This window comes from Streptomyces sp. NPDC018610 (assembly GCF_044391765.1).
Classification (GTDB): Bacteria; Actinomycetota; Actinomycetes; order Streptomycetales; family Streptomycetaceae; genus Streptomyces.
The window spans coordinates 122,590-234,802 of record NZ_JBISAL010000009.1; the positions used below are offsets into that span (position 1 = coordinate 122,590).

General features: G+C 72.8%; 99 protein-coding genes and 3 pseudogenes (1 of these 102 cut by a window edge). 50 read left to right on the top strand and 52 right to left on the bottom strand.

Going from position 1 to position 112,213, the window contains the following annotated elements; genetic code table 11:
* Window positions 1-166: 166 nt before the first annotated feature.
* Complete coding sequence (gndA, locus tag ACH5A8_RS23245; RefSeq protein WP_399004846.1) at window positions 167-1,606, bottom strand: NADP-dependent phosphogluconate dehydrogenase; 1,440 nt, start codon at window positions 1,604-1,606, stop codon at window positions 167-169.
* A gap of 360 nt (window positions 1,607-1,966) precedes the next feature.
* Between gndA and ACH5A8_RS23250 the strand changes: the two genes are divergently transcribed.
* Window positions 1,967-3,232 carry a transglycosylase family protein gene (locus tag ACH5A8_RS23250; protein ID WP_399004848.1) on the top strand — a complete coding sequence of 422 codons (1,266 nt, stop codon included), beginning with the start codon at window positions 1,967-1,969 and terminating at the stop codon, window positions 3,230-3,232.
* Here ACH5A8_RS23250 and ACH5A8_RS23255 read toward each other — a convergent pair.
* Window positions 3,222-4,460, bottom strand: coding sequence for a DMT family transporter (locus ACH5A8_RS23255; protein ID WP_399004850.1), 1,239 nt, complete (start codon window positions 4,458-4,460; stop codon window positions 3,222-3,224). The genes ACH5A8_RS23250 and ACH5A8_RS23255 overlap by 11 nt on opposite strands.
* Before the next feature lie 297 nt (window positions 4,461-4,757).
* Here ACH5A8_RS23255 and ACH5A8_RS23260 point away from each other — a divergent pair, with 297 nt between their 5' ends.
* The 3 genes from ACH5A8_RS23260 (at window position 4,758) to glgC (ending at window position 8,181) form a co-directional block, all read left to right on the top strand.
* Complete coding sequence (locus ACH5A8_RS23260) at window positions 4,758-5,627, top strand: (2Fe-2S)-binding protein (protein ID WP_399005305.1); 870 nt, start codon at window positions 4,758-4,760, stop codon at window positions 5,625-5,627.
* 118 nt (window positions 5,628-5,745) lie between these two features.
* Window positions 5,746-6,909 (top strand): glycogen synthase, encoded by a 1,164-nt coding sequence (gene glgA, locus ACH5A8_RS23265; protein WP_399004852.1) that lies wholly within the window; start codon window positions 5,746-5,748, stop codon window positions 6,907-6,909.
* A gap of 51 nt (window positions 6,910-6,960) precedes the next feature.
* Window positions 6,961-8,181 carry a glucose-1-phosphate adenylyltransferase gene (gene glgC / locus ACH5A8_RS23270; RefSeq protein WP_399004854.1) on the top strand — a complete coding sequence of 407 codons (1,221 nt, stop codon included), beginning with the start codon at window positions 6,961-6,963 and terminating at the stop codon, window positions 8,179-8,181.
* Between the two features lie 57 nt (window positions 8,182-8,238).
* On the opposite strand, the gene ACH5A8_RS23275 is transcribed toward glgC, so the two are convergent.
* Entirely contained in the window at window positions 8,239-8,616 is a 378-nt protein-coding gene (locus ACH5A8_RS23275; protein ID WP_399004856.1) for a hypothetical protein, read from the bottom strand.
* A gap of 207 nt (window positions 8,617-8,823) precedes the next feature.
* Here ACH5A8_RS23275 and ACH5A8_RS23280 point away from each other — a divergent pair, with 207 nt between their 5' ends.
* The 3 genes from ACH5A8_RS23280 (at window position 8,824) to ACH5A8_RS23290 (ending at window position 14,295) form a co-directional block, all read left to right on the top strand.
* The gene (locus ACH5A8_RS23280) at window positions 8,824-11,145 is read left to right on the top strand and encodes a GH92 family glycosyl hydrolase (RefSeq protein ID WP_399004858.1); all 2,322 of its coding nucleotides are present in this window, start codon (window positions 8,824-8,826) and stop codon (window positions 11,143-11,145) included.
* A 147-nt stretch (window positions 11,146-11,292) separates the two neighbouring features.
* A complete protein-coding gene (locus tag ACH5A8_RS23285; RefSeq protein ID WP_399004860.1) occupies window positions 11,293-12,666 on the top strand; it encodes a wax ester/triacylglycerol synthase family O-acyltransferase in 1,374 nt (457 codons plus the stop codon).
* 105 nt (window positions 12,667-12,771) lie between these two features.
* On the top strand, window positions 12,772-14,295 hold the full coding sequence (locus ACH5A8_RS23290) for an SDR family NAD(P)-dependent oxidoreductase (protein ID WP_399004862.1): 1,524 nt from the start codon (window positions 12,772-12,774) through the stop codon (window positions 14,293-14,295).
* Here the strand turns inward: ACH5A8_RS23290 and ACH5A8_RS23295 are convergent.
* The gene (locus tag ACH5A8_RS23295) at window positions 14,274-14,771 is read right to left on the bottom strand and encodes a hypothetical protein (RefSeq protein ID WP_399004864.1); all 498 of its coding nucleotides are present in this window, start codon (window positions 14,769-14,771) and stop codon (window positions 14,274-14,276) included. The genes ACH5A8_RS23290 and ACH5A8_RS23295 overlap by 22 nt on opposite strands.
* A 432-nt stretch (window positions 14,772-15,203) precedes the next feature.
* On the opposite strand from ACH5A8_RS23295, the gene ACH5A8_RS23300 reads away from it, so the two are divergent.
* The gene (locus ACH5A8_RS23300) at window positions 15,204-15,377 is read left to right on the top strand and encodes a hypothetical protein (RefSeq protein WP_399004866.1); all 174 of its coding nucleotides are present in this window, start codon (window positions 15,204-15,206) and stop codon (window positions 15,375-15,377) included.
* 67 nt (window positions 15,378-15,444) lie between these two features.
* Window positions 15,445-15,927: a GNAT family N-acetyltransferase gene (locus tag ACH5A8_RS23305; RefSeq protein WP_399004868.1), complete on the top strand. Its 483-nt coding sequence runs from the start codon at window positions 15,445-15,447 to the stop codon at window positions 15,925-15,927.
* Between the two features lie 55 nt (window positions 15,928-15,982).
* On the opposite strand, the gene ACH5A8_RS23310 is transcribed toward ACH5A8_RS23305, so the two are convergent.
* Together ACH5A8_RS23310 and ACH5A8_RS23315 are read right to left on the bottom strand one after the other, a co-directional pair.
* Complete coding sequence (locus tag ACH5A8_RS23310) at window positions 15,983-17,329, bottom strand: amidase (RefSeq protein WP_399004870.1); 1,347 nt, start codon at window positions 17,327-17,329, stop codon at window positions 15,983-15,985.
* A gap of 189 nt (window positions 17,330-17,518) precedes the next feature.
* Window positions 17,519-18,961 (bottom strand): lipase maturation factor family protein, encoded by a 1,443-nt coding sequence (locus tag ACH5A8_RS23315; RefSeq protein ID WP_399004872.1) that lies wholly within the window; start codon window positions 18,959-18,961, stop codon window positions 17,519-17,521.
* A gap of 163 nt (window positions 18,962-19,124) precedes the next feature.
* On the opposite strand from ACH5A8_RS23315, the gene ACH5A8_RS23320 reads away from it, so the two are divergent.
* Both ACH5A8_RS23320 and ACH5A8_RS23325 read left to right on the top strand, forming a co-directional pair.
* The gene (locus ACH5A8_RS23320; RefSeq protein WP_399004874.1) at window positions 19,125-21,212 is read left to right on the top strand and encodes a SpoIIE family protein phosphatase; all 2,088 of its coding nucleotides are present in this window, start codon (window positions 19,125-19,127) and stop codon (window positions 21,210-21,212) included.
* A gap of 58 nt (window positions 21,213-21,270) precedes the next feature.
* A complete protein-coding gene (locus tag ACH5A8_RS23325; RefSeq protein WP_399004876.1) occupies window positions 21,271-22,188 on the top strand; it encodes an Fpg/Nei family DNA glycosylase in 918 nt (305 codons plus the stop codon).
* A 37-nt stretch (window positions 22,189-22,225) separates the two neighbouring features.
* Here the strand turns inward: ACH5A8_RS23325 and ACH5A8_RS23330 are convergent, their stop codons facing one another.
* From ACH5A8_RS23330 to ACH5A8_RS23340, 3 genes are all read right to left on the bottom strand, one after another.
* Window positions 22,226-22,882 carry a zf-HC2 domain-containing protein gene (locus ACH5A8_RS23330; RefSeq protein ID WP_399004878.1) on the bottom strand — a complete coding sequence of 219 codons (657 nt, stop codon included), beginning with the start codon at window positions 22,880-22,882 and terminating at the stop codon, window positions 22,226-22,228.
* Between the two features lie 324 nt (window positions 22,883-23,206).
* A complete protein-coding gene (locus ACH5A8_RS23335) occupies window positions 23,207-23,719 on the bottom strand; it encodes a hypothetical protein (protein WP_399004880.1) in 513 nt (170 codons plus the stop codon).
* A 142-nt stretch (window positions 23,720-23,861) separates the two neighbouring features.
* Window positions 23,862-24,410: a sigma-70 family RNA polymerase sigma factor gene (locus tag ACH5A8_RS23340; protein ID WP_399004882.1), complete on the bottom strand. Its 549-nt coding sequence runs from the start codon at window positions 24,408-24,410 to the stop codon at window positions 23,862-23,864.
* A 357-nt stretch (window positions 24,411-24,767) separates the two neighbouring features.
* On the opposite strand from ACH5A8_RS23340, the gene ACH5A8_RS23345 reads away from it, so the two are divergent.
* Window positions 24,768-25,928: a CapA family protein gene (locus ACH5A8_RS23345; RefSeq protein ID WP_399004884.1), complete on the top strand. Its 1,161-nt coding sequence runs from the start codon at window positions 24,768-24,770 to the stop codon at window positions 25,926-25,928.
* A gap of 12 nt (window positions 25,929-25,940) precedes the next feature.
* On the opposite strand, the gene ACH5A8_RS23350 is transcribed toward ACH5A8_RS23345, so the two are convergent.
* Together ACH5A8_RS23350 and ACH5A8_RS23355 are read right to left on the bottom strand one after the other, a co-directional pair.
* Entirely contained in the window at window positions 25,941-27,368 is a 1,428-nt protein-coding gene (locus ACH5A8_RS23350; RefSeq protein WP_399004886.1) for an amino acid permease, read from the bottom strand.
* Window positions 27,369-27,486: 118 nt separating this feature from the next.
* Complete coding sequence (locus ACH5A8_RS23355) at window positions 27,487-27,966, bottom strand: universal stress protein (RefSeq protein WP_399004888.1); 480 nt, start codon at window positions 27,964-27,966, stop codon at window positions 27,487-27,489.
* 192 nt (window positions 27,967-28,158) lie between these two features.
* Here ACH5A8_RS23355 and ACH5A8_RS23360 point away from each other — a divergent pair, with 192 nt between their 5' ends.
* Window positions 28,159-29,001 carry a polysaccharide deacetylase family protein gene (locus ACH5A8_RS23360; protein WP_399004890.1) on the top strand — a complete coding sequence of 281 codons (843 nt, stop codon included), beginning with the start codon at window positions 28,159-28,161 and terminating at the stop codon, window positions 28,999-29,001.
* A gap of 90 nt (window positions 29,002-29,091) precedes the next feature.
* On the opposite strand, the gene ACH5A8_RS23365 is transcribed toward ACH5A8_RS23360, so the two are convergent.
* Window positions 29,092-29,772 (bottom strand): class F sortase, encoded by a 681-nt coding sequence (locus tag ACH5A8_RS23365; RefSeq protein ID WP_399004891.1) that lies wholly within the window; start codon window positions 29,770-29,772, stop codon window positions 29,092-29,094.
* A gap of 1,041 nt (window positions 29,773-30,813) precedes the next feature.
* On the opposite strand from ACH5A8_RS23365, the gene ACH5A8_RS23370 reads away from it, so the two are divergent.
* The gene (locus ACH5A8_RS23370) at window positions 30,814-31,245 is read left to right on the top strand and encodes a hypothetical protein (RefSeq protein WP_399005306.1); all 432 of its coding nucleotides are present in this window, start codon (window positions 30,814-30,816) and stop codon (window positions 31,243-31,245) included.
* Between the two features lie 274 nt (window positions 31,246-31,519).
* Here the strand turns inward: ACH5A8_RS23370 and ACH5A8_RS23375 are convergent, their stop codons facing one another.
* From ACH5A8_RS23375 to ACH5A8_RS23385, 3 genes are all read right to left on the bottom strand, one after another.
* Window positions 31,520-31,942: a hypothetical protein gene (locus tag ACH5A8_RS23375; RefSeq protein ID WP_399004893.1), complete on the bottom strand. Its 423-nt coding sequence runs from the start codon at window positions 31,940-31,942 to the stop codon at window positions 31,520-31,522.
* A gap of 255 nt (window positions 31,943-32,197) precedes the next feature.
* Entirely contained in the window at window positions 32,198-32,962 is a 765-nt protein-coding gene (locus ACH5A8_RS23380) for a DUF4239 domain-containing protein (protein ID WP_399004895.1), read from the bottom strand.
* A gap of 17 nt (window positions 32,963-32,979) precedes the next feature.
* Complete coding sequence (locus ACH5A8_RS23385) at window positions 32,980-33,108, bottom strand: hypothetical protein (RefSeq protein ID WP_399004897.1); 129 nt, start codon at window positions 33,106-33,108, stop codon at window positions 32,980-32,982.
* 902 nt (window positions 33,109-34,010) lie between these two features.
* Here ACH5A8_RS23385 and ACH5A8_RS23390 point away from each other — a divergent pair.
* The 3 genes from ACH5A8_RS23390 (at window position 34,011) to ACH5A8_RS23400 (ending at window position 38,271) form a co-directional block, all read left to right on the top strand.
* Complete coding sequence (locus ACH5A8_RS23390) at window positions 34,011-34,979, top strand: SCO0930 family lipoprotein (RefSeq protein WP_399004899.1); 969 nt, start codon at window positions 34,011-34,013, stop codon at window positions 34,977-34,979.
* Between the two features lie 341 nt (window positions 34,980-35,320).
* Window positions 35,321-36,133 carry an SAM-dependent methyltransferase gene (locus tag ACH5A8_RS23395; RefSeq protein WP_399004901.1) on the top strand — a complete coding sequence of 271 codons (813 nt, stop codon included), beginning with the start codon at window positions 35,321-35,323 and terminating at the stop codon, window positions 36,131-36,133.
* Window positions 36,130-38,271: a putative bifunctional diguanylate cyclase/phosphodiesterase gene (locus ACH5A8_RS23400; protein WP_399004903.1), complete on the top strand. Its 2,142-nt coding sequence runs from the start codon at window positions 36,130-36,132 to the stop codon at window positions 38,269-38,271. The genes ACH5A8_RS23395 and ACH5A8_RS23400 overlap by 4 nt, the downstream gene beginning before the upstream one ends.
* Before the next feature lie 254 nt (window positions 38,272-38,525).
* On the opposite strand, the gene ACH5A8_RS23405 is transcribed toward ACH5A8_RS23400, so the two are convergent.
* Window positions 38,526-39,413: a LysR family transcriptional regulator gene (locus tag ACH5A8_RS23405; RefSeq protein ID WP_399004905.1), complete on the bottom strand. Its 888-nt coding sequence runs from the start codon at window positions 39,411-39,413 to the stop codon at window positions 38,526-38,528.
* A gap of 119 nt (window positions 39,414-39,532) precedes the next feature.
* On the opposite strand from ACH5A8_RS23405, the gene ACH5A8_RS23410 reads away from it, so the two are divergent.
* The 5 genes and pseudogenes from ACH5A8_RS23410 to ACH5A8_RS23430 form a co-directional block, all read left to right on the top strand.
* Complete coding sequence (locus ACH5A8_RS23410) at window positions 39,533-40,204, top strand: succinate dehydrogenase (protein ID WP_399005308.1); 672 nt, start codon at window positions 39,533-39,535, stop codon at window positions 40,202-40,204.
* 1 nt (window position 40,205) lies between these two features.
* On the top strand, window positions 40,206-42,155 hold the full coding sequence (locus ACH5A8_RS23415; protein ID WP_399004907.1) for a fumarate reductase/succinate dehydrogenase flavoprotein subunit: 1,950 nt from the start codon (window positions 40,206-40,208) through the stop codon (window positions 42,153-42,155).
* Complete coding sequence (locus tag ACH5A8_RS23420) at window positions 42,152-42,901, top strand: succinate dehydrogenase/fumarate reductase iron-sulfur subunit (RefSeq protein ID WP_399004909.1); 750 nt, start codon at window positions 42,152-42,154, stop codon at window positions 42,899-42,901. The genes ACH5A8_RS23415 and ACH5A8_RS23420 overlap by 4 nt, the downstream gene beginning before the upstream one ends.
* 241 nt (window positions 42,902-43,142) lie before the next feature.
* Window positions 43,143-43,928, top strand: coding sequence for a GNAT family N-acetyltransferase (locus ACH5A8_RS23425; RefSeq protein ID WP_399004911.1), 786 nt, complete (start codon window positions 43,143-43,145; stop codon window positions 43,926-43,928).
* A pseudogene (locus ACH5A8_RS23430) lies at window positions 43,928-44,692 on the top strand (lysophospholipid acyltransferase family protein); the annotation flags it as partial. The gene ACH5A8_RS23425 and the pseudogene ACH5A8_RS23430, both read left to right, overlap by 1 nt.
* Window positions 44,693-44,836: 144 nt before the next feature.
* On the opposite strand, the gene ACH5A8_RS23435 reads toward ACH5A8_RS23430, so the two are convergent.
* Genes ACH5A8_RS23435 through ACH5A8_RS23445 form a run of 3 tightly spaced genes read right to left on the bottom strand, consistent with a single transcriptional unit; the run spans window position 44,837 to window position 49,853 of the window.
* Window positions 44,837-45,388, bottom strand: a complete 552-nt coding sequence (locus ACH5A8_RS23435; protein ID WP_399004913.1) for a GNAT family N-acetyltransferase — start codon at window positions 45,386-45,388, stop codon at window positions 44,837-44,839.
* A 43-nt stretch (window positions 45,389-45,431) separates the two neighbouring features.
* Window positions 45,432-47,786, bottom strand: coding sequence for an ATP-binding cassette domain-containing protein (locus ACH5A8_RS23440; protein ID WP_399004915.1), 2,355 nt, complete (start codon window positions 47,784-47,786; stop codon window positions 45,432-45,434).
* Window positions 47,787-47,828: 42 nt separating this feature from the next.
* Complete coding sequence (locus ACH5A8_RS23445) at window positions 47,829-49,853, bottom strand: N-6 DNA methylase (protein ID WP_399004917.1); 2,025 nt, start codon at window positions 49,851-49,853, stop codon at window positions 47,829-47,831.
* A gap of 142 nt (window positions 49,854-49,995) precedes the next feature.
* Here ACH5A8_RS23445 and ACH5A8_RS23450 point away from each other — a divergent pair, with 142 nt between their 5' ends.
* Entirely contained in the window at window positions 49,996-51,276 is a 1,281-nt protein-coding gene (locus ACH5A8_RS23450; RefSeq protein ID WP_399004919.1) for a serine/threonine-protein kinase, read from the top strand.
* On the opposite strand, the gene ACH5A8_RS23455 is transcribed toward ACH5A8_RS23450, so the two are convergent.
* From ACH5A8_RS23455 to ACH5A8_RS23480, 6 genes and pseudogenes are all read right to left on the bottom strand, one after another.
* The gene (locus ACH5A8_RS23455) at window positions 51,218-51,679 is read right to left on the bottom strand and encodes a hypothetical protein (RefSeq protein ID WP_399004921.1); all 462 of its coding nucleotides are present in this window, start codon (window positions 51,677-51,679) and stop codon (window positions 51,218-51,220) included. The genes ACH5A8_RS23450 and ACH5A8_RS23455 overlap by 59 nt on opposite strands.
* Window positions 51,680-51,740: 61 nt before the next feature.
* Window positions 51,741-53,582: an alpha/beta hydrolase gene (locus ACH5A8_RS23460; protein ID WP_399004923.1), complete on the bottom strand. Its 1,842-nt coding sequence runs from the start codon at window positions 53,580-53,582 to the stop codon at window positions 51,741-51,743.
* 9 nt (window positions 53,583-53,591) lie between these two features.
* Window positions 53,592-53,972, bottom strand: coding sequence for a hypothetical protein (locus ACH5A8_RS23465; protein ID WP_399004925.1), 381 nt, complete (start codon window positions 53,970-53,972; stop codon window positions 53,592-53,594).
* A 627-nt stretch (window positions 53,973-54,599) separates the two neighbouring features.
* Window positions 54,600-55,683: pseudogene (locus ACH5A8_RS23470) on the bottom strand (MerR family transcriptional regulator).
* An 84-nt stretch (window positions 55,684-55,767) separates the two neighbouring features.
* Window positions 55,768-57,771, bottom strand: coding sequence for a serine/threonine protein kinase (locus ACH5A8_RS23475; protein ID WP_399004927.1), 2,004 nt, complete (start codon window positions 57,769-57,771; stop codon window positions 55,768-55,770).
* A 178-nt stretch (window positions 57,772-57,949) separates the two neighbouring features.
* Window positions 57,950-58,783, bottom strand: coding sequence for a hypothetical protein (locus tag ACH5A8_RS23480; protein WP_399004929.1), 834 nt, complete (start codon window positions 58,781-58,783; stop codon window positions 57,950-57,952).
* Window positions 58,784-59,572: 789 nt separating this feature from the next.
* On the opposite strand from ACH5A8_RS23480, the gene drmC reads away from it, so the two are divergent.
* On the top strand, window positions 59,573-60,031 hold the full coding sequence (gene drmC, locus ACH5A8_RS23485; protein ID WP_399004931.1) for a DISARM system phospholipase D-like protein DrmC: 459 nt from the start codon (window positions 59,573-59,575) through the stop codon (window positions 60,029-60,031).
* Here the strand turns inward: drmC and ACH5A8_RS23490 are convergent.
* Both ACH5A8_RS23490 and ACH5A8_RS23495 read right to left on the bottom strand, forming a co-directional pair.
* The gene (locus tag ACH5A8_RS23490; RefSeq protein WP_399004933.1) at window positions 60,021-61,019 is read right to left on the bottom strand and encodes an LLM class flavin-dependent oxidoreductase; all 999 of its coding nucleotides are present in this window, start codon (window positions 61,017-61,019) and stop codon (window positions 60,021-60,023) included. The genes drmC and ACH5A8_RS23490 overlap by 11 nt on opposite strands.
* A 95-nt stretch (window positions 61,020-61,114) precedes the next feature.
* Window positions 61,115-61,348 (bottom strand): hypothetical protein, encoded by a 234-nt coding sequence (locus ACH5A8_RS23495; RefSeq protein ID WP_399004935.1) that lies wholly within the window; start codon window positions 61,346-61,348, stop codon window positions 61,115-61,117.
* A gap of 154 nt (window positions 61,349-61,502) precedes the next feature.
* Between ACH5A8_RS23495 and ACH5A8_RS23500 the strand changes: the two genes are divergently transcribed.
* On the top strand, window positions 61,503-61,994 hold the full coding sequence (locus ACH5A8_RS23500; RefSeq protein ID WP_399004937.1) for a hypothetical protein: 492 nt from the start codon (window positions 61,503-61,505) through the stop codon (window positions 61,992-61,994).
* 239 nt (window positions 61,995-62,233) lie between these two features.
* Here ACH5A8_RS23500 and ACH5A8_RS23505 read toward each other — a convergent pair whose 3' ends face one another.
* Window positions 62,234-62,449 (bottom strand): dodecin, encoded by a 216-nt coding sequence (locus ACH5A8_RS23505; protein ID WP_399005310.1) that lies wholly within the window; start codon window positions 62,447-62,449, stop codon window positions 62,234-62,236.
* Between the two features lie 261 nt (window positions 62,450-62,710).
* On the opposite strand from ACH5A8_RS23505, the gene ACH5A8_RS23510 reads away from it, so the two are divergent.
* On the top strand, window positions 62,711-63,970 hold the full coding sequence (locus tag ACH5A8_RS23510) for an extracellular solute-binding protein (RefSeq protein ID WP_399004939.1): 1,260 nt from the start codon (window positions 62,711-62,713) through the stop codon (window positions 63,968-63,970).
* 54 nt (window positions 63,971-64,024) lie between these two features.
* On the opposite strand, the gene egtD is transcribed toward ACH5A8_RS23510, so the two are convergent.
* Genes egtD through egtA form a run of 4 tightly spaced genes read right to left on the bottom strand, consistent with a single transcriptional unit; the run spans window position 64,025 to window position 68,527 of the window.
* Window positions 64,025-64,987, bottom strand: a complete 963-nt coding sequence (gene egtD / locus ACH5A8_RS23515; RefSeq protein WP_399004941.1) for an L-histidine N(alpha)-methyltransferase — start codon at window positions 64,985-64,987, stop codon at window positions 64,025-64,027.
* A complete protein-coding gene (gene egtC / locus ACH5A8_RS23520) occupies window positions 64,984-65,775 on the bottom strand; it encodes an ergothioneine biosynthesis protein EgtC (RefSeq protein WP_399004943.1) in 792 nt (263 codons plus the stop codon). Before egtC ends, egtD begins: the two co-directional genes overlap by 4 nt.
* Entirely contained in the window at window positions 65,775-67,229 is a 1,455-nt protein-coding gene (gene egtB / locus ACH5A8_RS23525) for an ergothioneine biosynthesis protein EgtB (protein WP_399004945.1), read from the bottom strand. The genes egtC and egtB overlap by 1 nt, the downstream gene beginning before the upstream one ends.
* On the bottom strand, window positions 67,226-68,527 hold the full coding sequence (gene egtA / locus ACH5A8_RS23530) for an ergothioneine biosynthesis glutamate--cysteine ligase EgtA (protein ID WP_399004947.1): 1,302 nt from the start codon (window positions 68,525-68,527) through the stop codon (window positions 67,226-67,228). The genes egtB and egtA overlap by 4 nt, the downstream gene beginning before the upstream one ends.
* A gap of 406 nt (window positions 68,528-68,933) precedes the next feature.
* Between egtA and ACH5A8_RS23535 the strand changes: the two genes are divergently transcribed.
* Entirely contained in the window at window positions 68,934-69,740 is an 807-nt protein-coding gene (locus ACH5A8_RS23535; RefSeq protein ID WP_399004948.1) for a TIGR02452 family protein, read from the top strand.
* 86 nt (window positions 69,741-69,826) lie between these two features.
* Here ACH5A8_RS23535 and ACH5A8_RS23540 read toward each other — a convergent pair whose 3' ends face one another.
* A complete protein-coding gene (locus tag ACH5A8_RS23540) occupies window positions 69,827-70,273 on the bottom strand; it encodes a type II toxin-antitoxin system PemK/MazF family toxin (RefSeq protein WP_399004950.1) in 447 nt (148 codons plus the stop codon).
* Between the two features lie 102 nt (window positions 70,274-70,375).
* On the bottom strand, window positions 70,376-70,729 hold the full coding sequence (locus ACH5A8_RS23545) for a hypothetical protein (protein WP_399005311.1): 354 nt from the start codon (window positions 70,727-70,729) through the stop codon (window positions 70,376-70,378).
* A gap of 321 nt (window positions 70,730-71,050) precedes the next feature.
* Between ACH5A8_RS23545 and ACH5A8_RS23550 the strand changes: the two genes are divergently transcribed.
* Together ACH5A8_RS23550 and ACH5A8_RS23555 are read left to right on the top strand one after the other, a co-directional pair.
* Window positions 71,051-71,788, top strand: coding sequence for a helix-turn-helix transcriptional regulator (locus ACH5A8_RS23550; RefSeq protein ID WP_399004952.1), 738 nt, complete (start codon window positions 71,051-71,053; stop codon window positions 71,786-71,788).
* Complete coding sequence (locus ACH5A8_RS23555; RefSeq protein WP_399004954.1) at window positions 71,785-72,213, top strand: hypothetical protein; 429 nt, start codon at window positions 71,785-71,787, stop codon at window positions 72,211-72,213. The genes ACH5A8_RS23550 and ACH5A8_RS23555 overlap by 4 nt, the downstream gene beginning before the upstream one ends.
* Before the next feature lie 73 nt (window positions 72,214-72,286).
* Here the strand turns inward: ACH5A8_RS23555 and ACH5A8_RS23560 are convergent, their stop codons facing one another.
* From ACH5A8_RS23560 to ACH5A8_RS23575, 4 genes are all read right to left on the bottom strand, one after another.
* On the bottom strand, window positions 72,287-73,858 hold the full coding sequence (locus ACH5A8_RS23560) for an SPFH domain-containing protein (protein WP_399004956.1): 1,572 nt from the start codon (window positions 73,856-73,858) through the stop codon (window positions 72,287-72,289).
* 134 nt (window positions 73,859-73,992) lie between these two features.
* Window positions 73,993-74,211, bottom strand: a complete 219-nt coding sequence (locus tag ACH5A8_RS23565; protein WP_399004958.1) for a hypothetical protein — start codon at window positions 74,209-74,211, stop codon at window positions 73,993-73,995.
* A gap of 68 nt (window positions 74,212-74,279) precedes the next feature.
* Window positions 74,280-75,254 (bottom strand): alpha/beta hydrolase, encoded by a 975-nt coding sequence (locus ACH5A8_RS23570; protein ID WP_399004960.1) that lies wholly within the window; start codon window positions 75,252-75,254, stop codon window positions 74,280-74,282.
* A 342-nt stretch (window positions 75,255-75,596) separates the two neighbouring features.
* Window positions 75,597-76,160, bottom strand: coding sequence for an NAD(P)H-dependent oxidoreductase (locus ACH5A8_RS23575; RefSeq protein ID WP_399004962.1), 564 nt, complete (start codon window positions 76,158-76,160; stop codon window positions 75,597-75,599).
* A 139-nt stretch (window positions 76,161-76,299) separates the two neighbouring features.
* Between ACH5A8_RS23575 and ACH5A8_RS23580 the strand changes: the two genes are divergently transcribed.
* Complete coding sequence (locus ACH5A8_RS23580; RefSeq protein WP_399004964.1) at window positions 76,300-76,965, top strand: TetR/AcrR family transcriptional regulator; 666 nt, start codon at window positions 76,300-76,302, stop codon at window positions 76,963-76,965.
* Window positions 76,966-77,089: 124 nt separating this feature from the next.
* On the opposite strand, the gene ACH5A8_RS23585 is transcribed toward ACH5A8_RS23580, so the two are convergent.
* Together ACH5A8_RS23585 and ACH5A8_RS23590 are read right to left on the bottom strand one after the other, a co-directional pair.
* On the bottom strand, window positions 77,090-78,226 hold the full coding sequence (locus ACH5A8_RS23585; RefSeq protein WP_399004966.1) for an FAD-dependent oxidoreductase: 1,137 nt from the start codon (window positions 78,224-78,226) through the stop codon (window positions 77,090-77,092).
* A 169-nt stretch (window positions 78,227-78,395) separates the two neighbouring features.
* Complete coding sequence (locus tag ACH5A8_RS23590; protein ID WP_399004968.1) at window positions 78,396-79,085, bottom strand: TetR/AcrR family transcriptional regulator; 690 nt, start codon at window positions 79,083-79,085, stop codon at window positions 78,396-78,398.
* Between the two features lie 217 nt (window positions 79,086-79,302).
* Here ACH5A8_RS23590 and ACH5A8_RS23595 point away from each other — a divergent pair, with 217 nt between their 5' ends.
* Window positions 79,303-80,337, top strand: a complete 1,035-nt coding sequence (locus tag ACH5A8_RS23595; RefSeq protein WP_399004970.1) for a LacI family DNA-binding transcriptional regulator — start codon at window positions 79,303-79,305, stop codon at window positions 80,335-80,337.
* A 367-nt stretch (window positions 80,338-80,704) separates the two neighbouring features.
* Here ACH5A8_RS23595 and trxA read toward each other — a convergent pair whose 3' ends face one another.
* On the bottom strand, window positions 80,705-81,091 hold the full coding sequence (trxA, locus tag ACH5A8_RS23600; protein ID WP_399004972.1) for a thioredoxin: 387 nt from the start codon (window positions 81,089-81,091) through the stop codon (window positions 80,705-80,707).
* 140 nt (window positions 81,092-81,231) lie between these two features.
* On the opposite strand from trxA, the gene ACH5A8_RS23605 reads away from it, so the two are divergent.
* Complete coding sequence (locus tag ACH5A8_RS23605) at window positions 81,232-82,659, top strand: dihydrolipoyl dehydrogenase family protein (protein ID WP_399004974.1); 1,428 nt, start codon at window positions 81,232-81,234, stop codon at window positions 82,657-82,659.
* Window positions 82,660-82,699: 40 nt separating this feature from the next.
* Here ACH5A8_RS23605 and ACH5A8_RS23610 read toward each other — a convergent pair whose 3' ends face one another.
* Complete coding sequence (locus tag ACH5A8_RS23610; protein ID WP_399004976.1) at window positions 82,700-83,344, bottom strand: peptide deformylase; 645 nt, start codon at window positions 83,342-83,344, stop codon at window positions 82,700-82,702.
* A gap of 113 nt (window positions 83,345-83,457) precedes the next feature.
* Here ACH5A8_RS23610 and ACH5A8_RS23615 point away from each other — a divergent pair, with 113 nt between their 5' ends.
* Window positions 83,458-83,952: a BlaI/MecI/CopY family transcriptional regulator gene (locus ACH5A8_RS23615; RefSeq protein WP_399004977.1), complete on the top strand. Its 495-nt coding sequence runs from the start codon at window positions 83,458-83,460 to the stop codon at window positions 83,950-83,952.
* A 55-nt stretch (window positions 83,953-84,007) separates the two neighbouring features.
* Entirely contained in the window at window positions 84,008-84,946 is a 939-nt protein-coding gene (locus ACH5A8_RS23620) for a M56 family metallopeptidase (RefSeq protein WP_399004979.1), read from the top strand.
* A gap of 98 nt (window positions 84,947-85,044) precedes the next feature.
* Here ACH5A8_RS23620 and ACH5A8_RS23625 read toward each other — a convergent pair whose 3' ends face one another.
* Window positions 85,045-85,431 carry a tetratricopeptide repeat protein gene (locus ACH5A8_RS23625; RefSeq protein ID WP_399004981.1) on the bottom strand — a complete coding sequence of 129 codons (387 nt, stop codon included), beginning with the start codon at window positions 85,429-85,431 and terminating at the stop codon, window positions 85,045-85,047.
* Window positions 85,432-85,583: 152 nt separating this feature from the next.
* Between ACH5A8_RS23625 and ACH5A8_RS23630 the strand changes: the two genes are divergently transcribed.
* Together ACH5A8_RS23630 and ACH5A8_RS23635 are read left to right on the top strand one after the other, a co-directional pair.
* On the top strand, window positions 85,584-86,549 hold the full coding sequence (locus tag ACH5A8_RS23630; protein WP_399004983.1) for a pirin family protein: 966 nt from the start codon (window positions 85,584-85,586) through the stop codon (window positions 86,547-86,549).
* Window positions 86,550-86,835: 286 nt separating this feature from the next.
* Window positions 86,836-87,414: a GNAT family N-acetyltransferase gene (locus ACH5A8_RS23635; RefSeq protein WP_399004985.1), complete on the top strand. Its 579-nt coding sequence runs from the start codon at window positions 86,836-86,838 to the stop codon at window positions 87,412-87,414.
* A gap of 75 nt (window positions 87,415-87,489) precedes the next feature.
* On the opposite strand, the gene ACH5A8_RS23640 is transcribed toward ACH5A8_RS23635, so the two are convergent.
* The gene (locus ACH5A8_RS23640) at window positions 87,490-87,831 is read right to left on the bottom strand and encodes a hypothetical protein (RefSeq protein WP_399004987.1); all 342 of its coding nucleotides are present in this window, start codon (window positions 87,829-87,831) and stop codon (window positions 87,490-87,492) included.
* 434 nt (window positions 87,832-88,265) lie between these two features.
* Here ACH5A8_RS23640 and ACH5A8_RS23645 point away from each other — a divergent pair, with 434 nt between their 5' ends.
* The 4 genes from ACH5A8_RS23645 to ACH5A8_RS23660 all read left to right on the top strand — a co-directional run bounded on the left by ACH5A8_RS23645 (window position 88,266) and on the right by ACH5A8_RS23660 (window position 92,660).
* Window positions 88,266-88,721, top strand: coding sequence for an ATP-binding protein (locus ACH5A8_RS23645; protein ID WP_399004989.1), 456 nt, complete (start codon window positions 88,266-88,268; stop codon window positions 88,719-88,721).
* A 346-nt stretch (window positions 88,722-89,067) separates the two neighbouring features.
* Window positions 89,068-90,270, top strand: a complete 1,203-nt coding sequence (locus ACH5A8_RS23650) for a PP2C family protein-serine/threonine phosphatase (RefSeq protein WP_399004991.1) — start codon at window positions 89,068-89,070, stop codon at window positions 90,268-90,270.
* 122 nt (window positions 90,271-90,392) lie between these two features.
* Window positions 90,393-91,535, top strand: a complete 1,143-nt coding sequence (solA, locus tag ACH5A8_RS23655; RefSeq protein ID WP_399004993.1) for an N-methyl-L-tryptophan oxidase — start codon at window positions 90,393-90,395, stop codon at window positions 91,533-91,535.
* A gap of 222 nt (window positions 91,536-91,757) precedes the next feature.
* Window positions 91,758-92,660: a Ku protein gene (locus tag ACH5A8_RS23660; RefSeq protein ID WP_399004995.1), complete on the top strand. Its 903-nt coding sequence runs from the start codon at window positions 91,758-91,760 to the stop codon at window positions 92,658-92,660.
* Between the two features lie 115 nt (window positions 92,661-92,775).
* On the opposite strand, the gene ACH5A8_RS23665 is transcribed toward ACH5A8_RS23660, so the two are convergent.
* Complete coding sequence (locus ACH5A8_RS23665; protein WP_399004997.1) at window positions 92,776-94,173, bottom strand: FAD-binding oxidoreductase; 1,398 nt, start codon at window positions 94,171-94,173, stop codon at window positions 92,776-92,778.
* A gap of 277 nt (window positions 94,174-94,450) precedes the next feature.
* Here ACH5A8_RS23665 and ACH5A8_RS23670 point away from each other — a divergent pair, with 277 nt between their 5' ends.
* On the top strand, window positions 94,451-95,197 hold the full coding sequence (locus ACH5A8_RS23670) for a class I SAM-dependent methyltransferase (RefSeq protein WP_399004999.1): 747 nt from the start codon (window positions 94,451-94,453) through the stop codon (window positions 95,195-95,197).
* A gap of 230 nt (window positions 95,198-95,427) precedes the next feature.
* Entirely contained in the window at window positions 95,428-96,006 is a 579-nt protein-coding gene (locus tag ACH5A8_RS23675; protein WP_399005000.1) for a fasciclin domain-containing protein, read from the top strand.
* A 321-nt stretch (window positions 96,007-96,327) separates the two neighbouring features.
* On the opposite strand, the gene ACH5A8_RS23680 is transcribed toward ACH5A8_RS23675, so the two are convergent.
* The 3 genes from ACH5A8_RS23680 to ACH5A8_RS23690 form a co-directional block, all read right to left on the bottom strand.
* Window positions 96,328-97,203, bottom strand: a complete 876-nt coding sequence (locus ACH5A8_RS23680; RefSeq protein WP_399005002.1) for a carbohydrate ABC transporter permease — start codon at window positions 97,201-97,203, stop codon at window positions 96,328-96,330.
* On the bottom strand, window positions 97,200-98,183 hold the full coding sequence (locus ACH5A8_RS23685) for a carbohydrate ABC transporter permease (RefSeq protein ID WP_399005004.1): 984 nt from the start codon (window positions 98,181-98,183) through the stop codon (window positions 97,200-97,202). Before ACH5A8_RS23685 ends, ACH5A8_RS23680 begins: the two co-directional genes overlap by 4 nt.
* A gap of 107 nt (window positions 98,184-98,290) precedes the next feature.
* Complete coding sequence (locus ACH5A8_RS23690; protein WP_399005006.1) at window positions 98,291-99,613, bottom strand: ABC transporter substrate-binding protein; 1,323 nt, start codon at window positions 99,611-99,613, stop codon at window positions 98,291-98,293.
* 283 nt (window positions 99,614-99,896) lie between these two features.
* On the opposite strand from ACH5A8_RS23690, the gene ACH5A8_RS23695 reads away from it, so the two are divergent.
* Together ACH5A8_RS23695 and ACH5A8_RS23700 are read left to right on the top strand one after the other, a co-directional pair.
* Window positions 99,897-102,341 carry a glycoside hydrolase family 2 protein gene (locus ACH5A8_RS23695; RefSeq protein ID WP_399005313.1) on the top strand — a complete coding sequence of 815 codons (2,445 nt, stop codon included), beginning with the start codon at window positions 99,897-99,899 and terminating at the stop codon, window positions 102,339-102,341.
* Window positions 102,338-103,366, top strand: coding sequence for a LacI family DNA-binding transcriptional regulator (locus ACH5A8_RS23700; RefSeq protein ID WP_399005008.1), 1,029 nt, complete (start codon window positions 102,338-102,340; stop codon window positions 103,364-103,366). Before ACH5A8_RS23695 ends, ACH5A8_RS23700 begins: the two co-directional genes overlap by 4 nt.
* A gap of 472 nt (window positions 103,367-103,838) precedes the next feature.
* Here the strand turns inward: ACH5A8_RS23700 and ACH5A8_RS23705 are convergent, their stop codons facing one another.
* Entirely contained in the window at window positions 103,839-105,422 is a 1,584-nt protein-coding gene (locus tag ACH5A8_RS23705) for a cellulase family glycosylhydrolase (RefSeq protein ID WP_399005010.1), read from the bottom strand.
* A 441-nt stretch (window positions 105,423-105,863) separates the two neighbouring features.
* Window positions 105,864-106,061: a hypothetical protein gene (locus ACH5A8_RS23710; RefSeq protein WP_399005012.1), complete on the bottom strand. Its 198-nt coding sequence runs from the start codon at window positions 106,059-106,061 to the stop codon at window positions 105,864-105,866.
* 270 nt (window positions 106,062-106,331) lie between these two features.
* On the opposite strand from ACH5A8_RS23710, the gene ACH5A8_RS23715 reads away from it, so the two are divergent.
* Together ACH5A8_RS23715 and ACH5A8_RS23720 are read left to right on the top strand one after the other, a co-directional pair.
* On the top strand, window positions 106,332-106,697 hold the full coding sequence (locus tag ACH5A8_RS23715) for a 5-carboxymethyl-2-hydroxymuconate Delta-isomerase (protein ID WP_399005014.1): 366 nt from the start codon (window positions 106,332-106,334) through the stop codon (window positions 106,695-106,697).
* A gap of 225 nt (window positions 106,698-106,922) precedes the next feature.
* Window positions 106,923-107,432, top strand: coding sequence for a DoxX family protein (locus ACH5A8_RS23720; protein WP_399005315.1), 510 nt, complete (start codon window positions 106,923-106,925; stop codon window positions 107,430-107,432).
* A 199-nt stretch (window positions 107,433-107,631) separates the two neighbouring features.
* On the opposite strand, the gene ACH5A8_RS23725 is transcribed toward ACH5A8_RS23720, so the two are convergent.
* Window positions 107,632-108,624, bottom strand: a complete 993-nt coding sequence (locus tag ACH5A8_RS23725; protein ID WP_399005016.1) for a GlxA family transcriptional regulator — start codon at window positions 108,622-108,624, stop codon at window positions 107,632-107,634.
* A 146-nt stretch (window positions 108,625-108,770) separates the two neighbouring features.
* Between ACH5A8_RS23725 and ACH5A8_RS23730 the strand changes: the two genes are divergently transcribed.
* From ACH5A8_RS23730 to ACH5A8_RS23745, 4 genes and pseudogenes are all read left to right on the top strand, one after another.
* The gene (locus tag ACH5A8_RS23730; protein ID WP_399005018.1) at window positions 108,771-109,361 is read left to right on the top strand and encodes a cysteine hydrolase family protein; all 591 of its coding nucleotides are present in this window, start codon (window positions 108,771-108,773) and stop codon (window positions 109,359-109,361) included.
* A 119-nt stretch (window positions 109,362-109,480) separates the two neighbouring features.
* Window positions 109,481-110,062, top strand: coding sequence for a sugar O-acetyltransferase (locus ACH5A8_RS23735; protein ID WP_399005020.1), 582 nt, complete (start codon window positions 109,481-109,483; stop codon window positions 110,060-110,062).
* Window positions 110,063-110,082: 20 nt separating this feature from the next.
* A pseudogene (locus ACH5A8_RS23740) lies at window positions 110,083-110,628 on the top strand (TetR/AcrR family transcriptional regulator); the annotation flags it as partial.
* A 306-nt stretch (window positions 110,629-110,934) separates the two neighbouring features.
* The gene (locus tag ACH5A8_RS23745; protein WP_399005022.1) at window positions 110,935-111,969 is read left to right on the top strand and encodes a cytochrome c oxidase assembly protein; all 1,035 of its coding nucleotides are present in this window, start codon (window positions 110,935-110,937) and stop codon (window positions 111,967-111,969) included.
* A 147-nt stretch (window positions 111,970-112,116) separates the two neighbouring features.
* Here the strand turns inward: ACH5A8_RS23745 and ACH5A8_RS23750 are convergent, their stop codons facing one another.
* Window positions 112,117-112,213, bottom strand: partial view of a TetR/AcrR family transcriptional regulator gene (locus ACH5A8_RS23750; RefSeq protein WP_399005024.1) — the 3' portion only. Its footprint extends 509 nt past the window's final position; 97 of the gene's 606 nt are visible here — the last part of the coding sequence; the start codon falls outside the window, past its right edge; the stop codon is at window positions 112,117-112,119.

Consider the following 112,213-nt stretch of genomic DNA (forward strand, 5'->3'; position numbering starts at 1 on the left):
GGGCCGGTGCCCGTCCCACCGCGGACCGGCCCCGCCCACTCGCGGCGGGCCGGTGCCCGTCCCACCGCGGACCGGCCCCGCCCACTCGCGGCGGGCCGGTGCCCGTCCCACCGCGGACCGGCCCCGCCCACTCGCGGCGGGCCCCCACATGCCCGGCAGCCGCCCCCTACGCGTCCACCTCCGACCGGTCCCCGCCCCACAGCGTGTGGAACGCGCCCTCGCGGTCCACACGCCGATACGTGTGCGCGCCGAAGAAGTCGCGCTGGCCCTGGGTGAGGGCGGCCGGGAGGCGTTCGGCGCGCAGGGCGTCGTAGTAGGCGAGGGCCGCGGCGAAGCCGGGCGTCGGCACACCCTGCCGGGTCGCCGCGATCAGGACCTCGCGCCAGTCGTCCTGGGCCGCCGCGATCTCCTGGGCGAACGTCTCGTCGGACAGCAGGCTCGGCAGGTCCGGCCGGGCGTCGTACGCCGCGCGGATCCGGTCCAGGAAGGCCGCGCGGATGATGCAGCCGCCCCGCCAGATCGAGGCGATCGCGCCGAGGTCGATGTCCCAGTCGTACTCCTCGCCGCCCGCCGCGATCTCGTGGAAGCCCTGCGTGTACGACACGATCTTCGAGGCGTACAGCGCCTGCTCCACCCGGTCGGCGAAGGCCGCCGCCTCCGCCTGTGACAGCGGCGAGGCCTTCGGGCCCGCAAGGCCCCGCGAGGCCTCCCGCAGCGCCGCGTGGCCCGACAGCGAGCGCGCGAAGACCGCCTCCGCGATGCCGGAGACCGGCACCCCCAGATCGAGCGCGATCTGCACCGTCCAGCGGCCCGTGCCCTTCTGCTCGGCCTGGTCGACGACCACGTCCACGAACGGCTCGCCGGTCGCCGCGTCCACGTGCGACAGCACCTCCGCCGTGATCTCGATCAGGTACGAGTCCAGCCGGCCGGTGTTCCAGGTGCGGAAGATCTCGGCGATCTGCGCCGGGGAGTGGCCGGCGACGTCCCGCAGCAGCTGGTACGCCTCGCCGATCAGCTGCATGTCGGCGTACTCGATGCCGTTGTGCACCATCTTCACGAAGTGGCCGGCGCCGTCCGGGCCCACGTGCGTCACGCAGGGCGCCCCGTCCTTCGCCTTCGCGGAGATCTTCTCCAGCATCGGGCCCAGCGAGTCGTACGACTCCTTCGAGCCGCCCGGCATGATGCTCGGCCCGTTCAGCGCGCCCTCCTCGCCGCCGGAGATACCGGTGCCGACGAAGTGGATGCCCTGCTCGCGCAGTTCCCGCTCGCGCCGCCGAGTGTCGGCGAAGTGCGCGTTGCCGCCGTCGATGATCATGTCGCCGGGTTCCAGCAGCGGGGCGAACTCCTTGATCACCGCGTCGGTCGGCTCGCCCGCCTTCACCATGATCACGAGCCGTCGTGGCCGCTCCAGCGCCGCCACGAAGTCCTTCGCGGTCTCGGTGGGAACGAACTCGCCCTCGTGCCCGAACTCCTTCACCAGGTCGTGCGTCCGGGACGCCGTCCGGTTGTGCAGCGCGACCGTGTAGCCGTTGCGCGCGAAGTTGCGGGCGAGGTTGCGGCCCATGACCGCGAGCCCCGTGACGCCGATCTGGGCTGTAGTGCTCATACCGCCTGCTCCTCAGGAATCCGGTGGATCATCAGCTGGGACGTCTTGGACCATCCTGGCGCGCCGGTACGGCGACCGCACATCCGTACCGGCCCGCCGCACGGCCCGCCCGCCGCGGGACGCCCGGAGACGTCCGCGACCCCTCGCACGGCGGGTGCCCGCCGCCTCACGGCGCGTCCCCACGGCACCCCTCCTTACGTACCGCGGGTGCGCGTCGCCTCAGCCCCGGCGCCGCCGATCCGGCCAACGGAAGTGCCTTACCGGCCACTTGACCGGACGAAGCGGCCGATAGCCGTCTTGTCATGGCTCGTTGACGACGTCTACTTTTGCCCCTCCTGACGCATGGCGAGGGGGCTTCACATGGCCGCACGCGGCCGGCACCGCCGGTACCAGCCGAACAGGATCAACCGCGCCTCACTCACCGTCACGGCGAGCGGCGCCGGAATGGCCATCCCGCTCATCGGCGCGGGGGTCGCGCACGCGGCCGACGCGTCCACCTGGAACAAGGTGGCGGCCTGCGAGTCGAGCGGCGACTGGAGCATCAACACCGGCAACGGCTTCTACGGCGGGCTGCAGTTCACCCGGTCCACCTGGGCCGCGTACGGCGGCACGCGGTACGCGCCCCGCGCCGACCTGGCCACCCGGGACCAGCAGATCGCGGTCGCCGAGAAGGTGCTCGACGGGCAGGGGCCCGGCGCCTGGCCGGTGTGCTCGGCGCGCGCCGGACTGACCCGGGGCGGCGGTGACCCCGGCGTCCACCCGGACGGAGCGGCGGCCCGGCCGGTGCACACTCAGAGCGCCAAGAACACCTCGCAGGCGAGGAGTTCGGCGCACGACGTACGCCCGCAGACCACGCCGCAGTCCCGGGCCGGCACCGCCGAGATGTACACCGTGGTCCGGGGCGACACCCTCTCCGGCATCGCCGACGATCGGCATGTCCCGGGCGGATGGCACCAGTTGTACGCGGCCAACCGCGCCACCGTCGGCGACGACCCCGACCTGATCCTGCCCGGCCAGCGCCTCTCGCTGCGCACGACGCACACCGCGCCGCACCGGAGCGGCTCCACCGCCACCCACCCGGCCGCCGAGCCGAAGGCGAAGACGAGGACCGAGGCGAAGACCAAGACCGGGGCGGGGAAGACCGAGTCGAAAGCGAAGGCCAAGGCCGGCTCCGCGACCCGCACCGAGAAGAGTCACGCCGCGCCGTCGCACTCCGCCTCGCACACCCTCGTCGCCCCCGTACACGCCGCGATCGGCACGGGCTACCGGGCGAGCGGCTCCCACTGGTCGAAGGGCTACCACACCGGCGTCGACTTCGAGGTGCCCACCGGCACGTCGGTGCACGCGGCAGCGGCCGGACACGTGGTGAGCGCCGGGTGGGGCGGCGCCTACGGCTACCAGGTGGTGATCCGGCACTCCGACGGCCGCTACACGCAGTACGGGCACCTGTCGGCGATCTCGGTGCGCGCCGGGCAGGCGGTCGGCGCCGGGCAGCGCATCGGCCGCTCCGGCGCCACGGGAAACGTGACGGGCCCGCACCTGCACTTCGAGGTGCGGACGGGGCCCGGTTTCGGTTCGGACATCGACCCGGTCGCCTATCTCCGGGCCGGCGGCGTCAGGATCTGACGCGGGCGCGGTGCCGGTCCAGCACCGGCATCGGGACGTAGGCGACCGCGCGGAACGGGACGGCGCGGAACGCCCCGGCCGGGCGGGCCTCCACGGCCGACGTCGGCGGATCGTCCTGCTCCGTGCCCGCCCCGGCCGTCGCCGTGTCCCCGGGAGCGGGCCGTGCGGACGTCCGGACGTCCTCGGCCGCCGCGAGGCCGTCCGCGGCTGCGTCCCGCTGTGCGGGGATCCTGGGCACGAAGGCCTCCCGCGGCGGTACGTCCCCGGAGCCCGGGTCCTCCGCGCGCGCCGTGTCCCCCCGCCCGTGTTCCCCCCGTCCGTGCTCCTCGCGGGGCGGCTCGCCGGCCGTAGGCTCCCCGGAGGCCGCGGACCCCGGACCCGACGGGGCCGGCTCGGTCGTGCCTCCGATGCGCTCGGTCGTCAGCAGGATCAGACCGCCCACGGCGACCACGCCGCAGGCGAGGGCCAGTACGGTGCCCGTGGTGCCGTGCCGGAAGGTCTCCCCGAACATCGTGACGCCGACCGCGGCCGCCGCCACCGGGTTCACCACGGTCAGCGTGGCCAGCGGCGCCGCCAGGCCGCCGCCGCGGTACGACGCCTGCGACAGCATCATGCCCGCCGTGGCCAGAACGGCGATCGCGGCCAGGGACGGCAGTTCCGCCGCCGCGACCCCGTCCGTCCAGTCGACCGCGACCGTCTTGGTGAACACCGAGGACATGCCGAAGGCGAGACCGGCGCCGACGGCGAGGATCACGCTGCGCACCGCCGGGTGCCGGTGCGCCGCCCGGCCCGCGACCGTGAGCGCCGCGAGCGCGCCGGCGGTGACCACGCCGAGGGTCACCCGGTGCGCCGCGCTCAGCGACTGCGCGTGGGAGGCGCCGACCAGGGACAGCAGACCCGCCAGCCCCACGGTCGCCATGATCGCGCCCCGCCACGCGGCGGCGCCCGCCCGGCGGCCGACGAAGATCGCCGCCATGGGCAGCGCGAAGACGATGGTCAGGGCGCCCAGCGGCTGCACCAGGCTGAGCGGACCGTAGGCCAGCGCGACCACGTGCAGCAGACCGCCGAGGCCGTTCAGCGCGACCGCCGCCCACCAGGCCGGCCGGCGCAGCGGCGCGTACTGCTCGCCGGGGCCGGACACCGCGACCCGCTCCTGCACGATCGCACCGCCCGCGTAGGCGACGGCGGACACGAACGACAGCAGAACGGACAGCGCGAGGGCGCTCATCGGCTGCTCCTCTGCGGGCGGCGGGGGCCCTCGGCCCGGCGCGGCGAACGGTCGGCTTCCATGGTCCAACACCCTGCCGTGCGGATCTCTTCCCGTCGTCGTCCCTGAGCACCCAATGGGTCATACTGCCGATGGAGTACGCCCGTCGTGCCCTCCTCCCCTGGGTGGGCGACAAGAGGTGGAGACCCCTGACACGAACCGTGGGGAACAACCCTGGGAATCACTCGGGGAACCGGGGGAGAGCCTCGGCCGGGACCGCGTCGGCCGGACCCCGATGAGGCGGTCGTCCCACGGGTGTTGGTACTACTGCTCCTCGTGGACCTCGACGCCGGACTCGCCGCCCTCGGACCCCTCGGCGGTTTCTTCGCCCTGCGCACGGGCGAGCCGCCGCACGGCCCGCTGCCCACCCTCGCCCAGGCCTACGCCCGGACACCGCCCGGCCCGGGCCGCCCGCACCCCGTGGACGTCCGCGTCCGCGGGGTCGCAGAAGGCATCGGCACGGGCGAGCCACGGGTCGCCGCCTCGGTGGCCCACCAGGCCCTCGCGGCCCGGCTGTGGTCCGCCGCGCTCGGCTGCGCCGTGCTGTACGGGCGGATCCCCGACCTGGACGCGCGCCTGTTTCGCTGGGACCCGGTCGGCGGCGCTCCGGAAGATCTGTGGCTCACCGAGGTACGCGAGCGGCCCGCCGACGCGGCCACGCTCGCCGACGCCGTCCTGTACGGCCACCTGGAGCCGCTCGCGGCGGCCCTGCGGGCCCGCCACCGCCTCGCCACCGGCCTGTTGCGGGGCAACGCGGCCTCCGCGCTGGCCGGCGCGGCGCGCCAACTGGACCGGTGGGCGCGCGACCACGGCGACCACCAGGCCGGTGACCGCGCCCGCGACCTGGCCGCACGGCTCCTCGCCCACCCCCTGCTCGCCGGCACCGGGACGCTCGGCGAGTCCGCCGCCCGCACGGGCCGAACCGGCCGCACGACGGAGAACGAGACCGGCAGCGCGACCGAGAACGAGACCGGCGGCGGGACTGGAACCGTGACCGGAACCAGCACCGGCGCCACCTTCCGCCGGCGCAGCTGCTGCCTGTACTACCGGGTGCCCGGCGGCGGGGTCTGCGGTGACTGTTGTTTCGCACGAGCCCCGCGCTCTTCCCCGCGCGCCCCCTCCGGGTGACCATGAAAGGAGGCCGGCCGAAGCGGTCGGCCGAAGCGCCGGACGCGGCCGGCCGGCCCGGCCGTACGGCGACAGCGCCGGCGAAGGCCACCGGCCGCCGAGACCCAGGGGGTTGCGCGTGCGAGTGGGACTGCTGACGCGGGAGTACCCGCCGGACGTGTACGGCGGCGCCGGCGTCCACGTCGAGTTCCTGGCGAGGGAACTGAGACGCCTCGTCGACCTGGAGGTGCACTGCTGGGGCGAGTCCTCCACCGGCGAGCGCGCCTCCGGCGTCGTACGCCACCGGTCCTGGCCCGCGCTGGACGGCGCCAACGACGCCCTGCGCACCTTCTCCGTGGACCTCGCCATGACCGCCGCCCTGCGGGGCCGCGAGCTGGTCCACTCCCACACCTGGTACGCCAATCTCGCCGGCCATCTCGCCAAGCTCCTGCACGGCGTGCCGCACGTGGTGACCGCGCACTCCCTGGAGCCCCTGCGCCCCTGGAAGGCCGAGCAGCTCGGCGGCGGCTACGCCCTGTCCAGCTGGGCGGAGCGCACCGCGTTCGAGGCCGCGGACGCGGTGGTCGCCGTCTCCGGAGCCATGCGCGAGGACATCCTCGGCTGCTACCCGGAACTCGACCCGGCCCGCGTCCACGTCGTCCACAACGGCATCGACACCGCCCTGTACCGGCCCGACCCCGGCACCGACGCGCTCACCCGGGCCGGCGTGGACCCGGACCGCCCCTACGTGCTGTTCGTCGGCCGCATCACCCGTCAGAAGGGCGTGCCCCACCTGCTGCGCGCGGTACGGGACATCGACCCGGCGGCGCAGGTCGTGCTGTGCGCGGGCGCCCCCGACACACCGGAGATCGACCGCGAGTTCCGCGAGCTGTACGAGGAGCTGAGCCGGGCCCGCGAGGGCGTCCGCTGGATCCCGCGGATGCTGCCCCGCCCGGACGTGGTGCAACTGCTCACGCACGCCGCCGTCTTCGTCTGCCCGTCGGTGTACGAACCGCTCGGCATCGTCAACCTGGAGGCGATGGCCTGCGGCACTCCCGTGGTGGCCTCGCGCGTGGGCGGGATCCCCGAGGTGGTCGAGGACGGCCGCACCGGGCTGCTCGTCGACGCCGGCGACGGCTTCGAGACGGGGCTGGCGACGGCGCTGGACACGGTGCTCGGCGATCCGGCGGCGGGACGCCGCATGGGCGAGGCCGGGCGGCGGCGGGCCGTCGACGAGTTCGGCTGGGACGCGGTCGCCCGGCGCACGGCGCGCTTGTACGAGAGCGTCCTCCGGCAGGCTTAGCGGACCGTGCCCCAGGGCAGTAGATGGGGCAACCGGGTGAGGGGAGCGGCCATGCGTCGTGGTGGACCTTCGGTCCTCGGAATCGTCCTCGCGGGCGGTGAGGGCAAGCGTCTGATGCCGCTGACCGCCGACCGCGCCAAACCGGCGGTCACCTTCGGCGGCACCTACCGGCTCGTCGACTTCGTGCTGTCCAACCTCGTCAACGGCGACATCCTGCGCATCTGCGTGCTGACCCAGTACAAGTCGCACTCGCTGGACCGGCACATCACCACCACCTGGCGGATGTCCAGCCTGCTCGGCAACTACGTCACCCCCGTCCCCGCGCAGCAGCGGCTCGGCCCCCGCTGGTACCTGGGCAGCGCCGACGCGATCCTGCAGTCCCTCAACCTCGTCCACGACGAGCAGCCCGACTACGTGGCGGTGTTCGGCGCCGACCACGTCTACCGCATGGACCCGCGGCAGATGCTGCGGCAGCACATCGACAGCGGCGCGGGCGTGACGGTCGCCGGCATCCGGGTGCCGCGCGCCGAGTCCTCCTCCTTCGGGGTGATCACCCCGGGCACGGACGGGCAGAGTGTCGAGAGTTTCCTGGAGAAGCCCGCCGACCCGCCGGGCCTCGCCGACGACCCGGAGTGCGTCTTCGCCTCCATGGGCAACTACGTCTTCAGCACCAAGGCGCTGGTGGAGGCGCTGCACCGGGACGCCGAGGACGAGCACTCGGTGCACGACATGGGCGGCTCGATCCTGCCCCGGCTCACCGAGCGCGGCGAGGCCCGGCTCTACGACTTCAGCGACAACCACGTGCCCGGCGAGACCAGCCGCGACCAGGGCTACTGGCGGGACGTGGGCACGCTCGACGCGTACTACGACGCCCACATGGACCTGATCGCCGAGCGCCCGGCCTTCAACCTCTACAACCGCGACTGGCCGATCTACACCCACTCGGGCCAGCTCTCCCCGGCCCGGTTCAACGCGGGCGGCATCGCGGGCGAGTCGATCATCAGCGCGGGCTGCCTGATCCGCGGGCAGGTCACGCGCTCGGTGCTCTCCCCGGGCGTCCGCGTCGACCCGGGAGCGGTGGTCCAGGGCTCGGTCCTGCACGACAACGTCCACGTGGGCCGGGGCGCGGTGGTGCGCGGCGCGGTGCTGGACAAGAACGTGGAGGTGCCGCCGGGCGCGACCATCGGCGTCAACCCGCAGCGGGACGCGGAGCTGTACACCGTCTCCAAGAACGGCGTGATCGCCCTGGGCAAGGGCCAGCGGGTGCCGTAGCGACCCGGGCCGCGCCTCTCGGCGGGCTGGGCGCCCGGAACACCCCGGTCCCGGCTCTCAGCCGGTCAGCGGCGGGAAGTGGTTCAAGGTGATCGCACTCGCCCGGCGCACCTCGTCGGCCGGGCTGAACTGCACGTACTCGGTGCCCGGCGCGGTGTGCACGGGGACGTGTCCGGGCGGGGCGTAGAACGCCTCCCCGGCCGTGAACACCTCGTCGTGGTCGGGATAGCGCAGCCTCAGCTCGCCCCTGAAGACGTACCCCCAGTGCGGGCACTGGCAGCGGCCGTCGGGCAGCTCCTTGAGCAGCGGGGTCAGGTCGACGTCCTCGCGGAAACTGCGGAAGTCCACCGTGTACGGCTCCAGGTCCTCCGAGTGCTCGACGACCGGGCCGTAGTCGCCGCCCTGGGTGGCGGTGTCCCGGGAGACCTTGGGCATCCGGTTCACTTCCCTTCCGCGGGTGGGGGGCGTCGCCGCGGGCTCGCACGACGTGGAAAGCGACGCCCCCATGGTGCGCGCCCCGCGGGCCCCGGGTCCACTTGGATCTCCGCGACGCGTCGCACGCGACACTCGCCGGATGCCCGGCTGACCGGCCCGCAGACGTGATCATGCAGGCAACGACGTCTCCCCCGGAGGTCTGCCCGCATGAGATGGACCCGGCGCCTGCGCCTGTGCCTGGCGGGGGCGGTGGCAGCGTCCGCGCTGTCCGGCGCCCCCGCCGGCGCACGGGCCGCCGAACCGCGCGACGCCCGGCTCACCGACCTGGTCAACCCGTTCATCGGAACCGCGAACGAAGGGAACACCTTCCCCGGCGCGGCCGTGCCGTTCGGCATGGTGCAGCTGTCACCGGACACCGGCCACAGCACCGGCTACGACTACTCCCAGAACCACGTCCGCGGCTTCTCCCTGGTCCACCTCTCCGGCGTCGGCTGCCGTCTCGGCGGCGACCTGCCGGTGCTGCCGACCACCGGCGACGTGACGCAGACCGACTACGCGAAGTACGCGGCCGGCTTCCGCCACGAGGACGAGTCGGCGAACCCCGGTTACTACCGGGTCGCCCTGGACTCCGGCATCCGCGCCGAGCTGACCGCGACCGCCCGCACCGGTGTGCAGCGCTACACCTTCCCCGCCACCGACAAGGCCAACGTCCTGCTCGACGCCGGCCAGGCGCTGCACCGGACGGTCGCGACGAAGGTGGAGGTCCTCGACGACCGCACGGTGCGCACCACGGTCACCGGCCGCGGCTTCTGCAAGGACACGCTGCCCTACACGGTCCACACGATCACCCGTTTCGACCGGCCGTTCACCGCGTACGGCACCTGGGACGGCGCCACCGTCACCGCCGGCTCGCGCACCGGCAGGGGCGGCGCCTACGTCCGGTTCGACACGACGAAGGACCGCACCGTCGAGGCGACCACCGCGCTGTCGTACGTCGACGCGGACGGCGCGGCCGGCAACCTGCGCGCCGAGGGCGGCCGTGGGTTCGACACCGTGCGCGAGGCCGCCCGGCGGGCCTGGGAGGACCGGCTGTCGGACGTACGGGCGTACGGGGGCGGCGGCACCCTGCGCCGCACCTTCTACTCGGCGCTGTACCGGGCCTTCCTCGCGCCCAACGTCGGCAGCGACGCCGACGGCCGCTACACCGGCTGGGACCGGCGCGTCCACCGCACCGACGGCTTCACCTACTACCAGAACTGGTCCCTGTGGGACACCTACCGCACCCAGGCCGAGTTCCTCGCCCTGCTCGCGCCCCGCGAGTCCCGCGACATGGCGATCTCGGTGATCAAGGTGGCCGAGGAGAGCGGCTGGCTGCCCAAGTGGGGCTACGGGACCGTCGAGACCAACATCATGACCGGCGACCCGGTGACCCCGTTCCTCACCAACGCCTACCACCACGGCCTGCTGAAGGGGTACGAGGACCGGGCCTACCAGGCGCTGAGGCGCAACGCCGACACGCTGCCGCCGCCCACCTCGCCCGCGGTGGGCCGCGACGCCGTCCCCGACTACCTCGCCCGCGGCTACGCCCCCTACGTCAAGGGCCACGAGCCCACGAAGTCCGGCCACTCCGACTACGCGTTCGGCGGCTCGGCGACCCTGGAGTACGCCCTGTCGGACGCGATGCTCGCCCAGATGGCACGCGCCCTGGGCCACCGCGCGGACGCCGACCGCTGGGCCGCCCGCTCCCTGAACTACCGCAACCTGTTCGACCCCTCGACGCGCTTCTTCCGCGCCCGCGACACCTCCGGCGCCTTCACCGGCCCCTGGAGCCCGGCGCAGAGCGTGGGCTTCCACGAGGGCACGGCCTGGCAGTACCAGTGGATGGTGCCGCAGGACCTTCCGGGCGTGGTGCGCCTGATCGGCGGCGAACGGCTCACCAACGAACGACTGGACGAGTTCTTCGCCTACGACCAGTTGCTGAAGGACCCCGAGCGCACCGCCCGCGAGGTGTGGGTCAACGGTCCGTACGCGTACTACGACACCGACAAGTACAACCCGCAGAACGAACCCGACCTGCTCGCCCCCTACACGTACCTGTCGACCGGGCAGCCGTGGAAGACCACCGACGTGGTGCACGCCGCGCTGACCCTGTTCACCGACGAGCCGACCGGACTGACCGGCAACGACGACCTGGGCACCATGTCCGCCTGGAACGTGCTGTCGTCCATCGGCCTGTACCCGGTGCAGCCGGGCTACCCCACCTGGGGGCTGTCCACCCCGGTCTTCGAACGCGTCGACCTCCGGCTGGACCGCCGCTACTACCCCCGCGGCGCCCTCACCATCACCGCGCCCGGCACCTCCCGCGACACCCGCTACGTCCAGACGGTGCGCGCCGACGGAGTGACGTACGACCGGACCTATCTGACCACCGGCGCGCTGCGCTCGCTGCGCACCCTGCACTACACGGTGGGCCCGCGGCCCTCCTCCTGGGGAACGTCCGCGCAGGCGGCGCCGCCCGCGCTGAGGTGACCCCCCGTCCCGTCCCCGCGGCGCGGGCGCCGACCGGGGGGACGGGACTTGATCCGAAGTTAACTGAGCGTAGCCTGATCGCACTTGACCGTAATCGGTCGAGGACGGTTGACTGCAGGCTCACCCACCGCCGACGCGAGGCAAGCCATGACTTCCGATCCGCTCGCTCCCCTGGACCTGGCGTTCTGGAACATCGAGTCCGCCGACCATCCCATGCACCTGGGCGCGCTCGGCATCTTCTCGGCGCACTCGCCCACCGCCGCGGCGCACGCCGCCGACCTGCTCGCCGCCCGCGCCGCCGCCGTCCCCGGGCTGCGCATGCGCATCCGCGACACCTGGCGACCCCTCGACCTGCGCCACCCCCTCCCGCACGGCCTGCGGGACGGCCTGCGCCGGCCGCTCGGCCTCGGCGGCGCCACCCGCGAACCCGACCCCTGCTTCGACCCGCTCCACCACGTCAGGTTGCACGCCCCCGCCCGCGACTTCCAGGCGGCGGCAGGCCGGCTGATGCAGCGCCCGCTGGAACGCAACCGCCCGCCGTGGGAGGCCCACGTCCTGCCCGGCGAGGCGGGCGACTGCTTCGCGGTGCTGTTCAAGTTCCACCACGCCCTCGCCGACGGCCTGCGCGCCCTGAGCCTGGCCGCCGCCGTCCTCGACCCGATGGACCTGCCCGAGCGCCGGCCACGTCCCGCCGCACCGGCGCGCGGGACGCTGCCCGGCGTGCGCGGGCTGCCCCGACTGGTGCGCGGCGCGCTCGCCGACGTCGGCCGCGCCCTGGACATCGGCGCCTCCGTCGCCCGCTCCACCCTCGCCACCCGCCCCGTCCCCGCCCTCACCGCCGAGCCCACCGGCACCCGCCGCACCGCCGGCGTCGTCCTCGACATCGACGACGTGCACCTGGTGCGCAAGGCCGTCGGCGGCACCGTCAACGACGTGCTGATCGCGGTCGTCGCCGGCGCCCTGCGCAACTGGCTCGACGAGCGCGGCGACTCCAGCGAGGGCGTCGCCCCGCGCGCCCTCATCCCGGTCTCCCGCCGCCGCCCGCGCACCGCCCACCCGCAGGGCAACCGGCTCTCCGGCTATCTCATGGAGCTGCCCGTCGGCGTCGCCGACCCGCTGCGTCGGGTGGCCGCCGTCCGCACCGCCATGGACCGCAACAAGGACGCCGGCCCCGACCGCGGCGCGGGCGCCGTCGCCCTCCTCGCCGACCACGTCCCCGCCCTCGGCCACCGGCTCGGCGGCCCGCTGGTCGGCCAGGCCGCCCGGCTCTGGTTCGACATCCTCGTCACCAGCGTGCCGCTGCCCGGCTTCGGCCTCCGGCTCGGCGGCAATCCGCTCACCGCCGTCTACCCCTTCGCGCCGCTCGCGCCCGGCCAGTCCCTCGCCGTCGCCGTCTCCACCTATCGCGGCCACGTCCACTACGGCCTGGTCGCCGACGCCAAGGCCGTACCCGACCTGAACCGGCTGGCCCGCGCCCTGTCCGAGGAGGTGGAGACCCTTCTCACGGTCTGCGCTCCTTGATCACCGGGCATTTGGCGGTACGCCACGCCGCTGCCGTAAAATCCCCCGTTCGAAAGCGAGCGCGACTTCACGCGCCGCGTGGACGACCAGGGAAGCGGCAGCGCGATGACGGTGACAGACGACGGCTCCACGGCCACGGACGAGGTGGTGTACGCACCGGGCGCCCCCCTCGCGTACGAGCCGGACGACCCGGCGGCCCACGGCCCCGGCATCGACCCCGAGCGCCTCGCCGTCTGCCTCGACGTGCTCCAGGAACTGGACCGGATAGAGGTCGACCACCCCGACGCCATCGCGGTGCGCCGGGCGACCTCGCACATCTACCGCATGGTCAAGCAGCGCCGCCGCCAGGAGCGCCGGGCCGCCAAGACCGCCCACGACAAGGCGGTCACCGAGGCCACGGCCACCGGCTCCGCCCAGCGCATCGACGACGAGACCGAGGGCATCCTGCCCTCCTCCCGCACCGAGGAGGGGGTCATCGCCGGCGTCCTGCGGCGCCCGCGCTCCTGCTACGTCTGCAAGCAGCGCTACGTCGAGGTCGACTACTTCTACCACCAGCTCTGCCAGAAGTGCGCCGCCGACAACCGCGCCCGCCGCGACGCCCGCGCCGACCTGACCGGCAAGCGCGCCCTGCTCACCGGCGGCCGCGCCAAGATCGGCATGTACATCGCGCTGAGGCTGCTGCGCGACGGCGCGCACACCACCATCACCACGCGCTTCCCGAACGACGCCGTCCGCCGCTTCAAGGCCCAGCCCGACAGCGCCGACTGGATGCACCGGCTGAAGATCGTCGGCATCGACCTGCGCGACCCGGCCCAGGTCGTCGCCCTCGCCGACTCGGTCGCGGCCGAGGGCCCGCTGGACATCCTCATCAACAACGCCGCCCAGACCGTACGGCGCTCCCCGCAGGCCTACAGCGAGCTGGTCGCCGCCGAGTCGGCCCCGCTGCCCGCCGGCGAGCTGCCCGCGGCCGAGGTGATCGGCACCTTCGGCTCCGGCGCGGTCGCCGCACTGCCGGTGGCGGGATCCGGCGCGCTCACCGCCCAGGACGTCACCGACCTGGCCCTGGTGTCCGGCTCGGCGTCCCTGGAGCGGATCGCGGCCGGCACCGCCATCGACGCGGGCGGCCTCGTCCCGGACCTGCACGACACCAACAGCTGGATCCAGACGGTGGAGGAGGTGACGCCGGTCGAGCTGCTGGAGGTACAGCTGTGCAACTCGACCGCGCCGTTCATCCTGATCAGCCGGCTGCGCCCGGCGATGGCCGCCTCGCCGGCCCGGAGGACGTACATCGTGAACGTCTCCGCCATGGAGGGCGTCTTCGACCGCGGCTACAAGGGCGCGGGCCACCCGCACACCAACATGGCCAAGGCCGCCCTGAACATGCTCACCCGCACCAGCGCCCAGGAGATGTTCGACAAGGACGGCATCCTGATGACGGCCGTCGACACCGGCTGGATCACCGACGAGCGCCCGCACCCGGACAAGGTGCGCCTGGCCGAGGCCGGTTTCCACGCCCCGCTCGACCTGGTCGACGGCGCGGCCCGCGTCTACGACCCGATCGTGCGCGGCGAGGCGGGCGAGGACCTGTACGGCGTCTTCATGAAGGACTACGCGCCCGGCAAGTGGTGATCCTCCGCCGCGGCTGACGCGACGCCGCCCCAGGATCCGAGGCGCGAGTGGCGGGCCGCGACCAGTTCGAGGAGCGTCCGCCAGTCCTCCAGGACCCCCGCGTCCGAGGCGTCGGCGTGGGCCTCCTGGGCGGCCTGGCGCAGGGTCAGCACGTCCTCGTCGAGCGGGCGGCCGTCGTCGGCCGCCCGCTCGCGCACCAGACGGCCCACGCGCTCGCCGAGCAGGGGGCGGACCGCGTCGGCCGCCCGGTCCGCCCGGCCGGTCGCCGTGCCCGCGCCCAGCAGCCGGCCGATGCCGTGGACCAGGCCCGCCACCTGGAGCTCCTTGTCTGCCGGGCGGCGCCGGCGCAGCAGCGCGGCGGTGCGCAGGGCGTGGTCGTGCACATCGGTGCGGCGGCCGTGGCCGTCCGGTTCGGCGGTGGCGCCCCGGCAGGCGTACAGCAGGTCCATCAGCTCCTCGACACCGCGCAGCTCCATTGCGCCAGTCCTCCCGCGAGACAGCCGTTCGGCACATCAGCAGATCATGGCGAGCTTTCGACGTGGCCAACGGGATCTGAACGACAAGGCGTAGACCGAACGGGTGATTTTCGGTGTCCGCCCGGTATGACAAATCATCGCGAAGGCACTCAATGCACTCATCCGACTCCAGATAGTTACCCGCTCTTTGCGGCCCCATCGAGCGGGGGGCCGCTCATTTGGTTAATCTGGAGTAGACGGACAGCACCAACGGGTTCCCACCACACCCACGGTCCGTCCCGGGGCGAGCCGGTGCACAACGGCCTGCTCGGACCTCAGATGCCGGCGCCACCGCGTCCGACCTGCTTTGACCCAGACCCGAGCGGGACCCAGGCGCCGTGGCGCACGGTGGCCGGAACGCCCCGAGGGTGACCGACACATAAGGAGTGCGCGGTGACACCGGAAAAGACGAACAGCGAACAGGGACCCAGCGAACGCGCGGAGCGCCCGGGCCGACGGCCCGGAGACCTCGGCAGCCTGGACGTGTGGGCCCGCTCCGCACCCATCCGCCTGGCCGGCTACGAGGAAGACCTCGCCGAGCCGCACATCCTGCCCAGCGTCGACTGACCGGGCCGGATTCCCTTCCCTCTTCGCCTTCGCCGACGGCACGGGCGTGCGTGCGAGACTCACGCCCATGCTGATCAGGGAAGCCGTGGCCGAGGACTGGCCGAGCATCTGGCCGTTCTGGCACCGCATCGTCGCCGCCGCCGAGACCTACGCCTGGGACCCGGACACCTCCGAGGAGGACGCCCGGGCCCTGTGGACGGGCCCCGCCAAGCGGGTGTTCGTCGCCGAGGACGAGACCGGGAGGATCGTCGGCTCCGCCTACGTCACCCCCAACTACGGCGGCCCCGCCGCCGGTATCGCCAACGCCGGGTTCATGGTCGACCCCGACCACGCCGGCCGGGGCGCCGGCCGCGCCCTCGCCGAACACGTGCTGGCCGCCGCCAAGGCCGACGGCTACCGCGGCATGGTCTTCAACGCCGTCGTCGAGACCAACCCGGCCGTCGCCCTGTGGACCTCCCTCGGCTTCACCGTCCTCGGCACCGTGCCGCGGGCCTACGCGCACCCCCGGCACGGCCTGGTCGGGCTGCACATCATGTACAAGCCCCTCTAGGCCACCCGATGTACCCCTGGGCCATCCGCGAACGCCCCAGGGCCGGCGACCGTCGTCAAGCGGGGAGGCCGGCCGTCCTGCGCCACGGGCTCAACTCCTCGATCCGCTCCGCCACGTCCAGCAGTGTCGCCTCCGAGCCGGGGCGCCCCACCAGCTGCACCGCGCAGGGCGCCCCCGAGGGCAGTGCGCCGAACGGGACCGCCATCGCCGGCCAGCCGGTCAGGTTCCACGGCGGGGTCATCGGCGAATACGAGGCGTTGACCAGCACGTTGCGCAGCCAGCCCCGCTCGTGCCAGGGCCCCGCCACGGGGGAGCGGCGGGCCAGGACCGGGGCGAGCAGCACGTCGTGCTCGGCGAAGAACGGCTCCAGCCGCCTGCGCAGCGCCTCCCGCGCGTCGCTCCTGCGCACCCCGGCCACGAGCCGCCGCCCGACGGCCGCGTGCACCCGGGTGCGCCGTGCCAGACGCCGCGGGTCCAGGCCCGCCGCGTCGACGGCCGTGCCCGCCGTCCAGTGCCGCACGGCGGTGACGCCGATCGAGAGGGGGTACGGCGGATCGGCGCGACGTACCGGGTGGCCGGCCCCGGCCAGCAGCCGTGCCACATCCCGGACCGCGGCGGCGTACGGCCGGCTCACCGTGACTCCGGCGAGCGGGCTGCGCAGGGACACGGCGATCGAGGGCCTGGCGTCCCGGGCGCCGCGGGCGACCTCGGCGCCGGCCAGCACGGAGAGCAGCAGGCGGGTGTCCTCGACCGTGGTGGCGAGCGGGCCGTTCTCCGACATGCCGAACCAGTCGCCCTCGCCGATGCCCGCGGGCACCAGCCCGTGGCCCGGTTTCACGGTGACCAGGCCGCAGTTGGCGGCCGGGATGCGCAGCGAGCCCATGCCGTCGTTGCCGAGCGCGACCGGCACCATGCCGGCGGCGACCGCCGCCGCGCTGCCGCCCGACGAACCGCCCGCCGTGCGCGTGAGGTCCCACGGGTTGCGGGCCGTGCCGTACGCGCCCTCGGTGGTGGCGAAGACGCACAGCTCGGGCACGTTGGTCAGTCCCACGACCACCGCGCCCGCCGCCCGCAGCCGGGCCACGGTGGCGTGGTCGGCCGCGGCGGCCGTGTCGTTCGTGGCGGCCGAGCCGACGCGCGTGGACTCGCCGCGCACCGCCAGGTTGTCCTTGACGGCCACCGGGACGCCCGCGAGAGGGAGTTCGCCCAGGTCGGGCCGGGCGGCGACCTCGTCCGCCTCGGTGAGCGCGGCCTCGGCGCGGACCGTGCGGAAGGCGCCGACGCGGCCGTCCAGCCGCTCGATCCGCGCCAGGTGCTCGGCCACCACCTCACGGGGTGTGGCCCGCTTCTCGCGTACGGCGGCGGCGATCTCGGCGGCACTGCGGCCGGCCCAACTGGTCACGGGCGCTCCTCGGTAAGCGGACGGCGGCCCCGCCAAGGGGCCGTACTCGCGAGTAGGTAGGGAGAACTCTGCCCGGCGCGGGGCTCCGCGTCGAGAGGCCGTCGCGACTGCCGCGCGGTTCACCCGGATCCCGGCTCCGGACGCCGACCGGGGGCAACCGGCCACCGGGTCACCGGGTCAGCCCATGGATCACCCGGAGGCGCCGGCGTCCCGGCCCGTCCGCGCGACCCGGTCCAGACGCGTCGGCGGCAGGAACTCGCGGACGTACACCCGCTCCCAGCAGGCGCCGGTCGCCCGCAGCTCGCTCCAGGTCGTGTAGCGGTAGCGGAACAGGAGGGCCCGCACGAAGCGCGGCGGCCGGTCCGCGGGGAAGGGCGAGCGGCGCAGCAGCCGCAGGGTGTCGCGGTCGTTCTCCAGCAGCCGTTCCACCATGGCCCCGAACCAGGCGCCCGCGTAGGCGGGGGAGAGCGCGGCGAACCACATCATCCAGTCCAGGCGCAGATGGTACGGCGCGAACTGGCGCGGCCAGTGCCGAGGATCGCCCGGCTTGCCCTTGAACTCGTACTCCCGCCAGTCGGAGTCCTCGCGCGGCGCGTCGTCCAGCGTGCCCTCGACCACCACCTCGTACCGGATCCGGCTGATGCTGCCGAACGCGCCGTAGGTGTTGACCAGGTGCAGCGGGTCGAAGGAGCGGTTCATGACCTGGCGGCGGGAGACCAGGTTCACCACCGGCCGGTAGCTGAGGACCACCACCAGCGCGGTGACGGCCAGGACCACCACCTCGTACCACAGCGGCGCCGCCGGCACGGACGGCGGATGCGCCGGGAAGCGCACCGCGGACAGCGCGAGCACGATCGTCAGCCAGTTCAGCCAGGCGAAGTTGCCCGACAGCACCAGCCACAGCTGGGTGAGGATCATCAGCGCCGCCCCGGCCGTGGCGATCGGCTGCGGAGTGAACAGCAGGAACGGCACCACCAGCTGGGTGACGTGGTTGGCCGCCACCTCCGCCTTGTGCAGCGGCCCGGGCAGACGGTGGAAGAACCAGCTCAGCGGACCCGGCATCGGCTGCGTCTCGTGGTGGTGGTGCAGACAGGTCAGCTTCCGCCAGCACTCGTCGCCGCGCAGCTTGATCAGCCCCGCCCCGAACTCGACCCGGAACAGGATCCAGCGCAGCAGGAACAGCACGACGACGGGCGGGGCCACCTCGTCGTTGCCGAGGAACACCGCGAGGAAGCCGGTCTCCAGCAGCAGCGACTCCCAGCCGAAGCCGTACCAGGTCTGCCCGACGTTCACGATCGACAGGTACAGCGCCCACGGCACCAGCCACAGCAGCATGCCGCCCCACAGCGGCAGCCACGAGTCCAGCCCCGCCAGCAGCGCCGCCGACACCGCGCACCCGGTCCAGGCGACCGCCGCGAAGAGGGGGTCGGAGTAACGCAGGTGGAACAGGCTCGGCGCCCGCTTGAACGGCACCCGCCGCACGAACCGGGGGATCGGCAGCATGCCGCGCTCGCCGAGCAGCGCCCGGAACTGCAGCGCCGCCGTCAGGAACGCCACCAGGTAGACCGCGGCCAGCGCCCGCTGGAAGACCAGCCGGCTCAGCCAGTACTCCGGTGCGGTGAACCATCCCACGTGTGCACTCCCTGGCGACGACGGTGCCGTCGGGCAGCGGGCCGCTGCGCCCGCCCGCCACCCGGCTAGCGCGACACCGGTGCGTGATGCGGACAATGGTGACGAGCTCCGGCTACCCCGCTCCCCGCTCGAAGAATCAGACAAACCCTGGCAAGGTGGCCCCATGGCTGAACGGGGAGCGCAGGCCCTGTCACTCCCGGCCGACTGGCCCGCACACCGGGATCCGATCCTCGCGCTGAACCGCATGGGCAGCTTCGACTGGGACCTGGACACCGGTCTGCTCGGCATGGACGCCCAGGCCTACGAGATCTTCGACATCACCCCCGAGGAGTACGACGGCCGCGCCGAGAGCCTCGCCCCCCGGGTCCCCGGCGGCGAGGGCCGGCGCCTGGACGCCCTGGTCACCCGGGCCATCAAGGAGGGCCGCGAGAACTACGGCACCTACATCCGCCTGCGCCGCGGCGACGGCTCCCTGCGCTGGGTCTACACCCAGGGCTACATCCGCCGCGACGACACCGGCCGTCCCCGCCGGGTCTTCGGCATCATCCGGGACGCCACCGACGAGCTCGACGACATCGCCGGCCGCGAGGAACGCGCCGCCCGCGAGGCCGCCCGGCGCGACCAGACCAACGTCGTCCAGATCACCACCGCCGCCCTCGCGCACGCGCACACCGTCCAGGACGTCATCGACATCGTCAAGGACACCCACGGCCTGCCCCTGCTCGGCTCCACCAGCCTGGTCCTCGGACTCGTCGAGGCCGGCCGGATCCGACTCGTCGCCGAGGGCCCCGAGGGCGCCTCCGTGCCGGGCACCCGCGTCACCCGCATCGACGAGCCGTACCCGATGAGCGAGGCGGTGCGCACCCTCAGCCCGCGCTTCATCGAGTCCGCCCAGGACTTCGCCGACCTCTACCCGATCCTGTGGCCGCACATCACCGACCTGAACATCACCTCGGCCGCCTATCTGCCGCTGATCGCCCAGGGCCGCCCGATCGGCGGAATGGGCCTGCTCTACAGCGGCCGGCACGGCTTCACCACCGAGGAGCGCAACGTCCTCGTCGCCCTCGGCAGCAGCATCGCGCAGAGCCTGCAGCGGGCGATGCTCTACGAGCAGGAGAAGGACCTCGCCCAGGGCCTCCAGCAGGCCATGCTGCCGCGCACCATCCCCAGCGTGCCCGGCGCCGACGTCGCCGTGTGCTACCGCTCCGGCTACGCGGGCGGCTCCTTGGGCCGGGACATCGGCGGCGACTGGTACGACCTGATCCCGCTGCCCGGCGGCCGGGTCGGCGCCGTCATCGGCGACGTCCAGGGCCACGACACGCACGCCGCCGCGGTCATGGGCCAGCTGCGCATCGTGCTGCGCGCCTACGCCGCCGAGGGCCACGCTCCGGCCACCGTGATGGCCCGCGCCTCCATCTTCCTGCACGAACTCGACACCGACCGCTTCGCGACCTGCCTGTACGCGGAGGCCGACCTGTCCACCGGAGTCGTCCAGGTCGTCCGTGCCGGGCACATCGACCCGCTGGTGCGCCTCGGTGACGGCACCTGCCGCCGCGTCGACGTCGACGGCGGCCTGCCGCTCGGACTGTCCGCCGAGTTCGGCAGCCTGGAGTACCCGGTGTGCGCCATGGAGCTCGACCCGGGACAGTCGCTGATCCTGTGCACCGACGGCCTCGTCGAACAGCCCGGCGCGGACCTCGACGACGGGATGCGCGCGCTGACCGAGTCCATCGCGGCCGGCCCCGAGGACGTACGGGACCTCGCCGACCGGCTCATCGAGCTGGCCGAGGCGCGCGGCGGCGACGACGACGTGGCCCTGCTGGTGCTGCGCCGCCGGGCGCTGACCGAACGCCAGCCCGTCGGCCGACTCCAGCAGCACGTGGCGCCCGGCGACCCCGAGGCGCTGACCCACGCCCGGCACATGATCGCGGCGGCGGTCCGCTCCTGGGGCGCCCGGGAGCGCTCCGACGAGATCGAACTCGTGGCCGACGAGCTGATCACCAACGCCCTGATGCACACCGAGGGCGCCGCCATCGTCACCCTGCGGGTGCTCAGCGGCACCGACCGGCGGCTGCGCGTCGAGGTCGAGGACTCCTCCAGCGCGCTGCCGCGCCGCCGGGAGCCGGGGGAGCAGGGCGTCTCCGGCCGCGGCCTGCTGCTCGTGGACCGGCTCACCGACGTGTGGGGCGTGGAGGCGCGGGGCGGCGGCAAGTGCATGTGGTGCGAGTTCGTGGTGCCCGAGCGCGAGTGACCGGCCTGCCCGGTGGCCTGAAGAGGTCTTCGTCGGCGCCGGATGGCACTCTGGACGCATGCCGGAACTGCCCGAGGTCGAGGCGCTCAAGGACTTCCTGACCGAGAACCTGGTCGGTCACGAGATCGTCCGGGTGCTGCCCGTCGCCGTCAGCGTCCTGAAGACGTACGACCCTCCCGTCACCGCGCTGGAGGGTCATGAGGTCACCGCGGTGCGGCGGCACGGCAAGTTCCTCGATGTGGAGACCGGCGGCGGGCCGCATCTGGTCACCCATCTGGCCCGCGGCGGCTGGCTCCAGTGGAAGGACCGCCTGCCCGACGGGCCCACCCGTCACCCGACCGCCGCCCCCCAAGGACGCGCCAAGCGCGGCTCCTCCCTGTCGCGCCCCGGCAAGGGCCCCCTCGCGCTGCGCGTCGCCCTGGAGACCGGCGCGGGCTTCGACCTCACCGAGGCGGGCACGCAGAAGCGCCTCGCGGTGTACGTCGTGGGGGATCCGCGGGAGGTGCCCGCAGTGGCCCGGCTCGGCCCCGATCCGCTGGCCGACGACTTCGACGAGGAGCGCTTCGCCGGCCTGCTCGCGGGCGAGCGGCGGCAGATCAAGGGCGCGCTGCGGGACCAGGGGCTGATCGCGGGCGTGGGCAACGCCTACAGCGACGAGATCCTGCACGCCGCGCGGATGTCGCCGTTCAGACTGGCGGCCTCGCTGACCCCGCGGGAGGTCTCGGACCTGTACGGGGCGTTGCGCACCACGCTCACGGAGGCGGTCGAGCGGTCCAGGGGAGTGGCGGCCGGCCGGCTGAAGGCCGAGAAGAAGAGCGGCCTGCGCGTCCACGGCCGCACCGGCGAGCCCTGCCCGGTGTGCGACGACACCGTCCGCGAGGTCTCCTTCAGCGACTCCTCGCTCCAGTACTGCCCGACCTGCCAGACCGGCGGCAAGCCGCTGGCCGACCGCAGACTGTCCAGGCTGCTCAAGTAGCCGCCGCGCGGCGGCAAGGGGGCGGGCCGCCGCCCGCTCAAGGCGGGTCCAGGGTCACCAGGTGCCGCCCGTCCACCGTGCGCACCTCGAAGCGGCCGATGTCGCCGGGAGGCATCGCGGCGTCGCCCGTCATGGTGGCCGGACGGGCGTCGCGGGAGCGGACGGCCCAGGTGGCCACCGTCTGCTCCGAACCGTCACGGCCGACGGCGACGAGCAGGCAGGAGTGGGGACCCGTCCCGTCCGCGACCCGCAGCCACACCTCGCTGCCCCAGTCCGCCGGCGCCGCCCTGACCTCCGCCCGTACCCCTGTGCGCCCGTCGGTGGCGGCCACCGCGACCGCAGCGGTCCCGCCGCCGGGCCGGGCCAGGGCCGCCGCCGCCGGTCCGCCGACGGCGAGCACCACGCAGGCGGCCAGTGCGAACAGCAGACGCCGGCGTCCGGCCCGCCGGCGCCGCGCCACCTCCCCGGCCAGCCGCTCCAGCAGCCGGGGGCCGGGCTGCGTCATCGGATGCACGAAGCGCGGCGTGGCACGCCGGTACAGCAGCAACTGCCGCGCCGTGGGCCCGAACTCGGTGACGTGCGCCGTGCAGCCGGGGCACTCCATGAGGTGGTCCTCGAAGCGGAAGGCGTCCGCCTCGTCCAGCACGCCGAGCGCGTACGCGCCGACGTCGCGATGCCTTTCCAGGGACCTCATGCCGAATCCTCGCGGTGGGTGCGGGTGGGGTTACTCCTTGCTCCCACCCGTACGCACCGCACAGGCGAATCACTCAAGCCACGCACCGAATCGTAATCAAGAGGTTCGGAGCGGCCGGGCCCGCGGATTGGTCCGAATCAGCGACCGGATCGCGAACCGGACCCGGACCGTCTCCGCGACCGGATGGCGCCGGTCCTCACGGTTCGGATCGCGACGGTCCGCGCGACCGGTCCCGGGACCGTCCCGGAGACCGGACCCGGAGACCGGGAGGAGGATCCGGAGCCGGGAAGGAGGCCGGCAGGAAGTGGCTGGAAGAGGAAGAGGCTAGAAGAGGTGGATGGCGAGGTGCCCGAGGGGCAGCCCGAGCTGCCAGGCCGGCGTCCACACCTTCGGCCCCTCGTCCTCGCCCAGCGCGCCCGCGCCGTCCGGCACCGCGTCGAGGTCGGGCGCGAGCAGCTCCGTCTCCACCAGCCAGCGCCAGGCCGCCTCGGCCAGCGCCAGGTCCGGCGAGTTCTCGCCGCGGGCGTACCCGTCGGCCGCCAGACAGGCCATCCGCTCGCACACCCAGTCCTGCCAGGGCTGGTCGTACGCCGTCAGCGACAGCCAGGTCTCCAGCTGCGAGACCACCCGGATGCCGGGCAGTTCGCCGCCGGTGTCGGACAGGAAGACGGTCAGCGCCAGCGCGTCCCGCCCCGCGCGGAACTCCACCGACGCCGGCGGCATCAGGTCCCCGGTGCGCAGCAGTTCGTCGGCGATGTACTCGGCGTAGAACCAGGCCATGGGAACGGCCCATGCGCCGCCGTCGCCGTCCGTGCCCTCTTGCTCTCTGTGCAGCATCCCTTCCTGCCTTCCTCCGGTGCGTGCGCGTCACCCGGTCCCGGTTCGCGGGACCCCGTACGGAACGCGCCTGAGGACAGCCGATTACTCAACCGTGGTCCACAGCAAGGCGCTTTGCGAAGGCTTGACGTTGCCGTCGGTTTCACCGCAGGTCGGCCGCGTAGCCCGGGAGCACCCGGCGCAGGGCGCGCAGCGCGTAGTACGCGCGGGACTTCACGGTACCGGGCGGAACGCCCAGGGCCTCGGCGGCCTCCGCCACACTGGCCCCCTGGAAGTACACCAGCACCAGGACTTCACGGTGGCGCGGAGTGAGTGTCTTCACAGCCTCGCGCACGTCGAGCGTCGCGGCGGACCGCTCGGCGTGGTCGGCGATCACCCGCGCGTTCTCCAGGACGGCGTCCCCGACCTCCGGCGGCCTGGCCTGACGGGCCCGGCGCGCGTCGATGGCGAGCCGGCGCGCGACGGTGAGCAGCCAGGGCCGCACCGAGTCGAAGGCGTCGGCGCGCAGCGCCTCGGGGTGCTGCCAGGCCCGTACGAGTGTCTCCTGCGCCAGGTCCTCGGCGCGCTGCCGGTCGCCGTCGCACAGCCGCAGCAGCAGCGCGAACAGGGGCCGGCCGTGCTCGCGCTGCAGCGCGGCGAGCTCGTGCTCGGCGGTCGTGGTCGTGCGGGACAGGGCGGTTCCGGCCGTCATGGCCGTATGGCACCGCAGGGGGCCGCGCGGGGACAGGGGGCGGACGCGGCTGTGCGACGGACGGTCGATGGCGTCGGCGAACGGTTCGACGAACGGTCCGTCAGGCCCCGCGCCGGCCACCGGACGGGCTAACGGCCGCGCCCGGGCCGTTTGCGACGGCGGACGACTTCGTACTCATTGTCTGTCCCCGTGATCCATGGGACGTCCGTCGCTCCGACGTCCGTCCCTCCGGCGTCCGCGCGGACGGCGTCCGTGCGGACGACCCGTTCCGCACGTCCGTACGACCGCCCCGGCGCCCGCCCCCGGGACCGTCCGGCGCGACGGCGTCCAGACGCTCGCTCGCAGTGAGGTGAACCGATGATCGCACGCAGACACCAGGTGGCCCTGGCCGTGACGGCCCTCCTCGCCGCGGGCGCGGCCTGCCGGGCCGGACTCCTGGAGCGGCCGGACGCCGCGCCTGCCCGCCCGGCGCCCGGCGCCCGGCCGGCCGCGGGCGCGTTCACGCTCCTGGCCTCCGGCGGCATCCTGGCGGACGGCTCCGTCGTCGACCGGGCCGGCTTCGACGCGGGCGGCGCCGGCCACGACTTCCGGCCGGTGCTGGCGGGCGTACGGCCCGTGGTCGCCCGCGCCGACCTGGCGCTGTGCCGGCTGGACACCGTCACCGGCGCCGACGGCGGACCGGGCGGCGGCTTCCCGCCCGAGGCCCCCGCCGAACTGGCGCAGGCCCTGGCCGCGACCGGCTACGACGGCTGCGCCACCGCCTCCGAACACACCCTGGACGACGGCGGCGACGGTGTACGGCGCACCCTGGACGCCCTCGACCGGGCCGGCGTACGGCACGCCGGATCGGCCCGCAGCGAGGCCGAGGCGCGCGGCGTCACCCTCCTCGGCGCCGGCACCGCCCTGGTCGCCCACCTCTCCTACAGCGACGGCACGGGGCGCCCCTTCCCGCCCGGACAGCCGTGGGCGCTGAACCTGATCGACGCCGACCGGATCGTCGCCGACGCCCGGGCCGCCCGGCAGGTGGGCGCCGACGTGGTCGTCGTCTCCCTGCGGTGGGGCCCGGGCAGCCAGGACACCCCGGACGCGCGCCAACTGGACCTGGCCCGGCGGCTGACCGCCGCCCGCACCGGCGGCCGTCCCGACATCGACCTCGTCCTCGGCTCCGGGGCCCAGGTCCCGCAGCCCTACGAGAAGGTCAACGGCACCTGGGTGGTCTACGGGACCGGCGACCTGATCTCCGGCGCGCACACCGACGACCACGGCGCGCCCGACCCGCGCGCCGCCCGGAGCACCCTCGCCCGCTTCACCTTCGCCCCGCCCGCCCGGCCGGGCGCGCGCTGGGAGGTGACCCGCGCCGAGTTCGTCCCCGAGGTGTACGACATCGACGCCGGGCGGGTGGTGGACCTCGCCGACGCCATCGCCCGGGGCGCCGACCTGGAGGGCGTGCGCGAGAGCATCCGCACCACGGTGCTCTCCCGGGGCGCGGCCGAGGACGGCCTGGTCATGGGGCGGTGAGGGGCAGCCGGGTCACTCTCCGGTCCGCCGGGGACCGGCCAGCGCCGAGCGTTTGTACGAGTAACCGAAGTAGATCACGCACCCGATCAGGAACCACACCACGAACCGCACCCACGTCTGCCACTGCAGGAACGTGATCAGCCAGATCGAGAAGACCACGCCCAGCGCCGGCACGAACGGCATCCACGGCGTGCGGAAGGCGCGCGGCAGGTCGGGCTGCCGGTAGCGCAGCACGATCACCGCCGAGCACACCACCACGAACGCCAGCAGGATGCCGATGTTGGTCAGCTCGGCCGCCTCCGCGATCGGCAGGAACCCGGCGATGGCCGCCGACGCCACCCCGACGATCCACGTCACCCGCGTCGGGACGTGCCGCGTCGGGTGGGTCTTCGCGAACCACCGGGGCAGCAGCCCGTCCCGGGACATCGCGAACCAGACCCGGGTCACCCCCAGCATGAAGGTGAACATCACCGTGAGGATGCCGATGATCGCGCCCACCGCGATCACGTCCGCCAGCCGGCTCAGCCCCACCGACTTGAACGCGGTGGAGAACCCGCTCTCCTTGTCGATGTCCTTGTAGTTCTGCATCCCGGTCAGCACCAGACAGGCCGCCACGTACAGCACCATCGCGATCACCAGAGAGTAGATGATCGCCTTCGGCATGTGCCGCTGCGCGTCCTTGGACTCCTCGGCCGCCGTCGACATGGCGTCGTAGCCGAAGACCGCGAAGAACACGGTCGCGGCGCCGGTGAAGGCCCCGCCCACCCCGTAGGGGAAGAACGGGTGGTAGTTCGCGGTGTCGATGTGGAAGACGCCGACGAGGATCACCACCAGCACCACGATCACCTTCAGCGCCACCACCACCGTCTCGAAGCGTGCGGCGTTGCGGATGCCCATGGTCAGCAGCCAGGCGATGAGCAGGCACAGGATCGCGGCGAACAGGTCGACCTTGTGCCCCGGCCCGGTCCCGGGCGCCCCCAGCATCCAGGCGGGCAGGTGCGCGCCCATGTCCTCGACCAGGAAGCTGAAGTAGCCGGAGATGCCGATGGCGACCACCGCCACGATCGCCGTGTACTCCAGCAGCAGGTCCCAGCCGATGAACCAGCCCGCGAACTCGCCGAGCACCGCGTACCCGTAGGTGTAGGCCGAGCCCGCCTTCGGGATCATGCCGGCGAACTCGGCGTACGACAGGGCCGCCGCCGCGCTGGCGACACCGGCGATGAGGAAGGACACCAGCACCGCGGGGCCCGCCGTGCCGTTGGCCACGGTGCCCGCCAGGGTGAAGATGCCCGCGCCGATGATGCCGCCCACACCGATCGCCGTCAGCTGGAACAGACCGAGCGAGCGTTCGAGTTTGGGTCCCTCGCCGGTTTCCGTCTCCTCGATGTGTTCGATGGGTTTACGGCGGAGGATTCCCTCGCCCATCCGGAGTCCGGCCATGAGCCTCACCTCTTCGCAGACGGCAGTCGGCTGACGGCGGATCATGATGGCCCAGGCCCGCCGGGCAGGGAAGACGACGGGCCGGACCGTCGCGCGCGGGCCGGCCGGCCGCGCCGGCCTACGGCACCACCGTCACCGGCCATCGTCCCGCCTTCACCAGGCGTACCGCCACCGAGCCGATGATCCGATGACCCGCCTGCTCCGAGGCGCCGACGACCACCGCGTCCGCCTTCAGCTCGTCCGCCGCCTTCAACAGGCCGTTGTACGGGTCCCCGCGGAAGGTGTGGAACTCCCAGCGGACCTCGAATATCCCCTTCAGCCGCTCGGCGGACTCCCGGATCTGCTGGACCAGTTCCTCGGCGATCTCGTCCGTCGTCTCCGCCACCGGCGCGCCCAGCGCCGCCCCCGCCGTCATCACGGGCTGCACGTACACCAGGGCGAGCAGCGCGCCCTGGCGCCGCGCCAGCCCCGCGGCGTACGCGGCGGCCCGCATCGAGGACTCCGAGCCGTCCACCCCGGCGACGATCACCTTCGGCCCGTCCGTGCCCCGCTCGAAGCGGTGCTCCTGCCGCTCGTGCTCCTCGTGCTGTTCCGTCACGCCGCGAGGCTATCGGAAGGACGTCTTCCCTTTGATGCCCGGGACGCCCCGGCGTGCGCCGGGGCGCTCGTGCGCGTGGCGCAAAGGCCGCCGGTCGGCCGGTTTCGGACGCCGGCCGCCCGGACTGGGCCGGGCGGGTGCTTTCGTGCCGCCGTACCGGTGCAGGAGAGACGCTCCGGTCACTGATGAGTCATGCAGAAGGATCAGTTGTTCACACGGCGCCGGATGCTGTTCGCCGGGGCCGCCGCTCTCGGGGCAGGGGCTGCGGGCACGGCCGGCCTGCTGCTCTCCGGCTCCTCCGACGCCCCGGCACGGGCCGCCGCCCCCGCCGCCGGTCCCCAGGCGCGCGGCCCCCTCAAGTCCTCCGCCTACCGGCTGCGGCCCCTGACGGGCGACGTCCCGCAGCGCGCCCAGCCCCTGCCCACCACGGTGCGCACCGCGCCGATCCTGCGCTTCTCGGGCCGCGGCAACACCATGCTGCTGACGTTCGACGACGGCCCCAACCCCGAGTACACCCCGCACGTCCTGGACACCCTCGCCAGGTACGACATCCGGGCGACGTTCATGGTGTGCGGGGAGATGGCCGACTGGAACCGGGACCTGCTGGCCCGGATGGCCGACGAGGGACACGTCGTCGGCAACCACACCTGGACCCACCCGCTGCTCACCCAGCTCAGCCGCGGCGAGATCCGCGACGAGATCGAGAGCACCAGCGACGTCATCGAGAAGGCGTACGGCTCGCGGCCCCTGTGGTTCCGCGCCCCCTACGGAGCCTGGAACCGCACGGTCTTCCAGCTCAACGCCGAGATGGGCATGGAACCGCTCGCCTGGACCGTCGACAGCCTCGACTGGACCACCCCCGGCACCAGCACCATCGTCCGCCGGATCGAACGCGGCGCCGCCCCCGGCGTCGTCGTGCTCTCCCACGACGCCGGGGGCGACCGCACCCAGACCGTCCGCGCCTTGCGCAAGTACCTGCCCGAACTGCTGAACAAGGGCTACCGCTTCACCGTGCCGCGCCGGGACTACACCTGATGCCACGTCGACAGCGCCGCGCAGGCACGGACGTGTGCGCACGCACGCCGGAGCGCGAGCGCGTGACCGTGCGTCGGCCGGACGCCCGTGTCAACGGGTCTGGACCAGTCGGGCGAACACGACGACATTCCCCTGATATCCGGTCTGCTTGGTGTAGTCGCCGCCGCAGGTGATGAGCCGCAGTTCCGGCGTCCCCTTCGAGCCGTACACGCGGTCGCCGGGGAATCCCTCCTTCTCGAAGACCTCCACGCCGTACACCTCGAAAACGGCCGTCTTCCCGTCCTGGCGGTGGACTTCGACGTGGTTGCCCTTCTTCAGGGCGCCGAGCCCGTAGAACACCGCGGGGCCCATCTTGTTGTCCACGTGCCCGACGACGACCGCCGTTCCCTTCTCGCCGGGCGTGACGGCGCCGTTGAACCAGCCGGCCAGGTTCGGGTCGTCCGGCGGCGGCGCGGCGACCCAGCCGTCCGAGTCCACGCCGACCGGCGTGACGGGCGCGTCCACCTGGATCACGGGGACCCGGACCCGGTCCGGCACCGAGCGCGGCAGCTCCTGCACGGCCTGGGGCGCGGCGCTGGCCGACGCACGGCTGACGTCCGGAGCGGCGGCCTTGGCGGGCTGCGGCGGACCGACGTCGAACTCCCCGGAGCCATTGCGGATGAGGGCGAGTCCGGTCAGCAGAACCAGCGCTATCACGCCCCACGGTGCACGCTTCCGCCGCGGCTCCCGCTCCTCCTCGGCGGCACCATCGGACAGCTGGCTCACAGACATTGGCCATCCTCTCTCGACGCGGCCGTCGCCCCGCCGTTCGCGCATACGAGAACGCTAGGTCGCGTCCGCGCGACCGGCGACGGGAGAGCAGCGAACGGGTGGCGGCGCACTTCCCGTGCGCCATCCGGGACGCCCCGGGCGGGTGTTTTCCGGCAACACGTGACCTGCGCTGTTGTCCAACGGGGTGAATTCCGGAGGGCTGTTCGCTCACCGGGACGGACCAGCTCCGAAATGCGGCCGGGTACAGGGCATCCGAGGGTTCTAGCGGGAGGTGCTTTCTCGCCGAACGTCCGGGTACGGGTCCCCGGGGCGCCTTCCGCGGAGGAGCACATGCGCACTACTCGTACCCCCTTGCCGGTCCTGCTCGCCGCCGTCGCGGCGGTCGGGCTCGCGGCCCCGGCGGCCGTCGCGAAGGGCGGTGACGTCCCGGGCGCCAACTCGCAGGGCGGACCCGGCAACGGGCAGGCAGGCGGCTTCGGCAACGGCCCGGGGGGCGGATTCGGGACCGGCCCGGGAGGCGGCCCAGGAGGCGGTCCGGGGAACGGCCCGGGCAATGGCTTCGGGAACGGGCCGGGAGGCGGCTTCGGGAACGGACCTGGGGGCGGGTTCGGGAACGGGCCGGGCAATGGCTTCGGGAACGGGCCGGGAGGCGGCTTCGGGAACGGACCTGGGGGCGGGTTCGGGAACGGGCCGGGGAACGGTTTCGGGAACGGGCCGGGAGGCGGGTTCGGGAACGGGCCGGGGAACGGTTTCGGGAACGGGCCGGGAGGCGGCTTCGGGAACGGGCCGGGGAACGGTTTCGGGAACGGGCCGGGGAACGGTTTCGGGAACGGGCCGGGAGGCGGCTTCGGGAACGGGCCGGGGAACGGGAACCGCCACGGCCATGGACACGGCCACAACTTCGGGCCCGGTCGGGGCGGCGGGCCGGGCCCCGGTCCCGGGTTCGGCCCCGGCAACGGCCAGGTGGGACCGGGCAACGGATTCGGGAACGGCCAGATCGGCGGCCCCGGCGGCCCCGGCGGCCCCGGCGGGGTCGGCGGTGTGGGCGGTGGCGTCGGAGGGGGGAACGGGATCCGCAATATCACGGCCCTGCCCGCGGCGATCGCCCGCGGCGGGCGGCTGACGATCACGGTCGACGGCTGCCGCAACGGCGGCACCGCCTCGTCGCCGGCGTTCCTCCCGGCGCCGCTCAGGCCGGTCGACGCGGCGAGCGAGGCGGCGCGCGGCATCGCCATCGTCCGCCCGGACGCCCGCCCCGGAACCTACGACATCACCGCCAACTGCGCGGGCCGCCCCCTGACCCGCCCGGCCGCCTTCACGGTCGTCGGCGGTGTCAACGGGGGTGTCGGCGGCGGCACCACCACCGGCGCGACCAAGGCCGACCTGGCCGTCGGCGGCGGACTGATGGCCGCGGGCGTCCTCGGCGGCGGCGTGTTCCTGCTGCGCAGGCGGTCGGGGAAGCAGCGGGTCTGACGGCGCGACCGGGGACCCGCGCGAACGGCTCCGGCCCTCGCCCGGGCCGGAACTCGCCCCGGTCCCCGGCCCGACACCGCCCGCCGCCCCGATCCGTCGGGGCCTGCGTTCCGCCGCGGCTCTCCGGTTTCCGCGGGGCCGACAGGGTCCGTCTCGGTGCCGTACGCCCCAGGACCGCCTCGCCGCCGTACGTCCGCGGCGCACGGCGGACACACCTTCGCCCCGGACCGTCACCAGGTCCGGGGCGAAGGTGTGTGTCGTGGCGGGCGCGCGGTCAGGCGACGCCTTCCTCGCCGGTGCGGCGACGGGAGAGGTAGTAGGCCGCGCCGATCGAGCCGCCGATCAGAGCGGTGCCCAGACCGATCTGCTTCAGGTCGAAGCCGGCGAGGGTGCCGCCCTCGCCCGCGCGGACACCGTGCTGGAAGTGCTCCGGCCTGCCTCCGCCGCCGCGGCCGCCGGAGCGGCTCTCGTCGTCGTCCTCGCCGTAGGAGCGGCCGCCGCCTCCGCCGCCACCGCCGTAGGAGCGGTCGCCGCTCCCGCCTCCTCCTCCGTAGGAGCGGTCGCCGCCGCCGCTGTCGGAACGGCTGTCGCTGCCGTAGGAGTGGCCGTCACCGCCGCTCGCGACGGCGGCGGGCGCGGCGACGGTGAGGGCGCTGATGCCCAGCACCGCGGCCGAGACGACGCCTATTACGCGCATGATGGATCCTCCGGTCCCCGAGGAGCAGCCGCGGACTCTTTCCGCGTGTGCCGGAAATGCGCCTCGATGATCGAAACGCTAGGAACATGTGCGCCGAGGCGCGATCGCACTCGGGCGAACGGGGCAACGGTGTGGGCCGCACAGGGGACGGCGCTGGTCCGGCGAGCCGGGCCGGGGCGGGGAACCGGATCCGGCACCGCCGTGAGGGGCTGTCAGGTCTCCCCACCGCCGCGGCGGTGAGGAGGTGTCGGCCCGTCAGCCGGTGAGGTTCGGGAAGAGATCCGTGAAGGCGCTCGCCGACGCCGCCACGCCCCGGCTGAAGGGTGCGTCGAAGTCCCAGATGAGGAAGAGCAGGAAGGCGATCAGGGCGGAGAACAGTCCGGCGAGGATCAGTTCCCGCGCGGTGCGCCGGATCTGCAGCGCGAACACCATGCCGATGGTGACCACGGCCCCCGCGATCAGTCCGAACCACACCACGCCGGGCATCGTCGCCCCGGTGGAGTCGGCGCGTGCCGCCCTGGCCTGGTCGGCGGCGGCCACCTGGTCGACCAGCGGCTGGTAGGCCTGTGCCTCGAAGTCCGACTTGGGCTGGTAGTCGGTGACGTCCGCGCGGACCTTCTCGAGCAGCCGGTCGCCCTCGGCGGTGACCCGGCCGTGCTCGGCCATCGTCTTCCACTCGACATGGACGACGTGTCCGGCATAGGCGTTGACATCGGAGCGGACGCGGTCGCGCACGTCGGGGGGGTAGACCCGGACCCGCTCGGAGATCTCGTGCAGCGCCTGCGCCTCGGCCTGGACGTGGTCCTGGGCGGACACGCGCGCCTCCCAGACGCCGGCGATGGCCAGGCCCAGCACGATGGCGTACACCACACCGATCCACATCGTCATGTACTCGATGACATCGGGGGTCTCATTGGGATCGTCGTCCTCGGCCGCGGTGCGGTGCCGCAGGAGGGTGATGACGACCACCACGGCACAGGCGGCCAGCATCGCCAGGACGAGAACAAGCCATTCCGACAACGGGTTCCTCCAGTGGGTCAGCGCGGGCGGAGCGCGGCGACGGCGGCCAGTGCGGGCACCGCGATGAGCAGGACGTAGGTGATCGGCGACGGGCCGTGCTGCGGCGTCCGCCGGTGCGGCTGGGCGTGGTACGCGGGGTACGTCACCGGCTTCACCGTGGGGCGCGGGCGGGGCTTGGGGGGCGGTTCCGGCGTCGGTTCCGGGGGCGGCGGAGGCGCGGGCCGGGGCGGCGGGGCCACGGGGACGGGGCGCGCGGGCGGTGGCTCGGGTGTGGGGGTGGGCTTCGGTCTCGGCGGCGCCGGCGTCGGCGTCGGCCGGGGAGTGGGCTTGGGCGGAGGAGGGGGCGGAGTCGGCGGTGGCGGCGTGGGGGTGGGCGTCGGAGTGGGGCTGGGCGGCGGAGGCGGGGTGGGACTCGGGCACGCCGGGAACGCGGGCCACAGGTCGCCGCCGGCCGCCGACACCGCCACGGTTCCCTCCGGGCCGGTGACGGCGTACGCGCAGGCGTCCGCCGCGGCCGGCGCCGCCGGCGCGCCCACACAGGCCCACGCCAGGGCCGCCGGCGCCAACACTCGCAGCGTCCGGGCGAATCGGGTCGGATTCGGTCGATGCACGAGCGAGATCATGGGCCGTGCGGGCGCAGCGCACGCCCGAGCGCCGGGGGATTGGTCCGAACTGGCGAAAGGGGACGGGCGGTGGTTTGCCGGGCACACCGCGCAGCCGCGATCGAATCGCACGCGCCTGCGGTGTGCGGCTGTGCGGGTATGCGCCTGTATGGGCTGTATGGGCTGTATGGGCTGTATGGGTGGACGGGTGATGTCCGCCGGAGGCCCGGCCGGTGCCCGAGCGGCGGTGAGCCGACGACGCGCCCGCACCCGCCCGCCTCCGGCCGTACCGACGGAGCCGCGCCCCACATGGCCGAAACACGTCGCGACGTCCGGGAAGAAAATCGCGCCCCCGTTGAACACGACCGACCCCGCCGTCCGTACCCAATGCCGTGCGGCGGCGCAGCAGGGCGCTGCAACACCCCTGTCATTATGGAGAGTTGACGATGAACACCTCCTGGCGGAGCGCCTCACTCGTGGCGACGGCCGCGGCCGTTCTGGCGCTGACGACGGCGTGCGGTCAGGACGGCGCCCCCGCGGCGGGCAGCCAGAACGTGGGCGCCACGGCCGCGGCCAACGGCCTCGGCGGCTCCGGGGCGGGCGCCGGGACCGGTGTCGGCGCCCAGACCGGCACGGCCGCCGGCAACGGCTACGGCGCCGACGGCCGGCAGGGTTCCGCCGCCGAGCCGGCCGGCCGGCTCGCCGTGACCGGCGACACCAAGCTGGGCAAGGTGCTGACGGACGGCTCGGGCATGACGCTGTACCGCTTCGACCAGGACAACGCCGAACCCCCCGGGTCCACCTGCAACGGCGACTGCGCCAAGACCTGGCCGCCGGTCCCCGCCGCGGACGTCACGGCCGGCGCCGGCGTCGACAAGGACATGCTGGGCGAGGTCACCCGCGCCGACGGGTCCAAGCAGCTGACGGTCGGCGGCTGGCCCGCGTACCGCTACGTCAAGGACACCAAGGCCGGGCAGACCAACGGCCAGGGTGTGGGCGGGAAGTGGTACGCCCTGGCGGCCGACGGCAAGAAGGCCTCGGCGGCGAGCCTGCCGGGGCTGTCGGTGCGCAGGACCGGACTCGGCGACATCGTCGTCGACAAGAACGGCATGACGGTCTACCGCTTCCTCAAGGACAAGGCGTGGCCCAAGTCGGTGTCCGCCTGCACCGGGGCCTGCCTGGAGAAGTGGCCGGCCGTGGCGCCCGTGCCCGCGAGCGACACCGAGGGCGTGCGGAAGAAGGGCCTGATGGGCTTCACCCGGCCGGACGGGGTCAAGCAGATGACCGTGAACTGCTGGCCGATCTACACCTTCTCCGGGGACAAGGCCCCCGGGGACACCAACGGTCAGGGGATCGGCGGCACTTGGTACGCCGTCTCCCCGGACGGAAAGCCGGTCGGCGCGCCGAAACAGTGATCACCTCCCCAGGGTCGATCGCCCACCCGACGAAGCAGCGACAGGGAAGGGAGGGTTGACGAGGAAGAACAGTTGCCGGACGCACACGACGGCGCGCCGCTGACCGGGCCGCCCCCTCCGCACCGCACGGAGGGGGCGGTTCGTCGTGTTCGGCCACGTATCGGAGCGTGGCGCACCATGCCCGCACATCGCCGCAATCCACCGTGATGCGGCACCGGCCGGGCGCGTGCGCGCAGGTGGTGACCGGGAACGGATGGTCAATTTCCGTTTCGGCTCGCCCCTTTGGCGGGCGATCAGTAGCCTCAGCTCGAACACCGGATCGCCTACGTTGTGGAGAGAAGATGGAGCGTCCCGCCTGGGCCCCACGGAGCATCGACATCTCGGTGCCGAGCGTCGCTCGCATCTACGACTACTACCTGGGCGGATCGCACAACTTCGAGGTCGACCGGGAAGCGGCCCGCAAGGCCATGGAGTTCATGCCGGGCCTGCCCAAGATCATGCAGGCGAACCGGGCGTTCATGCGCCGCGCCGTGCGCTTCGCCCTGGACGAGGGCGTGACCCAGTTCCTGGACATCGGCTCCGGCATCCCGACCTTCGGCAACGTCCACGAGGTCGCCCGGGCCGCGCACCCCGGCAGCCGCGTGGTGTACGTCGACCACGACCCGGTGGCCGTCACCCACAGCCAGGCCGTCCTGGCCGGCGACGACGACAGCGACGTGGTCGCGGCCGATCTGCGCAAGCCCCGGGAAATCCTCGAGAGCCCCCGACTGCGCGCGCTGATCGACCTGAATCGGCCAGTGGCACTGCTTCTCGTTGCCATACTGCACTTCGTGGAAGACATGGACGACCCGTACGCTGTGGTCGCCGAGCTGCGCGACGCCCTCGCGCCCGGCAGCCTGCTCGTCCTCACGCACGCCTCGTACGAGGGGATCCCGCTGCCGCCGGAGCGCAGCGAGGGCGCGGTCGACGTGTACAAGGACATCCGCAACCCGCTGATCATGCGCTCGCGCGAGGAGATCGCGCGGTTCTTCGAGGGGTACGACATGGTGGAGCCCGGACTGGTGCCGATGCCGCTCTGGCGGCCTGAGACGGCGCCGGAGGACGAGGATCCCTTCGCCTTCTCCGGTTTCGCCGGCGTGGGACGGACGGCGTGAGGGCGGAACCGGACGGGCCGGAGGACAGGCTGCGCCGGCTCACGACGATCTGGAGCCGGGCGGTCTTCCCGGTGACCTCCACCTCGCTCACCCGTCCCGAGTTCGAGGAACAACTGCTGCCGCTCGCCCGCAGGTTGAGCCAGGCCCTGCGGGCCAGGGCGTTCGACGCCGGCGAGGCCGAGGCCGTCGGCGCCGCGCTGGTCGACGCCCACTGCACCGCCCCCGAGGCGCTCAGCCGCACCCTGGACTGCGTCGACGCCTACCTGGTGCTCTACTGCGGCGAGGACGGCGACCAGGAGGACCTGCGCGCCCGCTCCTCACGGCTGCAGCACGCGATGGCCGCCGGGTTCGCGCGGGCGCTGCGCGAGCGCACCCTGTCCGAGCAGGAGGCGATCGCCCAGGCCGCGCTGCGCGCCCAAGGCGTGGTCGCGCAGGCGCTGCACGCCAGCGAGGCCCGCTTCCGCGCGGTGTTCGAAGGCGCGGCCATAGGCATCGGCATCGCCGACCTCGAAGGCAACATCCTCCAGGTCAACGGCGCGCTGCTGCGCATGTTCGGCGGCTCCGAGCAGAACGTGCGCGGCCGCAACGTCCAGGAGTGGACGCACGCCGAGGACGCGCCGCAGATCTGGCGGTTGTACGAGGAACTGGTGCGCGGCGAGCGCGAGCACTACCACGTGGAGAAGGCCTTCTACCGGCCCGACGGCACGGTCCTGTGGACCAACCTGACCGTCTCCCTGCTCCGCGACCCCGACGGCAACCCCCAGTACCAGCTGGCCCTCATGGAGGACACCACCGAGCGGCGGCTGCTCAACCTGCGGCTGCGCTACGAGGCCACCCACGACGCGCTCACCGGACTGCCCAACCGCACCCTGTTCTTCGAGCGCCTGGAGAAGACGCTGAACTCGGGGGAGGGCCGCCGCTTCGGCCTGTGCTACCTCGACCTCGACGGCTTCAAGACCATCAACGACAGCCTCGGGCACGCGGCCGGGGACCGGCTGCTCGTCGAGGTCGCCGACCGGCTCCAGTCGTGCGCGACGGCGCCCGGCGAGATGGTGGCCCGGCTCGGGGGCGACGAGTTCGTCGCGCTGACCACCGGACCCGACTGCCGGCGCGAGGTCGACGAGCTCGCCACCCGCATCATGAACGCGCTCGTCGCGCCCATCCGCATCGACGGCCGGGAGCTGACCGTGCGCGGCAGTATCGGCGTCGTCGAGGGCCCGGTGGGGGAGCGCAGCGCGGCCGAGGTGCTGCGCAGCGCCGACATCACCATGTACCGGGCCAAGTCGGCCGGCGGCAACCGCTTCGAGCTGGCCGACCCGGAGGCCGACGCCCGCGCCATCACGCGGCACGGGCTGACCACGGCGCTGCCCGCCGCGTTGGACCGGGGCGAGTTCTTCATCGAGTACCAGCCGCTGGTGCGTCTCGGCGACGGCAGCGTGCGCGGCGCGGAGGCGCTGGTGCGCTGGCTGCACCCGCAGCACGGGGTGCTCGGCCCCGACCGGTTCATCCCGCTCGCCGAGCACACCGGGCTGATCGTCCCGCTCGGCCGCTGGGTCATGGAGCAGTCGGTGCGCCAGGCCGGCCAGTGGCGGGAACTGTACGGCGACGGCGGCGAGGGCTCGCTGCGCATCAACGTCAACCTTTCGCCGTGCCAGCTCCAGCACCCCGGCCTGGTCCAGGACACCGTGGACATCCTGGAGCGCACGGGGGTGACGCCCGACGCGCTGTGCCTGGAGGTGACCGAGTCGGCGCTGATCGGCGCGGACGACGACGTGCTCAAACCGCTGCACAGGCTGGCCGAGATGGGCGTCGACATCGCCCTGGACGACTTCGGCACCGGCTACTCCAACCTCGCCAACCTGCGCCGGCTGCCGGTGAGCGTGCTCAAGCTGGACCGTTCCTTCACCCGGAGCATGCAGCAGTTCCCGGCCGACCCGGTCGACCTCAAGATCGTCGAGGGGATCGTGGCCCTGGCCCACAGTCTCGACCTGGCGGTCACCGTGGAGGGCGTGGAGACCGGCGCCCAGGCGGAGCAACTGCGCATACTGGGCTGCGACACGGCCCAGGGCTGGTACTACGCCCGTCCCGGCCCCCCGGACCGCCTCCACGAACTGGCCCTGGCGGACGCCACGGGCTGACCCCCGAGAAGCCCCTGAGGAGCCCCGAAAGAGACCCTCCGGGGGCGCGACGAACTGAGCGCCCAGCCATCACGGACCCGCGCACCCGACCACGCGGTTCCCCGCCCCCTCAGGGGCGCGGGGAACCGCGCGCTCACCCCCGACGCTCCCGCACCCGGCCACGCAGCGATCCACGCCCTCAGCCGGCGCGGGGAACCGCGCGCCCGGCCACCACGAACCCGCACCCGGAAACGAAACGCCCCCCGAAGCACCCCTCACCGCTCCAGCAACATCCGCTGCAACTCCCGAGCAGCCCGCGGCGGCGCCACATCACTGCGATGCGCCAGCGCGATGGTCCGATGCAGCCCGGGCCGGGCCAGCGCGGTCACACGCAGCCCGCGCCCGGACCGCGCCGCGACCATCCGCGGCACGACCGCGACCCCCAGCCCCGCCCGCACGAACCCCAGCACCGCGTCCATCTCCCCGCCCTCCACCGCGAACTCCGGCTCGAACCCCTCCGCCCGGCACGCCGCGACCGTCAGCTCCCGCAGGTCGTACCCGTGCCGGAACATCACCAGCCGCTCCCTCGCGAGATCCGCGATCCGCACCGTCCGCCGCCCCTCCCCGCCGGGCGCCGAAGCCTCCGGCGAGGACACCACCACCAGGTCCTCCCGCAGCAGCTCCACCGTGGTCAGCGCGGGCGACGGCGTCGGCAGCGGCAGCACCACCAGGGCGAGATCGAGAGCCCCGCGCGCCAGATGCCGTACGAGATCGTGCGAGCCGCTCTCCTCCACCAGCAGGTGGACGCCGGGGTAGCGGTCGTGGAAGGCGCGCAGCACGTCCGGCAGCAGACCGGTGCACACGCTGGGCGTCGCCCCCAGCCGCACCCGCCCCCGCCGCAGCTGCGCCAGCTCCAGCACCTCGTGCCGGGCGGTGTCCGCGTCGGCGAGGATCCGCCGGGCCAGCGGCAGCAGCGCCTCACCGGCGTCGGTGAGCGTGATGTTGCCCCGCGCCCGCAGGAAGAGATCCGCGCCCAGCTCCCGCTCCAGCGCCTTGATCTGCTGGGACAGCGACGGCTGGGCCACATGGACCAGTTCCGCGGCCCGGGTGAAGTGCCGGGTCTCGGCCACCGCCACGAAATACTGGAGCTGCTGGAACTGCACGCAGCCATGATAGCCGCCCCCTATCGAAACAAGCCGGTCCATGTCTTGGACCGATCGGGACGTTCGGCCCTAGCGTCTTACCCATGGCTCTGGCAACGCGGACGGACCGACGGCCGTCCATGGCGCGTACCGTGTGGGACTCGACCGTCGGCAAGAAGACCGTGATGGCGGTCAGCGGCCTGATCATGCTGCTGTACCTGGTCGCCCACATGATCGGGAACCTGAAGATCTACTTCGGGGCGACCGAGTTCAACCACTACGCCCACTGGCTGCGCACCGTGGGCGAACCGTTCATGCACTACGAGTGGACACTCTGGCTGATCCGCGTCGTCCTCGTGGTCGCGGTGGTCGCGCACGCCGTCTCCGCGTACCAGCTCAGCCGCCGCGACATCAGGGCGCGCCCGAGCAAGTACGTGCACAAGCGACCGCGGGCGAGCTACGCGACCCGCACCATGCGCTGGGGCGGGATCATTCTCGGCCTGTTCATCGTCTGGCACATCCTGGACCTGACCACCGGCACCGTGCACTCCGGCGGCTTCCAGGAGGGCCACCCGTACCAGAACGTCGTGGACACCTTCTCCACCTGGTACGGCGACGTGATCTACATCGTCGCCATGCTGGCGCTCGGCCTGCACATCCGGCACGGCTTCTGGAGCGCCGCCCAGACCCTCGGCGTCGGCAGCCGCGCCCGCGACCGCGCCCTGAAGACCGCCGCCGACGTACTCGCACTGTTGCTCACGGCCGGTTTCATCGCCGTCCCGGTGGGCGTCATGACCGGAGTGGTGAGCTGACATGACCTCCTACGCCGCATACACGACCGGCGACCCCGTCGCCGACACCAAGGCCCCCGCCGGCCCCGTCGCCGAGCGCTGGGACAAGCGCCGCTTCGAGGCCAAGCTGGTCAACCCGGCCAACCGGCGCAAGCAGACGGTCATCGTGGTCGGCACCGGCCTCGCGGGCGGCTCCGCCGGCGCCACCCTCGCCGAACAGGGCTACCGCGTCGTCCAGTTCTGCTACCAGGACTCGCCGCGCCGCGCCCACTCCATCGCCGCCCAGGGCGGCATCAACGCCGCCAAGAACTACCGCAACGACGGCGACTCGGTGCACCGCCTGTTCTACGACACCGTCAAGGGCGGCGACTTCCGCTCCCGTGAGTCCAACGTCCACCGCCTCGCCCAGATCTCCGTGGAGATCATCGACCAGTGCGTGGCGCAGGGCGTGCCGTTCGCCCGCGAGTACGGCGGCCTGCTCGACACCCGCTCCTTCGGCGGCGTCCAGGTCTCCCGCACCTTCTACGCCCGCGGCCAGACGGGCCAGCAACTGCTGCTCGGCGCCTACCAGGCGCTGTCGCGGCAGATCGCCGCCGGCAACGTCGAGATGCACCCGCGCACCGAGATGCTCGACCTGATCGTCGTCGACGGCCGGGCCCGCGGCATCGTGGCCCGCGACCTGATCACCGGGAAGATCGACACGTATGTCGCCGACGCCGTCGTCCTCGCCTCCGGCGGCTACGGCAACGTCTTCTACCTGTCGACCAACGCGATGAACTCCAACGCGACCGCCGTCTGGCGGGCGCACCGGCGCGGCGCCTACTTCGCCAACCCCTGCTTCACCCAGATCCACCCCACCTGCATCCCGCGCACCGGTGAGCACCAGTCCAAGCTGACGCTGATGAGCGAGTCGCTGCGCAACGACGGCCGCATCTGGGTCCCCAAGGCCAAGGGCGACACCCGCCCGCCGAACGAGATCCCCGAGGACGAGCGCGACTACTACCTGGAGCGCGTCTATCCCTCCTTCGGCAACCTGGTCCCGCGCGACATCGCCTCCCGCGCCGCGAAGAACGTGTGCGACGAGGGCAGGGGAGTGGGTCCCGGCGGCCAGGGCGTCTACCTGGACTTCGCCGACGCCATCGAGCGGATGGGCCGGGGTGCCGTCGAGGCCAAGTACGGAAACCTCTTCGACATGTACCAGCGGATCACCGACGAGGACCCGTACCAGGTGCCCATGCGGATCTACCCCGCCGTGCACTACACGATGGGCGGCCTGTGGGTCGACTACGACCTCCAGACCACCGTCCCGGGTCTCTTCGCGATCGGCGAGGCCAACTTCTCCGACCACGGCGCCAACCGCCTCGGCGCCTCCGCGCTGATGCAGGGCCTGGCCGACGGCTACTTCGTCCTGCCGGCCACCATCAACGACTACCTGGCCCGCCATCCGCACCAGGACCCGGTCACCGACGACCACCCGGTCGTCCAGGAGGCCCTGGCCGAGACCGAGGACCGCCTCAACCTGCTGCTGTCCGTGGACGGCGACCGCACCCCCGACTCCTTCCACCGCGAACTCGGCGAACTCATGTGGGAGTTGTGCGGCATGGCCCGCACCGACGCCGGACTGCGCGAGGCGCTGGAGCGCATCCCGCGGATCCGCGAGGAGTTCTGGCGCCGCATCAAGGTTCCCGGCACCGGCGAGGAGTTCAACCAGTCGCTGGAGAAGGCCAACCGCATCGTCGACTACCTGGAACTGGCCGAGCTGATGTGCCTCGACGCCCTGCACCGCGCCGAGTCCTGCGGCGGCCACTTCCGCGAGGAGTCCCAGACCCCCGACGGCGAGGCGGCCCGCAAGGACGACGAGTTCGCCTACGCCGCCGCCTGGGAGTTCACCGGCACCGGCGAGGCTCCCGTCCTGCACAAGGAAGACCTGGTCTTCGAGTACGTCCACCCCACCCAGCGGAGCTACGCATGAAGCTCACCCTGCGCGTCTGGCGGCAGAAGAACGCCGGCGCCGACGGAGCCATGTCCACCTACCAGGTGGACGACATCTCGCCCGACATGTCCTTCCTGGAGATGCTGGACGTCCTCAACGAACACCTCATCCTGGCCGGCGAGGACCCGGTCGCCTTCGACCACGACTGCCGCGAGGGCATCTGCGGGGCGTGCAGCCTCGTCATCAACGGCGACGCGCACGGTCCCGAGCGCACCACCACCTGCCAGCTGCACATGCGGTCCTTCCAGGACGGCGACACCATCGACATCGAGCCCTGGCGGGCCGCCGCCTTCCCGGTGGTCAAGGACCTGGTGGTCGACCGCTCCGCCTTCGACCGGATCATCCAGGCCGGCGGCTACGTCACCGCCCCCACCGGCGCCGCCCCCGAGGCCCACGCCACGCCCGTGCCGAAGCCGGACGCCGACTTCGCCTTCGAGCACGCCGAGTGCATCGGCTGCGGAGCCTGCGTCGCCGCCTGCCCCAACGGCGCGGCGATGCTCTTCACCTCCGCCAAGATCAACCATCTCAACGTGCTGCCGCAGGGCGCCCCCGAGCGCGAGACCCGGGTCCTGGACATGGTGGCCCGGATGGACGAGGAGGGCTTCGGCGGCTGCACCCTCGCCGGCGAGTGCGCCACCGCCTGCCCCAAGGGCATCCCCCTGGTCTCCATCACCAGCATGAACAAGGAGTGGCTGCGGGCGACCCGCAAGGTGTCCAGGCGGTAGCCGCCCGAAGGGAACGTTCGCCGGCAGGGTGCGGACGGGCGGGACCGGGAGTGGTGCTCATCCCCGGTCCCGCCAGGCACCCCGGGCATTCAACAACCGCACACCCGCCCTCTTGGCACCGGTCACGCGAGGGACAGCCGGCATCGGGAGAACAGGGACGACGGACCGCACCACCGGTCCGCCGTCCCCTTCCGTCTTCCGCACCCGTCTTCCGCACCCGGACCGCGACCAGGAGGCACCCATGACCGGCGGCACCGCACTCGCCAGCCCCCCACAGCCCACGGCACCCACCCGCTACACCGTCGCACTGGCCCGCGACGAGGAGGACGTGCGGGCCGCGCAGCGGCTGCGCCACGACGTGTTCGCCGGCGAGATGGGCGCCCTGCTGAACACCCCGCAGCCCGGCCACGACATCGACCCCTTCGACGCGTACTGCGACCACCTGCTGGTGCGCGACACCCACACCGGACAGGTCGTCGGCACCTACCGCCTGCTGCCGCCGGAGCGGGCCGCGATCGCCGGCCGCCTCTACGCCGAGAGCGAGTTCGACCTGACGGCCCTGGACGCCATACGCCCCGGACTGGTCGAGGTCGGCCGCTCCTGCGTGCACCCCGACCACCGCGACGGCACGGTGATCGGCCTGATCTGGGCCGGCCTCGCGCACTACATGGTGGCCGGCGGCCACGAATGGCTCGCCGGCTGCTGCTCCATACCGCTCGCCGACGGCGGCGCCCTCGCCACCGCCACCTGGAACCGGGTCAGCGCCAGACACCTGGCGCCCCCCGAACACCGCGTCCGCCCGCTGCTGCCGTGGATCCCCCGGACCGCGCCCGCCGCCCCCACCGGGCCCGGGGCCCGTACCGAGCTGCCCGCCCTGCTGCGCGGCTACCTGCGCCTGGGCGCCCGGGTGTGCGGCGAACCCGCTCACGACCCCGACTTCGGCGTCGCCGACCTGTACGTCCTGCTGTCGATGCGCCAGGTCGACCCGCGCTATCTGCGCCACTTCCTCTCCCTCGTCCCGGCCTGATGAGCGCCTGGCTGCCCGGCGCGCCCTGCACCCCGGCGGCGTGCGTGGAGAAGACGGGCTCGACGGCGGCCGTACCGCGTGCCGTGCTGCGGCTGACGGCGGTCGCGGCGCTGCTGCTGGCCGGCGTCGCCCTGTCGGCGCTCGGCCGGCGTATCCCGGACCACTGGACACGAGGGTGGTGCCGGGCGATCGTCCGCGCCTCGGGAGTCCGCGTCCGCGTCACCGGGTCCGCCGCGCCCACCGGCGGCCTGCTCCTGGTCGCCCACCACGTCTCCTGGCTGGACATCCCCCTGCTGGCCGCCGTGCGCCCGGCCAGGATGCTCGCCAAGGCCGAGATCCGCCGGTGGCCGGTGGCGGGCGCGCTCGCGGCACGCGGCGGCGCCCTGTTCATCGAACGCGACCGGCTGCGCGCCCTGCCGCGGACCGTCGCACAGATCGCCGAGGCGCTGCGCGCGGGGGCCGCGGTCGCGGCCTTCCCCGAGGGCAGCACCTGGTGCGGCCGGGCCCATGGCCGCTTCCACCGGGCCGTCTTCCAGGCCGCGCTGGACGCACGCGTACCGGTCCAGCCGGTCCGCATCCGCTACCGCCGCGCCGGGGGAGCGGCCGGCACCGCCGCGGCCTTCGTCGGGAACGACACCCTCCTCGCGTCCCTGTGGCGGGTGGCCTCGGCCGACGGGCTGACCGCCGAGGTCGAGGTACGCCCCGCCGTCCCGCCGGGGGCCCATCCCGACCGCCGCACCCTGGCCCGCGCCGCCCAGCCCGACCACACCGGCGAGCCGTACCCGGCGTCGGCGCGGCAGGCGCACGCGGTACCTACGGGGTCCTGGTGCGCGGTACCCCGGGGACCGGTGCACGAGGCGCCCCCGGGGCCGGCGCACACCGTCCCCGTGCGGCCGGTGGCCCCGCCGTCAGCCGGGCGGGAGGACGGCCGCGTAGCACCGGACGACCACCTCCCGGTCGCCCCAGCGCTGCGGCACCGCACCGAGTGACCGCCAGCCCAGCCGCTCGTACAGCGCCACCGCGGCGGTGTCCCCGGCCGCCACGTCCAGCACCGGATGCAGGCCGAGCCGCCCGGCCCGGGCGACGGCCCGCGCCATCAGCACGGCCCCGATCCCGCGGCCACGGGCCGATGGGGCGACGAACAGCCGGCCGACCACGGCGGCCGCCTCGACGCCCAGCCCCGTACGGGCGCCCCACAGGCCGGGCGCCACGTCCTCCTCGCCCCCGCGGCACAGACTCACATGACCGGCGATGCGGCCGTCCAGCTCCGCCACCCAGGCCCCGAGCGCGGCCGGCTGCGCCAGCCAGGCGGCGGGCCGCTCGGGCCAGTCGACCGGGTAGCCGCTGTGCTCATGCACCTGGGCGAGCACCCGGACGCAGTCGTCGAGATCGCGCTGCGTCCGCCGCCGGACACACGTCGTGCCCTCGCCACGGACCTCATCGGTGCTGTCGCTCTTCACCGTGCGATCCAACCACGACCACCCGCCCGCCGGAACCGCGTGCTCAGAGCGCTCCCTCGGAGCCGCCGCCCAGCGCCCGGGCCAGGTACGGCGCCGTGGCGCTGCCCTCCGCGCGGGCCACCTGGGCCGGAGTGCCCACGGCAACGATCCGGCCGCCGGCGTCGCCGCCGCCCGGCCCGAGGTCGATCACATGGTCCGCGCCCGCGACGACGGACATGTCGTGCTCGACCACGATCACGGTGTGCCCCGCGTCGACCAGCCCGTTCAACTGCCGCATCAGGACCTCGACATCGGCCGGGTGCAGCCCGGTCGTCGGCTCGTCGAGCAGATACAGGGTGTGGCCGCGCCGCCCGCGCTGCAACTCGCTCGCCAGCTTGATCCGCTGGGCCTCGCCACCGGACAGTTCGGTCGCGGGCTGCCCGAGACGCAGATAGCCGAGGCCCACGTCCATCAGCGTGCCGAGGCTGCGGGCCACGGCCGGGGTGTCGGCGAAGAACTCCGCCGCGCCCTCCACCGTCAGGTCCAGCACCTGCGCGACGTTCCGCCCCCGGTACGTCACCTCCAGCGTCCCCGGGTTGTACCGGGCGCCGCCGCAGTCCGGGCACGGAGCGTACGTGCTCGGCAGGAACAGCAGCTCCACGCTCACGAACCCCTCGCCCTGACAGGTCTCGCACCGCCCGCCGGGCACATTGAACGAGAACCGTCCGACGCCGTACCCGCGGGCACGGGCCTCCTCCGTGGCGGCGAACACCTTGCGCACGGTGTCGAACAGGCCGGTGTAGGTGGCCAGGTTGGAGCGCGGGGTGCGCCCGATCGGCTTCTGGTCGACGGAGACCAGCCGTCCCACCCCCGGCAGGTCCTCCGTGATCGCACCGACGAGGGTGGACTTCCCCGACCCCGACACACCCGTGACCGCGGTGAACGCGCCCAGCGGGAACTCGGCCGTCACCTCGCGCAGATTGTGCCGCGTCACCGGCCCGACCTTCACCTCACCGCGAGCTGTGCGGACTTGGCGTGCGGGCTCGGCGGACGAGCGATCGAACAGGAACCGCGCCGTGGCCGACTCGGCGACCCGCGCCAGTTCGCCGACGGGCCCGCTGTGCAGCACCCGGCCGCCGTGTTCGCCGGCCCGCGGCCCCACGTCCACGACCCAGTCCGCGCCCCGCACCACATCGAGGTGGTGCTCCACCACGAACACCGAGTTCCCGGCCGCCTTCAACCCCCGCAGCATCGTCAGCAGCGCCTCGGCGTCCGCCGGATGCAGCCCCGCCGACGGCTCGTCCAGCACGTACACCACACCGAAAAGACCCGACCGCAACTGCGTGGCCAGCCGCAGCCGTTGCAGCTCGCCGGCGGACAGGGTGGGCGCGGCCCGGTCCAGGCTGAGATAGCCGAGACCCAGCTCCACGACGGGCGCGATCCGGGACTTCAGATCCTCGGTGAGGACGCGGGCGACACCGTCGTCGCCCCGCAGGATCCCGGCCAGCTCGGCCATCGGCAGCGCCGCCAGCTCGGCGATGGTCCGCCCCGCGAAGGTCACGGCCAGTGCCTCGGGCCGCAGCCTGCCCCCGCCGCACACCGGACAGGGCGCGGAGGCGAGGAACCGCTCCGCCTTGGCGCGCAGCGTCGGGCTCTTCGAATCGGCGAACGTCTTCATGACATACCGCCGGGCGCTCATGTACGTGCCCTGGTACGGCCGCTGGATCCGGCCGGCGTCGCGCACCGGATGCACGGTCACCACCGGCTGCTCGTCCGTGAACAGGATCCACTCGCGCTGCTCGGCGGGCAGCTCGCGCCAGGGCCGGTCGACGTCGTGACCGAGCGCGTCGAGGACGTCACGCAGGTTCTTGCCCTGCCAGGCCCCCGGCCACGCGGCGATCGCGCCCTCGCGGATCGACAGCGACGGGTCCGGGACGAGCAGTTCCTCACTCGTGCGGTGCACCCGCCCGAGCCCATGGCACTCCGGACAGGCCCCGGCCGCGGTGTTCGGCGAGAACGCGTCCGAGTCCAGCCGCTCGGCCCCCGGCGGATACTCACCGGCCCGGGAGAACAGCATCCGCAGCGAGTTGGACAGGTTCGTCACCGTCCCGACCGACGACCGCGAACCCGGCGCCGCCCGCCGCTGCTCCAGCGACACGGCCGGCGGCAGCCCGCTGATCTCCCCGACCTTCGGCGCCCCCACCTGATGGATCAGCCTGCGCGCGTACGGCGCCACCGACTCGAAGTACCGCCGCTGCGCCTCCGCGTACACCGTCCCGAACGCCAGCGACGACTTCCCCGACCCCGACACCCCGGTGAACGCCACCAGCGCGTCCCGCGGAATGTCGACGTCCACCCCCTGGAGATTGTGCTCCCGAGCACCACGGACACGGACGTACGGGTCGTGGCTGCTGTACATGTGACGACACTCCGGACCTAGGGACGGACAAACCCCACTATTCTACGCACCCCCTGGACGACCCCCTCGTCGGACGGCCACCCCACCCGCCGCGAGGCGATCACTCAGATCCCCTACCAGCCACCGCCCCAGCCCGTCGGCGTGTGCGAGGAGCCGTTCGAACTCCGTGAGCCGACGGAAGGCGGAGGCGTAGGCCGCCTGCTCCTCCAGGGGGAGTGGCAGCACCTGCAGTCGCCGGATGTCGACGCGGGAGGAACTGGAGGCGTGGGTGCCCGCCTGGCGGCCGTTGGCGGGCGCGCGCAGGCAGCCGGCCAGGAAGTGGGCGTCGAGCTTCTCCGGGTCGACGCGCAGCGCGTAGAGCTGAGGGCCGAGGGCCGTGGGAGGACCCTGGTGCACCCAGGCGCGGAACGCCCGGATCACTCCGGCGACCACCACGTCCCCCTCCTCGGCGACGGCGTGCGCCGGACCGGCGGGTGTGCGGGCGCCGGGCGCGCCGTCCCTGAGCAGGTCGGCGACGGTGAGCAGGGGCAGGCCGGGCGCGTCGGGCGCCGGCTCGCCGTCCGGCGGCTGCTGGCCCGCCAGCAGGGTGAGGGCGCCTGCCTTGACGAGGTCGCCCACCGTGGCCGTGGTCTGTGCCGCGGGGGAGTGCGGATCCAGTCCGGACAGGTACCGGGCACAGTCCGAAAGGCCGATGAGCGTGGTCGACACCTCCTTCCACGCGGCGGTGAGTTCGGCGTGGGAGGGCTGGGCGCCCGGGGTGGCGTAGCGGCCCGGGGTCACGTCGACCTCGTCGTCCAGGAGGTCGAGCAGCGGAATGCGGACGGCGCCCTCGGGCGGGTTGCGGTCCGGCCGGTCGAGGGTTTCCAGGGCGCCGAGCACGAAGGAGCTGAGGGCCGCCCAGTCCGGGCCCGGTTCGCGTGCTCCGGGGTTCGCGAAGCGGGAGGCGTCCACGAGCAGGGCGTCCTGGGCCGGCGGAGTGGTGGCCGGACCCTCCGGCGCGGCGCGCAGGATCCACAACTGCAGCGAGACACTGTGTGGTTGGGCGCTTCCCGGGGGCAGCGCCACGACGGCCCGCAGCACACCGGTGCGCAGCAGGGACCCGCGGATGCGGCGGCCGGCCTTGCGGGAGGCCACGGCGGGCGGCAGGACGACGACGGCCGCCCCGCCCGGCCGGAGACGGGTGAGCAGGTGCTGTGCCCAGGCCAGTTCCGGCTCGGTCCGCGGCGGAAGGCCGTGTGCCCAGCGCTGGTCCGTGGCCAGTTCCTCGTAGCCCCAGTCGCGCTCGTTGAACGGGGGGTTGCACAGCGCGATGTCGGCCCGAGCCCCGGCGAAGCAGTCCTCGCGCAGCGCGTCGGCCGTGGTGATCTCCGTGTGGATCTCCCGCTCGTCCGCGACGAAGCCGAGGCGGGCGCGGGCCAGCGCGGCGAGTGCCGGGTCGCGTTCGCAGGCGAGCACCGTCAGGCGGTGTCCGCCGTACTCGTGTGCCGCCGCGGCGGGCAGATGGCCGGTGCCGCAGGCCGGGTCGAAGACGGTCAGCCGGTCCCCGCCCGCGTCGGCGTCCGCACCGATCCGGACGGTGAGAGCGGCGCGCGCCATCAGCGCAGCCAACTGTGGTGGTGTGGTGCTGAGCTGGCGCACATGTGTCTCCAGCCACCGCTGCAGCAGGAACTCGAACGTCTCCCGGGGGCCCTCGGTCCGGCCCAGCCTCGCAGTCTCGGCCACCAGTTCGCGCGCGGGCGCTGACAACTCGCTGTGCCGGCCCCTGGCGCGGGCGGAGCGCATCCGGCGGGCCGCCTCGGCGATGGCCAGGCCGGACTCGTCCCTGCTGCCCAGCGCCTCGAACCGCGGCCACAGCAGTTCGCGGCCCCCGACGTCCTTGAGCTTGCCGTTGTCCCGCAGCCACCGTTCGACCTCGGCCAGCGAGAACTGCGGACTGACGTCGCTGCCGCCGATGCGGGTCGGGAACGTGTCGTGACGGCGGCGCCAGTTGCTCACCGCCGCGCGTCCGACACCGGCGATCCGGGCGATCTCGGCCAGGCTGACGGGTACGGCGTCGGATGTGCTCATCGAACGGTCTCCGAGGTGTCTGCCGGCCACCCTGGTCGGCGTCCCGGCGGCCGTGTTGCATGGCAGGCTACTACGCTTATTGACTTTGTTCACAAGACAAACCCTGTGGACCGCTGTGTGGGAAATGTGGAGGACGGGACTGATGCAGAGTCTGGCGCCCGGAATGGTGCTCCGTGACCGTTATGGGCTGACCTCGATCCTCGGCCGGGGGGTGATGGGCCAGGTGTGGCAGGGCTGCGACCTGCACCTGCGGCGCCCGGTCGCGGTGAAGACCGTGGCCGCGGAGCTTCTGGCTCTGCCGGGGAGCCGCGCCGACGCCCTGGCGCGCTTCGAGCGGGAGGCCCGGGCCGCCGCACGCCTGGACCACTCCAACTTCACCACGGTCTTCGATGCGTCCATCACGGACGACACCTGCTGTCTGGTGATGGAGTTGATCGACGGCGTCACCCTGGAGCACCTCTTCGACCAGCAGGACGAGGAGCGCTTCGACGTGCCCTCCGCGGCGGCCGTCGCCGCCCAGCTGTGCGCGGGGCTCTCCGCGGCCCACGCCGCCGGCCTCGTGCACCGCGACCTCAAGACGCAGAACGTCATGGTGCGCCGCGACGGCGTGGTCAAGATCCTGGACTTCGGACTGGTGAAGGTGCTGTCCGAGGCCGACCCGCGCCTCACCATGACCGGGGAGGACGTCGGCAACATCGTGTGCGCCTCGCCCGAACTGCTCGCGGGCCAGGGCCGTCTCGACGGTCGCAGCGACCTGTACGGGGTGGGCTGCCTCCTGCACCACATGCTCACCGGCGAACCGCTCTTCGCCACCGAACAGCCCGCCCTCCTCGCCTCCCGCCATCTCGGTACACCCCCTCCGACGGTCGCTGACGCCGGCGTGAGCGTGCCCCGCGACCCCCAGGAGCTGATCACCGGGCTGCTGGCCAAGAACCCGGACGACCGGCCCGCCTCCGCCGCCGAGGTGTACGCGGCCTTCGGCCCGCATCTGCCGGACGCCGACCCGGCCCGCGCCACCCGCCCCGCCGCGCCCGAGGACCCCGGCCGCCCCTTCCTGCTGCCGCAGGGACCGAGAGAGCCGGGACGCCTATACGAAGACCGTCTGAGCCGAAGTCGCCCTCCAACCGCCGTTTTCGCCGCGACGGCTTCCCGGCGAGGCACCCGGCCCGACGGGGACGGCCACCGCCCACACCGGACAGGCGTAGGGGCCCGGGCGGTCGTACCCGGCCCCGGGGGAGCGGAGGATGCTGTGTCATGCGACCGCGGTCTGCGCGACTCTCGCGCGTGGCAGGGACCTTCGACTGCCCGCAAACCCTGTGCCGACTTTCCTCACGCGGTCGGGGAAGCGATGGGCGGCAGTCCCCTCAACCTGTCCCGGACGTCGAGCCGGGAGAACTGCGGAAGCAGTCGGACACGACAGTGACTTCGATCATGGACGAACGCCTGCTGTCGGAGGGCTCGAGCCACAGCCGGAGGTCGGCGGACATGTGACCGTCGGGCGACTCGGCCACGATCTGCGGAAGTTTCGCCTGGCTCTTGTCGTGACCGTCCTTGACGATCTTCCAGCCCTTCGCGGGGAGTTGCTTCCGCAGGCGGTCCATGGCCTTCTTGAGGTCTTCGCTCGGAACGCCGTAAATGCTCCACGGATGGCGCAGGCGATGCACTTCGTCTTCAGGGGAGTAGGACGAACAAGGAGTAGCGGAAGCGCCCGATTGGGTCACTTTTCCCTGCAGGGTCATGATGTCGAGGATCTCGCTGGACGCATGCTCGACATTTTTCTTCACGACTTGCTCGTCGCGCATTGGTGTCTTTTTTTCGTCACTCACCTGAGAGCATCCTGTCAAGAGGACGGCCATCAATGCTGTGCTTGCGGCGGTCGCATATGCCTTATTCAAGGGTCACCTTGTCGTACTGTCCGGCGATCACGAGGGCCTGATTTCGTAGGCTCGTCGAGCCCTCGTCCCAGAAAGCGCCATGGTTTTCGGCATCCGATTCCATGATGTTCGCACCGAATTCGGGGTCGGTGGGAATGGTCCAGTTGTCACCCAAGCCGGCGACGTACTTCCCGCCGACTCGCACCAGTTCATCGTCTCCGCCTCCCTTCATGGCCCACATGTGACCACTTCTGATCCCGAGGTCCGCGGCGTGATCCGCCTGCATCCCGGGGCTTCCCACGGCGATGACGTCGTCCACCGGCAACGGCCCCTCTGGCCAGTCACGGGTCTTCGCAGCGTCTCCGATGAGCGTGGTGCCGTAACTGTGTCCCATCAGAGTGGTGTGGCCCAGGTTGTTCGGCCCGGACGCCGCCTGATGCGCTGCGCGGTTTCCGTCGAGAAATTGCTGCAGGTCCGGTGCGCCCTTCGCTGCCCAATCATCGGACATTGCTTCCGGGAACAAACCTCCTCCCTTGTCGAAAGGTTTTGCCTGAAGCGGTGCATCGTAGTCGAACCACGTGATTATGGAGACCTTTTGCCCTTGCGCGTAGCGGTCGGTTTCCCGCCACAGGTCATCGCCGCGTTTCGTGTCCTTCTCGATATCCTGCAGGAGTGTCCCGGTGCCGGGTACGTAAATTCCCGTATGGTCGGCCGTGTCCGGGTTCCCGTTGGCCAGGATGACTTTACCGTCGTGTCCCTTGCCCTCGGGATCGAATCCGAGCAGGAACGCTTCGGGAAGTCCGTTCGTTCCGGTCGTGTTGAAACGTCTTTGAATAGCATCCATTCCCTGGATTCGACCCTCCAAGTCCTGCCTTTTTTTGTCCCACTCCTTCCACTCATCGGTCTCGATCAGGGCACCCTTCACTTCACGCCCCGTGACAGGGCTGATGTAGGGGCGATAGTGGTCGGGCTCCTGCTTCATCCACGCTTCCAGCTTGCCCTGGTAGTCGCCCCTGCTCTCGGCCAGCACCATGCGGTTGGCCTCGTCGCGCACGGTGGCGGGCAGCCCGTCCATTGCCCCGATGAAGTCGGGGCGTAGGGAAACGTAGGCAGCCTTCTCGTCATCCGTGAGCTCCTTCCACCACTCCGCGCTGGCTTCGGGATCACCGTTCTTGGGCGGCTGCGGAAGCGAGTCGAGGTACTTTTTGCCCGCCTGGCTCACGCCGCTCGAGTCCGAGGACGCGTCGGCCCAGTCCTTGTCGGAGACGGTCAAATCGTCATCGGCCGTCAACGCCCGCAGTTCGGGCGCCCACTTCTCGTCGGCCTCGGACGCCTCCTTGAGGGCTGCCGCTATCCGGTCCGCGTAGTCCTGCGCGAGGCGGTGGTGAGGATTGGGGTCGACATTGGCTGCCTGGCGGCCCACCGCGGCGGCCGTGCCGTCCGTCAGACCGCTCACCGTGCCGCCCTCGGGGACCTTGCCTTCCTCGCCCTTCTCCCCACCCGGCGGGTAGGTGACCGAGCCATCGGCGTTCACGGTCAGCTTCGCCGCCCGCGCACCGTCGAGGGCCGCATCGAGCTTCTTTTTCGCCGCTCCCACCTCGTACGCGAACGCCTCGAGGGCCGTGCTGACCAGGCCGCACTCGACCTGGACGTAGTGGAAGTTCTTGCCCAGCTCCGTCAGCTGACCGATCGCCGCGGTCGCGGCTTCGCCCTGGAGGGAGTTCCTCATGGCCACGGCGATCTGGTTCTCGATGCGGTCCTTGGCCGCGCTCGCCATGTCGCAGGTGCTGCGATAGCCGTCGGCCGCGTCCAGGAACTCCTCCGGCTTGAGGGCCTTAAGGGTCGCGAGGTTCATAGCTTCCGGTTACCGCCCCTTGTCTTGGCCGCCGACGGCCAGAGTGTCCGAGTACTCCACCTTGAGGTTGCCGATCTCGGCCTCGACCGACTCGTCAGTCCTCAACTGGTCGCTGCCCGCCTTCTGCAGGAGAGCCGAGAGCTTGCCGCAGCGCTCGTGCACACTCTTGACGTAGCGCTCCCATGAGTCGTGGACCTCCCGCTGCGCCCTGGCGGTCAGGCAGCCGGACTGTTCTCGCAGCCCCTTCTGCCCGTCCGCCAGCTTTCCCAGCGCCTTGGTGATGTCCTCACGGAGCGAACCGACGTCCTGGCCCGCCTTGGACCAGGCCGGCTTGTTCGACACCAGCGTGCCGCTGCCGCCCGGGTCGAGCGGTACGTGGTTCAGTTGCATCCGGACGGCATGCCGATCGGCCGCCGCGCTCTTGAGCTTCTCTCACTCGTCCCACGCCACGCGTGAGCCCTCCCCGTGTCTGTCGTACGCCGCTGAGCGGGTACGGACGTGTGACCACCATGCTGTGGTGATCGAGATGTACCGTACGCCTCTGTAACGAGCTCCCCATCCGTATCGGCCACTACGGCGTCTGAGTTCCCGTACTCAGTTTGATCCACTGTGCCGTCGGCCCACTGCACTAGAAAGCCGCAGCCGGGTACTGGGATGCGATGTTCACGGGGGACAGGGACAGCGGTCCGCTTGCTGTCGAGGTAGCCGCCAAGGTCGACCGTGAGGGTCGGCTCGGCCGCTTCAGGGTTGGTCGGCGAAGTGCCGCCCTTTTCGGCATGGGGTGCCAGGCCTGGTGGGGAAGGGCCGGGCTCGCTCCGCGGATCGGTGCAACGGCCAGTCGTCGTCCCCGAGGTGCCAGGTCAGGCGTATCCTGCCGGGGTCGGGCCGATGGAAAGTCAGGTGGGCAGTGAGGGCCTCCTGAGGTATGGCGGGGGATGTCTCAATCCACACCGAACTCGGAATACCCCTACCTGTTCAAGCACCTGGTCGTATCACCAACGTCCCAGGACAGTCTTCCTAGTCGTCCAGCCGGACCGGCATCAGCAGCGAGAACGAGTGCTCGTCGTCGGGGCGGCGGATCACGAGGGGCGCGGTGGTCGCCCCGAACTCGAGGAGCAGTTCCTCCCGGGCGTCGGCCGCGACTGCCTGAAGCAGAATCTCGCGGTTGAAGGCCATGGGGGTCCCGCCGTCGTCGCCGTCCTCGCGGACGGTCACGGTGCCGTCCTCCGAGACGTCGAGCACGCTGAGGTCGTAGGGCACCTGGTCCTGCTCACGGACCTCGCTCGCCCGGACGGGACCGGTCAGGAGCATCCTCCGGAAGGCCGCCGCATCGACGGGCACACGGCGCCCGGCCGGCAGGTCGGCGAGGCGGCGGTAGTCGGGAAAGTCGTGGTCGAGGCACCGGCCGGCCGCCTGCCGGTCCTCGGCCTCCAGGGTCATGCGGTCGCCGTCCACGGTGAGCCGAACGGATCGCTCGGCCCCGAGGAGCGCCCGCATCGCGTCAACGAGCGGCAGGGGAGTGATGACCTGCGTCCGGGGGCCTTCATGACCGAAGGTGTGCGCCCGGGCGACGGCCATCCGGTAGCGGTCGGTGGCAACGACGCGAAGGTTCTCGCCCTCCACGTCGAACAGAACGCCGGCGAGCATCGGCAGTTGCGGGTCCGTGCCCGCCGCGAAGCAGACTGCGTCCAGTGCGGCGGCCAGTCCCGGGGAGGGGACGGTCAGTCGGACGGGGGCGGGGGGGAAGCGAAGCCATGGGGATCTCCCTGAGGTCGAGTCGGGCCCGGAGCGCGGAGAACTCCTCGCGTGCGGCGGACAGGCCCCGTTCGAGACGGCGCAGATGTGCCTGGAGCAGGCCTCGCACCAGGTCCCTGTCCGCGCCGGACCAGCCGGCCAGCACCAGGCGGATGTCGGCCAGCGGCATCCCGGCCCGGCGCAGCCGCACCAGCACCGCCGCCTCGGCGCACTGCTCGGCGTCGTACCAGCGGTAGCCGCTCACCGGGTCCACCCAGGCGGGGACCAGTACACCGGCACGGTCGTAGAAGCGCAACGCGCTTACGCTCAGCCCGCTGCCCCGCGCCATCTCACCGATGCTGTACATGTCGTTCTCCACACCCGGAACCCTGGGCCATCGACCAAGTCGAGGGTCAAGTCACCCCTGACCGCCACGCAACGTCGACCGGGGTCAAGTGGGGCACTCGTCCAGGGAGTCGGCCGTGCCCGAGCGGATCATCAGGTAGCCCGAGCCGCCGATCTCCGCCACCGCGTAGCGGTGGTAGGGCCAGTTCGCGCTCGTGTTCCGCTGGTTCACGAGGGCGCGGCAGGCCTCACCCGCGGCCATGGCCGCCCAGGTGTCGACCTGCTCCTCGTTCCACCGCACGTAGTCCGACCAGACGTACATCGCCGAGTTGTCCGGGTCGAAACCGACCTTGATCTCCTGGTTGCCGAGCACCTGATCGGTGCCGAGCGTGCCGCGCATCCCGTTGCTCCGGTCGATGATCTTCCTGGCGGCATGGTCCGCGACCCGGATCTCGTCGCCGTCGGTGCTGGGGATCATCGCCTGCCCGAGGCCGTCGTCGTCCGGCTGCCAGTCCTGGCCGGTGCCGGTGTCCTGGCCGACGCCGTCGTCGGCGGCCGACTTGCACTGTGCGTTGGTGATGAAGTCGTCCTGCCATGTCACCTGTGGGTCCCGGCCCGTCTCCTCCTTGACCATGACGTACTTGCGGTACGGCAGGTCGGGGTGCAGGCGGGGAATGACATCCCTCAGCGACGCGCACATCAACCCGGCGATCTTCGTCTCCGCGTACATGGTCCCGTCCTCGTCGGAGGCGGTCAGCCGGTAGGAGAAGTAGACCTCCCGGCGTGACTCGTGGAACCGGACGCTGTCCGGGGTGAAGCTCACGCCGTCGCCGAGTTCCTGGTACAGAGTCCCTTCGTCATGCAGCAGCGCTCGCGCCACGTCGTGCTCCCCCGCACCCTGGGCCGTACGCGCCTCGGCCCAACTCGAAGCGGTCGCCGCGCCGTCGCTCGCGGGCTGCGGCGGCTTAGCGGCCGTGCTGCTCCTGACGGCGCTCGCGGACGGGTGAGTCGATCCGGCAGAGCGGGATACGGGGGAGGCCGCCTGGGACGGATGCTTGCCGCTGTCGGCGGCAGCGGGCATCAGGGCCACCGCACCCCCGGCCAGACCGCCGACGACCGCGGCCGCGAGGACGACGACGCCCAGCACTCGTTTCCTGGAGCGACGCGCGGGCGGGTGCCATGCCGGATCGTCTCCCACCGGTACGTCCCATGCGGCAGCGACCATGTCACCGGCCAGCGTGGGCATGGTGTGGGCGTCCACCACCTGAGTCACCTGCGAGGCCAGCGACTCCCCGCACTCCTGGGCCGCCTCGGCGGCCGACGGCCGGTCTCCGGGGTCCTTGGCCAGAGCGTTCTCCACCACTCGGCGGAGGGATTCGGGGACGCCGTCCAGGGCCGGTTCACCGGACATCACGCGGAACGCGACGACGTCGGGCGCTCCGGTCCCGAACGGCAGCCGTCCGGTGGCCGCGTAGGCCACGAGCGCCCCCCACGCGAACATGTCGCTCGCGGGACCGGTGGTCCCGGTGCGGTAGTGCTCCGGGCTGATCCAGCCAGGAGTCCCGGTCATGACGCCGGTGCGCGTGACACTGGTCCCGTCAGCGGCGTGCGCTATGCCGAAGTCGAGGACGCGCGGGCCGGACGGGGTGAGGATGACGTTCTGCGGTTTCACGTCGCGGTGGACCACGCCGGCGCTGTGCACGGCGGCCAGCGCCTGTGCCGTGGCCGCCGCGAGGGCGTGCAGGCTCGCGCCGCCGAGCGGACCGTGCGCGAGGACGCGTTCGTTCAGGGTCGGCCCGGGGGCGTACACGGTGGCCAGCCACGGGGTGTCCGCGTCCGTGTCGGAGGCGAGCAGCGGGACCAGATACGGGCCGGCGACACGCGAGGACAGCTCCACTTCGCGTTTGAACCGTGCCCGGAATTCGGGCTCCTGCGCCTGCTGGGGGTGCATCACCTTTACCGCCACGCGTGTTCCGTCGGAGGCGACCGCTGCGTGGACGGTGCCCATGCCTCCCGCGCCGAGGCGGCCGACGACGCGGTACGGGCCTACACGGGAGGGGTCGCCGGGACGAGCCGGCTGGACTCTTCCGCCGGAGCCGTTGTCACTCACAGATGGTTCCTTGTTGCCGAAGGGGGAGGTGACGTAGGGATGCTCGCATGCCCCCGCCCCGGCCGTCGGCCCCGCCTCACACGGGGAGGCGGGGCCGAGGGAGGGCAGGGGGGCGGGGGGCGCCGGTCCGTCCGGCGCTTCGGGCCCGGGAACAGCGGCCCGCCGCATCCATGCCCGGTCAGGCCCGTCCGTCCGCCGGGGCGGTGAGCGGCCGGCTGGAGATCCGGGGCATCGTCTCGTTGGGGGAGCGGCGCAGGAGTTTGCTGTCGCGGCCCTCCACCCAGGCGTTCCACGCCTTGAGGTAGTAGAGCAGGTGCTCGCGTGAGTCGTCACGGCGGCGGTGCGCGCGGCCCGCGGCCAGACTGAGCATGGTGTTGCGCAGGGTCAGGCGGGGGTCGCCCGGTTCCAGTCGTGCGCCCGTGACGACCCCCTCCTCCCAGGGCCTCTGGTCGACGTCGGGCCTGGCCTCGGACGTGACGTACCAGCCGATCGTCGCCGCGGTGACGGTGATCCGGCACCCACGGTTGAGCGCGATGCCGTGGTGGAGGGCCTCGCGGATGCCGGGGTGCTCACCGAGCACTGTCAGCAACTGGTCGTTGCTGGTCACGGACGAGCCGCCGCTCCAGGAGGAGTTCGGCGCGTGCAGGTAGAGGTGGAGTCCGCGCAGGGCCGCCGCCAGATGCGTCGCGTTGGCCTCCCCCGCGAGTGCCAGCGCGTCCCGGCCGGTGCGCTTGCGGCCGGTGTCCATCACCGTGAAGGCGGTGCGGGGCACACCGTGCGCGACGGTCAACGGCACCGCGATCCCCGACTTGACGATCGCCGCCAGCCGGTGCTGGCCGTCGATGAGTACGTCATCCTCGTCGAAGGCGATGCCCTGGTGCGTCAACTGCCACTCGCCGCGCTGGAGCTGGCCGGCCAGCTGCTGCACGGTGTTCTTGCTGAGAGGGCGGTTGTTGGTGTTGCGGGCGAGCCACTGCGCTGCCAACTCGGGCGAGACTTCGAGCACTTCCATATGCACGGCGCGTGTGCCTTTCCGGGGGCCGTCCGGACTCGGACATGGGACGTTGGAGGAACCATGCCTGATGTCTGTGAACATAGTCAACCGGTAAATATGGCTGCGCGGTGCGTTGTTGACCCGGCGGGTGTGTTCCGAGCGTGCCCGATGTCGATCTGTGACCGACCTGTTGCGCAGTGCCGCGAACTCGATCGCGCGCCCCTGATACGCTCGACGCGTGTGCTGAGTTCACAGATGAGCTGATGCGCCGAAGGGGGCTTCGCGGGGCGCTCGGAACGGCCGGCACGGTGACGCACAAGTGGCCACCAGGTGGCCCTGAACAGCAGTGGGGTGGCGTGTGAGCCAGGGTGACAGTGGTCTCGGGGACGGTGTGCGGCCGGTTGGTTCCGTCTACCGGTACGACGACGGGCTGCACGTGCGCGTGGCCGACTCGTCCCGCTCTCGGGTGACGAGGACCCGGTACTGACCCCGGTCGGCCTGCTGCCGTGAGCCGTCACCGGTTCGAGGCCGCCGCCGACGCCGCGGTGGCGGCCCTCGGTCCCTCCCGCGGCAAGGATCTCGTCGGCCTGCTCGCCCGAGGACGCGGCAGGGAGCGGGCGTTGATCGAGTTCGCGACACCGGGGATCGACACAGCCGTGGCGAGGCTGTACGACGCCATCGAGGCGGAGTCGGTCCCGCTCACCGAGGCCGCCGCCTACATGCGGGGCTACATCGCCGCCACCGTGCGCGCGGGACACGGTCCAGGTCCGCACCGTCTGGAGCGGCCCCTCCACTCCGGCCGTACCCGTGCGCGCCACCGCCCAGGTGCTCGTCGAGGTCATCGACCAGGCCCGGGACGAACTGCTGGCGATGACGTACGCCGCCCGTCCGTACCCGGCGTTGACGCGGGCGCTGACGGAGGCGACCGCCAGGGGCGTGCGGACGCATGTGGTGGTCGAGACCCTGGCCGGCGCGCGCGGCCTGCTCTGCGGTCGGGAACCGGCCGAGGCGTTCGCCTCCGTGCCCGGCGTGCGCCTTTGGCACTGGGCGCGCGAGGGCGCCGCGCACGTCCGTTCGCGCCAGCACGCGAAGCTCGCGGTCGCCGACCGTCGCACGCTCTTCCTGGGCAGCGCCAACCTCACGGAGTCCGTGTCCCGCCGCAACATCGAGGCGGGCGTCCTGGTGCGCGGCGGCGAGGCGCCCCGGCGGGCGGCGGAGCACGTCGTCGAGTTGCAGCGGCTGGGGATACTGCGGCCTATGGCGTGAAGAGGGACGCCAGTCGGCGGTAGGAGTCCAGCAGGGCCTCACGGTCGTAGGTGCTCGTGGTGACCAGGAGTTCCTGGGCGCCCGTTTCCTCGAGGACCGTCTCCAGGGCGTCGCGTACCTGTTCCTCGGTACCCGCGATGTGGCCGGTCAGGCCGGAGTCGTAGAAGCCGCGCTCCTTGGCGCTCATCGTCCGTGTCTCGACGCGCTCGGCCGGCGGGAGCGGGGGGAAGGTGCCGCGGGTGCGGGCGTGGGCCATCGACCAGGCCTCCGGAAGCAGGAGGCGGCGGGCCTCGCCGGGCGTGGCGGCCACCGCGACCGTACCGGAGATCACGACGTACGGCTGCGACGCCCAGGGGGAGGGGCGGAACGCGGCGCGGTAGCGGTCGACGCCGCGCAGCAGCTTCGTACGGTCGCGCAGGTCGCCGATGACCAGGGGCAGGCCCGCACGGGCGGCGATCAAAGCTCCCTCGCCCGTCGCCAGCACGAACGGCGGCACACGCAGTCCCTCCGCGGGCCGGGCGTGCGCACCCGTCGGCGACGTCCCCTCGAACCAGCCCAGCAACTCCGTCAACTGCGCCTCGAAGTCGTCGGCGTCCTGCCTGTCGCGGCCCAGGGCCCTGCGTACGCCGTCCGTGAAGCCGACGGAACGGCCCAGCCCCATGTCGATCCGTCCGGGGTACAGCGACTCCAGCACGCCGAACTGCTCGGCCACGACCAGCGGTCGGTGGTTGGGCAGCATCACTCCGCCCGTGCCGACCCGGATCGTACGGGTCGCGGCGGCCACGGCCGCGGCCAGCACGGTCGGCGCGGAACCGGCGACACCGGGCACGCCGTGGTGCTCGGACACCCAGAAGCGGTGGTAGCCGAGCGCCTCGGCCTCCCCGGCCAGCGCCACGGTGTCCCGCAGCGCCTCGGCCGTCGGACGGCCCTCTCGGGTGCGGGAGCGGTCGAGGACGGAGAAGCGGGTGGTCGCGATCACGGAAGTCACACCGGGTTCAACGCGGCGCCGCGCGGGGGATTCCCGCTGCCACACGTGTGACCGAGGGCCCGGTGCCGGCCGGGGGCCGTGCGGGTGGTGCTGTCTCAGGTGCCGCTGTCGTCGGGTTCCGGACCCCAGTACTCCGGGCCGCCCCCGCGCCAGTCGATGAGCGGCGAGACCGAGACCTCCACCGCGTCGACGTCGAGGCCGGCGCGGCGCAGGAACTCGGCGACGTCCGCGACGCTGTAGGCCAGCCCCAGGATCTCGCCGTTCACGCGCACGCGACGGCCGCCCGTCGGGGAGGGCGGGTGCACGGTCACGGGCAGTGGTCCGGACATGTTCCCAGCATCGGGGGCCGGGCCCGGACCCGCATCCGGACGGCGACGGCCCCGCCTCGAGCGGACAGTGCCCCACGGGCGCGGCGCCCGTGCCCGCAAACGGACGGGCGTGGTCCGGCGGGCGGCCGCCGGACCGGAGCCTAGGCTGTGCGGCGTGACGGAGAGCAATGAACGGCCCCTCGCCGTGTTCGACCTCGACAACACCCTCGCCGACACGGCGCACCGGCAGCGTTTCCTTCAGCGGCGGCCCCGGGACTGGGACGCCTTCTTCGCCGCGGCCCCCGAGGATCCGCCGATCGAGGAGGGCGTGCGGCTCGCCCGGGAAAGCGCCCGTGAGTGCGAGATCGTCTACCTCACCGGACGGCCCGAGCGGTGCCGCCGGGACACACTCGACTGGCTCGCCGCCCACGGGCTGCCCGAGGGCGACGTCCACATGCGGGGCGACGCCGACCGCCGGCCGGCCCGCCGCACCAAGCTGCAGATCCTGCGCCGGCTCGCCCGCGACCGGGAGATCCGCGTCCTCGTGGACGACGACGAACTGGTGTGCGCGGACGCCGAGGACGCGGGTTTCCGGGTGCTGCGCGCCCGCTGGGCGGCGCCGTCCGCCGAGTTGAAGGACGCACAGGAGAGGCAGGGTCGGACCTGAGGCGGGAGCGGGCCTGAGGGCGGGGCGGGACCTGAGGGGGGCCGCGCCCAGGGAGCTGTCCCGGACGTTTCTGGGCGGGGGGCCCGTTCCGGGCCCCGGGCACGGCCGCACCGGTCCCGGGCCGGGCGGAGGACCTGTGCCGGGTCGCCCCGGGCGGGGCCCGTCCCGGGCCGCTCTGGCCGGGTGCCGCGGGTCGCCCGGGCCGGGCCCCGTTCCGGGCCGCCCTTCGACCGGGACGTTCAGCCCGCGTCCTCGATGCGGAAGCCGACCTTCAGCCCCACCTGGTAGTGCTCGATCCGGCCGTTCTCGATCTGGCCCCTGACCTGGGTCACCTCGAACCAGTCCAGGTTGCGCACGGTCTGCGAGGCGCGGGAGATGGCGTTGCGGATGGCCTCGTCGACCCCCTCGTGCGAGCTGCCGACGATCTCGGTGACCCGGTAGGTGTGGTCGGTCATGCGGGTGCTCCTCTCGGCGGTGGCGCCGGTGACGCCGGTGGCGGGGACGTCCCGTCCGTCCGTCGGTGACACATGTGTCACACGTCACTCCACCGTGCCGTATCCCGGGCCGCCCCGCGAGATGTGCGGACCGTGACCACTGCGTGACTTGACCTCGGCATTGGTCCATACCAAAATCCCAGCACGCCCGTACGAGCGCGTGCTCGGCCCCCCACGTCGGGATCTTCTCCCTGTCCGCTGACAGAAAAGCAAGGACCCCTCGTGAGACGTCGCCTCCTCGCCCTCGTCTGTGCCTCCGCCTCCCTCGTCAGCGCGTGCGGTGTGCTGCCGGGCAGCGGCGGCGGCCGGCACACCGTCACCGTCTGGCTGATGAAGAACAGCGCCTCGCAGGACTTCCTGAGCCGCTTCACCGAGGACTTCGAACGCAGCCACGGCGATCTGCGCCTCGACATCCGCATCCAGGAATGGACGGGGATCGGTCCCAAGGTGCAGTCCGCGCTCAGCGGGAAGTCCGCGGACGGCCCCGACGTCATCGAGGTCGGCAACACCCAGGTCGCGCAGTACGTCGAGGGCGGCAGGCTGACCAATCTGACCCTGGAGTCGATGCGGGACTGGCACATGCAGGACTGGCTGCCCGGTCTGTCGGAGCCCGGCCAGGACAACTCCGCGCAGTACGGCATCCCCTGGTACGCGGCGAACCGCGTCGTGATCTACCGCAAGGACCTGTTCGACAAGGCGGGCATCACCGACCCGCCGCGCACCCGGGACGAGTGGCTCGCCGACACGGAGAAGCTGAACTCGGGCGGCGACCAGGGCATCTACCTCTCCGGGCAGGACTGGTACACGCTCTCCGGCTTCATCTGGGACGAGGGCGGCGAACTGGCCAAGGAGAGCGGCGGCGTCTGGAAGGGCACGCTGGACACCCCGGCCGCCCTGCGCGGCATGGACTTCTACCGGCGGCTCCAGGCGCTCGGCGACGGCCCCGCGGGCGCCGACGAGGAGCACCCGCCGCAGGCGGGGGTGTTCGCCGGCGGCAAGGTGGCGCAGATGATCGCCCCGCCCGGACTGGCCCAGGCCATCATCCAGAAGAACCCCGCGCTCAAGGACCAGTTGGGCTTCTTCCCGGTGCCGGGCAAGACCGCCTCGCGGCCGGGCTCCGTCTTCACCGGCGGCTCCGACCTCATCGTGCCGAGGAACACCGACGACCGGGACGCGGCGGTCGCCGTCGTCGCGGCCCTCACCGGCGCCGAGTGGGACACCGAACTCGCCCGCACGATGAACTACGTCCCCAACAAGACGACCCTCGCCTCGGCCGTCGCCGACGAGGAGGGGGTCGCGGCCATGGCGGCGGGCGCCGCGCACGGCCGGGCGACCCCGAGCACCTCGCTGTGGGCGGCCGTCGAGGCCGACAACCCGATCAAGCCGTACATGACGAAGGTGCTGAACGGGGGCGACCCGCAGACCGAGGCGCAGCGCGCCTCCCAGCGGATCACCGAGGAACTGGCCCCCGGCCTGGGCTGACCGGGGGAGCGGCGCCCCTGCGTGCGGGGCGCCGTCGCCGGGGGCTGGGTGCCGTCACCGCACCGTGCTCAGCGAGAGCGCGAAGCGGGTCTGCCGGTCGGTCCACCAGTGGGCGAGGTCCAGGCCGGCGGCGGCCAGTTCGGCCGCCACCCGCTCCTCGCGGAACTTCGCCGACACCTCGGTACGCAGTTCCTCGCCCGCCGCGAAGTCGACCGCGAGGTCCAGCGCCGGCACCTTCACGGTCTGGGCGGTGCGGGAGCGCAGCCGCATCTCGATCCACTCCTCGGCGGGGTCCCAGAGCGCCACGTGCTCGAAGGCCTCCGGTTCGAAGTCCGCGCCGAGTTCACGGTTGACGACGGCCAGGACGTTCTTGTTGAACCGCGCGGTCACCCCTGCCGCGTCGTCGTACGCCCGCACCAGGACGTTCTCGTCCTTGACCAGGTCCGTGCCGAGCAGCAGCGCGTCGCCGGGGGAGAGCAGGGCGCGCACCCGGGCCAGGAACTCGGCCCGCTCGGCCGGCAGCAGGTTGCCGACGGTGCCGCCGAGGAACGCCAGCAGGCGCGGGCCGGGGGTGTCGGGCAGCGTCAGATCCGACGTGAAGTCGGCGATCAGCGCGTGCACGTCCAGGCCGGGCCGCTCGGCGACCAGCGCCTGCCCGGCCTGGCGCAGCGCGCTGTCGCTGACGTCGACGGGGACGTAGGTGCGCAGCGAGGTGAGCGCGTCGATCAGGTAGCGGGTCTTCTCCGAGGAACCGGAACCCAGTTCGACCAGGGTGCGGGCGGGCAGCGCGGCGGCGATCTCGCCGGACCGGTCCGCGAGGATCTCGCGCTCGGCCCGCGTCGGGTAGTACTCGGGCAACGCGGTGATCCGCTCGAACAGTTCGCTGCCGTGGGCGTCGTAGAACCACTTCGGCGGCAGTGTCTTGGGGTCGGCGGTCAGGCCGCCGCGGACGTCGGCGCGCAGCGCGGCGGCCATGGCGTCCTCGGGCAGGATGCGGGTCAGATGGAAGGGACTCAAGGGCGGGGCTCCTCGAAGGGTGCGGATGCCAGGTCCTCGGTGAGGTCCTTCAGCGGGGTCAGCAGGACGTCCGTGCGGCTCGCGGCGAGCAGCGTGCGGTCGGGGACCTCCAGCCAGCGCGGGTCGTCGTCGTAGGGCTCGGAGGCCACGACCGTGCGGCGTCCGGGCTCGGCGAGGTACCACAGGGTGTCGCCCCAGACGGTCGCGGTGATCGTCTCGCCGTCCGTGAGCAGCAGGTTGAGCCGGGAGCCGGGTGCGGCCGCGGCCACTTCCAGGACCGTGTCGGCCAGTGCCTGGCCGGCCTCGTCGCCGCCGCGCAGCCGGGCCAGCACCAGTGCCCACACGAGCGCGGAGTCGTTGCGGGCCTCCAGCGTCAGCAGATCCTCCGGCGGCAGCGTCCGGGACGCGGCGGCGAGCGAGCCGGGCCAGCCGGCCACGGCGCCGTTGTGGCTGAACAGCCACCGGTCCGCGGCGAACGGCGCCGTCGCGGCCTCCGCGTCCGCACCCGACAGGGTCGCGTCCCGCACCGCCGCGAGCAGCGCGCCGGTGCGCACCACCCGGGCGAGATCGGTGAAGGACAGGTCGGCCCAGATGGGCCCGGCGCGGCGGTAGCGGGCCGGCACCGGGTCGCCTGACGCGTACCAGCCGATCCCGAAACCGTCGGCGTTGACCGTCCCGTACCGCTGCCGCCGCGGGGCCCACGACTGCCGGTACAGGCCGTGCGGCGGCTCCACGAGGAGCCGCCGCAGCGGCTCCTCGGGCCCCAGGTAGGCCAGGTGCCGGCACATCAGAGTGCCGCCTCGGAGCGCGCCGTGCGGAAGCCGGAGAAGATCTGCCGGCGGATCGGGTAGTCCCAGTTGCGGAACGTGCCCCGGCAGGCCACCGGGTCCACGGCGAAGGAACCGCCGCGCAGGACCTTGTACTCGGGCCCGAAGAACACCTCCGAGTACTCCTTGTAGGGGAAGGCGGCGAAACCGGGGTACGGCAGGAAGTCGCTCGCCGTCCACTCCCACACGTCACCGATCAACTGCCGCACGCCCAGGGGTGATTCGCCGGCCGGATAGCTTCCGGCCGGGGCCGGGCGCAGGTGGCGCTGGCCGAGGTTGGCGTGGTCCGGGGAGGGGTCGGCGTCGCCCCACGGGTAGCGCCGGGAGCGGCCGTCCGCCGGGTCGTGGCGGGCCGCCTTCTCCCACTCGGTCTCGGTGGGCAGGCGCCGTCCGGCCCAGCGGGCGTAGGCGTCGGCCTCGTACCAGCACACGTGCAGCACCGGTTCGTCGGGCGGCACCACCTCGGTGACGCCGAAGCGGCGGCGCAGCCACTGCCCGCCGTCGCGGCGCCAGAACAGCGGCGCGCCGATCTCGTGCCGCCGTATGTGGGTCCAGCCGTCCGGCGCCCACCAGCGCGGGTCGGTGTAGCCACCGTCCTCCACGAACGCCTGGTACGCCGCGTTGGTCACCGGCGTGGTGTCGATCCAGAACGACGCCACCTCCCGCACGTGCGCGGGCCGTTCGTTGTCCAGCGCCCACGGCTCGCCGTCGGTGCCCATGGTGAAGGGGCCGCCGGGGACGAGGACTTCGGACGGTCCGGTGAACAGGGGCGCCGGCTCGGGGTCCGGGGCGGTCAGGACCTGCGGGCCGGTGCGCAGTTGATGGGTAATCAGCATGGTCTCGTCGTGCTGCTGTTCGTGCTGCGCGACCATGCCGAACGCGAAGCCCGCCTCGGTCAGCCGGGTCCCGTCGAACGCGGTGGACTCCAGCAGGTCGAGGACCCGGCCGCGTACCTCCGCGGCGTACTTCCGGGCCTCGTCGGGCGGCAGCAGGGGCAGCGACGGCCGCTCCGAACGCGGGTGCTCGAAGGCGTCGTAGAGGCTGTCGATCTCGGGACGCATCGCCTCCCGGCCGCCGACCGCCCGCAGCAGCCACAGCTCCTCCTGGTTGCCGATGTGCGCGAGGTCCCACACCAGCGGTGACATCAGCGGGGAGTGCTGCGCGGTGAGGTCGGGGTCCTCGACGCAGTCGGTGAGGAGCGTGGTGCGCTCCCGGGCGGCGGTGAGCGTGCCGAGCACACGCTCACGCAGCGCCTCGGCGCCGGACCCGGTGCTGCCGCCCGCGGGGCCGGGCGTGGCGCCGGACGCGGGACCGGGCCGAGGGCCGGACGTCGCGCCGGACCCGGACGCGGGCGGAGGGCCGGACGCGGCAGCGGTCCCGGGACCGGACGCGGTGTCGAGTGCGGGGTCGGTCATGTGCGGATGTCCTTCCCGTGGGCGCGACGGTCCGGGCCGCGCAGTCGGTCGAGCAGATCGTCGGCGGGACAGCGGCCCTTGAGCACGTAGCGGTCCAGGTACGCGGCGACGGCCTGCGTGACCTCCGCGCTCGCGCCGAGGCGGGGCAGCGCGTCCAGGGCGGCCAGGAAGCAGGCGATCGCCGCCTCGTGCAGTTCCGGGTCGGCGAGCCCGAACCGGGCGGCCTCGACCCACAGCGGATTGTGCGGCGCGGGCAGCGCGAGGGCCCGCCCGGCGAGCGGCTTCACCGCCCGGTACGCGCTCTCCGCCGCCGCCGGGTCGTCGAACAGTGCCGCCGTCACCGCGAGCGGCACGATCCACCCGTCGTCGCCGGGCTGCGCGTCGATCATGCGCAGCTCCAGGTGGCCGCGTGGGCGCACCGGCGGGAAGAGCGTGGTGAGGTGGTAGTCGAGATCCTCCTTCGTCGGCGGCCTCGGCACGCCCGCGCGGATCCACTCCCGGAAGGTGAGCCCCTCGGGCACCTCCCACGGCCCGTCGTCGCGCCGGACGCACATCACCGGCGCGTCCAGCGCATGCCGGGCCCACGCGGCGCGCGGGTCGTCGTCCAGCGGCGGAGCGCCCGCCCGGCCCCGGCCGATCTGTGTCCACAGCAGCTGCCGGGTGGACAGCCAGCCGGTGGGCCGGCGGCCCAGGACCGGCGAGTTCGCGAACGAGGCCACCAGCACCGGGCCCAGATGGTGCGCGAGCCACCAGCGTCGCACGTGGCCCAGCGGGCCGGGCTCCTCGTGGCCGGCGTCCACGCACACCTGCACGGATGCCGAGGTGCACATCATGCGGCGGCCGGCCGGGCCGCCCCGGTCCAGACAGGCTTCCAGGGCGTCGTAGCGCCGTTCGCGCAGGAACCTGCGCGGCGGGTGCCAGGGGTCGTGACCGAGTCCGACAAGGCGCAGACCGTCCTCGGCCAGTACGGCGCGGACGGCGGCGAGGTCGGCGGAGACCGTGCCGACGCACTCCGTCAGGGACGCGGCGGGCGGCGAGCTCAGCTCCAGCTGGCCGCCGGGTTCGACGGTGAGCGCGGACTCGAGGGGCACGGTCCGCAGTGCGGCGTAAGCCGCTTCGAGACGTCGGGGTGTGACGGGCAGCCGCGGTTCGCGCAGCTCGTGGACGAGCCATTCCACTTCGACGCCGAGGGTGCGGGGCGGGCCGGTCTTGAAGCAGATGCCGCTGACCAGAGCCTCGACCTCGGCTTCCGTCAAGGCGGTACGGGAATCCGTACAGCCGCTTGCCGAATCGGACATGTCGGGATCCTCCTGAGATTCCACCATGCCACCGGCCCCGGGTCCGCGGTCGGCCGGTGTCGCGCACCGTCCCACCCAAAACCCTTCAGCCGATTCGCACAAGGGTGCAGAACGGGATAATCCTGCCTCGAAATCGCCGTTCCCGCGAAGTTTCCCGGCGCTTCACCGGGATCCCGCGGCAGCCGGCGCATGGGTACCCGAGATCCGCGGCGGTAGTCCCCGCGGGGCTGGACCGGTCGTCGCGGACGGACGGACGGGCAGTGCCGCGGCGGGCGGGGACGCCGCGGACGGCCGGGCGCCGGGAAACTTTGTTGCGGGGCGGCGGGTGATGCGATCACGATGACTTCATGAGCACCACGGAGGAGGCGGCGCGAGCCGCGCTCATGGCGCGCACGGGGGTGGCGCCATGAGCGCGCGTCTGCGCGGCATCGCACAGCAGACCGAGCAGATCGTCATGGCGGGGGCCTACCGCACCGCCGACGGACGCCGGGTCCCGCTCGCGGCGGCCGTCGAGGCCGCCCGGGACGGCACACGCGTGCACGGCCCCGCCCCGGCAGCCCCGCCGAGGTGGTCTCCGGTCCGGACGACCGTCGAGGTCACGGCGGAGAGCAGCCTGGAGGCAGCCCGCCGCCTGGCCGGCCCGGTGGCGGTGCTCAACTTCGCCTCCGCCCGCAATCCCGGCGGCGGATACCTCAACGGCGCCCAGGCCCAGGAAGAGGCCCTGTGCCGGGCCTCCGCGCTGCACACATGCCTGCTGGAGGCCCGCGAGTTCTACGATCATCACCGGGCGCACCGCGATCCGTTCTACTCCGACCGGGTGATTCACTCGCCCGCCGTGCCCGTCTTCCGCGACGACCGCGGACGTCTGCTGGACGAGCCGTACACCGTCGGCTTCCTCACCGCCGCCGCGCCGAACGCCGGGGTGGTCCTGCGCGACGCGCCCGAGCGTGCCGCCGGACTGCCGCGCGCCCTCGCGGTCCGCGCCGAACGGGTACTGGAGACGGCCGCCGCGCACGGCTACCGGCGGCTCGTCCTCGGCGCGTGGGGCTGCGGGGTGTTCCGCAACGACCCGGCGCAGGTGGCGGAGGCCTTCCGGGCCCCGCTCGCCCCCGGCGGACGGTTCGCGGATGCCTTCGAACAGGTGGTGTTCGGGGTCCTGGACCGCACGCCGGGGAGCGTCGTCCGCGCGGCGTTCGTACAGGCGTTCACCTGACCGGAGCCTCGGCCGACGACGCCGCCGCGGCCAGGACCGGGGTCATGACCACGGAGGCGGCCCGGGGCTCGGCCCGGCGGGGCGGGTCACCGCCAGCCGTACCGCTCCCGCAGCCGGTGCACCACGGAGTTGAAGCGCATCCGGTCCAGCGCGCACGCCTCGCGCCGCATGCCCTCCTCGTGCAGGCGCAGCACCCGGTCGACGTCCACCCAGGAGTCGCGCCCCGACCGGTCCCACGGGCCGTTCCCGATCGGCACCCACTCGCGGTCGCCGTCGTGCGCCTTGCTGGAGAGCTGGACGGCGAGGAACGTGCCCGAGGCCTCCCGGGCCACCACGAGCACGGGCCTGTCCTTGCCCCGCCCGTCGTTCTCCTCGAAGGGCACCCAGGTCCAGACGATCTCGCCGGGGTCGGGGTCGCCGTCGTGCGCGGGCGCGTACTCGGTGCGCACCCGGCCGACCTCGCGCGGGTCGGCCTCTGCGGTCGCGCCAGGGCCGTAGCGGCCGGGGACGTTCTCATCGGTGAAGGCAGTCACGGGGGCACCTTAGAACGTGCGCGCGTACGGCCGTACGGCGGGCGTACGGTCTCCGGCCGATCCTCAACTGCCGTACGCCCGGGGCGCGGCCGCCCCCGTGGGTCAGGAAGCCCCGCCGTGCGGGCGGATCCACATGCCGGGGCGGCGACGGTGCACGGTCAGATAGGCGAGGCCGTCCTTCCCGGCCGCGATGCTCCGGGTCGAGCCGTGCGGCAGCCAGACCGTCGCTCCCTCGGCCAGTTCCCCGGGCTCGTCGGCCGTACCCGCGCCGAGGACGCCGCTGCCGGAGACGACGAACAGCAGGACGTCGAGGTCCGGTTCGGCGTGCTGGGCGACCCGCCCGCCCGGCGCCAGCCGGACGAGGTTCGCGTCGAGCTGGCGCCCGGCCTCGGCGAGCTTCCACAGCACGCCGCCCGGCATCGGCGGGTCCGCCGCCAGCGCCCGGGCGTCGCACAGGACGCGGGGCTCCGGCTCCGCCGCCCCGTCGCCTCCGGCCGGACCTGCCCCACCGGTCGCATCAGTCCCTTCCGCCGGTTCGGTCGGTCCGGTCGATCGGGCTGACCGGGTCGGTTCATCCGGCCCGTTCGTTCCGTCGGGTCTGTTCGTTCCGTCGGGTCTGTTCGGTCCGGCGGATCCGCTCGGTTCGCTCGGTCCGGTGTCGTGTCCGGAGGACGACGTCATGGCGCACCCCTCTCTCCCTCGGCTCACGTGCCGCGCCTACTATTGTTCCAGGTCGGATTCGTGAAAAATCACCGCAGGCGCGAAGGGGTGCCGGACATGTCGCCGGGACGGGAGAACGCTCGCCGCCGTGAGGTGCTGGACGTACTGCGCGCCGCCTCCGCGCCGCTGGGCGTCGCGGACATCGCCGGGCGGATCGGAGTCCACGCGAACACCGTGCGGTTCCACCTGGACGCCCTCGTGGCCGAGGGCGTGGTCGAACGGCGGTCCGAGGAGCCCTCCGGACCGGCCGGCCGCCCGCGTCAGGGCCCCGGTCGCCCGCGTACCGTCTACGCCCCGACACCCGGTATGGACCGAGGCGGGACCCGCGGCTACCGCCTGCTGGCCCGGATGCTGCTCAGCCGATGGGCTGTGGAGGGTCCCGGAGCGCGGGAGTCCGCCACGGAGGCGGGCCGCGCGTGGGGCCGTTTTCTCGTCGATCCGCTGCCGCCCTTCGCGCAGCCGACGGCCGAGGGGACCGCGGCCCGTCTCGTGGCCCTGCTGGACGACCTGGGCTTCGACCCGGCGCCCGAGGGCGGCGGCGCCGGCAGGCCGCCCGGGAGCGTCCGGCTGCGCCACTGCCCCTTCCTCGAACTGGCCGAGGAGTACGGCGAGTTGGTGTGCTCTCTCCATCTCGGCCTGATGCAGGGGGCGTTGACCGAGCTGCGTGCGCCGCTGACCGCGACCGGCCTCGAACCGTTCGCCACCCCCGACTCCTGCCTGGCCCACCTCGGTCACATGGACGGGCAGGACAGCCCAGGGCCGGACGGCCCCGCAAGAAAGGCAGCACATCGATGAACGCCACGTCCGCCGCCACGGCGAGCGGGGCCACCTTCGTCTGGCTCGGGATGGTGCTGGCCATCTCGTTCCTGGAGGCCCCGCTGAAGTTCCGGGCCCCAGGGGTGACCATCCCCATCGGCCTCGGCATCGGCCGTATGGTCTTCCGGGCGCTGAACGCGGTGGAGGCCGTGCTGGCCGTCGTGGTGATCGTCGCCGTCGCCGTGGGAAGCGCGCCGGCTCACGTCATCGCCCTGACCGCGGCCGTGGTCCTGCTGCTCCTGGTCCAGTTGGTCCTCGTCCGGCCGCGGCTGAACCGCCGGTCCGACCGCGTCCTGGCCGGCGAGGAGGGCCCCCGCTCACGCGGCCACCTGGTCTACGTGGCCCTGGAGATCGCCAAGGTCGCCGTGCTGGTCGCCCTGGGCGTCGGCCTGTCGGCGGTGTGAACGACTGCCCGGGGCCTTCGAGGGGAAGGACCCGGGCCGTCGACCGCCCGTCACGGAAGCGGAATCGCGACGGTCAGGCCTCGTCCGTCTCCACCGGCACCCGGTGCGCGGTGACCGGCGCGGTCCCCGAGCCGCGCGCGGCCGCACCGTTCGTGGACGGTGAACCGCCCTGCGTGCCGCCGCCGCTCTGCCCGTGACCGTCGTGCACCAGGCCGTTCGGCCTCGGGCCGTGCTGTCCTTGGCCGTTCTGGTTCATGGAGGCCAGGAGCTGGCGGGCGAGGCCGAGACCGGTGCCGCCCATGGTGAGCGCCTTGGCGAACAGATCGGCCATGCCGTCGGCGCCGTTGAGCAGCACCATGTTGTCGACGTTGCCGAAGGCGGAGGCGCCCGCCTGGACGATCTGCGGCCAGTTCTCGGCGAGTTGCTGGGCGACGACGGCCTCCTGGTTCTCGGCGAGAGCGGCCGCACGGGCCTTGATGGCCTCGGCCTCCGCCAGCCCCTTGGCCTTGGCGGCCTCGGCCTCCGCCAGGCCCTTCGCCTGCGCCGCGGCCGCCTCGGCCTCGCCGGTGGCCCGGGTCGCCTCGGCCGTGGCCGTGCCCCGGCTCCTGGTCGCCTCCGCCTCCGCGCCCGCGGCCGTCTTGACCCGGGTCGCCTCGGCCGCCGCCGCGAGTTCCGTCTCCTTCGCCTTGGCCTGTGCGGCCGAGATCCGCGCGTCCCGCTCCGCCTCGGCCAGCGTGCGCTTCTCGTACGCCTTGGCGTCCGCGGGCTTGCGCACATCGGCCTGGAGCTGCTGCTCGCGCCGGTGCGCCTCCAGCTCGGCGACCCGCGTCTCCTGGACGACGACCTCCTGCCGGGCCGCCGCGTCCGCGAGCGGACCGGCCTGCTGGGCCTTGGCCGCCGCCTTGTCCCGCTCGGCCTGATAGCCGGCCTGCAGGATCTCGCTGTCCCGGGTGGCCTCGGCCATCCGCGCGAACGACTGCTGTTCGGCCTCCGTGGCGAGGCGGTTCGCCTCCGCCTGCGCGATACGCGCGTCCCGCTGGACGGCCGCCGCGTGCGGCATCGCCAGGTTCTGGATGTAGCCGGTCGGGTCCTCGATCTCGTGGATCTGCAACGAGTCGACGATCAGACCGAGTTTCTCCATCTCCGTCCCGCAGGCCGCCCTGGTCTGGCCGGTCAGCTTCTCCCGGTCGCGGATCATGTCCTCCACCGTCAACCCGCCCACGATCGAGCGCAGATGGCCGGCGAAGACGTTGTGCACCCGCTCCGACATCAGCTTCTGCTGGTCGAGGAAACGGCGAGCGGCGTTGGCGATCGACACGAAGTCGTCGCCCACCTTGAAGATGACCACACCCCGCACCTTCAGCGGAATGCCCTGGTGGGTCACGCAGTCCACGTGCAGTTCGGTCTCGTTGAGGTCGAGCGAGAGTTTGCGCACCGCCTGCACCCCGGGCAGCACCAGGGTGCCCCGCCCCGTCACGATCCGGAACCCCATGCCCTCCTCGAGGCCCTCGGTGCGGTGCTTGGAACCCGAGATGATCAGTGCCTCGTTGGGCTCGGCGACCCGCCACATCATCTTGAACAGACCGATCAGAACGAGGACGGCTGCGACCGCCGCCCCCGCCACGACGCCGACGACCATCGGCATACGCCCCCTTTGGGTTGGTGCCCGTTCGGCACCGAACGAAGGGAGTGTGCTCCTCGCCGGGCGCACGGTGAAGACACCGGCGCCTCCTTGTTGCAATCTTGACGCGTACGGTCCTCACCTGCGCGGAGGCGGGCTCAACCGCCGTACACGGCTTCGACGTAGACGGTGCGCGGCGGCAGGTGCTCCACCACCAGCACCACCGTTCCCCGCTCGAACCGGCGCTCGCCGTCCGCCGCGTAGGCGAGGAAGTGCTCCGCACCGCCGCGCACGCGGAGCATCACCTCACCGACGAGTCCCGGTCCGACCGTTCCGGTGACCCGCCCCACGAGCCCGACCAACGACGCATCGCCCATGACCATCAGCGTACGGGCCGCGCGCGGCGGCGTACGGGTCCGTGCGCGATCCGGCGGAACCGGTGGGCTCAGCCCGTCGGCAGTCTGCGCAGCCAGGAGAGCCGGGCCGCGGCCGCCGAGCAGGACAGCGCCGCCTGCGGGGCGAGGCCGTCGAAGCCGTGGAAACCTCCCGGCCAGACGTGCAGTTCGGCGACGCCGCCGGCCTGCCACACGCGGGAGGCGTAGGCGACGACCTCGTCGCGGAAGGTCTCGGCCGAGCCCACGTCGAGGTAGGCCGGGGGCAGCCCGGACAGGTCCCTGGCGCGGGCGGGCGCGGCGTACGGCGACACGTCCGGGCCGCCGCGCCGGTCGCCGAGCAGCGCCGTCCACCCCGTCTCGTTGGCCGCACGGTCCCAGACGTCGACCCCCGCCATCTGGCGGGCGGAAGGGGTGTCGTTGCGGTCGTCGAGCATCGGGGACATCAGCATCTGCCCGATGGGCCGCGGCCCCCCTCGGTCCCGCAGCAGCAGCGCGAGCGCCGCGGCGAGGCCGCCGCCCGCGCTCGCGCCGACGAGGACGATCCGCTCCGGGTCGGCGCCGAACTCCCCGGCGTGTTCCGCCGTCCAGAGCAGGCCCGCCTGCACGTCCTCGACCGGCGCGGGGTGCGGATGCTCCGGCGCCAGCCGGTACTCCACCGACACCACGACCGCGTCCAGTTCCCTCGCCCAGGCCAGGGCCGTGTTCATCCCGAGCCGGTTGCTCCCGAGGACCATGCCTCCGCCGTGCACGTAGTAGAGGACGGGGCGGCGCCCGCCCGCGCCCGGCGCGACGGGACGGCAGACCAGCAGGGGCACGCCGGGGGCGTCCCGCGGGCCGGGCGCCGTGCGGTCCGTCACCTCGAACGCGCCGCCCATCGTCAGGTCCAGCAGCTCGGGCAGCCGTGCGGCCGCACCGTGCCGGGCGGCCCGGACGTCCGCGAGGGTGAGGCCCGGCCGCATCACGTCCTTGACCTCGTCGAGAGCCGCGGCGAGCTCCGGGTCGAAGGGCGGCGGGACCGGCGTCATGGCGTCTCCTCACATGGCCTTGCGGCGCGCGACGGCCGTACGGGGATGCGTAGGGCCGTCAAAGCGCTTACCCGCCCGGGCCGTGGACCTTTCCGTCCGGCCGCGGTTTCCCGCCGACCGGCGGGCGGCACCGACCGGCGGGCGTGCCACCGAGCAGCCGGGGCGGCCGGTGGCCGGCCTTCACCCGCGGCCGGCCGTCGTCGGAGGTCTGTTCTCGGCCGGCGCGGGCGACTGAAGGCCGCGCCCGGCCGGTCGCGAGGGCAGCGCGAAGGGGCCGGAGCCATGATGGCTCCGGCCCCTTCACCGGGCCGTGCCCCGGACGGCCGGGGCGGCTCGGTCGGTTCAGGCGGCGACGACCTCGCCGGCGTGGCCGTGCAGGCGGGCGACGACCTCGGTCAGCTGGGCGGCGACCTCGGCGTCGTCGACCGGGTGGGTCTCCGCGAAGCGGGTCACGGAACCGGGGATGGACAGCTTGATGTCCTCGATCACCTTGCCGCCGGCGATGCCCACGGCCTTGCGGGTGTCGTCCTGCGCCCACACGCCGCCGTACTGGCCGAACGCGGTGCCGATCACGGCGACGGGCTTGCCGCCGAAGGCGCCGGCGCCGTAGGGGCGGGACAGCCAGTCGATGGCGTTCTTCAGGACGGCCGGGATGGTGCCGTTGTACTCGGGCGCGAAGAAGAGGAAGCCGTCGGCGGCCTGGGCGGCGGCACGCAGCCGGGCGGCCGCCTCCGGAACGCTGCCCTCGACGTCGACGTCCTCGTTGTAGAACGGCACGTCGCCCAGGCCGTCGAACAGCTCCACCTCGGCACCCTCGGGGGCCAGCTTCACCGCGGCCTCGGCGAGCTGGCGGTTGTGCGAACCGGCACGGAGGCTGCCGACGAGGGCGAGGATGCGAACAGACATGGGGGACTCCAAGAGTGGATTGAACGCGGCAGCACGGCAACGCTGCCGGGCCTGTGAATGCGGACCAAGGTCCGTTTAAATTTCTACCATCACAACCGGACCGTGGTCCAGTTTACTCCCGATGCTTTACGCTGTGTTCATGTCCAGCACCCTGCCGCCCTTTCCGACACCACAGGGGCCCGCAGAGAAGAAGCCGGTGGTGCTCGAACTCGGGACCGGCGCGGACGAGCCCTGCCTGCGCGCCGACGCCGCGCGCAACCGCGCACGACTGCTGGACGCGGCCGCCCGCCTGGTCGCGGAGCACGGAGCGGCCGGCGTCACCATGGAAGCCGTGGCCGCGGCGGCCCAGGTCGGCAAGGGCACCGTCTTCCGTCGCTTCGGCGACCGCACCGGACTGCTGTCGGCGCTGCTGGACCACTCGGAGAAGAAGTTCCAGGCCTCCTTCCTCAGCGGCCCGCCCCCGCTGGGACCCGGCGCGCCTCCCGTGGACAGGCTTCGGGCGTTCGGCTGCGCCGCGCTGTGCCGCGCCACCGCCGACCTGGAGCTCCAGCTCGCCGCCGAGCCCTGCCCGGACCGCCGGTTCGTCGTGCCGGCCCGCCGCGTCCGTCACGGCCATGTGGTGCTCCTGCTGCGGCAGGCGGTCCCGGACGCGGACACCGAACTCCTCGCCCAGACGCTGATGGGCTACCTGGAACCCGCCCTCATCCATCACCTCACCCGGCAGTGCAACATGCCGATGGAGCGGCTGCAGGCCGGCTGGTACGACCTGGTCGCACGCCTGACCCGCACCGGTCCGGCCCACTGAGCGGACCTGGCCGGGGCCCGTCCTGTCCGGAGCCGGTGCCGCCTCTCCCTCCAGGCGCCCGTGCCCGGGGCGCGGGTCAGGCAGGAGGACGACAGGTGCCCGGAGTCGTCCTCCCCGAGGCGGCTCACTCGTGGCCGGCGAACATCTCCAGCAGCCCCCGCGGCGCGTCCTCGCGGAACAGCAGCTCGGCACTGCGCGCCGACTCCGCCGCCGAGGACTCGCTGCGCGGGAACAGCTTCTCCTCGTACGCGGTCAGCGCCGCCTCCACGTCATCCGGCCGGGCGGCGATGAAGCGCCCCAGCTCGGCGCCGTCGAGCATGGCGAGGTTGGCGCCCTCGCCCGCGAACGGGGACATCAGGTGCGCGGCGTCGCCCACCAGCGTGACGCCGGGGACACGGTCCCAGCGGTGGCCGACCGGCAGCGCGTGGATCCGCCGCGGCACCAGCGCCCCGTCGGCGTCGGCGACCAGCGAACGCAGGCTCTTGTCCCAGTCGGCGAAGTGCTCCAGGACGTGTTCCTTGGCGGCGCCCGCGTCGGTGAAGTCGATGCCGTCCAGCCAGTCCTCGGGCGCCCGGAGCGCCACGTACACGTGCAGGCTGCCGTCCGGCTCGCGGTGTGCGAGGAAGCCCCGGCCCGCGCCGAGCGCGAAGAAGAACCCGCCGCCCACGGTCTCGGCGGCGACCGGGTGGCGTACGTCGGCGTCGTGCAGGTCCACCTCGACGAAGGACACCCCGGTGTAGACCGGACGGGCCGTCGAGACCAGCGGCCGGATCCGCGACCAGGCGCCGTCCGCGCCGACCAGCAGGTCCGTGGTGAAGACCGAACCGTCCGCGAGGCTCACCTCGTGCCGGCCGCCGCCCAGCGGGCGCGCTTCCGTGACCTTCGCGCCCCAGCGGACGGCGCCCTCGGGCAGCGAACCGAGGAGCAGGTCGCGCAGGTCGCCGCGGTCGACCTCGGGCCGCTCGCCGGTCCCGTCGTCGGCCTCGTCCAGGTGGACGACGGCGTCCTTGTCCAGCACCCGCGTGGCCTGGCCGCCCTCGTGGATCAGTTCGCGGAACCGGTCGTGCAGCCCGGCGGCCCGCAGCGCCTCCTGCCCGGAGTCCTCGTGGATGTCGAGCATCCCGCCCTGGGTGCGGGCGGCGGGGGAGGCGTCGAGGTCGAAGACCGCCGCCTCGATCCCGTGCACACGCAGTACGCGGGCGAGCGCGAGGCCGCCGAGCCCGGCGCCGATCACTGCGATGGGGTGGTGCGGTGCGGTCATGGGATCCTCCTCGGATCGGTCGGGAAGTGAACCCGCCTGTCGGCGGCGGAACGCCGTCGGGCGGTGGGCGATCGGTTCGGTCGGGTGTTCGGCGACGGGGGCGCGCGGTGCGCGGCGGTGCGTACCGGTCCGGTGGACACGTCGTACGCACGCCGCTCCGTGACGGACGTCAGTCGGGGACGCTCGTGCGCTCGATTCCGTTGATCAGTGCGCGCACGCCCCAGGACAGGCGTTCGCCGGGGGTCCCGGACAGCAGCGGGCCCGTGAGGGCGGCGATGTGCGGATGAGTGCGGTCCGAGGCGCCGTGCAGGGCGTGCGCGAGCGCGTCCCACTCCTCCCCGCCGGCGGCGGGCGAGGAGGTCTCGCGGCCGGCGTGCTCGGCGGCCGTCGCGGTGGCGAACTGCAGCAGCAGGTCCACGCCCCACGCCGCCTGCGCCGGCGCGACGCCGACCTCGTCGAGCAGTCCGAGCAGGCTCTCGATCAGGTTCAGGTAGTGCGGGCCGCTGGGCCGGGCGGTGAGCGCGGAGCGGGCGAGGCTCGGATGTTCCAGGAGCATCGTGGTGTACGCGGTGAGCACCTGCTCCAGCCGCTCCCGCGGGCTGCCCTGCGCGGATCCCGCGGCGATTGTGCCCAGCAGCTCGTCCAGGACGGCCGCGTGCAGTTCGGCGGTGTTGCGCACGTACACGTACAGCGAGGCGGGGCCGGTGTCGAGCTCCTGGGCGAGGCGCCGCATGGTGACCTTCTCCAGGCCCTCGGCGCGCAGCACGGCCACGGCGGCGGCGACGATGCCTCCCCTGGTCAGGGCGGGCTTCGCGGGGCGGTCGCGCCGGCCGCGCGGGGTGGTGGGGCTTCCTGTCATGCCTGGGAGAGTAACGAACATGTTCGTCACGAACAAGTTCGTGACGAACGCGTTCGCCCGGTCGACCGAGAACGCCATGTGGGCCGGGTGGGAACCCCATGCGGGCCGGGTGGGAACCCCATGCGGGCCGGGCGGGCGGCGGGCTGGGCTCGCGCCGGCCCGGGATCCCGGCCCGCCCGGCCCAGCCGTCCCGGCTTCTGCCAAGATGCGGTACGTCATGGTGCAGATACCGAAATCCGCCGCGCCCGCGTCGGCCGCACCGCACTCCGTGCCCACGAGTGCCGATGTGGCCCGTCTGGCGGGCGTCTCGCGCGCGACCGTCTCCTACGTCCTGAACAACACCGGCGCCGTACGGATCAGCGAGCCCACCCGCCGTCGGGTCCGCGAGGCCGCCAGAGAACTCGGATACGTCCCGCACGCCGCCGCGCGCAGCCTGCGCGCCGGGCACAGCCGCATGGTCCTGATGCCCGCCCCGGCCGTCCAGGTGGGCCCGCTCTACAGCCGGTTCATCAATGAACTCCAGTGGGCGCTCGGCCGTCTGGACTACACCGTCGTCCAGCACGGCACCGTGGGCCTGCACGGTGACGAGGCCGCCCGCGCCTGGGCCGAGCTGCGGCCGGTCGCGGTCCTGGTGCCCGGCTCCTCGATCGGTCCGGAGGGGGTCGCGGTGCTCCGGCGCTCCGGCGCCCGCGCCGTCGTCACCCTCGGCCCCGAACCCGTGGAGGGCGCCCACGCCCTGCTCATGGACCACGAGAGCGTCGGCCACCGGGCGGGCGCGCACCTGTACGCCCGGGGCCGGCGCCGGATCGGCGTGGTCGTGCCCGAGGAGCGCGGCCTCGACCTGTTCTCCCGGCCCCGCCTGGCCGGCGTACGACGCGCCCTGGACGGCACCGAGGGGACCGTCACGGAACTTCCCCTCGGCTACGACGAGGAGTCCGCGGCCCGCCTGGCCGCCCGCTGGCGAGGCCTCGGACTGGACGCGGTGTTCGCCTACAACGACGAGTACGCCATGCTGCTGATGCGCGCCCTGCAGGACGAGGGCGTCCGCGTCCCCGAGGAGACGGCCGTGGTCGGCGCCGACGACCTGATGCTCGGCCGGCTGCTGCGGCCCCGGCTGAGCACCGTCCACATCGACCTGCCCGCCGGCCGCGACCTGGCCGAGCTGGTCGACCGCGCCGTACGCGACGGGGCCGGCGCACCCGAACGCCATCCGGTGCTCGGCGCCACGATGATCCACCGTGAATCCAGCTGACCAGGACCTCGGGAGGCTGGTCGGTCAGGCCCTCCGGAGCCCGGCCGGCCAGGCCCCGGGCCTCGGCCGACCACGGTCCCCCAGGAGTCCCGCCACCGGATCCCCCGAGCCCAGCGACCACGCCTCCTGGAGCCCGACCGACCACGGGCCCCGGCGCCCGGCCGGCGAGGCCGGTGGCCAGGCGGCAGGGTGGCCGGGCGGCGGTCGGAGGCCGGCCCGGGCCGCCGCCCCCTCGGCCCACCGAACGCCACCGAGACGCGGCGGGGGAACCTCCCGCCCCCCGACACGCCACGGGGCCCTCCCGAACCGGAGGGCCCCGTCGTCGTACGGCGCTCGTGTCAGCCCGCCGGCCGCTCGCCGGCGCGCCTCACTCGCCGCTCTCGTTCTGCGCCTGCTGCTCGGCGACCGCCTTGCGGACCTCGTCCATGTCCAGCTTGCGGGCCTGCCCGATCACGTCGGCCAGGGCGGCCTCCGGCAGCGCGCCCGGCTGGGCGAACACGGCCACCTGGTCACGGACGATCATCAGCGTCGGAATGGACTGGATGCCGAACGCCGCCGCCAGCTCCGGCTGCGCCTCGGTGTCCACCTTGCCGAACACCAGGTCGGGGTTGTCCTCGGCGGCCTTCTCGTAGACCGGGGCGAACGAGCGGCACGGGCCGCACCAGGACGCCCAGAAGTCGATGAGGACGAACTCGTTGTCCGTGACCGTCCGGTCGAAGTTCTCCTTGGTGAGCTCCACGGTGCTGCTGCTCATGGCGTGATCCCTCTTCCTGGTGTCGGCTCGAGCCGTCGGCACAACACGGTGGGCCCCGCGGACTATTCCGAGCGCGCAACGGACTGTTCCGCGCGCGTACCCGTGTGGCCACCGCGCACACCACCCACCAGACTGACCCCATGACGGAAACGGAAAACATCGCCTACGACGTGGTGGTGCTCGGCGCCGGGCCCGTGGGGGAGAACGTGGCCGACCGCACCCGCGCGGCCGGCCTGTCCACCGCGATCGTGGAGAGCGAACTGGTCGGCGGCGAGTGCTCGTACTGGGCCTGCATGCCGAGCAAGGCCCTGCTGCGCCCCATCATCGCCCGTGCCGACGCCCGCCGCCTGCCCGGCCTGAGCCAGTCCGTGCGAGGTCCCCTCGACACCGCCGCCGTGCTCGCCCGCCGTGACGAGTACACCTCCCACTGGCACGACGACGGCCAGGTCGGCTGGCTCGACGGCATCGGCGCCGACCTGTACCGCGGCCACGGCCGTCTGGCCGGTCCGCGCACCGTCACGGTCACCGGCCCGGACGGCACGGTCAGGACACTGACCGCCCGGCACGCCGTCGCCGTGTGCACCGGAACCAGTGCCCAGTTGCCCGACCTGCCCGGCATCGAGGACGTCGAGCCGTGGACCAGCCGCGAGGCGACCAGCGCCGAACAGGTGCCCGGGCGGCTGATCGTGGTCGGCGGCGGCGTGGTGGCCGCCGAGATGGCCACCGTCTTCCAGGCCCTCGGCTCGCGGGTCACCGTCCTGGTCCGGGGGAAGGGACTGCTCTCGCGCATGGAGCCCTTCGCCGGCGAACTGGTCGCCGACGCCCTCACCGAGGCGGGCGCCGACATCCGCACCGGTACGTCCGTGGAGTCGGTGACCCGCGAGAACGGCACCGTCGTGGCCGTCACCGGCGCCGGCGACCGGATCGAGGCCGACGAGATCCTCTTCGCCACCGGACGCGCCCCGCGCACCGAGGACATCGGCCTGGAGACCGTGGGCCTGGAAGCGGGATCCTGGCTGCCGGTCGACGACACGCTGCGCGTCGAGGGCAGCGACTGGCTGTACGCGTGCGGCGACGTCAACCACCGCGCACTCCTCACCCACCAGGGCAAGTACCAGGCCCGGATCGCGGGCGACGCCATCGGCGCCCGCGCCGCCGGCACCCCCCTGAAGGCGGACCCGTGGGGCGCCCACGCCGCCACCGCCGACCATCACGCCGTCCCCCAGGTCGTCTTCACCGACCCGGAGGCCGCCGCCGTCGGCCTGTCGCTGGCCGAGGCCGAACAGGCAGGACACCGGGTCCGCGCCGTCGACGTCGACATGTCCTCGGTCGCCGGGGCGGGACTGTACGGCGAGGGCTACCGGGGCCGGGCCCGCATGGTCGTGGACCTGGACGAGGCAATCCTGCGCGGCGTCACCTTCGTCGGCCCCGGCGTCGGCGAACTGCTGCACTCGGCGTCCGTCGCCGTCGCCGGACAGGTCCCCGTCGACCGGCTGTGGCACGCGGTCCCGTCCTACCCGACGATCAGCGAGGTGTGGCTGCGGCTGCTGGAGGCCTACCGAGGCTGAACCCGCCCGGCGCCCCAGGAGTTCGGAACACGCCCGGCGGTCACGGGAGTTCGAAGCCGAGGGCGCGTGCGGCCGCCTCCGGAGTCGGCTGCGCCCAGCGCGCGGCCATGGCCTCGTTCGAGGAGAGCGAGCGCGGCTCGGCGCGGTCGACGTACAGGGTGCCGTCCAGGTGATCGGTCTCGTGCTGCACGATGCGGGCCGGCCAGCCGGTGAACGCCTCGTCCACCGGACGGCCGTGCTCGTCCTCGGCGCGCAGCCGCACCTCGGTGTGGCGCGCCACCACCGCCTGCCACCCCGGCACGCTCAGACAGCCCTCGAAGAACGCGGCCCGCCGCGTGCCGACCGGCTCGTACGACGGGTTGACCAGCACGCGGAACGGCTGGGGCACCCGCCCGCGGGCGAGCCGCACCTCCTCGGGCACGGGCGCCGGATCCTCGATCACCGCGATCCGCAGGCCCACGCCCACCTGCACGGCGGCCAGCCCCACACCCGGCGCCTCGTGCATGGTGAGCCGCAGCGCCCCGACGAACCGGGCCAGCAGCGCGGGCCCCAACTGTCCCTCGTACGGCTCGGCCCGGCGCCGCAGCACCGGGTCGCCGGCCGCGACGATCGGCAATGGGCCGCCTAGGGCGAGGAGTTCCTCGACCTGCTCGGCAAAAGGCGTACGCGCACGGGAAGAAGCCATCGCGCCAGCATGCCACGGACCGGCCCCGGCCCGCCGGGGCCGCCGCCCGCGGGGAGCCCCGAAACCGTGAAGTAGCGTGGTGCGGCACGCCGACGGGCGAAGGAGAGACGGACATGGTGACGCGACACCGCCGGGCCCGGCGCGGGCAGGGCGAGCTGGAGGGCCAGGTGCTCGGCGCCCTCCGCGAGGCGGAGGGCCCGGTCACCGCGGCCTGGGTGCGGGAGCGGCTCGGCGGCGACCTCGCCTACACCACCGTCGTCACCATCCTCACCCGGCTGCTCGCCAAGGAGGTGGTCTCCCGCGAGCGCCGGGGCCGCTCCTTCGTGTGGACGCCGACCGCGGACGTCGCCCACCTCGCGGCCCTGCGGATGCGCCGGTTGCTGGACGGCGAACGGGACCGCGAGGCGGTCCTGACCAGCTTCGTGACCGCGCTGCCGCACGGGGACGAACAGGTGCTGCGCGCACTGCTGGAGGCGGCCGAGGCGGCCGAGGCGGCCGAGGCGGCCGAGGCGGGCGAAGGGACGGACGAGGCGGCCGGCGAGGTGACGGACACGCCGGCCGGCGAGGTGGCGGGCGGGACGGGCGGCCGGCGCGTGGAGGGCCGATGACCGGCCGGGACACGGCCTGCGCGCCACGCGGCGGCGGCACGGAGGGCTGACCCGCATGGGCATCTTCGTCTTCCTGCCGCTGGTGCTGCCGCTGTCCGCCTGGCCGGTCGCGCGGCTGGCCGAACTGCACCTGCATCCGCGCACCGCGACCCGGCTGCTGACCGCGGTGGCGGTCGTCATGGCCGTGTGCAGCACGCTGTGCCTCGCCCTGCTCATGGTCGTCGGCACCGCCCAACTGCCCGGCAACCCGCTCCCTGACGGCTGGTCCGACCCCGAGGTGAGGGCGGCCGTCCCGTACGACGGCATCGCGGGGCGCGCGGCCATCCCCGCCCTGGGAGCGGTCGCGACGGCGTGCTGCCACGCCCTGTGGCGCCACCGCCGGGTGACCCGGCGCGCTCGACGGGCGCTGACCGGGCTGCGCGGCCGCAGGGTCGTGGTCCTGCCCGACGGCACGCCGTACGCCTACGCGCTGCCCGGCGGCCGAGGACGGATCGTCGTCACCACCGCCCTGCTCGCGGGCCTCGGGCCGGCCGAGCGGCGTGCCCTGTTCGCGCACGAACGCGCCCACCTGGCCGCCCGTCACCACCGCCACCTGCTCGCCCTCGGCCTGGCGGCCCGCGCCAACCCGTTCCTGCGCCCGCTGCGCTCCGCCGTCCTCTACACCGCCGAGCGATGGGCCGACGAGGAGGCGGCCCACGCGGTCGGCGACCGGCGCGTGGTCGCCCGGGCGATCGGCAGGGCGGCGCTGCTGACGCCCGCCGCGCCCACGCCCGCCCCGCCGACGCTCCCCGCGCTGGCCGCCGCCGGGCCGGTGCCGCGCCGGGTCGCGGCCCTGCTGGCGCCCGCACCCGCCGTCCGGCGCTGGCCGCCGGTGTCCACGGCGGTGGGCGCCGCGGCGTGGGGCGCCGCCGCCGGAGCGCTGGTCTCGGCGATGTCCTCGGCGAACTCCGCCGTCACCCTGTTCCTCGTCCTGAACGCCGCGACGTCCCTGTAGCCGTCGACGACGCCCCGACGTCCCCGCAGCCGTCGACGGCCCCCGCCGGTCGGACCGGCCGGGCCGCCGGTCCGCACCGGCGGGGGCCGGGCGAGGGCCTACGCGTCGCGGGACTCGCCGAACTCGCCGACCCCTTCGAACTCGCCGGCGAGTGCCGAGGCGATGCGCAGATGGGTCGTCGCGTCCTCGTGACGGCCCTGCCGCTGAAGCGTGCGGCCCAGCATCAGCCGGGCGTAGTGCTCCACCGGGTCCCGCTCCACGATCACGCGCAACTCGGCCTCCGCTCGGCGCAACTGGGCCGAGTGGTAGTAGGCGCGTGCCAGCAGCAGCCGCGGCCCGGTCTGCTCCGGCACCTCCGCGACCAGATCGGCCAGGGTCCGCGCCGCGCCGGCGTAGTCCCTGGCGTCGAAGAACAGCCGCGCGCGCTCCCAGCGCTCCGCCGCGCTCCCGTGGCCGTAGTACGTCGTCTTCTCCGTCGTCTCCACTCGTGACCTCCTTCGACGCCCACAACCGACCCTGATAGTTGAATATTCCACTATCACTGTCGGGTGCTGTGCTCGTCCGTCGGTTCGACGACCGACCCGCGACGCGCCGGGCACACTGACGCGACCGCCCGACAGGCCCTAGGTTGGGCATCATGAGCAACCTTGATCGGCAGGCGGTTCCCGCGGTGTGCGGCGGCCGCGGCTTCGTGGTGGCGGAGCCCGTGCGCGAGCTCCTCAGTCCGCGCCGGGTGCAGCTCGGGGAGTCCACCGAGGTCCGCCGGCTGCTGCCCAACCTGGGCCGCCGCATGGTGGGGGCCTGGTGCTTCGTCGACCACTACGGCCCCGATGACATCGCCGGCGAGCCCGGCATGCAGGTGCCCCCGCACCCGCACATGGGCCTGCAGACGGTGAGCTGGCTGCACGAGGGCGAGGTGCTGCACCGCGACTCGACCGGCAGCCTCCAGGTGATCCGGCCCGGCGAACTGGGCCTGATGACCTCCGGCCACGCCATCAGCCACTCCGAGGAGAGTCCGAGGTCACACGCCCGCTTCCTGCACGGGGCCCAACTGTGGGTCGCTCTGCCGGACGCCCACCGCCACACCGACCCCCACTTCGAACACCACGCCGACCTGCCGACCGTCACGGCGCCGGGCCTCACGGCCACGCTCATCCTCGGCGGCCTCGACGGCGCGACCTCGCCCGGCACCGCGTACACCCCGATCGTCGGAGCCGACCTCTCTCTGTCCGGCGGTGCCGACGTACGCCTGCCGCTGGAACCGGACTTCGAGTACGCCGTCCTGTCCATGTCCGGCGAGGCCCATGTCGACGGTGTCCCCGTCCTGCCCGGCTCGATGCTCTACCTCGGCTGCGGCCGCACCGAACTCCCCCTGCGCGCCGACGCGGAGGCGGCCGTGATGCTCCTGGGCGGCGAACCGTTCGAGGAGGAACTGGTCATGTTCTGGAACTGGATCGGACGGTCGCAGCAGGAGATCGAACAGGCCCGCCGGGACTGGACCGAGGGCTCGCGGTTCGGCGAGGTGAAGGGATACGACGGCGCCCCGCTGCCGGCCCCCGAGTTGCCGGCGACGCCGTTGAAGGCGCGCGGACGGGTGCGTTGACCCGCGGGAACGGTGTTCGTGCGGCAGCGGTCGAAGGGCAACGCGTCGGACACGGCCACGCGCGCCCCGCACCTGGCGGCGCCAGGGCGGAGAGGGGAAAGCGCGCTGTCCGAAATCGGCCCTCCGGCCGCCCGTCCGTCCCCGAGCCGGCATGCCCGGCCGGCGAGCGTGGTGGACACGGCACTGCACTCGGCGCACGGAGCCCTTGCCGGCGGGGTCCTGGACACGGCCGGCGCGGTACGTGGTCGGAGAGGAGTCGAGAGCGAACACGGAACGGTCCGGTTGCATGCGGATCACCTGGCGTCGGATCGAGGAACACGACTTCCCTCTGCTGCGCACCTGGCTCCGGCAACCCCATGTGAAGCGCTGGTGGAATCACGAGACAACTGTGGAAGCGGTGGCACGGGACTTCGGCCCCGCGGCCCGGGGCGAGGAGCCCTCCGAGGATCTCCTCGCCCTCCTCGAGGGCCGGCCGGTCGGACTCGTGCAGCGTTCACGGCTGCGCGACTACCCCGAGTACCTGGCCGAGCTGGCGGCCGTCGTCCCGGTACCCGACCACGCGATGACCATCGACTACCTGATCGGCGATCCCCGTCGCACCGGCCAAGGCGTCGGGACGGCGATGATCCACTCCGTCATCCTGCGGACGTGGGCCGAACATCCGGCGGTCCCGTGCGTCGTCGTCCCCGTGGTGGCGGCCAACCGCCCCTCGTGGCGAGCGCTCGAGCGGGCAGGACTGAGCCGCGTCGGGGTCGGGAATCTGCGGCCGGACAACCCGGTCGACGACCCCACCCACTACCTCTACCGCGTCGACCGGCCGGGGGACGACGCCGACCGGCAGCGGCTCTGCTCGCCAGGGCCCTGACCCCCGGCCTCGGGCGGGCTCTCGGGACCGGGCCTGTGGCCGCCGTCGACGGGTGAGGGGCCGGCGGGACCTCGCCTACGCGCCGAGGGCGGTGGTGGGCGTGTCGGGGAGCAGGCGGGAGAGGTCGAAGACGGTGGGGCACGTGTCGGTCGCCAGGAGCAGCAGCCGCAGGGGTTGCGGGAGCAGCCCCGTGACAGTGGTGGTGCGTTCGGGGCGGCCGCGAGTGGCGGGAGTGAACAGGAGGTGGAGGCCGGCGATGCCCATGAAGGGCGTGTGGCGCAGGTCCCACAGCAGATCGGTCACGTGGGCCGGCAGTGAGTCCACGGCGGCGCGGAGCGGGGCCAGGGTGTCGAAGTCGATGTCTCCGCGCGGCGTGATGCGTGCGGACGCGCCGTCGATCGTGGTGGTGATGTCCATGCGGGGCACGCCCCCTTCCGGGGGTTGGCGAGCCCAAAGACGAAGCACCCCCGAAGGGTGTACGACGATGGTGGGGCCGGGTGCCCGGGGTGGGGGCAACGCCCGGTTTCCAAAGGCCGGCGCCCCGGAGGGGGAAGCCGGCCGGTCTCGTTGTCCCTCCACCGTCTCACACCGCGGCATCGGACCGCGACCGTCCGCGAGAGCGACGCGCGGCCCGGAATGCGTGCGGCGTAGCCCGATCAGACCCGGGCGCCCGGACGCCGGCCGTGGAGGCCGGGGGCGCACTCGTACACTGCAGGGCACACGGGCACGGCCGTCGGGCGCGGCCGGGGCGGCAGACTCGCGCCCATGCGTCCGGCCACTGCGGGTAATCGAAAGGCGACTCAGGTAGACGATCAGTCATCAGAATCCGACCGCACCGTACAGGAATGATCATGGCCATCCCGCTCCGGGAGCAAGCGCCGGATGAGGACCATCCGGCGGAGATCCTGCGCTACGGCGCCGTATGGGGCGCCCCCGGCATCCCCCTCGCCGACGCCCGCTACGCGGCACGCACCCTCCTGGCCCGGGCCGGGCACCTGCCGCATCACCCGATCAGCCAGGACGCCCAGCTCGTCGTCAGCGAACTCGTCACCAACGCACTGCGGCACGCCCCCGGTCCCGGCGGCCTGCTGCTCGAGGTCCTCACAGCAGCCCCGGCCCGCCTGCGGATCACCGTCCGTGACACGTCGCTCCGCGTGCCCCGGCCGGCTGACCCCGATCCCCGCCGTGTCGGCGGACACGGCCTTCATCTGATCACCCGCCTGTGCGACCGCTTCGACACCAGCCGCCACGACGGCGGCAAACACGTCACCGCCGAACTCCTCCTTCCCTTCCCGCCCGCCTCCTGACCCGGCCCCGCCGCGGCGACCGGCGGACCCCGTCTCGGCCCCGCTCGCCACGGAGGGCGCCGCACGGTGGTGGCCGACGACGCGGCGGACCGCCGCCCGGCCGTGGGCCGTCGGCCCGGCCGTCCGGACGCCGGGCAGGTGCCGTGCTGCTCGACGACCGCGTGGTGCGTCCGGCGGCCGAGGCGGTCGAGCAGCGACGCGACAAGGTTCTCGACAGCGGTTCGGCCCGGATCCCCGCGAAACGCCCGATCCCCGACCCCGGTGCGCGGGCCCCGCGCATCGGGGCACGTCATCGGGGGAACACGAGCGGGGAACACGAGCGGGGACGGACCGGGAGGTGCGCGCTGTGGCCGAAGCCGTGGGCCTCGGGCTGGACGAGGTGCTGGGCGCTGCGGAGGACGCCGCCCCGGGAGAGTCGGTCGACGTGGTCGCCCTGAACCTGGAGAAGCGGTTCTCGGCGACCGAGGTGTCGTTCCTGTTCGTCGATGTCGTCGGTCAGGAAGTGGTCCGGCTGCCCAGAGCCGGCCAGGCGGGGCAGCCGCGGGGCCGGGCCGACAGGATCGATCTGGTGGGCAGTGTGTACGACCGGGTGATGCGCTCGCAGCACCTCGACGAGGAGGACGAGGGGGAGGGCGGTCGCCGGCTGGTGGCGCCGGTGACGAACCGCGGCGACTGTATCGGCGTACTGGAGATGGTGGTGCCGTGTGTGGACGACGCGGTGCGCGACGCGGTGGAGCAGGCCGCGCACGCGCTCGCGTACATCGTGGTGACCGACCGCCGTTTCACCGATCTCTACCACTGGGGCCGGCGCACCACCGAGGTGAGTCTGGCGGCGGAGATCCAGCACCAGCTGCTGCCGTCGGCGTCCTGCTGCGAAGCAGCCCAGTTCACCCTCGCCTGCGGTCTGGCCCCGGCCGACGACATCGGCGGCGACACCTACGACTACGCCCTCGACCAGAACCTCCTGCACCTGTCCATCACCGACGCCATGGGCCACGACACGGACTCCGCGCTGCTGGCCACCCTGACGGTGAACGCCCTGCGCGGGGCCCGCCGCGCCGGGCGGAGCATCGTCGAGCAGGCCTACGCCGCCCATCACGCCCTCACCGGCCATGCCCGCGGCATGACCACCGGCCAGCTCCTGCGCGTCCGCCTGGACACCGGCGACTGCGAGATCGTCAACGCCGGCCACCCCTGGCCGCTGCGTCTGTGCGGCACCCGCGTCGAGGAGGCGGCCCTCAAGGTGAACATGCCGTTCGGGGTGCCGGCCCCCGTCACCTACGAGGTGCAGCGACTTCGACTGGAGCCCGGTGACCGTCTGGTGCTGACCACCGACGGCATGCGCGAACGCGCCGCCGCCGCGGTCGACCTGCCCGCCCTCGTGCACGCCACGAGCGACGAGCACCCCCGCGAAGTCGTCCGGGCTCTGGTCGCAGCGGTCCACGAGGCCTGTGGAGGCCCTCTGCCCGACGACGCCACCGTGCTCGTTCTCGACTGGCACGGCAGCCGGACGGGACAGCGCCGCACCAGCGCCGGCTCCAACACCTGACCCCGTTTCCCCTCTGGTCCTCGCTCGTCACGCCGCTCTTCCGTCGGCAGCCGCCGCGATCCTGCACGACATCCGGATGTGTAGGGTGGACGGCGGGCAGGAAGCCGACCCCGGGAGCAGGCATGGACGTGATCGTGGTCGGCCTGGGAGCGATGGGCAGTGCCGCGGTCCACCAACTCGCGCGGCGCGGGGTCGACGTGCTCGGCCTCGACCGCCACAGCCCGCCGCACGCCTTCGGTTCCAGCCACGGCGAGACACGGATCACCCGTCGGCTGACCCTGGAGGGCACCGAGTACGCGCCGTCGGCGGTGCGTTCCCACGAGTGGTGGCGACGCATCGAGGCGGAGACCGGCGCGTCGCTGCTCACCGCGTGCGGTGTGCTGAACCTGGCCGACCGAGCGGCCGACGTGTTCGCCGTCCATGAGCGGGCGGCAGCCGCTCACGGCATCGAGTACGAGCTGCTGGACGCCGCCGCGCTGCGGGACCGCTTCCCGCAGTTCCGTGTGGCGGACACCCGCGTGGGCCTGCTGGAGCCCGGCGGCGGCTTCGTCCGTCCCGAGGCGGCGATCAGCGCCCAGCTCGAACTGGCGGAGCGGTACGGGGCGCGGCTGCGCCGCGGGGAGCGGGTGCTCGCGGTCGAGGCCGCGGCGTCGGCCGTGACCGTCCGGACCGATGCGGCCACGTACACGGCCGACCAGGTCGTGCTGTGCGCGGGAGCATGGCTGGCGGGACTGCTCGACGATCCCGCACTCGCCCGGCTCTTCGGCGTCTACCGCCAGGTCCTGCACTGGTTCGGCATCGAGGGATCCGGGCAGGACTTCTCGCCCGAGCGTCTCCCCGCCTTCATCTGGAACGGGGTCGGCCGCGCGGACGAGTACTTCTACGGTTTCCCCTCCGTCGACGGCGCGACGGTGAAGGTGGCCACCGGGCAGTCGGACCACCGCACCGCCGACCCGGACGCGCTCGATCGCGCCGTCGCCGAGGGCGAGGCGGACGGCTTCCACCAGACCATGATCAGCGGCCGGCTGCCGGGCGTGTCCGCTCGTGCCGCGCGTTCTCAGGTGTGCATGTACACCGTCACTCCGGACGAGGCGTTCGTCATCGACCGTCTGCCGGGCCGTGAGCGCGTACTGATCGCCTCTCCATGCTCCGGCCACGGCTTCAAGCACTCCGCCGCGATCGGCGAGGCGCTCGCCGAACTGGTCACGGACGGCACGACCACCCTCGATCTCGCGCCTTTCGCGCTCGGCCGCTTCACGCGGTAGGCCGGCAGGGGCCCCCGACGCCGCCGCGCAGGCAGCCCGTCGGCCGCCCCCGCGTCGCCCGGGGACACGGACCAGCGAGCCCGGGCGCCCTGATCGGTGAAGTGCGGTGGTCCGAGACGACCGGAGACGACTCTCCCGGCCGCCCCTGGTGGCGTGGATGCCGCGGGCTGGGAGAGCCCATAAGGTGGAAGGGCTCGGGGCCCGGCGGTGAAGGGTGTCCTGATGCCTCGCACGATCTGGTCCGGCGCCATCTCGTTCGGCCTCGTCACGGTACCGATCCACGTCCAGAGCGCGACGGAGGACCACAGCATCCACTTCCACCAGTACCACCTGGCGGACATGGGGCGGGTCCGCAACCGCAAGGTGTGCGAGCTCGAGGACCGGGAGGTTCAGCAGTCGGAGATCGGCAAGGGCTACGAGTGGTCGAAGGACCACGTCATCCCGATCAGCGACGCCGAACTGTCGAACCTGCCGCTGCCGACGGCGAAGGCGGTCGAGATCGACGCCTTCGTGCCGCTGGCCTCGATCGATCCGGTGCGGCTGGGGGAGGGCTATTACCTGGCTCCGGACGGTCAGGTCGCGGCGAAGCCGTACAAGCTGCTGCTGCAGGCCTTGGGCCGCTCGTCGCGGGTGGCGGTGGCGAAGTGGGCCTGGCACGGCCGTGAACGCCTGGGGGTCCTGCGCGTGAAGGACGATGTCCTGGTGCTGCACCTGATGCGCTGGCCCGACGAGGTCCGCGACCCCGCGGAGCTGGCTCCGCCGGAGGTGGAGGTGTCCGAGCAGGAGATCGACGGCGCGCTCGCCCTCATGGACACCATGGCACGCGAGGACCTGGAGGGTGAGGAGTTCCGGGACACCTACACCGAGGCCCTCGCGCAGGTGATCGAGGCCAAGCGCGAGCACCGCGAGCCGGCCGCCGAACCCCAGGAGCCGGAGGAGAAGCCGGGCAAGGTGCTGGACCTGATGGCCGCGCTGAACGAGTCCGTGGCTCGCGCGCGCCAGGAGCGCGGGGAGGGCGACGCGGAGGTTCACGAGATGCCGAAGCCGAAGAAGCGGACCGCGAAGAAGCAGCCCGCCGGGAAGACGGCGAAAAAGACGACGGCCCGCAGGTCGCGGCCGGCCTGAAGGGCTCGCGGCATCCGTGCGGAACGGGCGGAGGACGGAGGCAGGCCCGCGGACTCCAGTGATCCTCGGGCCCCCTCGACGCACCCGACCCGCTGTCCGGTCGGCGGTGACACGTTCACGACGTGGCGGGCGGGATGTTCTGGTTGGCGTGGAAGAAGTTGTCGGGGTCGTACGTGTGCTTGACCGCGGCGAGCCGGTCGTAGTGCTCGCGGTACGTTCCCCGCACGCGGTCGCCGCTCTCGTCCTCGCCGAGGAAGTTGATGTAGGCGCCGCCCATGGAGTAAGGGTGGAGGTCGTTCCAGTAGTCGACGCACCACCGGCGGATCAGGCCGGCGTTGGCGGGCTCTGGATCGATGCCCGCGATGACGCCGGACCACGTGGCCTGTCGGTAGGCCCAGGCAGTGTCACCGGCGTCGACCTCGCGGGCGGCCCCGTCGACCGGGTACAGGTGCATCGTGGACAGGCCGGTGGGGAGGTTCTGGCCGTACTGCTCGTGCACGGAGATGGCATCGTCCGGGATGGCGTCGAAGAAGTCACCGCGCCAGTACCACTGCAGTCCCTTCGGCAGCAGCCCGTCGAACATACGTTGCAGGTCGGGATAGGGCATGGGGGTGCTGAAGTGGAACGCCGGCGGCCCGGGCGTGTTCACGACCTTCAGCGTCTCCTCCAGGCGGTCGCCTTCAGGATCGCCTGTGCGGCACCACACGACGCAGCACACCCGTTGCCCGTGGATCGGCTCGGGGAAGGGCGGTCCGGGCGGTACCGTCAGCAGGGCGAAGAAACCGCTCAGCTCCTCGGGCGCGGCGGGCAGGAACTCCCGGTACCACCGCAGTACTTCGCGGGTGAGGCCGACGGGCCAGACGGTCACCGCGACGCCTACGGTGTCCACGGGGTGCAGCCGGAACGTGAACGACGTGACCACGCCGAAGTTGCCGCCGCCGCCCCGCAGGGCCCACCACAGGTCCGGGTGGTCGTTCTCCGACGCCGTGACGAACGTGCCGTCGGCGAGGACGACGTCGGCGGACAGCAGATTGTCGATGGTCAGACCGTATCTTCTGGTCAGATGCCCGTGCCCGCCGCCGAGGGTGAGACCGCCGACTCCCGTGGTCGAGACGATCCCGGCCGGAGTGGCCAGGCCGAAGGTGTGGGCCGCGTGGTCGAGGTCGCCCACCTGGGCTCCGCCGCCCACGCGCGCGGTCCTCGTCCTCCGGTCGACGTCCACCCAGCGCATCGGGGTCAGGTCGAGCGTCAACGCGCCGTCGACCAGGCACAACCCTGGACCGCTGTGGCCGCCGCCGCGCACCGCCAGATCCACTCCGGTGTCCTGGGAGAAGGCGAGCACGGTCCGTACGTCCGCCACGTCGACGCACCCGGCGATCGCCGCCGGACGGCGGTCGATCATGGCGTTGTAGATGCCGCGGGCCGCGTCGTAACCGGGATCCCCCGGAGTGACGAGCGGGCCCCGCAGCGCTCCGCGCAGGCTCTCGAAAGCCGTTCCGTCGATACCGTCCATGGTCGAACGCCCCTGTTCACGGGCGGCGCGCAGACGGACGCGAGCGCCACGTTCCGGACGGGCCGCGGGGCGTGAGACGCGGGTCCGTAGGCGCCGGTGATGTAGGCCGGTGGGGCGGACACCCCACAGTCACAGTCTCCGCTTGCCCGTCACGTCCCGCACGTCGGCGGCGGAGATCGTCCGACCGGTCGGCCGGGGCGGTTCGCGCCTGCGCGCAGGAGCGACCGGGCCTGCCGGCGCGCCGGTCCGGGGCACCGGCAGGGGCCCCGGTGCCGTCGTGGACACGCAGGTGCGGCCCGCCTCCTATGGTGAGAAGGAGGTGCCGTCCGACCACGGGGAGGTAGCCGGCATGACGCGCGCGGACGCACGTACGAGGCGGATCCGTGAGGTACGACGCCGACTGGCCCGGGAAGGGCCGCCGCGCACGCGGGACCGGGAGGGGGACTTCGAGACCGTCACGGTGCCCGAGCGGGAATGCGACCGGCTGCGCGACCTGATGGTCCGTGAGAAGGCGGAGACGGTCGTCGAGGTGGGGCTCGCCTACGCCGGCTCCGCACTCGCCATCGGGGAGGCTCTGACCACCGTCGACCGTCCCCGTCCGCGGCACGTCATCATCGACCCGTTCCAGGAGGGCGAGTACCGCAACGCCGGCTGGGACCTGCTGTGCTCCGCCGGACTGGACGCGATCGCCACGCTGCTGCCCGCCCCCTCGTCGACCGCGCTCCCGGGGCTGTTCACCGAGGGCTTCGTCGCCGACGCGGCCTTCGTGGACGGCAGTCACCGGTTCCACGAGGTTTTCGTCGACCTCTACTTCCTGCGGAAGATCGTCCGCCCCGGTGGCCTGATCGTCATGGACGACGACTGGTGGCCGTCCGTGCACACCGCCGCGCGGTACTACGAACGCAACCTGGGCTGGAAAGCCGTCGACGCCTTCCCCGGAGACGAACGCGGGGTCCGGTTGAAGGCCTACCGCTTGCCCGATCCCGCGTTCGAACCCCCTTTCCAGGACTTTCGCGGGTGGTGACCCGACTCGGTCCTTGCCCACACCAGCGCCGGGCGCACACGCGCGGCGTCGTCGTGCCCCTCGCCGAGCCGAGCGGATGCGCTCATCGAGACGCGTGGATACGGTGGGGAAGCGGAGGCTGGGCCGCGGGGCGTCGTACCTGCCGCAGCCGCCCGGCCAGAAGCGGTGACTTCCGCAGGCATCGAGCGATGACCCACAGCACTCACCTCTTCCCCGGAGGACGGTACGTTATGAGGATCACTGGCGCTCGCACGGCGAAAGCGGCCACGGCGGCTGCCCTGGCGGTTCCCCTGGCGTTCGGCGGTGCAGCGGCACAGAGCCACGCTCAGAGTCCGTCGCCGAGCCCCTCGGGTCCGTTCGGTCCCGGCTGCTCGGCCCTGTCGCAGAAGGCCGACACGGCCAAGGACAAGGTGATCGAGGCCGCGGCCGCGTATCCGCAGCTCAGCCAGTTCGTGGCGGCCTCGGTCAGGGCGAGGCTGAACAGCACCCTCGACGGGAAGCCGAGCATCACCGTGTTCGTCCCCAACAACCAGGCCTTCCAGCAGGTCGACAAGGCCCAACTCGTCTCCCTTCTCGGCAATGACGGGCAGCTGAAGAAGGTGCTCACCTACCACGTCGTGGACAAGCGCATCACACCCGACGAACTGTCCAAGGGTTCGTTCACGACGGTGGAAGGGGGCAAACTGACCACATCGGGATCGGGTACGGACTTCACGGTCAACGGCAAGGCGCACATCGTCTGCGGGAACATCAAGGTCGCGAACGCCACCGTGTACGTCGTCGACTCCGTGCTGCGGCCGCCCTCCTGACGCTGTGTCTCCGGCCCCTGGGCGGGGCGGCCCGGAGGAGAGGCGAAACCTCTGGCAGGCGGGTCTTCGATCAGGAACGGCACATCGATCATGACTCCGGCCAGGCCCGCGCTCAGGCCGGCGGCGGCCGGCGCGATGCCAGGTGGTTCCGTGCGGGGACCGAGGGACGGAGGCGCCGTCGGCGAGGAGGTCGTCCGCGATGTCGGCGGTCGGACCGCGCCGACCGGTGCCGGTGCCGGCCGTCGGTGAACGGCAGCGGGCCTGGGGCCCGCCCCGGCCCCGGCCGGCGAGGGCCGGGGCACGGCGCCCCCGGGCGGATCGTCACTTGGTGGCTCCCTGGGTGAACCCGTTGTAGATGTACCGCTGGAGGAAGAGGAAGATCATCAGGGTGGGCAGGATGACCAGGATCGCTCCCGCCGAGATGGTCTCCCAGTGGGCGCCGAAGGGCCCCTTGAATCGGAAGAGGGCGGTGGAGATGGTGCCGAGGTCCTCGGAGGGCATGTAGAGGAACGGGATGTAGAAGTCGTTGTAGGTGGTGATGCCCTTGATGATGACCACCGTGGCGATCGCCGGTTTCAGCATCGGGAAGATGACCTTGCGGTAGACCGTGAACGCGTTGGCGCCGTCCAGACGCGCGGCTTCGTCCAGGGACTTGGGAATGCCCCGGATGAACTGCAGGAAGATGTAGATCGACACGATGTCGGTGCCCATGTAGAGCAGGATGGGCGCCCAGCGGGTGTCGATCAGGCCGAAGCCGTTGACGACCTGGAAGGTGGCCACCTGGGTGGTCACGCCGGGCACCAGGGTGGCGATCAGGAACAGCGCCATGACGACTTTCTTGAGGCGGAACTCGAAGCGGTCGATGGCGTAGGCGGTCATCGAGCCGATGACCACGGTGCCGGTGACCGAGACGAGCAGGATGAACGCCGTGTTCCCGAACGCCATGAGCATGTGGCCGTCGGTGAAGGCCGTGGCGTAGTTGGAGAAGTTCAGCCAGTCGTGGGGCAGGGCCAGTACGTCGGTGCCGTCGGCCACCTCGTCCGACGTCTTCAGCGAGGTGAGGAAGACGACGAGGAGCGGAACGAGCACGACGAGCGAGGCGGCGACCAGGGAGAGGTAGGTCAGGACGGCGCTGACGCGCACCGGCTTGCGCCGGGCCGGCCGGGCAGGGGCGGGGGTGGTCGTGGGGGCGGTCATACGAGGTCCACCTTCTCGTCGGGCACCAGGCGCCGCTGGATCCATGTGAACAGCAGGATGATCAGCAGCAGGACCACGGCGCAGGCCGAGGCCAGGCCGGTCTTGTTGAACTGGAAGGCGAGCTTGATCGTCTGGATGACGAAGGTCTGGGTCCCGGTGGCGCCGCCGGTCATGATGAACGGGATCTCGAAGACGGACAGCGAACCGGAGATCGCGAGGATGACGCTGAGGCTGAGCACGGGCCGGATGCCGGGGGCGATCAGGTGCCGGAACTGCTGCCGGCGGGTCGCGCCGTCCAGTTGGGCGGCTTCGTACAGCTCGCCGGGTATGGACTGGATCGCTCCGAGGAACAGCACGAAGTTCAGTCCGGTGAAGCGCCACACGGAGACCCCGGCCAGCGCGGTGTTGGCCGACTGGGGGTCGCCGAGCCAGGCGTGATCACCGCCGAGGCCGAAGAGGGACAGGAGCGAGTCGAGCGTGCCGCCGTCCTGGAAGAAGTAGAGGAAGACGAAACCGATCGCGACGCCGTTGATGAGGTAGGGGAAGAACAGGATGCCCTTGAACAGATCACGCAGCCGCAGGTCGAAACTGAGGATCGTCGCGAAGTACAACGCGGCGGCGATCTGCACGACGGAGGCCGCCAGGTAGTAGAGGCTGACGGCGAAGACCCGGAACAGTTCGGGCCGGGTGAACAGCTCCTCGTAGTTGTCGCCGCCGACGAAGCGGCGGTCGGGGCTGACGCCGTCCCAGTCGGTGAAGCTGTAGTAGACCATGTTGCCCACCGGCACGTACGTGAACGTGATCAGCAGGGCGAGCGGCACCAGGAGGAACAGCCAGGGGGTGACGCGGCGCAGCGGATGTTCCCGCCATGAGCGGCTGCGGGAGCGCCCGCGGTCCGAGCGGTCCCCTGGGCGGCGGCCGACGTCGTCCGTCTTGGTCAGCGGGTCGGGCGGTGGTGCGGTAGGGATGGAACGGGACATGGTGAGGCCTTTCGTCGTCCGCGGACAGCGCTCGTCGGTCGGCACACCGGGCCCCCTGTCGGTCTGGCCGGGAGGCATGGACGAGGGAGCCCGGTGGTGCGGCCGGTTCAGGAGCCGGCGGTCCGCTTGGCGTCGGCCCAGCGCTGGTTCAGGTCGGCGAAGTAGTCCTTCAGCGACCCCTTCTGGGCGCCGCGGGCGATGTCGATCAGCTTCTGCCGGTAGTCCTGCTTGTCGAGGCCGATTTCCGAGGCGTTGTCGATGGCGTTGACCTCGGCGGTGTCCGCCTCGGACCGCTCCACCATCGTGACATCGTTGTCAACGAATTCCTTGAGCGTCGCCGGCATCGGGGCCGAGCGCAGGGCGGAGACGACGCCCTGGGAGGCGGAGAAACCGGACTTCTCGGTGAACCAGTCGATCCAGGCCCGGGCGGCGGCCTTGTGGCTGGAGTGGATGTTGACGGCCTGCTGGTAGTCGGACAGCAGAGTGGAGCAGAACTTGCCCGCCTTCTGCGCCGGGAAGGGCATGAAGCCGATGTCGTCGGGGTCCTGGCCGGCCTTCTCGGCGGCGTCCTGCATCTGCGTGATGGACCAGGAGCCCAGCACCATGCTGCTGATCTTGCCCTTGGCCAGCAGCGTCTTGGAGCTTTCCCAGTTGGTGGTGCTGGGGTCCTTCTCGGACAACTTGTCGTGGACGATGTCGTAGAGCAGGCTGTCGATCACGTCGAGGTCCGTGCCGTCGCCCCAGGGGGCGTCCATGTCGGCGAGGTCGTCGGACGCCTTGGTGTCGCAGCTGACCGAGCCGATGCTGTTGCTGAAGGGGCTGACGAGCGGCCAGCCGTCCTTGAAGTTGGTGTAGTAGGTGGCCCCGGTCCTGTCCTTGACCGTCTTGAGGTCGGTCAGGAACTCCCGCGGGCTCGTCGGCCACTTGGTGACGCCGGCCTTCTTCCACAGGGCTTTGTTGTAGACGACGCCGTTGGCGGTGCCGAAGTTGGCGATGCCGTACGTCTTCCCGTCGACATCGGTCTTGTCGGTGAAGCGGTACTTCTCCTTCATCGACCCCGTGTCGCCGAGGGGCGCGAAGAACTTCGGGTAGTCGCCCTTGGCCACCGCCGCGGGAATCAGCAGGACGTCCCCGTACTTGTCCGTGTTCATGCGGATCTTCACCTCCCCCTCGTAGTCGGTGATGCCCTCGAAACGCACCTCCACCTTGGGATACTCCTTGTTGAAGGCGGCCGCGTACTTCTTCATCGTGCCGTCCTGGACGAGGTCGGTGCGGTTGGTCAGCACCTTGATCGTTCCCGAGACGGACTTCGGGTTCAGCGGCGGGGCGGCGGTCTCGTCCGAGCCGCCTGTCCCGCCCCCGCCGCACCCGGCGACGGTCAGCATCGTGGCGGTGGTCAGCAGAGCGGCGTTCAGCATCTTCTTACCCATGTGCCCAACTCCCCTTCCAAGGATCACGGCTCGGGCTCCGTGGCTGAACGGCACTATGTCAGTCGCTCGTGAACCGGTAAAGCTGCGAAGTGCGGCGCGATGCGTAATCGTTACATGTCGGCTGATCCCGATCGAGGCGATCGGTGAAACTACCTGCAAAGTTCGATATTCCTGTGACTGTCGGTAGGGACTGGACCGGTTAATTAGCAGCAGGTTAGGTTGGTCGCGTCGTCGTCCCGTCGGCGTCATGCGCACCCAGGCCGCCCGCTATGAGGAGTCGTACATGAAGGACGTCATCCAACTCACCGACAAGTGGAGCCTCGACCACGACGGGGCGCCGCTGCCCGCCCGGATTCCCGGCTGTGTCCACACCGACCTGCTGGCCGCCGGCGCGATCCCCGATCCGTACCTGGGGCTGAACGAGCAGGAGGTCGCCTGGGTGGGGCGCCAGGCATGGACGTACACCCGCGAACTGGAGCCCGACGACATCGCTTCCGGCGCGCACGAGCGCACGGACCTCGTCTTCGAGGGCCTCGACACCGCGGCCGTGATCACGGTGAACGGACGGGAACTGGGCCGCACGCGCAACATGCACCGCCGTTACCGCTTCGACGTCACCGGCGCCGCAGGTCGGCTGGGCGTGGAGTTCGCCTCCGCGTACGACGAGGCCGACTCCGTACGTGTGCTGACCGGCGAGCGGCCCAACGTCTATCCGGAGCCGTTCCAGTTCATCCGCAAGATGGCCTGCGGCTTCGGCTGGGACTGGGGGCCGACGCTGGTGACCGCCGGAATCTGGCGGCCGGTCCGGCTGGAGAAGTGGTCGACGGCGCGGCTGGACAGGGTGCGCCCGCTGGTGACGGTCGCCGACGGCCTGGGCCGGGTGGAACTCCTCGTCGACGTCGAACGCACCGGACAGGGCGCCGGGCACCGGCTTGAGGTCCGCGCCGGCGTCGGCGGCGCCCAGGCCCGGGCCACGGTGGACGGGACGCGGGCGGTGCTCGTGCTGGAAGTGCCCGACCCCGACCTGTGGTGGCCGCGGGGCTACGGTGAGCAGCCGCTCTACGACCTGGAGGTGACCCTGGTGGACCGGGGATCCTCGAACGACGCGGAGCGGTCGCTGGACTCATGGAGCCGCCGGATCGGCTTCCGTACCGTGGAGATCGACCGTTCCCCCGACGGGCACGGCACCGGATTCACCTTCGTGGTCAACGGCGTGCCGATCTTCGCCCGAGGTGTGAACTGGATCCCCGACGACGTCTTCCCCTCCCGGGTCACCCGCGAGCGCTACCGCACCCGGCTGCGCCAGGCGGCCGAGGCAGGGGTGGACCTCGTACGGATCTGGGGCGGAGGCATTTACGAGGACGACGCCTTCTACGACGCCTGCGACGAGCTCGGTCTCATGGTCTGGCAGGACTTCTTGTTCGCCTGCGCCGCCTACCCGGAGGAACAGCCACTGCGCGGTGAGGTGGAGGCGGAAGCGCGCGACAACGTTGTCCGCCTGATGCCGCACCCCAGTCTGGTGCTGTGGAACGGCAACAACGAGAACCTGTGGGGCTTCAGGGACTGGGAGTGGGAGCCGGAACTGGCGGGGAACTCCTGGGGCGGCGGTTACTACCTGGACCTGCTGCCCCGGGTCGTCGCCGAACTCGACCCCACCCGCCCCTACACCGCCGGCAGCCCCTGGTCCGGCTCCTGGGAGCACCACCCCAACGATCCGGCGCACGGCACCCACCACTCCTGGGAGGTTTGGAACCGCGAGGACTACGCCGACTACCGCACCTCGGTGCCCCGGTTCGTCGCCGAGTTCGGCTGGCAGGCCCCACCCGCACTGGCCACCCTGCGCCGTGCGCTGCCCGGCGAGCGGCTCGCACCCGACTCCCCGGGCATGCTGCACCACCAGAAGGCGGAGGACGGCAACGGCAAGCTGAACCGGGGCATCGCCCGCCACTTCGCCCTGCCCGAAGGCGACTTCGACCGCTGGCACTACCTCGCCCAGGTGGTCCAGGCCCGAGCCGTGGCCGCCGGCATCGAGCACTGGCGCGCCAACTGGCCGGTGTGCGCCGGAACCGTCGTCTGGCAACTCAACGACTGCTGGCCGGTCAGCTCCTGGGCCGCCATAGACGGCGACGGTCGGCTCAAGCCGCTCTATCACGAGCTGCGCCGCGTCTACGCCGACCGGCTCCTCACCGTCGGGACGGAAGCGGATTCCCCGGCCGGGGAGCCGGTCATCGCCGTGGTCAACCAGTCCGCCCAGCCTTGGCACACCCGTGTCGACGTACGGCGGCTGACGGCGGACGGCGCGATCGTCGCACGTGCGGCGCTCGACGTGGAGGCCGCCCCGCGCTCCGTCACCCGGCTCGCGGTTCCGCCCGCCCTCGTACCGGACGAGGCGTCGGCGAAGGAGTTCCTGGTCGCCGACGCCGACGGGCTGCGCGCCCTGCACTTCCCGGTTCCCGACAAGGACTTCTCCTACGTCGCGCCGCGGTACGACGTCCTCGTGGAGTCCCGGGCCGACGGCGAGGCGGGTAGTGTCGACGTCGTGGTGACAGCACAGACCCTGGTACGAGATCTCCTCCTGCAGGCCGATCGGCTCGGTCCGGCCGCGACCTGCGAGGCAGGTCTCCTCACACTCCTGCCCGGCGAGAGCGTCAGGCTGCGGGTCCGCGGCGCGACCGACACGGGCGCCAACGCCGTACGAGCCGCGCTGTTCTGTGTGGAACCGGCGTGAGCGCACCCACCGAGCGCGTGACGATCAAGGACGTCGCCGCCGCGGCAGGCGTGTCGAAGGGTGCGGTGTCGCTCGCGTTCAACCACAAGCCGGGTGTCTCCGAGGCCACCCGGGAACGCATCTTCGCCGCGGCCCGGCAACTGGGCTGGGCGCCGAACTCCTCGGCGCGCAGCCTGTCCCGCCAGTCCGTCGACACCATCGGACTGGCGATCTGCCGGCCGGCCCGGCTTCTGGGCCTCGAGCCCTTCTACATGGAGTTCATCTCCGGCATCGAGAGCGTCCTCGCGGAACGCAACTGCTCCCTGCTGCTGCGCCTGGTCGGCTCGCTGGAGGAGGAGACACGGCTGCAGGAGACCTGGTGGCGGGAGCGTCAGATCGCCGGCTCGATCCTGGTCGACTTCCACCAGGACGACCCCCGTGTCGGACCGCTGCGAGACCTCGGACTGCCCGCCGTGGCGGTGGGGCACCCCATGCTGACCGGCGGGTTCCCCTCGGTGTGGACCGACGACGCCACCGCCGTGGCCGAGGCCGTGCGGTATCTGGCGGCCCTCGGCCACCGGCGGATCGCCCGCGTCGGCGGCCCGCCCGGACTGGGACACAGCGCCATCCGAGTGGGCGCGTTCGAGGAGACGATGGCGGGCCTGGGGCTGGACGGCTCCCAGCACGTCGAGACGGGTTTCTCCGGCGAGGAGGGCGCACGCGCGACACGGTCGCTGCTGCTGTCGGCCGACCGGCCGACGGCGATCGTCTACGACAACGACCTGATGGCGGTCGCCGGCCTGGGCGTGGCCGCGGAGATGGGGGTCTCCGTCCCGGACGAGTTGTCACTGCTGGCCTGGGACGACTCGCAGCTGTGCCGGCTCACCCATCCGACGTTGTCCGCGATGAGCCATGACGTGCACGGGTTCGGGGCGCAGGTGGCGCACGTGCTGTTCGATGTCATCGCGGGCCAGGATGTCGCGTCCCGGCCGGTGGCCACGCCCTCGCTCGTGCCGCGTGCGTCGACCGCGCCGCCCCGTTCGTAGCGCGCGGGCCCGCCGACGCCGCTCGGGGAGGAGCGGGCGTGGGGGAGGGGGCGGCGCCCGGCGGAGGGGCGGTGCCCGGCGACTTCGCCGGGATGTGCGCCGACCCCCTCGTGAGGCTCGTCGCGCACTTCCGGGTCCCGGGGCTCGCGGCATCTGGTCGTACGGATCAGCTCCCGAGCGGTTGGCGCAGGCGCTCGGCCGAGAATCCCGGCCGAGCGCTTCGCGTGGGCGGCCGATGCGTCCGGCGGCGACGGCGGCCATGTGTCAGCGGGCGTGGATGAGCACCCAGTCCCGTGGGGAGTCCGACGTCGCCGGTCGTCGGTGCTCCGGACGGGGCGTGCTGACCCCTCGCGCCGCGAGCGGCGCCGGCCTCCACCACCCTCGACGAGGTGATGAAGGCCGGCGTCACGTCGAAGAGGCGTGCCGTTCACCGGCCGTGCGTGTGCCGCGCCCCTCGTGTTCCCCGCCGGGTTCAGGAGGTGGCGCAGGTGTGGCCGTCGAGGGTGAAGGCGGTGGGGGCGGCGTTCGTGCCGGGGGTGGAGGAGCCGTTGAGGCCGAAGCTGACCGAGCCGGACGCCGGGATGGTCTTCGTCCACGACTCGTTGGTGGCGTGCACCCTGGTGCCGTCCTGGGTGGCCCTGGCGTTCCAGACGGAGTTGATCCTCTGCGCGCCGGGGAAGGAGAAGTCGAGGCTCCAGCCGTCGACGGTCCGGGCGGAGTCGTTGCGGATGGTGACGTCGGCGTTGAAGGAGCTGCCCCAGTCGCTGAGCTTGTAGGTGACGGAGCAGGCTTCGGCCGTGTCGCCCTGACCGGTGGTGGCGGTGACGGTGGCTGAGCGGGGTGAGCGGTTGCCGGTGGCGTCGCGGGCGTGGACGGCGAAGGTGTAGGCGGTGCCGGCACTCAGGCCGGTGACCGTCGCGCTCGTGGTCGTGGACGCAGCGACGGCGGTCTCCGTGGTGCCGTCCACACGGACGACGTCGTAGCCGGTCACGCCGGTGTCGTCGGTGACGGCGGGCCAGCTCAGGTGGATGCTGTCGGCGGTGACACCTGAGGCGGTCGGGGCGCCGGGAGCGGTGGGTGGGGTGGTGTCACCGCCGTCGCCGGAGAAGACGCCGGCTTCCTCGGCGGTGGCCTTGATGCCGTCGGCGCCGTCGAAGAGGCGCTGTCCCCAGGCGGTCATCCGGCTGGCGTCGAAGCTCTGTACGAGGTCGAGGTACTCGACGCCGCCGCCGTTGCCGCTCCACGACCAGCCCAGGTAGCCGATGCCCCGCGCCCGGGCGGTGGACATGATGGCGTCCTCGTCGGGATTGCCGTCGGAGTGCATGTTGCCGAACTCGCCTATGACCAAGGGGAGTTTTGCTGCGACGAAGTGGTTGACGTAGTCACTGACCTCGGCGGCGGTGTCGTACACGCCGTACATGTGGATGTCGAAGACGGTGTTGTGCTCGGGGTCGGCGGCGAAGACGTCCGCTGCGTTGTCGCGCATGGTGAACGACCAGTCCTGGCCCCAGTTGGGCGCGTCGACCAGGAGTGTGTGGTCGATCCCGGCGGCGCGCAGCCGGCCGATGGCGGTCTTGGTGTCGGCGGTCCAGGCGGTGTAACCGGTGTTCCCGTACGGCTCGTTGCCTATGTCGACGAGGATGTACTTCTCCTGGCCGGCGAGGGCGCTCTTGACGCTCAGCCAGTAGTCCACGGCTTTCGACAGCGGTGCGGCGGCGCTCGCCTCGCCGTAGCCGGTGGTGTCGTGGGCCTCCAGGATGCAGACGAGGCGGTTCTGCTTGCACTCGCTGACGACGTCGGCCACGTCCGCCGTGTCGTTCTTGGTCCACTGGTCGCCGGTGGCGAGGACGACGCGGACCGAGTTGGCGCCCTCGGCCTTGATGTCCTTCAGCGCCTGGGAGGTTCGGTCGGGGTACCAGGTGTGCGCGTGGTTGACGCCGCGCAGCACGAAGTCGTCGCCGTCGGCGTCCAGCAGCCGCCCGTCCGCGACGTGGAACCCGGCGGCCGGATCCGCGGCCCGGGCCTGCGGGGCGGCCGCGAGGAATGAGGCACACATGGCGAGGAGAGTGCCTGTGGCCGCGGCCAGTCTTCTTCTCATTCGATGATGCTCCCGGCTCGGTCGAGAGGCGGTACGGCCCTTCCCTGCGGCCGTGCCGGCACTCGTGTCCCTGTGTGATCGTCTGCCGCGCGCGAGCGCACGAACGTGCGGCGCGGCGGGCGAGGTCGTGCGCACGCGCCGTCCGCGGGCGGTACGGCTCCTGTCCGGCCGATCACGCGCGGGAAGAACCCTGCTTGGGGACCGCGGGTGACCGGTGGAGATGGCGATTCAACGCGCCGAACTCATTTTCTGCCCGTTTTGCATCGCCGAGGCTAATGGCGGGCCCGGCCGTAGGCAATGCTTTGGACGGAACCGGTTAAGTTCGGTGTTCTCGTCTTCGTGAGCGGCGAGACGCAGTGCCGTGTGCGAGGACCGGCCGGCGTACGGCCGCGGCCGCGGTCACGAGGTCCGCGTCCCGCCCCGGCGGGGCGGGCTCACCTCGGCGTGGCGGGCGAAGTCGAGCTTCGCGAAGGTCCGCAGGTATCGCCGCGAAGGCGCGAACGGCGCGCCACCGGCCTGGGCGACGCCGCCGACAACAGCGGTCCCGATCTCCAGCGGGGTGACGCTCCCCGCGATCGGCTTGTGCGTCTGCGCCATTCCCGGCCATCCCCCAATTGAACCGGTATAGTACCGCGTTGCACATGTCGTCGTCCGGCGACCGAGCGCCACTCGGGGAAGCCGCCCCCAGCACCTCTCGTTCGCGCCGGAAGGCCCCGTCATACCCGGCCCGGCCTCGCCGCGCCCGGCCCTCGTGCAGGCGGGGCCATGCGCCGGGCTCGTTCCGGTCCACACCCCGGCTGCTCGGGGCCGGACGTGTCCGGGGGAAAATGGTTGCCTCAAGAAACCAGAAAGTGTGAAGGGTCCCCCATGCCGCACCTCACCATCGACTGTTCCGAACGGCTGGCCGACGCCCTGGACCGAGTGGCCCTGCTCAAGGAACTGCACCCGCTGGTCCTCGGGGGGTCCGGTTCGACAGGTGTGTGCAAGACGTTCTTCCGCCGGGCCGAAACGTATGTCGGTGAGGGCACGATGGGGGAGGCCGAGTTCCTGCACGTGGAGGTCGGCCTCATGCCGGGGCGTTCCGAGGCGCTGAAGACGCGGCTGTCCGAGAGCATCCTGCGCCTCCTCGCCGCCCACCTGCCGCCGGACGGCGTGGTCTGCTCGGTCGAGGTGCGGGAGCTGGCCGGCTCCTACCGGCTGTTCCCGACCGCGCGGTCGCCCCTGGACGGGTGAGGGGCCGGCCCACGGCATCCCGGGACCCCGGGATGCGCGATGGCCGCCGTTGCGCGAGCGTGGGCCATGAGCGGCGGGCGCCCGGCATGGTCGGCGCGGCAGCCCGCCGACCGGTGACTCGGTGTTCCGCCGAGCTGGGGGACATGCCCGTTCCGGCGCTCTTTCCGGAGCATTCTCATGGTGATGAAGCACATCCTGTACCGTCCGTCGACCACGGCGGAACCGATGGCCCGTGACGCCGCCCTGCCCAGGTCGTCGGCGTCCGACTGGGGTCTCCTCCTCATCAGACTGACCTTCGGTCTGCTGATGGCCGCGCACGGCGCGCAGAAACTCTTCGGCCTCTTCGGAGGCCCCGGCCTGGCGGCGACCGGCAGGGGATTCGCCGCACTGGGGTACCGCCCGGGGAAGCTGTTCGCGTTGATCGGAGGGCTGTCGGAATGCCTCGGCGGCCTGGGGCTGGCCATCGGGTTCCTCACCCCGCTGGCCGCCGCCGCCCTGATCGGCGTGATGATCAACGCGATGGTGACCGTCACCGCGGCCCACGGCCTGTGGGACGTCGACGGTGGTGTGGAGTACAGCGTCTGCATCGCCGTGGTCGCGCTGGCGGTGGCCGCCATCGGCCCGGGCCGGCTCGCCGTCGACCGGTTCTTCCGCTGGGGGTCGGGTGGATGGAGCGAGGGGGCCGTGGCCGTCGGCCTCGGAGGCGTGGGCGCCGCCGTCACACTGAGTATCTGACGGCGGCCGGACGGCCACTGCGCCCCGGCGCCGACGTGCACCGCCGTCATACTCAGTCTCTGGCGGCGGCCGGGCGGCCACCGCGCCCCGGCGCCGATGCGCGTCGTCTCGCTGAGTCTCGGCGGCGGCCGCACGGTCGCCTTGCCCCGCCGACGACGACGCCTCGCGCACGAGGGCCGGGCGCACCGCCGCGGTCCCGTCAGCCGGGGTCCGGCCGGAAGCGGCGCCGGTAGTCCGTCGGTGTCGTGCCCAGTCGGCGGCGGAACGCCCGGACCAGGGTGTCCGTCGTCCCGAACCCACAGGCGGACGCTATGCGTTCGAGGGTGTCATCGGTGGACTCCAGCCGGTGGCGGGCCCGTTCCACGCGGGCGGACTCGATGTAGGCGCTCGGGGTCATGCCGAGTTCCGCCTTGAAGATCCGGGTCAGCTGGCGCTCGCCGACATGGGCGTGCTCGGTGAGCTCCGCCACGCCGATCCGCTCGCCGATGTGATGGGCGACGTAGTGGCGGAGGTCCTCGACGCGCCGGGTGGTGGAGACGGGGTCGAGGGGAACACTGAACTGGCTCTGACCGCCGGGCCGTTTCAGGTACATCACGAGCTGCCGGGCGACGCGCAGCGCGACGCCCTCGCCGAAGTCCTCGGCCACCAGCGCGAGGGCCAGGTCGAGGCAGGCGCTGATGCCCGCGCCGGTCCACACGTCTCCCTGACGGATGAAGATCGGGTCGGCGTCGACCTCGACCGCCGGGTGTTCGGCGGCCAGTTGCCGGGCGGTCGACCAGTGGGTGGTGGCGCGCTTGCCGTCGAGCAGTCCGGCGGCGGCGAGGATGTGCGCCCCCACGCAGACGGACGTGACCCTGCGGGCCCGCCCGGCGAGGGTCCTCACCCGGTCGACCACCGCCGGATCGGCCAGAGCGCGTACCCGGCGCCGGGCGTCGACCTCGACCGAGCCGGGCACCAGCAGGGTGTCGATGCCGCGCGCGGCCGCCTCGTGGAAGGTGGTGTCGGGCAGGACGCGTACCCCCGAGGCGGTGGTGACGGGGTCCGTCGTCTCGGCGGCGAGGACGACCTCGTAGCCCATCTCGCCGTCGGTCTCGCGGCGCAGGAGGGAGAACACCTCCGGCGGCCCGGTGACGTCGAGCAGGTCGACGCCGTCGAAAAGGACGATGACGACGCGTCGTTCGCCGGGGTTCATGTCGCTCCGTCGGTCGGCTGCGGTGATGTCCGGATCTGCATGTTAGACGTCATTGCCGACAGACCTCGGCCGCCCGTAGGTTTTCGGACGGGGCCCACCAGGCGTGGGCGACCGCATCCGACCCGCACACCCGAGGGGGCACACCCATGGCCACGACCACGCTGCGTGAACTCAACGGCTTCGACGAGACACCCGCCGCGCTCGCCGACGCGACCCTGGTCCTCGTCGACTACCAGAACACCTACGTCGCCGGCGTGATGGAGCTGGAGGGCTGGCGGGCCGCGCTCGACTCCGCCGCCGCGTTGCTGCGCAGGGCCCGGGAGGTCGGCGCGAAGGTCGTTCACGTCGTCAACGACGGTGGCCCGGGCACCCCGTACGACATCCGGGCCGAGATCGGGTCCATCCACCCCAGCGTCGCGCCGGCCGAGGGCGAGCCGGTCGTCGTCAAGAAGGTCCCGAACGCGTTCGTCGGCACCGACCTGGGGGAGCACCTCGACGCCGCCGGCAACAAGGACGTCGTCGTCGCCGGCTTCATGACGCACATGTGCGTGCTGTTCACCGTGGAGGGCGCCTTCCTGCGCGGCAACCGTCCCACGGTGGTCGCCGACGCCTGCGCGACGCGTCCGCTGCGGGCCGCGGGCACCGGCCTGAGCGCCTCTCAGATCCATCACGGCGCGCTCGCCACGATCGCGGACCTCTACGGTGTCGTCGTCGACTCGGAGAAGTCCCTGGGCTGACGGCCGGCCGCCGGCCGCCTCGCCGACCGCACCGCGGCCGGGGCGGAGCCGAGACCCGGGGGACGGGTGCGGGACGTGCAAGCGTACGGTCGTACATTCCAGAGTGTACGATCGTACGCATGCCGATCGACTACTTCGCCGACGATCCCCGGACCAACCTGGAACGCATGCTCGCCGGCGATCTGTACATCGCCGACGACCCCGAGATCGCCCGCCGGCAGCAGCGCGCGGTCCGGCTGGCCGCCCGCTACCAGGCCGCCTACGTCGAGGACGCCGACGGCGCCCGGCCGCTGCTGGTGGAACTGCTGGGCGCCCTGGGCGAAGAGGCGCACGTGCGACCGCCCCTCAACGTGGACTACGGAAGCAACATCACGATCGGCGCCCGCACCTTCGTCAACTACAACCTCACCGCGCTCGACGTCGCGGCGATCGTCATCGGCGAGGACTGCCAGATCGGCCCCAACGTGCAGTTGCTCACCCCCACCCACCCCCTGGAACCGCGGCCCCGCCGCGACAAGCTCGAAGCCGCCCGGCCCATCACCATCGGGAACAACGTGTGGCTCGGCGGCGGCGCCATCGTGCTGCCCGGTGTGACCATCGGCGACAACTCCGTCATCGGCGCCGGCGCGGTGGTCACCAAGGACGTCCCCGCCGACGTCGTCGCCGTGGGCAACCCCGCCCGGCCGGTGCGCGAACTCTGAGACCGCGGACGGCCCCCGCCATGGCAACCGGACACACCGATCCGCAGCGTCGCGAGCGCATCCTCGCCGCCACCCTCGACCTCATCGCCGAGGAGGGCCTCGCGGCCGTCTCCCACCGCAAGGTCGCCGGCCGCGCGGGCGTCCCGCTGGGCTCGATGACCTACCACTTCGACGGCATGGACCAACTGCTCCGCGAGGCGTTCGGCCGCTTCACCGACCACATCGTCGCGGTCTTCGACGCACACCTCGGCGCGGCCGCGGATCCCGACGGGGCCCGCGAGGCCGTGGCCGACCTCGTGCACGCCCTGTCCGAGGGAGCCCGGCGCGACCTCGTGCTCACCCAGGAGCTGTACACGCTCGCCGCGCGCCGGCCCGCCTACCGGGAACTCACCCGGGAGTGGATGCGGCGCAGCCGCATCCACCTGGAGCAGCACTTCGATCCGGACACGGCCCGCCAGCTGGACGCCCTCATCGAAGGTCTCACGCTGCACCGGGCCCTGACCAGCGAGCCCCACGACCGCGCCCTGACCCTCGAAGCCGTCACCCGCATCACCGCGGTCGGCCGGAGTGACACGGGCGGCGAAAGCGGCCGGGTCGGCGAGGGCGGCAGGGTCGGAGAAGGCGGCGCGGTCGGCGAGGGCGGCGCGGTCGGCGAGGGCGGCGGGAGCGGCCAGGTCGGCGCGGGCGGCTGAGCGGAACCGTCCGCGCGCCCCCGCCCCCGCCCTCCCCACGTCCCGTCACACGCACCGGAGCGCACCGCCACGCCGTCGTGCCCACCCCGCTGCCGGACGGCGGGGCGTGAGGGGTTACGGTCCCTACCGTCCCGCAGGGGACCTGTCCCGACTCGTCCCCCGATGGGCCGAAGGAGAACGATGCGCGTGATCGCCTTGGCGACGACCGGTCCGTCGGCCGGGAGCCCGGCGCAGCCGACCGTGGGCCGGCTGCTGTCCTCCTGGCAGCCGGACGTGCCGGCGCTGGTGCTCGTGGTCGCCCTGGGCGCGCTCTACGGCTGGGGCGTGCTGCGGGTGCGCCGCCGGGGCGGGGCCTGGCCGCCGGCCCGGCTCGCCGCCTTCACGGTGCTCGGTCTCGGCGCGCTGGTCGTGGCGACGATGTCGGCGCTGGCCGTCTACGACCACGTGCTGTTCTGGCCGGCCGCCGTGCAGAACGTCCTGCTCGACCTCGTCGCGCCGCTCGGCCTCGCCCTCGGCGACCCGCTGCGGCTCGCCGTCGAGGCGCTCCCCGCGGGCGGGTCGGCCCGCGTCCGGCGGGCGGTCTCCGGCAAGGTGGTGCGCGTGCTGACGTTTCCGCTGGTCAGTACGGCTCTGGTGCTCGCCACCGAGCTGGTGGTCTACTTCACGCCGTACTTCGCCACCGCGCTGCGCGTCGGATGGCTGCACGAGTTGATGTACCTGCACCTGCTGGCGGCCGGCTGCCTGTTCGTCGTACCGGTGCTCACGCACGAGCAGGCGCTGCCTTCCTGGTGCACGCACCCGGTGCGGGCCGCCCTGGTGTTCCTGGACGGCATCGTCGACGCGGTGCCCGGGGTCGTCGTGATGACGCACGGCACACTGATCGCGGGCGCCTGGTACCTGCACCACGCCCCCGCCTGGTCGCCGGACGTCCGCCACGACCAGCAGATCGGCGGCGGCGCGATGCTCAGCATCGCCGAACTGGTCGCGCTGCCCTTCCTGCTGGCCATCCTGGTGCAGTGGGCCCGCGCCGAGCGCGTCCAGAACGCGGCCCTGGACCGCCGTCTGGACGCGGAACTCGTCCGCGCCGCCCCGTCGGCCGACGAGCACCCCGAGCAGGCCCGGCCGGCCCGGACCGCCGACCGCGTACGCCCCTGGTGGGAGACCGAGCAGAACGACGTGGCCGCCCGCATCCGCCGCCACCACGACAACCCCTGACCGGGTAGGGGCCGACGGCCCCTGACCGGACGCGGGTCGGCAAACCCCTGACCGGGCGCGGGCCGACGACCCCGGACCCGGCGGGAGCCGCCCCGACCCGGCGGGGGCGGGGGCGCTCCCGTCCGTAGGTGCCGGACGCCCCGTCGCTCAGGACGTGCCCGGCGGCGGCGGCTGGGCGAGGGCGGAGACCGCCGCCGTGGTCAGGCGGACCGCCCGCTCGGTCACCGCCGTGAAGTCGTCGCCC

Excerpts from the sequence above, each read along its gene's own strand:
- glgC (WP_399004854.1), top strand. The coding sequence starts at position 6,961 with ATGCGTCGTGGTGGACCTTCGGTCCTCGGAATCGTCCTCGCGGGCGGT.
- ACH5A8_RS23390 (WP_399004899.1), top strand. The coding sequence starts at position 34,011 with ATGAACACCTCCTGGCGGAGCGCCTCACTCGTGGCGACGGCCGCGGCC.
- ACH5A8_RS23340 (WP_399004882.1), bottom strand. The coding sequence starts at position 24,410 with ATGACGGCCGGAACCGCCCTGTCCCGCACGACCACGACCGCCGAGCAC.
- ACH5A8_RS23555 (WP_399004954.1), top strand. The coding sequence starts at position 71,785 with ATGAACGCCACGTCCGCCGCCACGGCGAGCGGGGCCACCTTCGTCTGG.
- ACH5A8_RS23275 (WP_399004856.1), bottom strand. The coding sequence starts at position 8,616 with ATGCCCAAGGTCTCCCGGGACACCGCCACCCAGGGCGGCGACTACGGC.
- ACH5A8_RS23560 (WP_399004956.1), bottom strand. The coding sequence starts at position 73,858 with ATGCCGATGGTCGTCGGCGTCGTGGCGGGGGCGGCGGTCGCAGCCGTC.
- ACH5A8_RS23710 (WP_399005012.1), bottom strand. The coding sequence starts at position 106,061 with ATGGCGCAGACGCACAAGCCGATCGCGGGGAGCGTCACCCCGCTGGAG.
- ACH5A8_RS23745 (WP_399005022.1), top strand. The coding sequence starts at position 110,935 with ATGCGCGTGATCGCCTTGGCGACGACCGGTCCGTCGGCCGGGAGCCCG.
- ACH5A8_RS23365 (WP_399004891.1), bottom strand. The coding sequence starts at position 29,772 with ATGTCTGTGAGCCAGCTGTCCGATGGTGCCGCCGAGGAGGAGCGGGAG.
- ACH5A8_RS23605 (WP_399004974.1), top strand. The coding sequence starts at position 81,232 with ATGACGGAAACGGAAAACATCGCCTACGACGTGGTGGTGCTCGGCGCC.
- ACH5A8_RS23255 (WP_399004850.1), bottom strand. The coding sequence starts at position 4,460 with ATGAGCGCCCTCGCGCTGTCCGTTCTGCTGTCGTTCGTGTCCGCCGTC.
- ACH5A8_RS23305 (WP_399004868.1), top strand. The coding sequence starts at position 15,445 with ATGCTGATCAGGGAAGCCGTGGCCGAGGACTGGCCGAGCATCTGGCCG.
- ACH5A8_RS23615 (WP_399004977.1), top strand. The coding sequence starts at position 83,458 with ATGGTGACGCGACACCGCCGGGCCCGGCGCGGGCAGGGCGAGCTGGAG.
- ACH5A8_RS23330 (WP_399004878.1), bottom strand. The coding sequence starts at position 22,882 with ATGAGGTCCCTGGAAAGGCATCGCGACGTCGGCGCGTACGCGCTCGGC.
- ACH5A8_RS23695 (WP_399005313.1), top strand. The coding sequence starts at position 99,897 with ATGAAGGACGTCATCCAACTCACCGACAAGTGGAGCCTCGACCACGAC.
- ACH5A8_RS23350 (WP_399004886.1), bottom strand. The coding sequence starts at position 27,368 with ATGGCCGGACTCCGGATGGGCGAGGGAATCCTCCGCCGTAAACCCATC.
- ACH5A8_RS23290 (WP_399004862.1), top strand. The coding sequence starts at position 12,772 with ATGACGGTGACAGACGACGGCTCCACGGCCACGGACGAGGTGGTGTAC.
- ACH5A8_RS23630 (WP_399004983.1), top strand. The coding sequence starts at position 85,584 with ATGAGCAACCTTGATCGGCAGGCGGTTCCCGCGGTGTGCGGCGGCCGC.
- ACH5A8_RS23635 (WP_399004985.1), top strand. The coding sequence starts at position 86,836 with ATGCGGATCACCTGGCGTCGGATCGAGGAACACGACTTCCCTCTGCTG.
- egtB (WP_399004945.1), bottom strand. The coding sequence starts at position 67,229 with ATGACCGACCCCGCACTCGACACCGCGTCCGGTCCCGGGACCGCTGCC.
- ACH5A8_RS23585 (WP_399004966.1), bottom strand. The coding sequence starts at position 78,226 with ATGACCGCACCGCACCACCCCATCGCAGTGATCGGCGCCGGGCTCGGC.
- ACH5A8_RS23480 (WP_399004929.1), bottom strand. The coding sequence starts at position 58,783 with ATGGAAGTGCTCGAAGTCTCGCCCGAGTTGGCAGCGCAGTGGCTCGCC.
- ACH5A8_RS23690 (WP_399005006.1), bottom strand. The coding sequence starts at position 99,613 with ATGGGTAAGAAGATGCTGAACGCCGCTCTGCTGACCACCGCCACGATG.
- ACH5A8_RS23675 (WP_399005000.1), top strand. The coding sequence starts at position 95,428 with ATGAGGATCACTGGCGCTCGCACGGCGAAAGCGGCCACGGCGGCTGCC.
- ACH5A8_RS23685 (WP_399005004.1), bottom strand. The coding sequence starts at position 98,183 with ATGTCCCGTTCCATCCCTACCGCACCACCGCCCGACCCGCTGACCAAG.
- ACH5A8_RS23465 (WP_399004925.1), bottom strand. The coding sequence starts at position 53,972 with ATGCAACTGAACCACGTACCGCTCGACCCGGGCGGCAGCGGCACGCTG.
- egtA (WP_399004947.1), bottom strand. The coding sequence starts at position 68,527 with ATGTCCGATTCGGCAAGCGGCTGTACGGATTCCCGTACCGCCTTGACG.
- ACH5A8_RS23325 (WP_399004876.1), top strand. The coding sequence starts at position 21,271 with ATGCCGGAACTGCCCGAGGTCGAGGCGCTCAAGGACTTCCTGACCGAG.
- ACH5A8_RS23610 (WP_399004976.1), bottom strand. The coding sequence starts at position 83,344 with ATGGCTTCTTCCCGTGCGCGTACGCCTTTTGCCGAGCAGGTCGAGGAA.
- ACH5A8_RS23660 (WP_399004995.1), top strand. The coding sequence starts at position 91,758 with ATGCCTCGCACGATCTGGTCCGGCGCCATCTCGTTCGGCCTCGTCACG.
- ACH5A8_RS23565 (WP_399004958.1), bottom strand. The coding sequence starts at position 74,211 with ATGGGCGATGCGTCGTTGGTCGGGCTCGTGGGGCGGGTCACCGGAACG.
- trxA (WP_399004972.1), bottom strand. The coding sequence starts at position 81,091 with ATGAGCAGCAGCACCGTGGAGCTCACCAAGGAGAACTTCGACCGGACG.
- ACH5A8_RS23360 (WP_399004890.1), top strand. The coding sequence starts at position 28,159 with ATGCAGAAGGATCAGTTGTTCACACGGCGCCGGATGCTGTTCGCCGGG.
- ACH5A8_RS23720 (WP_399005315.1), top strand. The coding sequence starts at position 106,923 with ATGGCCCGTGACGCCGCCCTGCCCAGGTCGTCGGCGTCCGACTGGGGT.
- ACH5A8_RS23250 (WP_399004848.1), top strand. The coding sequence starts at position 1,967 with ATGGCCGCACGCGGCCGGCACCGCCGGTACCAGCCGAACAGGATCAAC.
- gndA (WP_399004846.1), bottom strand. The coding sequence starts at position 1,606 with ATGAGCACTACAGCCCAGATCGGCGTCACGGGGCTCGCGGTCATGGGC.
- ACH5A8_RS23420 (WP_399004909.1), top strand. The coding sequence starts at position 42,152 with ATGAAGCTCACCCTGCGCGTCTGGCGGCAGAAGAACGCCGGCGCCGAC.
- ACH5A8_RS23415 (WP_399004907.1), top strand. The coding sequence starts at position 40,206 with ATGACCTCCTACGCCGCATACACGACCGGCGACCCCGTCGCCGACACC.
- ACH5A8_RS23595 (WP_399004970.1), top strand. The coding sequence starts at position 79,303 with ATGGTGCAGATACCGAAATCCGCCGCGCCCGCGTCGGCCGCACCGCAC.
- ACH5A8_RS23440 (WP_399004915.1), bottom strand. The coding sequence starts at position 47,786 with ATGTACAGCAGCCACGACCCGTACGTCCGTGTCCGTGGTGCTCGGGAG.
- ACH5A8_RS23550 (WP_399004952.1), top strand. The coding sequence starts at position 71,051 with ATGTCGCCGGGACGGGAGAACGCTCGCCGCCGTGAGGTGCTGGACGTA.
- ACH5A8_RS23280 (WP_399004858.1), top strand. The coding sequence starts at position 8,824 with ATGAGATGGACCCGGCGCCTGCGCCTGTGCCTGGCGGGGGCGGTGGCA.
- ACH5A8_RS23395 (WP_399004901.1), top strand. The coding sequence starts at position 35,321 with ATGGAGCGTCCCGCCTGGGCCCCACGGAGCATCGACATCTCGGTGCCG.
- ACH5A8_RS23645 (WP_399004989.1), top strand. The coding sequence starts at position 88,266 with ATGGCCATCCCGCTCCGGGAGCAAGCGCCGGATGAGGACCATCCGGCG.
- ACH5A8_RS23665 (WP_399004997.1), bottom strand. The coding sequence starts at position 94,173 with ATGGACGGTATCGACGGAACGGCTTTCGAGAGCCTGCGCGGAGCGCTG.
- ACH5A8_RS23590 (WP_399004968.1), bottom strand. The coding sequence starts at position 79,085 with ATGACAGGAAGCCCCACCACCCCGCGCGGCCGGCGCGACCGCCCCGCG.
- ACH5A8_RS23730 (WP_399005018.1), top strand. The coding sequence starts at position 108,771 with ATGGCCACGACCACGCTGCGTGAACTCAACGGCTTCGACGAGACACCC.
- ACH5A8_RS23505 (WP_399005310.1), bottom strand. The coding sequence starts at position 62,449 with ATGACCGACCACACCTACCGGGTCACCGAGATCGTCGGCAGCTCGCAC.
- egtC (WP_399004943.1), bottom strand. The coding sequence starts at position 65,775 with ATGTGCCGGCACCTGGCCTACCTGGGGCCCGAGGAGCCGCTGCGGCGG.
- ACH5A8_RS23410 (WP_399005308.1), top strand. The coding sequence starts at position 39,533 with ATGGCGCGTACCGTGTGGGACTCGACCGTCGGCAAGAAGACCGTGATG.
- ACH5A8_RS23295 (WP_399004864.1), bottom strand. The coding sequence starts at position 14,771 with ATGGAGCTGCGCGGTGTCGAGGAGCTGATGGACCTGCTGTACGCCTGC.
- ACH5A8_RS23345 (WP_399004884.1), top strand. The coding sequence starts at position 24,768 with ATGATCGCACGCAGACACCAGGTGGCCCTGGCCGTGACGGCCCTCCTC.
- ACH5A8_RS23735 (WP_399005020.1), top strand. The coding sequence starts at position 109,481 with ATGCCGATCGACTACTTCGCCGACGATCCCCGGACCAACCTGGAACGC.
- ACH5A8_RS23680 (WP_399005002.1), bottom strand. The coding sequence starts at position 97,203 with ATGACCGCCCCCACGACCACCCCCGCCCCTGCCCGGCCGGCCCGGCGC.
- ACH5A8_RS23580 (WP_399004964.1), top strand. The coding sequence starts at position 76,300 with ATGTCCAGCACCCTGCCGCCCTTTCCGACACCACAGGGGCCCGCAGAG.
- ACH5A8_RS23570 (WP_399004960.1), bottom strand. The coding sequence starts at position 75,254 with ATGACGCCGGTCCCGCCGCCCTTCGACCCGGAGCTCGCCGCGGCTCTC.
- ACH5A8_RS23620 (WP_399004979.1), top strand. The coding sequence starts at position 84,008 with ATGGGCATCTTCGTCTTCCTGCCGCTGGTGCTGCCGCTGTCCGCCTGG.
- ACH5A8_RS23445 (WP_399004917.1), bottom strand. The coding sequence starts at position 49,853 with ATGAGCACATCCGACGCCGTACCCGTCAGCCTGGCCGAGATCGCCCGG.
- ACH5A8_RS23460 (WP_399004923.1), bottom strand. The coding sequence starts at position 53,582 with ATGAACCTCGCGACCCTTAAGGCCCTCAAGCCGGAGGAGTTCCTGGAC.
- ACH5A8_RS23640 (WP_399004987.1), bottom strand. The coding sequence starts at position 87,831 with ATGGACATCACCACCACGATCGACGGCGCGTCCGCACGCATCACGCCG.
- ACH5A8_RS23725 (WP_399005016.1), bottom strand. The coding sequence starts at position 108,624 with ATGAACCCCGGCGAACGACGCGTCGTCATCGTCCTTTTCGACGGCGTC.
- ACH5A8_RS23285 (WP_399004860.1), top strand. The coding sequence starts at position 11,293 with ATGACTTCCGATCCGCTCGCTCCCCTGGACCTGGCGTTCTGGAACATC.
- ACH5A8_RS23705 (WP_399005010.1), bottom strand. The coding sequence starts at position 105,422 with ATGTGTGCCTCATTCCTCGCGGCCGCCCCGCAGGCCCGGGCCGCGGAT.
- ACH5A8_RS23375 (WP_399004893.1), bottom strand. The coding sequence starts at position 31,942 with ATGCGCGTAATAGGCGTCGTCTCGGCCGCGGTGCTGGGCATCAGCGCC.
- ACH5A8_RS23335 (WP_399004880.1), bottom strand. The coding sequence starts at position 23,719 with ATGCTGCACAGAGAGCAAGAGGGCACGGACGGCGACGGCGGCGCATGG.
- ACH5A8_RS23425 (WP_399004911.1), top strand. The coding sequence starts at position 43,143 with ATGACCGGCGGCACCGCACTCGCCAGCCCCCCACAGCCCACGGCACCC.
- ACH5A8_RS23450 (WP_399004919.1), top strand. The coding sequence starts at position 49,996 with ATGCAGAGTCTGGCGCCCGGAATGGTGCTCCGTGACCGTTATGGGCTG.
- ACH5A8_RS23715 (WP_399005014.1), top strand. The coding sequence starts at position 106,332 with ATGCCGCACCTCACCATCGACTGTTCCGAACGGCTGGCCGACGCCCTG.
- ACH5A8_RS23575 (WP_399004962.1), bottom strand. The coding sequence starts at position 76,160 with ATGTCTGTTCGCATCCTCGCCCTCGTCGGCAGCCTCCGTGCCGGTTCG.
- ACH5A8_RS23495 (WP_399004935.1), bottom strand. The coding sequence starts at position 61,348 with ATGTCCGGACCACTGCCCGTGACCGTGCACCCGCCCTCCCCGACGGGC.
- ACH5A8_RS23320 (WP_399004874.1), top strand. The coding sequence starts at position 19,125 with ATGGCTGAACGGGGAGCGCAGGCCCTGTCACTCCCGGCCGACTGGCCC.
- solA (WP_399004993.1), top strand. The coding sequence starts at position 90,393 with ATGGACGTGATCGTGGTCGGCCTGGGAGCGATGGGCAGTGCCGCGGTC.
- ACH5A8_RS23535 (WP_399004948.1), top strand. The coding sequence starts at position 68,934 with ATGAGCGCGCGTCTGCGCGGCATCGCACAGCAGACCGAGCAGATCGTC.